This is a genomic window from Pseudomonas sp. PS01298 (assembly GCF_029959745.1).
Lineage (GTDB): Bacteria > Pseudomonadota > Gammaproteobacteria > Pseudomonadales > Pseudomonadaceae > Aquipseudomonas > Aquipseudomonas aylmerensis.
In genome coordinates this window covers 57,206-171,078 of record NZ_JASCPP010000002.1, presented here as the reverse complement: position 1 = coordinate 171,078, position 113,873 = coordinate 57,206, and the positions used below count along the sequence as shown (strand labels likewise).

Here is a 113,873-nt window from a genome sequence, read left to right as displayed (position 1 = left end):
CGCCAGCATCTCGAATGAAGTCACCCGCAGGATGTTCTCCTGGTCCAGTGGCATGACGGAGGCCAGTCTTTCGTCCAGCAGAGGGCAATCCTCGGCCTGCCAGCGATAGATCGGGTAGTCCTGAAGATCGGCGATGGTGAGCTTTGCCCTGTCGAGTTGTGAATACAACCGCGGCGGCACGGCGACAGCCATGCTCTCGGCCCACAAAGGTTGCGTCTTGAGGGCTGGGTCGCTGGCCCCCTGAAGCGACATCCCTGCGTCGTAGCGGCCTTCACGAAGTCCCTGAAGCAGAACGTCATCTGCAACCTCAAAAAACGAGAGGGCGACGTCTGGCTCTTCCGCGCGTTGTCGCGCGAGAAGCGCTGAAAGATGCGATGAGGGTACGCCCAGTGCTACGGCAAGTCTGAGACGGGGGTGGCGACGCGTGGCGTCGTGCATAAGAGCCCCCAAGAAGAGAATTGAGTAAGAAAACAGCCCCGTATGATACCCGTGAGTTAAATTTAACGTGGTTAAATTATCGTGACTGCTCGACGCTTCTGTTGATGCAGAAGCGTACTGTTCAACGAGGCCGTCCCCCAGGCACCACCAGGTATGAAGCCGAGCCAGCCCTGGCATTCGGGAAGGCCGTACGCGCGTTTCGTGTGGATCAGGGTGTTGCTCAGGAGGAACTGGCGGCACTGGCCGGAATTGAGCGTTCGCACATGGGCAAGATCGAGCGGGGGGAGCATTTGCCCTCCTTAGGCTTGGTACTTAAGATTGCTGCGGCACTCAGGATCAGTGGCACCAAACTGATGGCTGCAACGGAGCGCAATATGGCCCCTACTGCCGAGGTTTGAGGCTGACTTCTGAGAAGCTATCCGTCCAAACCTTCGCGTAGACGAACGATAAGCCGCTCCAGTGAGGCCGGCACATCGCCGCTGTCGGGCCGAAGCAGATAAGTTGTGATGATCGCCGACTCCACGGCCAAGGGACGAATCACGACGTCCGGTCGTTGGCTAATCGGAATTTTGGTGGCTGCCATGAAGCCGACACCATAACCGGCGCCGACCAGCGTAAGCATCATGTCTAACGAGGTTGCGTGCTCGACAACGTTCTGCCGATTTTCCAAAGGGCCAAGCAGCCGTGCTAATTCTCGGCAGTAGCCCTCACATATCTGTGGGTCGCACAAGACGAGCGGATGGCTGCCGAGTTCATCGAGCGGCACCTCCTTGTGGATGAGGAGCTCATGCCGGGCGGGTACGGCAACTACCAATGGGTCGTGCCAGATAGCTTGGGCAGTGATGCCATCGCCGACATCTGCAGCGTGTGCGAAGCCAATTGAAAAATCGCCGGCCCGCAGGCCTCGCACCTGCTCGGCCAAGGGGACTTCGCATAAGCGAATCTCGATCTCCGGTTCCTCTGCGCGACAACGCGCTAGGAAAGCTGACAGCCGTGAATCAATAGCGCCGTCAGATATAGCAATGCGTAGACTCCCTCGCAAACCTGCCGCGATTGCCCTTGCGTTGTCTTGCGCCTGCTCGAGGATAATGAATAGTCGACGGATGTCTTGCAGGAAGGCGGCACCGGCTGGGGTCAAGCGGGTCCCCCGTCTATCCCGGTCGAAGAAAACGACTCCTAACTCGTCTTCCAGTTCTTTAATCGCTCGGGACAAGGGGGGTTGCTCGATGTGCAGTCGCTCGGCAGCCCGTGTGAAGTGTAGTTCCTCGGCCAAAGCAACGAAGCATCGAAGGTGTCGTAACTCCATCTGTAGCGCCTTTTTAGTTGCAGATGCCAATTCCCTGCGCTGTCATCCCTCGTTGGACTACCGTTTAAGCCTAGCGTTAGCTTCACGACTGACTCAGCTTTTCGCCTGCTCGTATTCTTGGACGATTGCCTGCATGCCCCCCATTGCGAAGTGGAAAAGGTGTTCCACAACTGTGGCTGGCGGCATCTGAAACACTTCCTGCAAAGGTCCAGGAAAACTGCGCCCACCTACCAGCAGCATCAGGCAAGGCGCGCCGACACTCAGCAGGCACCTGGTCAGTGCGGGGTCTTCAGCCGGGATCTTCGTGATTTCACTGAGCATGCGCTTGACGAGCACCATCTTCGGCAGTGCTTCGTTCTGAAAAAGCACCTGCAGATGTGAACTCGGCGCCAGCACTTCCCTGGCCAGGATTCGCAGGTGCCAGGCTTGAGGCTCTTCGGTCGCACGTTGGACCAATTGCTCGATCAGAAAACGCAGCTTCGACGTTGGCGCCAGCTCGCTCTCGACCAGTTCGCGCAGATCGTTCACTCCCAACAGCCGCCGATGGGCCTCGGCCAGCACGGTCTGGTAGAGACCACTGCGGTTGCCGAAGTGATAGTTGATGGAGGCCAGATCCACGCGCGCTTCGGCGGCGATGGCCTTGTTGGTGGTTTCGGCGTAGCCCGTCGTGGCGAATAGTTCGCCTGTGGCCTCCAGGATTCGGGCTCGTGTCGCTTCGCCATCCGAGCGAAGACCGCGTGCGGGCTTGTTCATCCCTTGACTCTCTAGAGCAGATATGGATTGCATTCTCACCCAATTTAAAACTAAAATCAAATTAATGAAGGCGCTCCCGCCGCAGTCTTCTGCCGTCCGATCCTGATTCCTGAGACCTTTGACATGAAGAAACCTTTTATCCTCCTTGCCGCTGCCGTCACTGTTGGTCTCGTGGCGTGGGCTGCGTGGCACTTCAGTCAGCGCGACGGTGACGATGGGCTGGTGCTGCACGGCAATGTGGACATCCGCCAGATCTCGCTGGCCTTCGATGGCAGTGGCCGCGTGGCGGAAGTGCGAGCCGAAGAAGGCGACCGGGTGAAGGCCGGTGCGGTTGTGGGCCTGCTGGACACGCGCACGCTGGCCCTGCAGGCGGAGCAGGCGCAGGCGCAGATCGAGGTTCAGCAGCAGACCCTGCTGCGGCTGCGGACCGGCTCGCGTCCCCAGGAGATCGCACAGGCCCGCAGTCGGGTCACCGCGGCGCAGGCGGATGCGTCCCAAGCCGAGCAGGATCTCAAGCGTCTGCAAGGCATCGCAGCCAACACCCAAGGGCGCGGCGTCAGCGCTCAGGACCTGGATCGCGCCAGGAGTAATCACCAGGTCGCCCAGGCCAAGGTCGCCGAGCAGCGCGAAGCCTTGCGTCTGACCGAACTGGGTCCCCGGGCGGAGGAAGTCGCGGGCGCCCAGGCGCAGCTCAAAGCGGCGCAGGCACAGTTGGCGCTCCTTCAGCATCAGATCGCGCAGGGCGAGTTGAAGGTGCCCGCGGATGCGGTGGTGCGGTCGCGGCTGCTGGAGCCCGGCGACATGGCGACGCCGCAACGTCCGGTGTTGGCCTTGGCGCTGACCCAGCCCAAATGGGTGCGCGCCTATGTGGGCGAGCCCGACCTGGTCCGCGTCAAGCCGGGCATGGAGGCACAGGTGGTCGCCGATGGGCGCCCCGGCGAGCCTATCCCCGGCAAGATCGGCTACATCTCCTCGGTGGCCGAGTTCACGCCCAAATCGGTGCAGACCGAAGAACTGCGCACCAGCCTGGTCTACGAGGTGCGAGTGCTGGTCGACGACCCTCAGGACGTGCTGCGGCTGGGGCAGCCGGCAACGGTCCATCTGGCGGTGGCTGGCACTGCGCGATGAACGAGGGCAATGCAACGGTTCACCCACCGGTCCACGCTCAGGGCCTGTGCAAGACCTTCGATGCGCCGGGCGGCGGCCCGTTGCGCGCGGTAAACGACGTGTCGATGACGATAAGGGCGGGCGAGTTGACCGCCCTGGTCGGCCCGGACGGTGCCGGCAAGACCACGCTCATGCGCATGATGGCGGGACTGCTCACGCCCGACGGTGGATCGTTGCAGGTACTGGGTTGCGACGTCGCCAAGGATCCGCAGTCGGTCCAGGACCGCATCAGCTACATGCCGCAGCGATTCGGCCTGTACGAGGACCTGAGCGTGCAGGAGAACCTGGACCTGTATGCCGACCTGCACGGGGTGCCCCAGGAGGTGCGCCGCGAGCGCTTCGGGCGCATGCTGGAAATGACGGACATGGCCCGTTTCACCGAACGGCCGGCCGGCAAGCTGTCGGGCGGCATGAAACAAAAACTCGGTCTTGCCTGCACGCTGGTGCGCTCGCCGGACTTGCTGCTGCTGGACGAGCCCAGCGTGGGCGTCGATCCGCTGTCGCGCCGCGACCTGTGGAAGATTGTGCAGCAGTTGGTCGAGGACGAGAACCTCAGCGTGATCGTCAGCACGGCCTACATGGATGAAGCCGAGCGCTGCGCGCAGGTGTTCGTGATGCACGAGGGCCGGTTGCTGGCCGAAGGGGCGCCGCACGCGCTGCGCAGCCGCGCACGCGGCCTCACCTTCGTCGCCACACCGCGACCCGGTACGCCCGCGCGCGATCTGCAGGCGCGGCTGATCGATGAGGATGCGCTGATCATTGACGCCGTGCCCAAGGCCGGCGAGGTGTGGTTCATTCGCCAGCCCGAGGCGCAGGCGGATGCCGTCGATGCGTTGCTCGGCGACCTGGATCACCGGCCGCGCAGCGAGGACCTGGAAGACGCGTTCATGATGATGCTGCGCCAGCAGCAGGCCGAGGGTGCGGACAAGGAGGCCCCTGCCGAGGCGCCCGCGCCGTCGCCGCAGGTCGCGCCGGCGCGCAGCGACGACAAGCCGGTGATCGTCGTGCGCGACCTGGTGCGCAAATTTGGCGATTTCACCGCGGTCGCCAGCACATCCTTCGAGGTTGCGCGCGGGGAGATCTTCGGGCTGCTCGGCCCGAACGGCGCGGGCAAAACCACCACGTTCCGCATGCTTTGTGGTCTGCTGCCGGCCACCAGCGGCCACCTGGAAGTGGCCAGCCTGAACCTGCGCACGGCACGCGCCCAGGCGCGCGCACGGATCGGCTATGTGTCGCAGAAGTTCGCGCTGTACGGCAACCTGACCGTGCGCGAGAACCTGGAGTTCTTCGCTGGCGCCTACGGACTGCGCGGTGCTGCCATGCGTGATCGGGTGGCCGCGACCATCGAACAGTTCGGGTTGGACGCCGCTGCCGTGAGCGGGGTACTGCCGGGTGGCTACAAGCAGCGCCTGGCGATGGCGGCCGGCCTGCTGCACGAGCCGGAGATCCTGTTCCTGGACGAGCCGACCAGCGGCATCGATCCGCTGGCGCGCCGCTCGTTCTGGCGCACCATCACCTCGCTCGCCCAGTCGGGCGTCACCGTCATCATCACGACCCACTTCATGGAAGAGGCGGAGTACTGCGACCGCATCGCGATCCAGGACGCCGGCAAGATGCTGGCACTCGGCACGCCGCAAGAGGTGCGAGAGCAAGCCGGCGGCGAAGCGGGTGGCGACATGAACAGTGCCTTCATCGCCGTCGTCGAACAGGGCCGCGCCCAAAGCAGGCACGCGCAAGGAGGGGACAAGTGACCACCTCCGGCTTCGCAAGGCGGTTCACCGCACTGCTGCGCAAGGAAGTGCGCCAGATGCTGCGCGACAAGAGCAACCTGGCCGTCGGCCTGCTGCTTCCGGTCGCACTGATCCTGCTGTTCGGCTACGGCTTGTCGTTCGACGTGAAGAATGCGCCGATCGCGGTGGTGCTCGAAGACAGCTCACCCACCGCACGCGAGGTCGTCGCAGGCCTGCAAGGCTCCGCCTACCTGTCTCCGACGTTGACCACCAGCATGACGCAGGCCGAAGCCCGCATGCGGGCCGGCGAGATCGACGCGATCGTGCGCATTCCGATGGACTTCTCGCGTCGCCTGGCGACCGGCGACGCGACAATCCAGATCGTGCTCAACGGCGTGGAGTCGACCACCGCGTCGGCTGTCGAGGGCTACGTGAGCGGTGCAATCGGCGTCTGGGCGCAGCGCCAGGGAGACCGCGCAGGCGGCAAGGCCCCAGCGGGCGCGAGCGTTGAGGTGGTGCAGCGCACCTGGTTCAACGAGGCCAACAACAGCTCCTGGTACCTGGTCCCCGGCCTCATCGTGCTCGTGCTCACGCTGGTGGGGGCTTTCCTGACTTCGCTGCTGATCGCCCGGGAGTGGGAGCGCGGCACGCTGGAATCGCTGTTCGTCACGCCGGTGCGTCCGACCGAACTCGTGCTCGCCAAGCTCACGCCCTATCTGGCGATCGGCGCGATCGACCTGACGCTGTGCCTGCTGGCCGCCCGGTTCCTGTTCGAGGTGCCGATGCGCGGCTCGCTGTGGATCATCGTCCTGGCGTCGATGCTGTATCTCGCCGTGTCGCTGCTGCTGGGGCTGTTCATCTCGGGCAAGACGCGCAACCAGTTCCAGGCCAGCCAGATGGCGCTGCTGACCAGCTTCATGCCCGCCATGATGCTGTCGGGCTTCGTGTTCGACCTGCGCAACGTGCCGGTGGTGATCCAGGTGATCAGCCAGTTGTTGCCGGCCACGCATTTCATGGGCCTGATCAAGACGCTGTTCCTAGCGGGCGACCACTGGCCCACCATCGTGCGCAGCCTGCTGATCCTCTCGGCATACGCCGTGGTGCTGACCTACGCGACGCGGCGCACGCTGCGCAAGACATTGGATTGACCGCCATGACGTCCTTTATTGCCACCCTCGCGCAGATCGGCGCCCTGGTCAAAAAAGAGATCCTGGCGCTGGTCAAGGAGCCCTCCAGCCGGGCCATCCTGTTCCTGCCCGCGCTGCTGCAGGCCCTGCTGTTCGGCTACGGCGCGACTTACGACCTCAAGTACGTTCCGTATGCCGTGCTGGACCAGAGCCGCAGCGCGGCGTCGGTCGAACTGCTGTCGCGGCTGGACGGCACCGGCGTGTTCGAACGCGAGGCCACGCTGACCTCGCCCGAGCAGATCGCCGGCCAGGTCGACGCCGGCAAGGCGCTGATGGTGGTCAGCATTCCTTCGGACTTCCATACGCGCCTGGCGGCCGGACAGCGGGCACCTCTGCAGATCATCCTGGACGGGCGCAATTCGTCGACCGCGGGCTCGGCCGCCGGCTACGTCGGCTCCATCGTGGCCGACTACAACGCCTCGCTCGGAAGCGGCGCACAAGGCGTCACGATCGAGCGGCGCGCCTGGTACAACCCCAACCTGGAATCGCGCTGGAACCTCATGCCGGCGCTGATCGCGGCATTGAGCATGATGCAGACCCTGCTGCTATCGGCGCTGTCGGTGGCCCGCGAGCGCGAGCAAGGCACGTTCGACCAGTTGCTGGTCACGCCGCTCACGCCGATGCAGATCCTGATCGGCAAGGCGCTCCCGGCGATCCTGGTCGGGCTCATCCAGTCCACCGTCATCTTCCTGATCATCCGGTTCTGGTTCGAGATCCCGATGAACGGGTCGGTGTGGCTGCTGTACCTCGGGCTCATCACCTTCACCATCGCGGCGGTCGGGGTCGGACTGTCGATCTCCGCCCTGTCGCTGACCATGCAGCAGGCGATGCTCTACACGTTCTTGCTGATCATGCCGCTGATGCTGCTGTCCGGCCTGCTCACGCCGGTGCGCAACATGCCGCAAGTGCTGCAGCTTGCCACCTATGTCAATCCGCTGCGGTTCGGCATGAGCATCGTGCGCCGCGTCTATCTCGAAGGCGCGGGCTTCGGCGACGTGGCGCTGGAGTTCATCCCCTTGCTCGTGCTGGCCGCCATCACGCTGCCGCTGGCGGCGTGGCTGTTCCGCAACCGTCTCTCTTGATCACGGGTACCCGTATGTTCGATTTGCAGCGCCACATTCCTCATCCAACACGCCGCGGCCTGGCGAACTGCGCATTGGCGGTGGCCCTGGCAGCGGCATTGGCCGGCTGCGCGGTCGGGCCGGATTTCGTGAAACCGACGCCCGTGGCCCCGGACGATTGGACGAGCTGGCGCAGCGCCGAGGATTCCCTGCGCGCGTTGGGCGCTGCCGACCAGCCCCTGCCCCCGCACTGGTGGCAGGCCTTCAACGATCCGGTGCTGGACAACCTGACGCAGCGGGCCTTGGTTTCCAGCCCGGACCTGCAGACCGCCGCGCTGCACTTTGCGCAGGCCCGCGTCCAGCGCAGCACGACGGCCGCCCAGCGCGGGCCGGAGGTAGGTGTCAGCGGGAGCGCCAATCGCCAGCGCCAGAGCGAGTACGGTGCCGGCACCCGCATGATCGACGCGATCGGCGGCGATCGCGAGAGCCTGGTGAATGTGTTGAGCGAGCCGTTCACGCTGTATCAGGCCGGCTTCGACGCATCATGGGAAGTAGACCTGTGGGGGCGCGTGCGGCGCTCCATCGAGGCCGCTGATGCCGACGTGGACCGCCAGGCGGCACTGCTGGACCTTGCTCGGCTGACACTGGTCAGCGATGTGGCCCGCAACTACTTCGAACTGCGCACCACGCAGCGCCAGATCCTCCTGGCGCGCGAGGACATCACGGCGTTGGAGGATCGGTTGGGCATCCTGCAGGCCCGGGTGGATGGCGGCGTCATCGACCACCTGAACCTGGAGCAGCAACGCGCGGAGCTTGCGGCCATCAAGGCGCAGTTGCCCGGCCTGCTGGCCCAGGAAGGCGCGAGCGCCAACCAGATCGCGTTGTTGCTGGGCGAGCGCCCCGGCGCGCTGCGCGAGACGCTGGCAGCGCCCCCTGCCAGCGACGGCACGACGGCGCTTCCCGATCTCGCGCTGGGTTTGCCTTCGGAAGCGGCGCTGCGCCGACCCGACATCCGAGCCGCCGAAGCCCGGCTGCATCGGGCGACCGCGAGCATCGGCGTGGCGCGGGCGGACCTGTACCCCAGCATCCGGCTTGGCGCGCGCTTTGGTTACGAGTCCTACCTGAGTGGCGAGTTCTCCGACTGGGGCAGCCGCGCCTGGTCGGTCGGGCCCAGCCTGAACCTGCCTTTGTTCGACGGTGGCCGGCGCAGGAGCGTGGTGCAACTGCGCGAGCTGGAGCAGCAGGAAGCGGCCGTGAGCTACCAACAGACGGTACTACAGGCGTGGCAGGAGATCGATGACGCGCTTAGCGCCTACAACGCGGAGCAGCAGCAAGCGCAGCAATTGCAAGCCCGGGTGCGCAGTGCGGCAGACGCCTATCAACTGGCCCAGGCGCGCTACGACGGCGGGACGGCCGACTTCATCACGGTGCTCGACAGCCAGCGCAGCTTCCTGCAGGCGCGCCGCGACCTGACGGCCAGCCAAGGGCGGCTGAACACCCGCTACGTGACGATCCAGAAGGTGGTAGGCAACGCCCCCCAGGTTGAGAAGCCGACGGCGGCTGCGACATCAGGGGAATGACACGACGTGGCACACAACACACTGGCGACGCAGCCCCGGACACGTAGGAGAGTACTTGGCAGGCAAAGACGCCCCGTCAGGTGCCTCCTGCTGGCCGTCATGGCGTCGCTGTGTGTGGGGTGCGCCGGTGTCAAGGTGGGAACCGTCAGCCCCGAGGACTACATCTCCCAGCGACGCGGGGATGTGCTGACCACCGGCAAGCTCAGCGCCTCGGCCCGCGACGTGCTCACGAGTCTTGCGATCTCGCCAGAGCGATGCCGGGAGAATGTCAGCGACTGCGCCCAGTTGCTGACGCGCAGCGATGTCATTGGCATGGAACGTCAACTCGCCACGGCAGCGGAGCTGTGGTTGCAGGAAGCCATGCGCCAGGAGCGGCAAGGCGTGACCGGCCACCAGCGCTTCGAGGGCCTGTTGGGGGCCTATCTGCAGGTGGCGCGCCATGCCTACGCCTATCTGTTCTTCACCCCACGCCTGCCGGGGGATCGGGCGTTCGAGGATCGCCAGACGCAAGTTCGCGACTACTACAACTATGCGGCGCAGCAGGCGGCCGCGCTGTTGTTCGAGCAGTACCGCGACGCGCGGCAGCATGTCGGAGATAGCATCCAGGTGGGCGATTGGCTGCTGCGTGGAGACATGTCCGGCGTGTACCAGAACGGCCCCCCACCACGTGCAAGCGAACTGCTCCCGGCGTCGCGGCTCACCTTCCAGGGCATCCGAAGCATCTACCGGCGTGACGGCTTCGGGGCCGAACTCGTGGTGGCGACCGGTGCTGGGGACGAGGACCGCGCGGCTTCGGCGCACGCCTATAGCGAGACACCATATCGGCCGGTCACGGCCATCCTGGCCTTTCCGGGAAGCACGCTGGAGCAGGTGCTTCGCGCTCGCGAAGTCACCCTGGTCGGATACGACCCCTACCGGCACGACGGCCTGCAGATCCAGGGCACCTCGGTGCCGCTCGCAGCCAACTTCACCTCCGCCTACGGTCTGTGGCTGGCGCGCTCGGGGTTTTCCGTGCAGGCCCTGCGCACGGTCCTGGGCAGGAGCCGCAGCCTGGACGCCCCGCATGTCTATCTGATGCAGCCCTTCGACCCCAACCGCCGGGTCATCATCATGCTGCACGGATTGGCCAGCAGTCCCGAGGCCTGGATCAACGTCGCCAATGACATCATGGGCGATGAAGCGTTGCGCCAGCGCTACCAGGTCTGGCAGGTGTACTACCCCACCAATGCGCCTCTTGCGTACAACCACGCGGCGATTCGGAGCGCGCTCACCGCGACCTTCCAGCATTTCGATCCTTCGGGCGCCACCGCCGCCTCGCGCGACATTGTCGTCGTCGGCCACAGCATGGGCGGAGTGCTGGGCCGATTGCTGGTCTCGTCCTCCGGCAGTGTGCTGCTCGATACGGTCAAGGCGGGCCGCCAACTGGAGGGCGAGCGGTTCGAGAGATTCCGAACCGCGGTCGAGGGCTTTTTGAGCTTCGAGCCATACCCGGGCGTGACGCGCGCGATCTTCATTGCGGCGCCCCACAGAGGGACCCCATTCGCGGGCAACCGGCTCTCGCGGTTCCTCTCCGGACTCATCACGTTGCCGGCACAAGTGGTCAATCGGGCGGTACGACTGCAGCAGGTCATCGGTGACAAGGAGGTCACGCCAGCCAGCTTGCCGACCTACTTACCCAACGGGGTCGACAACCTGAGGGATTCTGACCCCTTCATCCGCGCCGCAGCCGAGCTCCCGATTTCTGCCAGCGTGCGCTACCACAGCATCGTTGCGAACCACACGCCGGACAGGGCCCTCGTCGATTCCGATGACGGCCTCGTGCCATACCGCAGCGCACATCTTGCCGGCGCGCAATCGGAGCTGGTCATCCCGTTTTCCCACAGCGTGCAAGAGACCCCGGAGGCGATCCTGGAGGTGCGACGCATTCTTCGCGAGCACCAGCGGGCGATTCCGGGGCCAGGGAGCACAACGCGTGAGTGATCTTGTTCAGACGTCGGCCAGACAGCCGTTCCCCGTTGCACGGGAGCCTTCGGGGGATCCGTGCTCAGGGCGCGGTGCCGCGCCGGCGACAGATCCTCCTGCTCCATATGCCAACCAGAGTGCGACACCATGACAAACGATCCCAGCAAACAATCCCCGCCGCCTGGAGTGCAGCGCGGTACCGACGGCATCTCCGTGGGCCACTCCGCGCGCGTCGAGCGTGTGCTCACCCTGGACAACCTTCAGTTGGGTGTGGCGCTTGCCAGTGACACCGTTCCCGCAGAGGGGAACACGCGAACCGTGGCCTCCATGCGTGGCAGTGCCTGGGTCGGCATCGGCACCTGGCTCGGGGGATTGATCGCCTCGGCGATCGGCGAGTGCCTGTCCGGCACCCGTCTGGTCTGCCGTGGACAGCGCCTGCGGTTTCTGGCGCCGGTCCGTCTGGGTGATCGCCTTCGGGCCGAGGTAACCGTCACCGAGCACCATCCGGCAACGGGTCGCATGGTCCTGCACTGTGCCTGCTCCAACCAGGACGGCATATCGGTCGCCGACGGCGAAGTGGAGGTGGCACCCAGCGATGTGCCCGGCGGCGACGATCAGATCGATATCGGGCTGAGCGTGGATGTGGGCGGCAGCATGCAGCGCATGCTGTCTCACGTTCAGACGCTGGACGCCATCCGTGTCGCGGTCGTACATCCCTGCGACGAAGCCAGCCTGTCAGCCGCGCTGGATGCACGCCGGGCCGGACTGATCGAGCCTGTCCTGGTGGCCCCGCGCGCCAAGCTGGACGTGGTTGCCCAGCAACACGGGCTGGATCTGACCAGCATCGAGGTCATCGACGTACCGCACAGCCACGCAGCTGCCGAACGCGCGGTCGAGATGGCCGGCAATGGCGAGGTCGAGGCCTTGATGAAGGGCAGCCTGCACACCGACGAGCTGATGGCCGCCATCCTCGCACCGGCCAGCCGGCTTCGCACCAAGCGACGCATCAGCCACTGTTTCGTGTTGCAAACGCCTGGTTACCCCCGGCCCTTCATCGTCACCGATGCCGCGATCAATCTGGCACCGGACCTGGCGCAGAAAGCCGACATCGTGCGCAATGCCATCGAGCTGGCCCACGTCATCGGCGTGGCCGATCCCAAGGTCGCCATTCTGGCGGCGGTGGAGACTGTCAACCCGGCCATGCCCGCGACGCTGCACGCGGCGGCGCTGTGCAAGATGGCCGACCGAGGGCAGATCGTCGGCGGTGTGCTGGATGGACCGCTGGCGTTCGACAACGCCATCTCGGCCGTGGCGGCACGAACCAAAGGCATCGTCTCGGCAGTGGCAGGACAGGCCGACATCCTGGTGGTCCCCGACTTGGAGAGCGGCAACATGCTTGCCAAGCAATTGATCTACCTCGGACAGGCGGCCAGTGCCGGCATCGTGCTTGGTGCCAAGGTTCCGGTGATCTTGACCAGCCGCGCCGACAGCCGCCAGGCACGGGTCGCGTCCTGCGCCATAGCTCTGATGCTGGCGCACCAGTACAGGCAGACGCCGCCATGACGCCGTTGTCCACACCCACCACGCTCAGGGGCAATCCCCACAGCGTGTCTTGCCCGCGCTGTGCGTCGATGCCACAGCCTCCTGCTTTTGTTCGATGGACTCGATCTCACATGCACAGCCATTCGTTAAGACTGGCCGTCTGCGCCGCCGCCCTGTTGATGAGCGGCTGCGCCTCGATGGCACCTGCGCTCGACAAGCCGGCCGTGGCGATGCCCGCGGCGTACGCGCACGGCACGCCATCCGGGGCGCAGGGTTCTACCGCAGCCGCGACCCTGGCCTGGCGTGACTACTTCACCGACCCCGTGCTGGCGCAGCTGATCGCGCAGGCGCTCGCGAACAACCCGGACATGCGCACTGCGGTGCTGCGGGTCAGGGAGGCACAGGCCGCCTACGGAGTGCAGCGCGCCGACCGGCTGCCTACCATCGGCGTGGGCCTGGACGCCACGCGGGCGCGCACGCCGGCCGACCTGAGCCTGAGCGGCCGAGCGGCCACCGCCAGCCAGTACCAGGCCGGGCTGGGCCTGAGCAGTTGGGAGATCGACCTCTGGGGGCGCATCGCGAGCCTCAATGAAGCGGCGCTGCAGAGCTTCCTGGCCACCGACGCGGCCCGTCGTGCGGTGAGCGTCTCGCTCGTCGCCGAGGTGGCCGATGCCTACTTGGGCCTGCGCGAATTGCAGGAGCGATTGCGGCTGGCACAGGCAAGCGAAACCAGCCAGCGCGAGTCGCTGCGCATCTTCACCCGGCGCCTGGAGGTGGGCTCTGCTTCCCGTCTTGAACTGACGCAGGTGCAGACCCTGCTGACCCAGGCCGAGTCCCTGGTCGTGCAGGTGCAGCAGGAGCGTGACGCGCAAAGATTGGCCCTGAGCATCCTGGTGGGCGATCTGTCGGATGCCGCGATTCCGATGGACGATGCCACTGCAGTCGACGCGGACATCCTGGCTCCGGTGTCACCGGGCCTGCCTTCGGACCTGCTGTACAGCAGGCCCGACGTCGTTGCCGCAGAGCACCAATTGCGGGGCGCCAATGCCAACATCGGTGCGGCACGCGCGGCGTTCTTCCCGCGCATCAGCCTCACCGCCTTTGGCGGCGCCGCCAGTACGGAGCTGGACCAGCTGTTCCGAGGCGCCAACCGCGCTTGGAGTTTCGCGCCCAGCCTGTCGCTGCCGATCTTCGATGCAGGACGCAATCGCTCGAACCTGGAGCTGGCCGAGGTGCGCAAGAACCTGGCCGTGGTGCAGTACGAGCAGACGGTGCAGAACGCCTTTCGCGACGTGGCCGATGCGCTGTCGGCGCAGCATTGGCTCGAACGCCAGGTCGGTATCCAGCAGCGCGCCGTCCAAACGCAGATCGAGCGCGCGCGGCTGTCCCGCCTGAGCTACGACAACGGCGCGTCTCCGTTTCTCGACGTGCTGGATGCCGAGCGCAACCTGATCTCATCCCAGCAGCAACTGGTTCAGACACGTCGCGCATTGCTATCGAGCCGCATTGCGCTGTACGCCGCATTGGGCGGTGGAACGCAGGATTCCGGCGATGCGCCGCTGTCGTCCACGCAGCCCCTTCCTACCGCCCCTTATTCGCGTTGATGACCATGGCCCTATCTCTGAACAAAAAACTGATTCTCCCCGTTGTGGCGATCGCGTTGGCCGCCGCTGGCTGGTACGCGTGGCAACACTTTGCCCTCGGGCAAGACGACGGCTCCGTCATCGGCGGCAACGGACGCATCGAGGCCACCGAGGTCGATATCGCCACCAAGCTGGCAGGCAGGGTGAGCGACATCCTGGTCGACGAGGGTGCCTTCGTGAAGGCGGGCCAGACACTGGCCACCATGCAGGTGCAGACCCTGGAGGCGCAGTTGCGCGAAGCGCAGGCGCAGCGCCAACAGGCGATCAACGCCGTGGCCAGCGCCCAGGCCCAGGTGGCGATGCGCGAGAGCGACAAGACTGCGCTGGTGGCCCAGATGCGCCAGACCGAAGCCGAGCTCAATGCCGCCAGGCGGCGGCTCGTCCGTTCCGAGACGCTCGTCAAGGAAGGCGCCACCTCCACGCAGACGCTCGACGATGACAGCGCCCGCGCGCTCAGCGCCGATGCCGCCGTCGCTGCGGCCCGGGCGCGCGTGGCCTCCGCCGATGCCGCCATCACGGCCGCGCGAACACAAGTGACCAGCGCACAGTCCCAGGTCGCCGCAACGGACGCCACGCTGGAGCGCATCCAGTCCGAGATCGACGACAGCCAGCTCAAGGCGCCGCGCGACGGCCGGGTGCAGTTTCGTGTGGCGCAGCCGGGCGAGGTGCTGGGTGCCGGCGGCCGGGTGATGAACATGATCGACCTGTCGGACGTTTACATGACCTTCTTCCTGCCCACTGAAGCGGCGGGACGGCTGGCGTTGGGCTCGGAGGTGCGCATCGTGCTGGACGCGGCGCCGGACTACGTGATTCCGGCCAAGGTCTCCTTCATCGCCAGCGCTGCCCAGTTCACGCCCAAGACGGTGGAGACCGCCAGCGAGCGCCAAAAGCTGATGTTCCGCGTGCGCGCACACATCGACCGCGAGTTGCTGCGCAAGCACCTGGAGTACGTGAAGACTGGCTTGCCCGGTGAGGCCTGGGTGCGGCTCGATGACTCGCAGGAGTGGCCAGCCCGACTCGCCCTGAAGGTCCAGCCATGACGCAATCGGCGCTGGTCACAAGCACGGACGTCGTCCGCCTTGAGCAGGTGGAACTGCACTACGGCAAGATCCGGGCGCTGGCCGGCATCACGCTGGACGTCCCAGCGGGGCGCATGGTGGGCTTGATCGGCCCCGATGGCGTCGGCAAGTCGAGCCTGCTGTCGCTGGTGGCGGGCGCCCGCGCAGTGCAGGGCGGACACGTGCAGGTGCTGGGTGGCGACATGGCGAGCCGGCGCCACCGCAACGCGGTCTGCCCGCGCATCGCCTATATGCCGCAAGGGCTGGGCAAGAACCTCTATCCGACACTGTCGGTGGAAGAGAACCTGCAGTTCTTCGCGCGCCTGTTCGGCCACGACGCGGCCGAGCGGCGCCGGCGCATCGACGATCTCACTGCAGCCACCGGCCTGCACAAGTTCCTGGCGCGCCCGGCCGGCAAGCTCTCCGGCGGCATGAAGCAAAAGCTCGGCCTGTGCTGCGCACTGATCCATGACCCGGACCTCCTGATCCTGGACGAGCCCACCACGGGCGTCGATCCGCTGGCCCGTGCGCAGTTCTGGGACCTGATCGCGCGCATTCGCACCGATCGCCCCGCGATGAGCGTGATCGTCGCCACGGCCTACATGGACGAGGCGCAGCGCTTCGACTGGCTGGTCGCCATGGACGATGGCCAGGTACTGGCGACCGGCACGCCCGCGCAACTGCTGTCGCGTACCAGCAGCGATTCGCTGGAGGCCGCATTCATCGCGTTGCTGCCCGAAGACAAGAAGCGTGGCCACCAGCCGGTGGTGATCCCGCCGCTGCAAGCCTCGGAAGACGACATCGCCATCGAAGCCGATGGGCTGACGATGCGCTTCGGCGACTTCGTCGCGGTGGACCACGTCTCCTTCCGCATTCGCCGCGGCGAGATCTTCGGCTTCCTCGGCTCCAATGGCTGCGGCAAGAGCACCACCATGAAGATGCTCACCGGGCTGCTGGAGGCGAGCGAGGGCCGGGCCTGGCTGTTCGGCCACGAGATCGATCCGCGGGACATCGCAACCCGTCGGCGGGTCGGCTACATGTCCCAGGCCTTCTCGCTGTATGGCGAGTTGACCGTCCGGCAGAATCTGGCACTGCACGCCCGGCTGTTCCAGGTGCCCGAGGAGGACATCGACGCGCGGGTGGCCGAGATGGAGCAGCGCTTCGGGCTGGGCGAGGTGCAGGACAGCCTGCCCGAGAGCATGCCGCTGGGCATGCGCCAGCGGCTGTCGCTCGCCGTGGCGATGGTGCATAAGCCGGAGTTGCTGATTCTTGACGAGCCGACTTCTGGCGTGGACCCGGTCGCGCGCGATGCCTTCTGGCGGCTGCTGGTCGAGCTGTCGCGTCGCGACAAGGTCACCATCTTCATCTCCACCCACTTCATGAACGAGGCCGAGCGCTGCGATCGCATGTCGATGATGCATGCCGGCAAGGTGCTCGATAGCGACACGCCGGCCAATCTGGTAGAAAAACGCGGGGCGCAGACACTGGAAGAAGCCTTCATCGGCTACCTGGTCGAAGCCGGCGGCGGTGCGCCCCAGGCCGACACGCCTGTCGGCGCAGGCCCCGCCCAGGCCGGGCCCGCCCCCGGCCACGCCAAGCCCAGCCGCTTCAGCCTGCAACGGTTGTTCAGCTACATGTGGCGGGAATCGCTGGAACTGCAGCGCGATCCCGTGCGCGCCACGCTGGCCTTGGCCGGATCGGCCTTGCTGATGTTCGTGATCGGCTTCGGCATCAGCATGGACGTCGAGGACCTGCGCTACGCCGTGCTTGACCGCGACCAGTCCACGCTCAGCCAGAGCTACACCTTGAGCCTGGCCGGCTCCCGGTACTTCGTGGAGCAGCCGCCGATCACCGATTACACCGAGCTCGATCGCCGCATGACGAGCGGCGAGCTGAGTCTTGCCCTGGAGATTCCTCCGGGATTCGGACGCGACGTGCTGCGCGGGCGCAACGTGCAGATCGGCGCCTGGATCGATGGCGCGATGCCGCAGCGCGCCGAGACCGTCATTGGCTACGTGCAGGGCATCCACCAGCACTGGCTGGTGGAGCAGGCTACAGAACGCACGGGCAGCGCCCCCATCGGGCAAGCCGGGATCGAAACGCGCTTTCGGTACAACCCGGACGTCAAGAGCCTGCCGGCCATGGTGCCGGCTGTGGTGCCGATGCTGCTGTTGATGCTGCCGGCCATGCTCACGGCGCTGGCCGTGGTGCGCGAGAAGGAAACCGGCTCCATCTTGAACCTGTACGTCACCCCCGTCACCCGGACCGAATTCCTGCTGGGCAAACAACTGCCCTATGTAGGGCTGGCCATGCTGAACTTCTTCCTGATGACGCTGTTGTCGGTGACCGTGTTCGGGGTACCGATCAAGGGAAGCTTTCTGACGCTCGTGTTGGCCGCGGTGATCTTCAGCTTCTGCGCGACGGGCATGGGCTTGCTTGCATCGAGCATCACCAAGAGCCAGATCGCGGCGATGTTCTTCGCGATGATCGGAACCATGATTCCCACCGTTCAGTTCTCGGGCCTGACCGACCCGGTGTCCTCGCTGCAGGGCGGCGGGCGCTGGTTGGGCGAGATCTATCCGGCCACGCACATGATCAGCATCAGCCGCGGTGTCTTCAACAAGGCCCTAGGCTTCGGCGATCTGGGCGGGGCGCTCGTTCCCATGCTGATCGCGGTACCCGTGATCATCGGTGCGGCGATTGCGCTGCTGCGCAAGCAGGAGCGCTGAACCATGGGCCAATTCCTCTCCAACACCTACCGATTGGGCGTCAAGGAACTGTGGAGCCTGTGGCGCGACCGCACCATGCTGGTGCTCATCGTGTACGTCTTCACCTTGGGCGTGTACACCGGGGCGACGGCCATGCCCGAGACGCTGCACAACGCCCCAATCGCGGTCGTCGACGAAGACCAATCCCCACTGTCCCAACGCATCATTTCGGCCCTGTATCCACCCCAGTTCAGCAAGCCGCAGTTGATCGAGTGGCCAGAGATGGACGTGGGGATGGACGAGGGACGCTACACGTTCGTGATGGTGATCCCGCGCAACTTCCAGCGTGACCTGCTGGCCGGCCGCGCACCGCAGATCCAGCTCAACGTGGATGCCACGCGCATGAGCCAGGCGTTTGTCGGTAGCGGCTACGTGCAGCAGATCGTCAACGGTGAGATCAGTGAGTTCGCACAGCGCTACCGCTCCAGCGCCGTGCCTGTGGTGGATCTCGCCTTGCGGGCGCGCTTCAACCCCGCGCTGGAGCCCTCCTGGTCAGGCAGTCTTGCGGAGATCATCGACTACATTGCCATGTTGTCCATCGTTCTAGCAGGCGCGGCGCTCATCCGCGAACGTGAGCACGGCACGGTCGAGCACCTGCTGGTCATGCCGGTGACGCCGGCGCAGATCATGCTGGCCAAGGTCTGGTCCATGGGAGCGGTGGTACTGCTGGCGGCGGCCGTGTCGATCGGTTTCGTCGTGCAAGGCCTGCTGGATGTGCCAATCGCCGGGTCGCTGCCGCTGTTCTTCGTCGGTGCGGCGTTGTGCCTGTTCGCCACCACGTCGATGGGCATCTTCCTGGCGACGCTGGCGCGCAACATGCCCCAGTTCGGCATGCTGATGATGCTGACCATCATGCCTTTGCAGATGCTCTCGGGGGGCGCCACGCCGCGCGAAAGCATGCCAGAGCTGGTGCAGAACATCATGCTGGTGGCACCGACCACGCACTTCGTGCAGCTTGGACAGGCGATCCTGTTCCGTGGTGCCGGCCTGGCGGTGGTGTGGCCGCAGTTCGCCGCGTTGCTGTTGATCGGAGCCGTGCTGTTCGGCTTGTCGCTGCAACGCTTTCGCAAAACCATCGCACGGATGGCCTGACCAGGAGCAGCGCATGAAGCACCCATTCCGCCAGAGCGCCAACCTGCCGGCCACCTTCCTCGTGAAGCGACGCCAATGGGCCACCCCGGCGCGCATGACTGAAAAGGTACGGCAATGACGCAACGCTTGAGACTGGACATCCCGGTATTGCTGCCCGAGGTGTCGGACGCTGCCGATGCCTGCGTGGGCCGCCTGGTCGCCGAGCTCGAAGGCAGGAGCGGTGTCGAGCAGGTGCATGTGATCCCGCCCGCAGCAGGGGCGCCCGGCAGGCAAGAGGCGATGCTGTGCGTTCATTACGATTCCGCGATGTTCTCGCTCGCGCGCATCCGCGAAGTGGTCCAGGCTGCGGGCGCATCGGTCAGTGCGCGTTTCGGGCACGTGCTGTGGCAGGTGGATGGCCTCGTGCATTCGCGCCGCGCACGCACGATTGGCGACACGTTGCGGCGCGTCCCAGGGGTTCTGGAGGCACAGGCCGATGCCACTGGACTCGTGCGGGTCGAGTTCGACCGCAGGGTGGTGACGGAGCAGTCGCTGTTCGAGGCGCTGTCAGGACTCGGATTGCGCGCGAAGGCGCGCGTCCAGGAGAAACCCGCGGCCGAACAGAATGCCGGAGGCGGTCACGACAGTCACGATAGCCGCGACCCTCGTCACGACCATCCCGGCGAGACTGGCCGTGGGCACGACCACGCGGGCCACGCTCATGGCGAAGGCGAACACGCGCACACCCATGGCGGGTTCTTGGGCCCCAACACCGAACTCGTGTTCTCGCTGCTGTGTGGTGCCTTACTGGCGCTGGGCTTCGGCATCGAGAAGCTGGCGGCCGGCGCGCCTGCATGGCTGCCCACGGCCCTGTATCTCGGGGCCTACGCGTTCGGTGGCTTCTACACGCTGCGCGAGGCGATCGGCAACCTGCGCCTGAAGAAGTTCGAGATCGACACGCTGATGCTGGTGGCCGCCGCGGGGGCGGCGACGCTTGGCGCCTTTGCCGAAGGCGCGTTGCTGCTGTTCCTGTTCAGCCTCGGCCACGCGCTGGAGCACTACGCCATGGGGCGCGCCCGGCAGGCCATCGAGGCGCTGGCCAAGCTTGCGCCACGCACCGCCACCGTGCGGCGAGGAAGCGAGACGCATGAGGTGCCGGTCGAGAAGCTCGCGGTCGGCGACGTGGTGATCGTGCGCCCGAACGAGCGGCTGCCCGCCGACGGCTTCCTGGTCAAGGGCACGACCAGCATCGACCAGGCCCCGGTCACTGGCGAGAGCATGCCGGTGGACAAACGCCCGGTCACAGATCCCGGCCTTGCGCGTGCGCGGCCGGGTTCCATCGACGCCGAGGCGCGCGCCTTTGCCGGCACGATCAACGGCGCGGGAGCGATCGAAGTGGAGGTGACGCGCCTGTCCACCGACAGCGCGCTGGCGAAGGTCGTGCAGATGGTCAGCGAGGCGCAGGCCCAGCAGTCGCCGACCCAGCGCTTCACCGACCGCTTCGAGCGCATCTTCGTGCCGCTCGTGCTGGCGTTGGCCGTCGCGCTGCTGTTCGCGCCTCTGGTGATCGATGAACCCTTCAGTGAGAGCTTCTACCGCGCGATGGCCGTGCTGGTGGCCGCCAGTCCCTGCGCGCTCGCCATCGCGACCCCGAGCGCAGTGCTTTCTGGGGTGGCGCGCGCCGCGCGTGGCGGAGTGCTGATCAAGGGCGGCGCACCGCTGGAAGCACTCGGCTCGCTCGATGCCATCGCTTTCGACAAGACCGGCACGCTGACCGAAGGCCGCCCCCGCATCACCGATATCGCGCTGGCTGACGGCGTGACCGAAGCGGCGCTGCTGCGGGTGGCCGTGGCGGTCGAACGCCTGAGCGATCACCCGCTGGCCGCCGCCATCGCGCGCGACGGACAGGAGAAGCTGCAGGGGCAGGCCATCGCGTCCGCGCACGACCTCAAGAGCCTGACCGGGCGCGGCGTGACGGCCACGCTGGACGGCGAGACAGTCTGGATCGGCAAGGCGGAGATGTTCGGCGTGGACGGTCTCGCGCCGCTCGGTGCCTGGGCATCGCAGGCGATCGCGAGCCTGCGCGAGCGCGGACGCACGACCATGGTCGTGCGCCAGGGGACGCGGGATCTGGGCGCCATCGGCCTGATGGACACGCCGCGTCCCGACGCGCGCGCCGCCCTGGAAAAGCTGCGCCGGCTCGGCATCGCCCGCATGATCATGATCTCCGGCGACAACCGCACCGTAGCCGAGGCCGTGGCCAAAGAGGTCGGGCTGGACGAGGCTTGGGGCGATCTGATGCCCGAGGACAAGGTCCAGGCGATCCGCAAGCTGCGCGCCCAGGCCAAGGTCGCCATGGTGGGCGATGGCGTGAACGATGCGCCGGCGATGGCCCATGCGACCGTCGGCATCGCCATGGGCGCGGCCGGCTCGGACGTCGCGCTGGAGACGGCCGACGTGGCGCTGATGGCCGACGACCTGCGCCAACTGCCCTTCGCGGTCGGGCTGAGCCGCCACACCCGGTCCATCATCCGCCAGAACGTCTTCATCAGCTTGGGCGTCGTCGCGCTGCTGGTCCCTGCCACCATCGGCGGCCTGGGCATCGGGCCGGCCGTCGCGCTGCACGAGGGATCGACCCTGATCGTCGTGTTCAACGCACTGCGCCTGCTGGCATGGCGCGAGCGCGATTGAAGGCCGGCCCACACCTTTCGACGCGGGTGCGGCGTCCCTGATATCTCTTCACTGTCCCCCAACCAAGCAAGGAGCCACCTCATGAAAGCTGCCTACTACACCGTCAACGGAGAACCCGAGGTCCTCACCTACGGCGATCTGCCCGACCCGAAGGCCAAGGAGGGTGAGGTCGTCGTCCGCGTCCAGGCCGTCAGCCTCGAAGGAGGCGACGTGCTCTCCCGTCGCAACATGGCCCCGCCCACCACGCCCTACGTCGTCGGCTACGCGGCCGCCGGTGTCATCGCGTCCATAGGCCCAGGCGTGATCGACCTTGATGTCGGCCAGCGTGTGGCCTGCTTCAACTGGAAAGGCTCGCACGCGGAGCTGTTCGCGGTGCCGCAGCACTTCGTGTTTCCGGTGCCCGATGCCTTGGAGATCGACGCGGCCGCGGTTGGCCTGATCGCCTTTGGCACGGCCCACGACGGGCTGTTCGAGTTCGGTGCCTTGCAAAAGGGCGAAACTGTGCTCGTGCAGGGTGCCGCCGGAGGCGTGGGGCTTGCCGCCGTACAGTTGGCGCATCGCGCCGGCGCGAAGGTCATCGCCACAGCGTCCACGCTGTCGCGCCTGGCGAAACTGCGGGACTTCGGAGCCACGCACGGCATCGACTACCGGGACGAAGACATCGCGCAGCGCGCACTGTCGCTGACTGACGGCAAAGGCGTGGACATGGTGATCGATCTGGCGGGTGGCAAGGCGCAGGCCTCGCTGCTCAAGACACTGCGCTATCGCGGGCGCTATATTCCCTTGGGGGGCGCCAGCGGCGAGCGGGTCGCTTTCGAGATCGCCGATCTCGCCCCGAACAGCCTGGCGATCATCACGGCCCTGTTCGGCAAGGAACTGCATACCCCGCGTGTCCACGCAATGATCCAGGCGATCTTCGCCGACATGGCCGGCGGCTCGCTGACGATGCCGATCGACAAGAAGTTTGCGCTTTCGCAGGCCGCGCACGCGCACCGGCACGCGGAGGAAGGCCACCCCTTCGGGCGCATCGTGCTCGTGCCTTGAATCAACGCCCGTCGGGGTTTCCGTGCGGATCGAGCAACAGGAGAGGATGTCATGAACGCTGAGCAACACGATCACAGCCACGCCCATGGCGACGGTTCACGGCTCGCCCAGCCCGGTGCGCAGGATGGTGCCATGGGCTCAAGCGTCAGGGACCCAGTCTGCGGCATGGTCGTGGATCCGCGCCGCGCGGCCCATCGCGTGGATCACCAGGGCTCGGCTTACTGGTTCTGCTCCAGCGGTTGCCAAGCCAAGTTCGAGGCCGATCCGCTGCGCTACGCATCTTCTGGCGCGGCCTCGTCGCCCGCGGACGCGGCCGGGCACGCGCCGCATTCCCACGGCGCAGTCCATCGGGGGGGCGCAAAGCCAGCCGCGCCGGCATCCTCGACGGGGATCTGGACCTGCCCCATGCATCCAGAGATCCGCCGCAACGAGCCGGGTAGTTGCCCGATCTGCGGAATGGCGCTGGAGCCGCTCGTGGCGAGCGCCGACTCCGGGCCCAGCCCGGAACTGGCGGACATGACGCGACGCTTCTGGGTCGGCCTCGCGCTGGCCTTGCCTGTCTTCCTGCTTGAAATGGGATCGCACGTGATTCCGGCGCTCCATCACCTGGTGCCGCCAGCGATCTCGACCTGGCTCCAGTTCGCCCTCGCCACGCCGGTGGTACTGTGGGCCGGCTGGCCGTTCTTCGAGCGCGCCTGGGCCTCGCTGCGCCACCGCAGTCTCAACATGTTCACGCTGATCGCATTGGGCACCGGCGTCGCCTGGGGCTACAGCGTGGTCGCGACTCTGGCACCAGGCCTGTTCCCGCAGGCCTTCCGCACCATGGACGGCACCGTGGCGGTGTATTTCGAGTCCGCTGCGGTGATTACCGTACTCGTGCTGCTCGGGCAGGTGCTGGAACTGCGCGCCCGCGAGCAGACCTCCGGGGCGATCAAGGCCTTGCTGGACCTCGCGCCGAAGATCGCGCGGCGCCTGCGCGAGGACGGGACCGAAGAGGACGTGCCGGTTGAGCAGGTAATGATCGGCGACAAGCTGCGCATCCGCCCTGGCGAGACCGTTCCGGTCGACGGCGTGATCGAGGACGGGCGCTCCTCGATCGACGAATCGATGATCTCGGGCGAATCGATGCCCGTCACCCGTGCCCAGGGCGACCCGGCGGTGGGCGGTACGCTGAACCAGACCGGGGCGCTCATCATCCGCGCGCAGAAGGTCGGCAAGGACACCATGCTCTCGCGCATCGTTCAGATGGTCGCCGATGCGCAGCGCTCTCGCGCACCCATCCAGCGCATGGCTGACAAGGTGTCGGGCTGGTTCGTGCCGGCCGTCGTCCTGGTCGCGATCCTCGCGTTCACGGGGTGGGCCATCTGGGGGCCGGAGCCGCGGTTGGCACACGGCCTGGTCGCCGCGGTGTCGGTGCTCATCATCGCCTGCCCGTGCGCGCTGGGCCTGGCGACGCCGATGTCGATCATGGTCGGCGTGGGCAAGGGAGCCGGTGTGGGCGTGCTGATCAAGAACGCCGAAGCGCTGGAGCGCATGGAAAAGGTCGACACGCTGGTCGTGGACAAGACGGGCACCCTGACCGAAGGCAGGCCGGCCGTCACAGGCATCGTGGCCACCGCCGGCTTCACGCAGGACGAGGTTCTTGGTCTTGCGGCCGGCGTCGAGCAGGCCTCGGAGCATCCGCTGGCCCTGGCCATTGTGGCGGCCGCCCAGCAACGCAACATCGCCCTGGCGCAGGTCTCGGGATTCGATTCCCCCCTGGGCAAAGGCGCGCTGGGCGTAGTCGAGGGCTGGCGCGTGGTGGTCGGCAATGCCGCATTCCTGGCCGAGCATGGCATCGAGACCGCGCCGCTCGGTGCCCAGGCTGACGAACTGCGTCGAGATGGCGCGACGGCGATCTATATCGGTGTCGATCAGCGCGCGGCCGGGATCTTTGCCATCGCCGATCCGGTGAAGGCCACGACGCCACAGGCGCTCAAGGCACTGCACGGCGAAGGGATCCGTATTGTCATGCTGACCGGTGACAATCGGACCACCGCCGAGGCCGTCGCGCGCCGGCTAGGCATCGACGAGGTCGAGGCGGATGTGCTGCCCGATCAGAAGGCCTCGATCGTCAACCGGTTCAAGTCGGAAGGCAGGGTCGTCGCGATGGCGGGCGACGGGGTCAACGATGCGCCGGCCCTCGCTGCGGCCGACGTCGGCATCGCCATGGGATCGGGCACGGACGTGGCGATAGAGAGCGCGGGCGTGACGCTGCTCAAGGGCGACCTGACCGGCATCGTCAAGGCCAGGCAGCTCTCGCAGGCGACGATGCGCAACATTCGGCAGAACCTCGTCTTCGCCTTCATCTACAACGCCGCCGGCGTGCCGATCGCGGCAGGCGTGCTTTATCCGGTGTTCGGATTGCTGCTGTCTCCGATCATTGCAGCGGCCGCCATGGCGTTGTCGTCGGTCAGTGTCATTGGCAATGCGCTGCGGCTGAGGGCGATGAAGATATGAGGCCGGCACAGTTTGCAGCAAGCCGAGTGGTGTTTCGTGCTGCGCATTAACGTCTAATTAATAACGCTGCATGCTATGATACAGGCTGTCATGGATAGGAATGGACGGCACCGACAATAGGCACCGGACATCAACGGCACCATTGCCTGGATTGGAAAGACTTCCGATCAGTGTTTTTTTAAAACGATGCCATTCTTGGCGCGCCGTTTCAGACGACCACAATGGTTTATGGTTTTTTCAGAAGGGGAATGCACACATGAAAGCTCTGGTTTATCACGGTGACCACAAGATCTCGCTTGAAGACAAGCCCAAGCCCACCCTTCAAAAGCCCACGGATGTAGTAGTACGGGTTTTGAAGACCACGATCTGCGGCACGGATCTCGGCATCTACAAAGGCAAGAATCCAGAGGTCGCCGACGGGCGCATCCTGGGCCATGAAGGGGTAGGCGTCATCGAGGAAGTGGGCGAGAGTGTCACGCAGTTCAAGAAAGGCGACAAGGTCCTGATTTCCTGCGTCACTTCTTGCGGCTCGTGCGACTACTGCAAGAAGCAGCTTTACTCCCATTGCCGCGACGGCGGGTGGATCCTGGGTTACATGATCGATGGCGTGCAGGCCGAATACGTCCGCATCCCGCATGCCGACAACAGCCTCTACAAGATCCCCCAGACAATTGACGACGAAATCGCCGTCCTGCTGAGCGACATCCTGCCCACCGGCCACGAAATCGGCGTCCAGTATGGGAATGTCCAGCCGGGCGATGCGGTGGCTATTGTCGGCGCGGGCCCCGTCGGCATGTCCGTACTGTTGACCGCCCAGTTCTACTCCCCCTCGACCATCATCGTGATCGACATGGACGAGAATCGCCTCCAGCTCGCCAAGGAGCTCGGGGCAACGCACACCATCAACTCCGGCACGGAGAACGTTGTCGAAGCCGTGCATAGGATTGCGGCAGAGGGAGTCGATGTTGCGATCGAGGCGGTGGGCATACCGGCGACTTGGGACATCTGCCAGGAGATCGTCAAGCCCGGCGCGCACATCGCCAACGTCGGCGTGCATGGCGTCAAGGTTGACTTCGAGATTCAGAAGCTCTGGATCAAGAACCTGACGATCACCACGGGACTGGTGAACACGAACACGACGCCCATGCTGATGAAGGTCGCCTCGACCGACAAGCTTCCGTTGAAGAAGATGATTACCCATCGCTTCGAGCTGGCCGAGATCGAGCACGCCTATCAGGTATTCCTCAATGGCGCCAAGGAGAAGGCGATGAAGATCATCCTCTCGAACGCAGGCGCTGCCTGATCTTTGACGCCCTGGACGCCGTCTCAGGCGTCTAGGGCGGGTTTGGCCAGGACGCCCCTCGCATGCATGCAATGCGAAAACGGCAACACAATCGGGGTGCGGTTCAATTCACATACTGAATCAATCTCTATTCTTGCATTCTGTTTCGAGCGCATCTCACGTGTTCTTGCCGATGCTAGTCGGTGCTTCAATTACCGCGGCGAAATCAATCACGGTGCCGTCGCGGTGGGTTGTGGACTCGAATCGCCTTTCTCCAAGGCTTGTGCGCCGAGAAGAAACAAGGCTCGGAACTCGACCGAGAAGTGTTGAGCGTGCTCTTCGAAGAAAACCTCTGGTGCCTCGGCGGGCCACCACACGCGCAGTATGCCCTCGCAATCATTCCCGGAGTCCCTGAACTGGTGAAGTATCCAGCCAAACACTGTGCCGTCGTCGAGTTCGACACGGGAGGGTGAGCGGATTTCGTACGAAGGATCGACGGCTGCCTGGACAAATGGCGGGAGATCGCCTGTCGGAATCACATGCACACGGGTAGGCTGGCCGCCCAGCGTTTCGTTCACGCCCGGATAAGGCGGAAGAGCGTAGTGCTCGGGGTGGGAGGGATAGGCCATTTCCCGGGCAACCTTCAGCTTGTCTCCCCCTTCGCCACCGGAGGCTGTCAGGCCGGCGGCCATCCATTCAAACAATCGTTTCGCCGGCATGCCTTTCACGGCCATGGCGACCTTGCACTGCCGGAAGCTTCCCTTTGAGCGTGCCACGATCTCCTTGTTGCGGCTTGTTGCGGCGGCCTGATGCCTCAATCTGATCGCGGATCAGGTCGAACATGGGCTGTCCATGCAGCAGGGTCTTGAGGTTGAGCAGGATTCGACGCGCCGCTTTCAATTCCCACTCGTCGAGTTGCCTTTCGTCGGCAGAACCACAGTCTGTGTTGAAGAAAAACTAAGGGGAGGTGGTTAGCGATTGAGGTTCGGTCATCGCGTTTCTCCTTCAGGTGTCGGCGGTCATTCCAACAGGGGTCGGTCTGCGTCAATCAGGCGATTATCCGGCCGGAATCGATGCAAAGCTGTGTTCCTGTCATATGACGCAATGCATCGCTCGCGGCAAAGGCTGCCAAGCGGCCGATTTCGGCCGGATCGACGAGTTCGCCCAGCGGCACGCTGGCAGCTGCGCGCTCAGCGTGCCCTGGAATTGCTCGAAGCGCGGGGGTGTCGGTGGGGCCAGGAATCAGAGCGTTGACCCGAATCCGGTGAGGGGCCAACTCGAGTGCCATGATGGACACGAGCGCGTGGACGGCAGCCTTCGGGGCGATGTAGGTGCAGGCGTCGGGCACGACGCGGACTGCGGTCGATGAACCCGTCGCCATGAGCACCCCACCTTCTCCCTGTCGGACCAGATAGCGTGCAGCCGCGGTCAGGGTCAGGAATGTCCCGGTCAGGTTGAGTTTCACGCCGGCATCCCACTCTGCAAGTGAGGTTTCGTGCGTCGGCCCGCTCGCCTGGGTTCCGCCAGCATTGGCGAACGCCGCATCCAGACGTCCCCATTGATGATCGACCGCGGCAATCATCGCATCGACCTGCGCCGGGTCCCGGATATCCGTCACCATACCCAAGGCTTGGCGGCCCAAAGCTTGTATTTCTGCGACCACGCCATTGATTCGTGTTGCGTCAAAGCCAGCAACGCAGACCGATGCGCCGGCTTGCGCACACGCCATCGCAATACATCGCCCTATGCCTGATTCGCCGCCAGTGACGCAAACCACCTTCCCGCCAAGCAGCCCTTCCTGCTCTATATGCATGCTCATCTCCACAGTGTCTGGAACGTTCGCTACAGGGGATCGATTGAAATCTTTGAAAACGAGTGTAAAATAAAATTGAATTTAATGTAGTGGCTTAGGTTTGGTTGGCCTGAGAGCACCGCGTTCCGCGCGGTACACAGGCAGCCCCCATTTCCGATCCCCCGACAAACACTGGATTGCGATGTCTGCCCCATCTACCGAGCGCCTTGTCCTTGTTCTGAACTGCGGCTCATCGAGCATCAAGTTTGCGGTGTTCGATGCTTCCCTTGACCCAATGCCCCGCCGACCGTTGTGGAATGGGAAGGTCCAAGGAATCGGTGGTGACGTCCCGGATTTTGGGGAGACCGGTGTTGCACCTTTCCGTGTGCAACTCGATACGGAGACCCCCCATCGAAGCGCGCTGCAATTGATCCGTGAGCGCGTGTCGGCACGTCTGAATGAACACAGCAGCCTCAGCGCTATTGCCCACCGGATCGTGCATGGCGGCAGCAAATACTCCGCTCCAATCCGTGTGGATGCGCAGGTCCTCGCCGATCTGAAGGGTTACGTCCCTCTTGCCCCGTTGCATCAGCCCTTTGCGCTTGAAGCCATCGAGGTCCTGCTGCAGGACCTGCCGCAAGTGCCCCAGATCGCCTGCTTCGACACGGGCTTTCATCACACGCTTCCCGAGGTAGAGCAGGTTCTGCCGCTTCCCTACGAAGCATGGCAGCGCGGTCTGCGACGCTACGGCTTCCATGGCTTGTCCTACGAGTACATGGCGACTGCGCTCGCGCAGCGTCACGGCCAGGCAGCCCAAGGCCGCACCATCGTCGCGCACCTGGGCAGCGGCGCGAGTCTGTGCGCCATGAAAGGTTTGCAGAGCGTCGCGACGACGATGGGTTTCTCCGCCCTGGATGGTCTGATGATGGGAACTCGCACCGGCTCGCTTGATCCAGGCGCGGTGCTCTATCTGATGGAGGTCGAGCGCCTGTCGCTAGGGCAGGTCGGCGACATCCTCTATCACCGCTCCGGCCTGCTCGGCGTTTCCGGTATTTCATCCGAGCCCCGGGTGCTTGCGAAGCATGAGTCGGATGCCGGCGAACCCGGCACCAGGGCTCGCCTCGCGTTGGAGCTGTACGTGCGACGCATCGTGCGTGAGATCGGGGCATTGACCGCCGTGCTAGGAGGCTTGGATCTCCTCGTCTTCACCGCAGGCGTCGGAGAACACAGCGCATTCGTGCGTGAACGCGTTTGTCGTGGCTTGGCCTTCCTCGGAGTTGCTCTGGACGAGCCAGCCAATCTCGTGGATGCACCTGTGATTTCCCAGTCCGACAGCCCTGTCCTGGTAGGTGTCGAGCCCACCAACGAAGAATGGATCATTGCCGGCCATGCACGGCAGGTGCTGCGCCTCACCCAAACCCCACGTCCTGACCCTTGGAAAAACGCCATGTACAAAAGACTCCTGGTGCCGCTCGATGGCAGTCCCACCGCGCATCTTGCGCTGGATCACGCTGCGGCTCTGGCTCGCCTCAGCGGAGCGACCGTCGTCCTGCTGCACGTTATTGAGGAGCTCAAGCACAGCAACGGTTTCGAGCGCCCCAAGGTGTACCTGGATGAGGTGCGGCCGGGCTTCTTGGCGGCTGGCCAGGCGCTGTTGGATCAGGCCGCTGGCCGTCTGCGACAAGACGGTATTGCGGTGGAGACGCTTCTCAACGAGGCCAAGGGAGAGCGTGTCTCGGAGCTGATCGCCAAACAGGCCGAAACAGCGCGCTGCGATGTGGTCGTGCTCGGCACCCACGGGCGCCGGGGTATGGATCGCCTGCTGTTGGGCAGTGATGCCGAACAGGTGGCTCGCATCGCACCTGTTCCGGTGATGCTGGTGCGCCACCCTCACCCAGCGGCCACCGAAGTGCCGCTGGCCAAGTGCGACTGAGGAGCGAGGCAATATGTCATCGAACGCCGTGTCCGGCAGTACCAAAGGCGGGGCCGTCAGTGCCAGGTTGGCGCTGACGACAGGCGATCTCGCCCACGGAAGGCGATAGGGAAGAAGGCCCACGGTCGGTTCGTCATTGAAAAAAACGCGTTCGTCGATTTCCGCCAAGCGAGGCTGGCAAATGAATATGTGCGACTCCTCCCACGGATCGCGCAGATGTCAGTTCATATTCGCCGACGTGCGGGCTATAGGTAAATGTTCTAGGCCGGATTTGAAGGAGCTAGAAAGACATGCAGCGTTTGATCCTGCCCCTTCCGGGCAACGAGGTTTTCGCCAGCGAGCTGGCACGACAGAGTCGTGGTGAACTTGGAACGGTGGAAACTCGCCGATTTCCCGATGGCGAGACCTACGTACGCCTGCACGGGATGCCTAACGGGCGTCCCGTCGATCTGATCTGCACGTTGGCACGGCCAGACGCACAGTTCCTGGCGCTAACCTTCGCTGCAGATGCTGCAAGGGACCTTGGGGCAAGCGAAGTCAACCTGGTGGCCCCCTACCTGGCCTACATGCGGCAGGACGCGCGATTCCACCCAGGTGAATGCATCAGTTCAAGATCGTTTGCCCGGTTGATATCCGCGACCTTCGACCGCCTGGTGACCGTCGACCCTCACCTGCACCGACATGCGGCACTGACTTCGCTGTACACCATACCGGCCACAACGCTGCATGCCGCACCGCTGTTGTCCAGTTGGATCGCAGCCAATGTCGATCTGCCTCTGATCATCGGACCAGACGAAGAAAGCGAGCAGTGGGCAGGTGATATCGCAAGGCGCATTGGCGTGCCTTATGCCGTTTTGAACAAGACGCGCCTAGGCGACCGCAGTGTCGAGATCGAGGTCCCAGATTTGTCTGCGTGGCGCGATCGCACGCCGGTACTGGTGGACGACATCGCATCGTCTGGACGGACCTTGGCGGTGGCAGCGCGTAAGCTTGTCGAACAGGGGCTCCGAAAACCCGAATGCGTCGTGGTGCATGCGCTGTTCGCTGACGAAGCCTGGGTGGAATTGATCCCCCTATTCTCGCGTATCACATCCACCGACGCCGTCCCGCACCCCAGCAACAGGATTGCCCTGTCAGCCCTGGTCTGCGGCGCGCTGGACGCATCGCTTACTGCTGGCGCTTAAGCCCTCACTTTCTTGGAAAGGATATCGCCATGAACGACAAGACTTCGGCACGGTCTCAATGGCTGGCCGGACACGGGCCAATCAAGCGACGGCACGACACCATTGAGCATATCGACGCGGCCGTCGCCGATCTGCTGGAAGCGGGGTCCATCGCATCCGTGGAGGATGCTTACGTATTGCTCGCCGCGAGCGACCGCCTGACGTGTGCGGCGATGAACGTCGTTGCGCACATGACCTACGCCAATCGTATCGACTTATCCGGCGCCCCGCTGATGGAGCATGATTTCAAGGCGGTGCCGGAAGGACATACCGGCGGATCGCTCAACATGGTGCCGGCCTTCGTGGGATATCTGCTTGCCAATGCGTTGGCTGGCTCGACCCGCGGATGGCTGATGGGGCAGGGACACTGCGTCGCGGCCATCGAGGCGATTAACACGCTGACCGGGGACGTGTCCCCAAGCCAGAAGGGACGGTACGATCGTAGCGAAGCTGGGCTGTCCCGTCTGTGTGCGGACTTCTATTCCTACGCCGTCGATGCGCGTGGCGAACCGGCGGTGCCGTTGGGCAGCCATGCGAGCCCCCATACCGCAGGGGCAGTCTCCGAAGGCGGATACCTGGGCTTCGCCGCACTGCAATACGTGCATATGCCCTTGCCGGGAGAGAGCTTGGTGGCCTTCCTGAGCGACGGCGCGTTCGAAGAGCAGCGCGGCTCGGATTGGGCACCGCGCTGGTGGCGAGCCGAGGACTGCGGTTTCGCGATTCCGGTGATGATCCTCAACGGACGCCGGATCGAGCAGCGCACGCAGATCGTCCAAGAAGGCGGTGCCGCTTGGCTGGCAGAGGATGTGCGCCATAACGGCTTCGAGCCGCTGATCGTCGATGGCCGTGACCCTGCCGCAATCGCCTGGGCGATCCTGGCGGCGGAGCAGGCGCTGAAAAGGTTCGCCGCCGCGCCGGAACGACGTTATCCCGCCCGGTTGCCATATGTCATCGCCGAGACCGAGAAAGGGTTCGGCTTCGCCGGCGCCGGTACCAACGCCGCACACAATCTTCCACTGGTCGGCAATCCTCACCGGGATGCCGGCGCCCGGGAAGCGTTCAATGCCAGCGCCTCTGCGCTCCATGTGGCGTCTGGGGACCTCGATCACGCGCTTGCGGTGCTCGATACCCATCGCAGCCAGGGCCGCGGTCGGGAGAGCCAGCATTCCATGGCTCATCGTCACCCGCAGGCGCTGCACCTGCCAGAACCGGCGTGGGCACCGGCCGGCACCCAAGGCAGCGCCATGGCGATGCTGGATCGGTGGTTCGTTGAGCTGGTTCGGGCCAACCCTGGATTGCGGGTCCGGCTCGGTAATCCCGACGAGTTGGCCAGTAACAAGATGGGCGGCACCCTCGCGCTGCTCAAGCATCGGGTCAACGTGCCGGAACCGGGCATGGCCGAGGACCTTCATGGCGCGGTGATCACCGCGCTCAATGAAGAGGCAGTCGCCGCAGCGGCGCTTGGCAACAAGGGGGGGCTCAACCTGATCGTCAGCTACGAGGCGTTCGCAATGAAGATGCTCGGCCTGCTGCGCCAGGAGATCATTTTCGCGCGCCATCAGAAGGCGCTCGGCCAAGTCCCCGGCTGGCTATCTGTTCCGCTGATCGTCACCTCGCACACCTGGGAGAACTCGAAGAACGAGCAGTCTCACCAGGACCCGACGATAGGCGAAGCCTTGCTGGGCGAGATGTCAGACACCGCACGCGTACTGTTTCCGGTAGACAGCAACACCGCTGTGGCCGCGCTGCGAGACGTGTACGCCGGCCGCGGACAGCTCGCCTGCATGGTGGTGTCCAAGCGGGATGCTCCCGAGCGTCTCGATGCCAACGCGGCTCAACGGCTGGTCGAGCGCGGCGCAGCGCACATCGCAGGGACGCCTGGCGTTGCCGGCGTGCAGTTCGTCGCCATCGGAGCGTATCAACTGGAGGAGGCGCTGAAAGCCCACGCTTTCCTGGAGCGGCATGGGCTGGCTTCCTGCGTCACCGCGGTGATCGAGCCCGGGCGGTTACGCATTCCACGCGATGAGATCGAGCGCGCTTTCGTGCTCGGCGATGACGAATTACAGGCGTTCTTTCCCGACGACCTGCCGCGGGTGGTGCTCAGCCACACACGTCCCGAACCGATGTTGGGGATCCTTCGACGCCTCGATGGCGGCCAAGCAAGGACGCGTGCGCTGGGTTACATCAGTCGCGGAGGCACGCTCGACGTGGCTGGAATGCTCCTCGCCAATCGCTGCACTTGGATACACGCCGTGCAGGCAGCCGCGCAAGTGACCGGCTGGAAGACGCCTGCACCGGGCTGACGATCCACGACTGGGCGCCGACACAAGCGGCCAACTGCATTGACCAAGAATCTTTAGGACAAGGAAAAGAAGAATGCTCTCATTGACCAGCCTCGGCGGAGCCGGCACCGTCACGGGCTCCAAGCACCTGCTGACCTGCGACGACACCCGCATTCTGATCGATTGCGGCTTGTTTCAGGGCCTGAAGAACTTGCGCGAGCTCAATTGGCAGCAACTGGCTGTCAATCCAGAAGACGTGGACGCAGCCGTTCTCACCCACGGCCATCTGGACCACTGCGGTTATCTGCCGAGATTCGTGCTCAATGGTTTCTCCGGGCCGATATACGCCACTCCCGCCACGCGCGATGTGGCTGCGTTGATCCTGCGTGACAGTGCCTTCTTGCAGGAAAAGGATGCCGAGTTCGCCAATCGCAAAGGTTTCAGCAAGCACAAGCCTGCCCTGCCTCTGTACCGGGTCGCCGACGCCGAGCGCGCGATCGGCATGTTCGCCACAGCACCGCTTCATAGGGAGGTTGCGCTGCCCGGCGGAGGCACGTTGTTGCTCCGACGGGCAGGACACATCCTTGGTGCCGCCACGGCACAGATCGACATCGGCGGCCGGCGCATCGTGTTTTCCGGTGATCTCGGACGCTATGACGACCTGGTGATGCATGCGCCCGAAAGCGTGCCCGAGGCTGACTATGTGGTGATCGAATCAACCTACGGCGACCGTCGCCACGAGCACAGCGATCCGGTCGAAGCTCTGGGGGCGGTGATCGAGCGCACCGTGAAGCGAGGCGGTACGGTGGTGGTTCCGGCATTCGCGGTCGGCCGTGCCCAGTCGCTCATCTACGATCTGTGGCTGCTGCGCCGCGCTGGTCGTTTGAACAATGTTCCGATTTTTCTGGACAGTCCTATGGCGACCAGTGCTACGGAACTGATGCATGCCTACCCGGACGACCATCGGCTTTCAGTACAAGATTACACGGCGGCATGCGAAGCGATCACTTGCGTGCGCGATGTAGAAGAGTCTAAAGCGTTGTCCGCCAACCGTTATCCCAAGGTGATCATTTCTGCCAGCGGCATGGCCACCGGCGGACGCGTCTTGCATCACATCGCTGCTTTCGGCCCCCATCACCTTAATACGCTACTGTTCTCTGGGTTTCAGGCTGCGGGCACGCGCGGACGCAAGCTGCTCGAAGGTGCAAAAGAGACGAAGATCCATGGCCAGTGGGTGCCAGTGAAAGCCGAGGTCGCCGAGCTCCCCGGGCTGTCCGCGCATGCCGACAGCGACGAGTTGATGCGTTGGCTGGCCGGTTTCCAGCGTCCACCCAAGAATGTTTTTATCGTTCACGGCGAGCCAAGTGCATCCGAGGCGCTGCGCGAGCGGGTGCAACGTGACCTGGGCTGGCAGGCCACGGTTCCACGGCAGGGTCAGGAGTTCAAGCTGTGAGCGCTGTCGTAGGAACGCCAGGCGCTGCTGCTGCAGTACCCGTTGCACCAGCCATGGTAGCGGTGCGGATGCGCCTGCATGCGCAGCACCAAGCTGTCGCTGTCATGCGCAGGGATTCCTATGTCTGCCTCGCTGAAGGACTCGCGTCGCGATCGCAGGTGCTGGTCAGGGCGGGGGAGCGCGAGCTGCTCGCCCAGCTGTACCAGATCGAGGACGATGAGCGCCTGGCGCCCGAGCAGGTGGCCTTGTCCGAAGACGCCTGGGACGCCTTGGGGTTGCATGCAGGCGATACCGTCGAGGTGCGCCATCCGCCGTTACTGGACTCGCTGGCCGGCGTGCGCAAGCGGATCTACGGTCAGCGCCTGAACATGCAGGACATGACCGCCATCGTCGGCGACGTCGTGAAGGGGCGCTACACGGATGTGCATCTGGCTGCGTTCCTGACCGCCACTTCCACCCTGCCGCTGGACGAACAAGAGACCGTCGATCTGACCCGCGCGATGGTTCAGGTGGGTGAGCGCTTGAAATGGGGGGCCCAGATGGTCGTCGACAAGCACTGCGTCGGCGGATTGCCGGGCAACCGCACCACACCCATCGTCGTGGCGATTGTGACGGCGAACGGCCTGCTAATGCCCAAGACCTCGTCACGCGCCATCACATCGCCTGCCGGCACCGCCGATACCATGGAAACTTTAGCACCTGTCGACCTCAGCCTAGACAAGCTGCGCGATGTGGTCAAGCGCGAAGGCGGCTGCCTGGCGTGGGGTGGTTCCATGCACTTGTCCCCAGCCGACGACATTTTTGTACGCGTTGAGCGTGAATTAGACATCGATACGGAGGGACAACTGATCGCCTCGGTGTTGTCCAAGAAGATCGCGGCCGGCGCGACGCATGTCGTCATCGATATTCCTGTCGGACCTACCGCCAAGGTACGTAGCCAGGAGGCCGCTCAACTGCTGGGCTCGAAGTTGACCGCCACTGCCACATACTTCGGTCTCGCCGTGCATTGCCTGTATACGGACGGCACTCAGCCCGTCGGCCGCGGCATCGGCCCGGCGCTGGAAGCCCGGGATGTGCTGGCCGTATTGCGCAATGACGAGGGGGCGCCGGCCGATCTTCGCCAACGAGCCGCTGTGGTTGCCGGCGCAGTGTTGGAGATGGGGGGCGCTGCGCCAGCAGGAGGAGGCATGGCGTTGGCCTTGCGCACTCTAGACGAGGGGCTCGCGTGGGAGAAGTTTCAGCGCATCTGCGATGCTCAAGGCGGAATGCGAGAACCGCCACGCGCCCCTTGCGTGCTGCCCTTGGTCGCTGCCAGCGCCGGCAAGGTGGTGGGGATCGACAATCGCAAACTGTCCCGGCTGGCGAAGTTGGCCGGCGCTCCGGACAACCCGGCAGCTGGCGTGGATCTGAGGGTGCAGGTTGGCGATCGGGTTGTGCCGGGGGCGCCGTTGCTGTTTCTGCATGCGCAAACGCCAAGCACCTTGGACTATGCCCTGATCTATGCACGCGGGGCCGGAGACATTATCGAAATCGCGACTTAGTCACGGCGCCGGAGAGACGCCCCCGGTTTTCAGATAAGGATTGTTGGGGGGCGGGTCTTGGAATAGTTGCAGCGGGCTCTGCAGGAGATAGCCGTGTAACTGACGCGCCTTGCGTGGGCCGGTGACTTCGCAGGTCCAGATGTTCAGGCCGTTGGGCTGTTTACGGTGCAGTTGCAGTCGTTCGAAGCGTTTCTGTACCCACTGCCAGTCCTGCTGATTCTCTCGCCTGGCCAGTGCTTCCACCTGCGGGTGCTCTTGTGCATACCGCTGGAAGACGCCTGGGCTTACCAGGTACGCCGTATCGCTCACGGTGTGTACGAGCGCTTTCGCGTCGTTGATTATTAGCCGCCGCGAGGCTATGCCCTGTTGCAGCCATGCCATGAAATGCTCGCCGGAGGGCTGCGCGACCGGGGACATGGGCAACGGTGATGAAGGCGTAGCGGTGACCGAGATTAGTGAGGGCGCTCCCGGGGGCGTTGCATCCACCTCGCCCGCGGCGGCTTCCGCCTCCCGCGCCATGCCGGACGAATCCCGTAGACCCACCATCGCCAGCATGTCCTCCATGACATCGGCCTTGGTTTGGGGCCTGGGCGAAGGAGCCGAAGCGGTGCTACCAGCTTCTTCCCATGGCAGCGCCTCTTGGCTCGCTGCGGCGGGCTGCACATCATCTGGGGGAAGTGGGAGTGGCCCATCGGCCTCGTTGTCCGTGGAGCCCGTATCAATCGCCACCGTCCCGGCGAACGGCGCGGGCCGCTCGCCAGGCTCCCAAATCAGTGCAGGCGCCACCCGCAACAGGGTGAACGAGTGGGACCAGCCGGTGGAACTGGTCACGGTCGCGCGCCAGATCGCCTTGCCGTCTGGCGTCGGCTGCAACATGCCGTGGTCCTGGAGCACGTTGAACACCGCAGTGTTGTTCGCAGGGATGCCATCAACGCCCTGGGACAGCAAGTGCGCTCGGAGCTTGTCCGAGACCGTCTTGCTCACCAGCCATAGCGAGTCCTCGGTGAGCCAGCCATCGGAGGCTTCAGGCTGGTTCAGTTTCAGCTCTTCCTTGAGCAGGTAGCGAAGCCCGTTCACCAGCTTGCGTTGGAGCGAGTGCTTGGGTGCGGCCATGGCGCGCGCGGGATCGCCGCCCAGCTCCTGGGCGACGGAGGCGCGGTCTGCCTGCACGACCAACTCGCCGAGCACCCCGGCGTGCTCGTACTGCCCGGCAAGAACGTAAAGCAGCGGCGCCCACAATGACGGATAGCCGCTGAGCCAGTCGAGAATGTCGCGGTTGAGCAACTGGTGGTACAGCAGGCTCGTGGCGGCGCTGTGCAGGCGGTACTCGCGATCCTCCCGGTAGCGGAAGCGGTACGGCTGGCGCAGCGGGCCATGCCAAGGGTGCCAAGTGCTGCCGTCGGCCAGTTCGACCTGCAGGTCCACGGCGATCTTGCCGATGTCGTGCAACAGGGCCGCGTACGCGATCGCAGCAGTCCACGCCTCGGCTTGCGCGGCCTGGTCTTCAGGGCTGGCGCCTATGGGCAGCAGATGGGACTGCCGCAGCTTCAGGCTGTAGGCGACGATTTCCAGGCCATGGTCGAGCATGCCGCCCGGGTAGGCGTGATGGTGCGCTTCGGAGGCCGGGAACCCCTGGACCAGCTCGGCGTAGCGCTCCAGTGGCGTGCGGTACAGGGTGGCGAACTGCCTTCGCGAGAGCGAGGTGCGCTGCCAGATGTGTTCCATCAGCTTCTGCCGGCGCGGGGTGGCCAGCAGCGAGGCAGCCGACTCCGGCCGCGTCAGCCCTTTCAGGAGGTCGGTGGCAGATGCTGGCGACGGCGCGGCAGCGACCGGAGGACGTTTTCGCTGGAACAGGGAGAGCATGTCGGTGTCCTGATGGCGGGCCGGGCGGGAGGCCTTTTTGCCTTTTCGAGGTAGGGCCTTTCCCCTTGCACCCCATTCCCTTGCCGTTTCGACCCTTTGGCCTTTCACCGTTTCGGTATAGCGGCCCCTGGGTTGCGGCTCCAGTGTCAATGCGGAACCCGCACGAATGGATTGGACAGCGGCCCCGCGCTGGCCGCGGCCTATGCTGCCGAGACGCTACAGCCGCCAGGTAGACTCCCATTCATGCGACTAGATTGACAAAGGCGACAAAGGCGACTAGAGTGAATCCTGTCTCAAACCTACCTGGGAGATGACCATGTCCACTGCCATCGAATTCATTGCCGACCGGCTGCCGCGCGTCACGGTGGAGGATGTGCGCCGCTTCGCGGATACCGTCGAAATCCGGGATGCCCCGGCTTTCGCGGCCGAGTTGCAGGCGTTTATCCACGAGCGCGTGGAGGCGGTGAAGCTGCCCGCCAACCTGGAAGGTGAAACGGTGGCGCAGGCCTTGGAGCGAAAGGCGGCCGCGCTGCGCGCCGACACGCGCTGGGCACCGACTGAAACCGACGTCCAGCGAGGCCGCGCCGTGCTGCTGGAAGCCTTCAACCAGCCGGACAACCTGCCGCCTGCCGAGTTCGCCAAGCTGGCGGACAAGTCGCGCCAGCAAATCTACAAGGACATCCTCGCCCGTCGGCTGCTGGCGCTGAACGTGGGGCCGCGCGGCCAGAAGCTGCCCGACTGGCAGCTCGACCCGGTGAAGCAGCAGTTGACCCAAACCGTGCTCCAGGAGGTCGAGGGCATCGACCACTGGACGATCTACCGCGCGCTGTCCGAACCACTCGAAGGCTTGGGCGGTCGCTCGCCGGTGGATGCGGTGACGCATGGCACGATCGATGACGTGGCCGAGGCTGTGTTCAACGTGCTGGGCGTACAGGTGCATTGAAGCGAGATCGCCATGAGCCACGAGCTGCCTTCGTTCCTGATCGATGCCGGTGAACTGCTCCAGCATGTGAGCCGCGTCGTCTATCGGGGCAGCCCGCTGTACTATGGCCGCAGCAGCACGAATCGCTACGATGACCCGGCGGGAGCCTACGGCGTGCTCTACCTGGGGCGCGACCTGCCCACGGCGCTGATGGAGTCGGTGTTTCACAAGCACCAGTGGCTTGCGGACACCAATCGCTCGATCACGCTGAAAGAAGTCCAGGCCCGGATGGTGCGCGCAGTAGGAGTTCTGGACGACATGCTCCTGGCTGACCTCACGGCGCCGGGCGTCATGGCAAGCTACTTCGGCCTGAATCTGGAGCAATTGGCCAGCCGCGACTACACGTACACGCAGCAGGTGTCCGCCCAGGTGCATGCGATGCTCGGAGATGACGGCCAGGCGCTGTTCGACGGAGTGCTCTATCCGTCGCGCAACAACTATCCCGCCAAGAGCATCGCCCTGTTCGAGCGTGCGGGAGCCAAGATCAGCGTTGTCGAGGACATCGACTTGGTTGACCATGTGGACTGGCCGCGGTTCGTTACCACCTATCGCATCGGCTTGGAACTCGATCCCGGCCCGGTGGAGCCGGAGGACGAAGCGTCCTGAAGCAGCAAGAAAGCGCATTGAAGCCTCAAACCGAATGAATTGGAGCAAAGTGAAATAGGCATTCCTCAACAGCAGGAGACGACCATGACCACGACGACCCGCACCAGCACCGCAGAACGCCTCGGCCGCACCTTTGGCCGCGGATGGCGTGCCTATGCGCGCGGCGAACGACGGGCGTCGAACTGGTTGATCTCCAAGGGAGTGCCGATAGCTGGCGCTGTCGCGCTCGTGTGGGTGGTCAAGTTGGCCGCGCTCGGGGCGCTGCTGTACACCACCTTCTGGCTGGCTCTGCTGCTGGTGTGCGTCATAGTCGTTGCCTGGATGGCCCGCAATACCGACCTGGGCGAGGAGTTGCCCGAGCCAGAATGGCGAAACGGACCAGCCGGGTTCGGCTTGTACACCTACGACGGTTTTCGCATTGATCCTCATGTCGAGGATGACTAGCAGTGATTACTTCTTCGACACGGCATTGATCGCGATACTTCCTCCCTTCCCACCGGCAGCCTTGGCATCGCCAGTGGCACCAGCGAGTCCTTGCAGCACGTTACCGGCGCGAACACCCGCCCAAGCCAAGGCCATGATCCAGAAGGTAGGTAGCACGATGAACATGGTGCCCGTGATGAACATCAGGAGCATGTCACCGAAGGCGTTGTTCAGCCCCACCAGCGGGTCGAAGTTGGTGTGCGGCCGGTTCCAGCCAAAACCCCAGCCATAAAGCGCGTCCAGAATCGTTGAATCGATCCAGCGTGCGAGTTGGAACCAGAAGTCCGTGAAGAACAGCGCGAACTGCACCACGCTGACGGTGACGACCGTCTTCAGGTCATAGGTGCCCACGACTAGCACCAGCGGGATGCAGATGACCAGCGCCATCTTCAGCAAGGCGAGCACCATGGGCAGGGATTGGCGCACGACGTCCATGGCGGGAAACGCAGCAATCGCGCCGACGGCCATCCCGACGTCGCCTGTGGCGCGCGTCACGATGTTCGGCAGGGTCTTGTCGATCTGGCCGCCGTAGTCCGTATAGACGCTGCCCTGGTTCAGTTTCTGCTGCCGCGGTGACGCGATGGCGCGAATCACCGAATCGTCCACCTCGGCCCGGCTGAGGAACCCGGCCCAGCCCGCCAGGCGATTCAGTAGGGTCGGGTCCACTTTCCCCAGCAGGCGTGCCCGCAGGCCGTTGCTGCCGTCTGACCACCACTGCCTGCAAGTCGGGTAGCCGCCGCCATTGGCAACCTGCGCGAGGCCAGCATCGCGGGTGTCGTCATAGGGCCATGCCTCGCGCGCCGTGCTGGAGCGGTAGCTGTCGTAGTAGCCACCCGTGTCCGTGAAAAAGCGCGAGCCGATCCAGGTCACGTCGTGCATCTGCTGCTCATCGAGATCCGGGCGCTGCATGAACAGTTTGGCCCGCGCAGGCCCATAGCAATCCCGAGAGAAGTCCGCGACTTCCTGAGCCAGTACCGGGTCGTCAATGCGGGTCGCGTCGATCTCCATCCTCATCTGCCGCAGGTCCGTACCGCACGGGATCGCCGCTACCGAGGCGCTCGTGACGGCGCGCGAGAGCGCGTGCATGAAGGCCCACCAGACCGGTACCTTCGCCGACTGGTTGTTGATGGTGCTGAATGACTGCGACCAGCCGGTTTCCGTGGGCTGCGGCACGCTGACCTGGCACTGCGCCGAGCGCGAGCTGTCGTACTGGATGGTGCTGAGATCCACGTCGATGAACGGAATGCCGGCGAACATCACCACCACGATGGCGACGAAGACCCGATTCTCGATACGAGCGGCCGAGAGCACCCCCTTGTTGCCTTCGTCGGCGCCTTCCGCACGAGCCTTCAGCCACTCCTGCACGACGATGGCGACGAAAGGCAGCGCAAACACCCCGCTGGACACCAGCACGGCCCAGATACCGTTGTTGACGATCCAGGACACAAGGGTGAGGTAGTACTCCAGATAGTCGGTTGTGAAGAGCGTCATGGTCCCGATCTCCCCTCAAGCGGCCTGCATCAGCAGGCTGGCTTCCAGCGCGACGATGGCGACGACGCCGGCGACTTCGGTGCGGATCAACCGGCGCCGCGCCTGGCCATCTGTCCCACTTTGGTCTTCCCGGGCCAGCACCCGGCGGCGCATCCAGAACCATCCATAGACCGTTGCCACGTACACGCACAGCCGCCAGATGAAGAAATACCCTGCGGAGGCCGCCAGCCACCGTTCCCAGCCTGCAACGCTGCCGACCAGGTAGATGCCCGCGACGTTCGCCCCCACGGCGGCGGCAACGATCAGCACCAGCCACAGCAGCGTCTTCGCCGCGCGCCGGCTGAACAGCCAGCGCAGCGGCCGCCATGCCATGCGCGCCGGGCTCATGGCCGACTCCCCGGATTGCCCTTCTGGAGCTGGTCGAGACGGTCCGGCACAGGATCGCCCTCGTAGATGCCGCGCGAGCCGGCCGCGCGCGCGCCGTGGCGCTGGATGATCGCCATGGGCGAGTTGTTCGCCAGCTCGCGCCGCAGCTCCAGTTCGGTCTTGAGGTTGCGAATCTCGCGGTCGAGTGTGTCGCTCTCGTGGTTCACGGCTTCCACGGCAAGCTCGTTGGCCGCGACATTGGGCTCCTTCTTGCCCGTGAGCAGCGTGCGCTGCAGCAGGAGCGCCTTCTCCAGCACGGACGCCAGCGCGACCTCGGACGCCAGGCGCTGCGAAAGCAGGTGCTGGTCGGGCTCGTCGCGCAGCGCCTCGATCACGCCGCGCGTGATGGGCAGCGACGCACTGCCGGCCTCGCGCAGGTTCTCCGGCGTCGTGTTCTTCGCCTTGGTCACCAGGTCCTGGAGCGCCTGCAGCTTGGCATCGTACTCTTCCTGGATCAGCGGAGTGAGCCCGACGCCCGGCGTCGTCTCGGTCTTGGTGCAGGCATCGCACGTGCGCTGCTCCTTCTCGCCGAGCACGCGCGTAGCCCACTCGACGGCGGCCTGCGGCGAGGTCCAGGTCTGGCACGAGAGACTGCTGCAACTGGCCGGCGCGATGGACGAGGTGTCGGTTACGCCGCGGCCGTTGACCAGGTTGTAGCCGGCACGGGTGACATCGCCGACGACCCTGATCGCTGGTTGGCCGGAGCCGCCCGCATTGCTGCCTCCGACCCAGGGCACGCCATCGTTGCCGCGGCGTGTCTCTGCTTGCTCGATGGCCGAGACCGCGTCGGTACTCGACACGGCATCGCGCAACGCCAGCCCTTCTGCCATCTGGCTCCAGCCGAGTTGTCCACCCGCCGTTTCGGCCATCTTCTCGGCCATCGCACGGCACGTCAGCTTGGAACGGTCGAAATCGAGTCGCGCCTGCAGCACGCCATTGGTGAGCAGGTTGTACAGACCGGGATCGGCCCGCTGGATGATCAGCGCGGGCAACGATGCCACCGCACTGGTGGCACTCTGGATCACCGACGACATGATTTGCTGGAAGCCGTTGGTGATGCCATTCAGTTGGTTCTTCAACGTGGTCTGGATGCTCATATCGCCGCAGATCAAGTTGCTGTTCCAGCCCACGCCGACGCCGAGAGAGCGCATGCCGGCCGCACGTCCCATCGACACGGCGTTGCCGCCGCCGATCGAGTACATGACGTCATCGCCGATGACGCTGCCGCTGGTCTGGTATCCCAGTTGACCCCAGGCCACGCCGCTGCCGAGCGCGAGCGCGCCGGCGAGCGCCAGGACGATCTCCGTGCGACGTGCCCGGCGGGACAACGGATTGAATGCAGGACGGAACTTCATGGCACCACCTCAGAGGAAATCGACGCTGCCCAGGAACACCTGGCCACGGCGTGAGCAGCAGGCATACGGCCGCCACAGCGCCCATGCGTAGTCGCCTTGCTGCGCCTGGGTAAGGAAGCCGCTGCGCGGGAAGACCGTGCAGGACGACGACAGGACGGGCGTGAGTTCTTGCCACTTGCCGGTCGAGGCATCGCCCTCCATCAGCGCGCCGGCTGGCCAGTAGCCGTCGCGGGAGTTCGCGAGCAACGGCTGATAGACGTGGATCTGCCCCCGGCGAGTGACCACATCGCCCGCACGCTGGGCCACCACTGCGCTGGCCTTGAAGTCGTCGGTTTGGTGCAGGAAGCCGCCACGGGGATACACGTTGCCCCACAGGTTCATCGTGGTGCGTGCGCCGACCTCGCGCCGGCCCGGAATCAGCGCTTCCGGGTAGGCCATCTCGGGCACGTTGTAGCGCCAGGCCAGCGTATCCAGGGTGCTGAGCAAGTACGGCATGAACGCCGTGCCCGCGCCCTCACAGAAGTAGCCCGACGACGAGGCGAACTGGTTGAACACCTCGGCACCGGGGTGGCCGATGACGTCCGCGTTTTTGAATTTTGCGAGATTGTTTTCGTGATCCTCGTTTGTGGTCCCATCGCCGCCCGCTTGGGCCGACGGGTTGGGTGTGCCCATTGCCCGGACTTCGACCCAGGGGTTTTCGCCGGTATTCGAGTACGACGACACCACCGCGTCGGGAACGTAGTGGCGCACTTTCGTGGACGTGCGCACGGTGCAGCCCGTCCATGTGCAATAGAGCCAGTAGCAGATGCCGACGACGCGGTATTCGAGGCAGTCGGGCGATGCCACCGATCCGATGACGGTCGCTGTATTGAGGGCGTAGCTACCCGTGGCGCTGAGCAGCAGCAACGAAGCCACGCCAGCGCGCAGGCGGCGCATCAGGTCGAATGGTCGGGTCACGGCTGGTTCCTCCGGTGCTGCTCGATGCGCGCGACAGCGCGAGCCACGTCCGGCTCGCCATAGACCACGTAGCGTTTGTCCACCACGACGGCTGGAATGCTGGTGATGCCCAGGCTCCATGCGTCGGTGACGCCTTGGTATGCGGAAGCGATGCGGCGCTGTAGATCGGCACCGCCGACATTCAGCCGGCGCTTGACGATGGCCGTCGCCTGTTCGGGGTCGGTGGGCAGTCCCGCGGAAAGCTCCGCTTCAATCCGGTGGGCTTCGTCCAGCTCGATCAGCTGCTCGCCGCCCCTGTTCTTGACCGGGTGGCGGCTGTCGGTGACGACCACCACGTCGGCGGCGAAGGTGGCCGGGCTGAAAACGGCCAGGGCTGCCGGCAGCGCCACGGCCAGGCCGAGGGTTCGCCAGCCCGGCGCGAACCTGGAAAGAGATGCTGGCATGTCGCGTGCCCTTGAAGTTGATCAGAGCAGTAGTCAAACGCGAAGCCGATGCGGCCCCAACAAACAATGCGCATCGCGCACTGCCCGCATACCTGCTTGTCTCGCGCCCACGAAAAAGCGGAGGCCGAAGCCTCCGCGTGGATCAGGGAGCCGATGCCGTCGCTACAGCAGGCCGGATTCCGCGAACGAGTACGGCGTGCCTTGGCCGACGATCAGGTGATCCAGCACCCTCACGTCGATCAGCGACAACGCGGCCCTCAGCGTTTGGGTCAACGCGCGATCCGCGCTCGATGGGTCCGTGCAGCCCGAAGGGTGTTGGTGGCTGAAAATGACCGCAGCAGCGTTCAGTTCCAGGGCACGCTGCACGATCGGGCGCGCATGTACCGTGGTCGAATGGACTGTGCCTTTGAACGTCGGTTCATAGGCCAGTACCTCGTGCATGTTGTTCAAATACACGACGGCGAAGATTTCGTTGGGCTCGGCGGCCAGTTTCAGGCGCAGGTAGTCCTTAACGGCCGCAGGCTGATCCAGGGAAGGCCCCTTCTTGAAGACCCGCTGCTCCAGCAGCGCGATGGCTTGCCGGATGATCCAGTCATCGGATTGGGACGCTGGGGCAAAACGTGGCTCCACGCAGGAGTCATTGACGACGAGTGACATGGCGAACCTCCAGAATGTGAACGGAGGGCGCCAGCCTGAGAGGGCAAGCCCTCCTGGGGATGGAAACAGCGGAACAAGGTGCATCTATCACCGCGCAGCGGTGATTGTTCGCAGCCGGGATGCGAAGCGAACGGGTAGCGGTCAGCGCGGCGATCCGCACCGTAGCCTCAAAGACCGAGGGCTACCTGGGCATGTCGCCGACAACGTCGGCAGGCATCTCGGATGTGGGGGTGGCGGGCGAACCCGCCGCGTCGCTGGACATTTCCCCGGCCGCCAGCATGTCCATGGCCGAGAGCAAGGCATCGCCCTCGATCGGCCCTTGCAGCACGATGGCCTGGCCCGTCTGGCGATCGAGCAGTCGCAGCGACGGCGTGGCGGTCACGCCGCTCTTGGTCGCTTCCGCGGCCTGGGCGCTGATGGCCGCGTTGGGCCGCTCACTCGCCATGCACTGCTCGATGGCTGACGTTGTTTCTGGGTAGCGCAAGCCATCGGGCAAGCCCTGGCCGTCGCTGCGCGTGTGGGCATAGACCCATTCGACCGCCTGCCAGAACGCCGCATGCCCGCCTGCTTCGGCAGCGCACTCGGCCAGACGTGCCTCGTCCGACGCGGCAGGCTCGTGCGCAGCCAGCGGCTGGTGATGCCATTGCAGTGCGACGTCGGTGTTGCTGCCGACCCACCGCTTGAGCTGCGGGAAGTACTCCCGGCAGAACGGGCATTCCAGGTCGGCATAGAGTGTCAGCGTGAAACGGCCGTCAGGGTTGCCCATCTGCCAGGGTGGCCCAGCGACCTGCGCCGTGCTGACCGGCGCGGGCGACGGCGCTGAGGATCCGCCGGGCGACCGGGACACGAGCCAGATCAGCAGCAGCGCGACCAGCGCAGCAGCCAATACCCAGGGCCAGCGGCGACGGCGGAACGCCTGGACCTGCATCGGAATGGAAGGACGTTTCTGGTCCATGGCGTTCTCCGGTTTACGACAGTTCCAGGGCCTGCGACTCGATGCCGCGTGCCTGGTCGATCTTCTCGGCCACCTTGAAAGCCGCTTCCAGTTCGGTGCAGCCGTACTGCTGCATGAGCTGGTAGCGTTCGGCCTTCTCCTCGGGTTCTGTCTGCGCGAGGGCGAGGTACAGGCTCGGCGGCACGGCGCGGAACAGCACTTCCATGCTCTTGGAGAGGATGACGCCTTCTGTGAATTTCCCCGCCTCTTTGCGCGCCGAAAGCATCAGCGCCTTCTGCGCAGGCGAGAGTTCGCGGAACCGCGCGATCTTCTCGACTTCATCGGGCGGCATGCTGAGACAGATCCACCACTCGATCATGTTGAGCATGGGCTCCGCGGCGCGCGGCAGATCGTCGATATTTTGTGTAGCCAGCCAAAACCAGGCCCCTAGCTTCCGCCACATTTTTGTGATCTTGACCACGTAGGGAGCGAGCAGCGGGTTCTTGGTGATCACGTGACCTTCGTCGGTCACGTTGATGATCGGGCGCCCCAAATACTGGTCGCGCTCAGCGATGTTGTTCACCGTGCTGATCAAGCTGATGTAGGCGATGGAGAGCTGCGCGTTGTAGCCTTCGCGGGCGTATGTCGCCAGATCGACCAGGGTGATGTCGGCCTCGGGCCACGGCGTGCCGTCGCGGTCGAACATCTCGCCGTCCGTGCCTTGGCAGAACATGTCCATTGCGTCCGCCATCTCCAGCAGCCGCACGCGGCGCATCTCGGGCAGCGTCGGGTCCTGGCCGCGGGTGCGCAGCGCGTTGCGCACGTCGCGCGTGAGAACGGTGCGCTTCTCGCTACCACCTCCACCGTGGCAGTGCTCGGCGGCGTCGAGGATGCACTGCCGGATTAACGAGCGGTCGGCCCGCGTCATCCGGGCTTCTTCCTTGTCTTCGCCGCCCGTGATCATCAGCCTGGCCGTGATCTCCAGTTCGCCCAGCACGTCGCGCTGCTCGTCCGCTTCCATGGCTGAGGCGTCGGGGGGTACGTCCTCGTCCAGCGCATCGGCATCGAGTGTCTGCACGTCGCTCGGCGTTTCGATCAGCCGGCGCGCATCGGCGAACGGTGCCAGGCTGATGCCCGAGCCAGGGGCCAGCTTGACCCGGTTCACCGTCAGCCCGAGCTTGCGTGCGAAGTCGCTGAACAGACCGAAGCTGTTGCCGGCCTCCACGATGAACAGCCGCGGGCGGTATATCGCCGTGACTTGGTTCAAGAGGTTGTTAAGCGTTGCGGACTTCCCCGAGCCCGTAGGGCCGAACAGAAACAGATGGGCGTTCATCTGCCGATCCAATCTGTTCAAGGGGTCAAACGTAATCGGGCCGCCACCGCGATTGAACATCGTGATGCCGGGGTGCCCCGTACCTTGGGCGCGGCCCCACACCGGCGACACGTTCGCGATGTGCTGCGCGAACATCAGTTGGGTGTACCACTTGCGCCGATCCTGGCCAGGGTTGTAGCAGCACGGCAGCCAGCGCAAGTAGCTGTTGAGCGGTGCCACCTCGTCGTCCTCGCGCACCGGCTGCAAGCCGGCGTTGAGCATGACGTTCGCCAGGTCCAGGCCGCGCCGGTCCAGTTCCGCTTCGTCGCGTCCGCGCAGGTAGAACGCCAGCGTTCCCCGGTAGAGCTTGTGCGCGCTGCCGATCAGGGACCGTGCCTCCTGCACGTCCTTGAGCGTCTGCTCCGACGCCAGCGTCTCGCCCACCGCCTTCTTCGCCAGGTGGTTGAGGTCCGCTTCCAGCACATCCTGCGGCGTGGCGACCATCGTGAGACACATCAGGGTGTCTTCCGGCATCTGGTCGAACAGCGTGTTGATCGCATCCCCTTTGCGGGTTTCGCCTGTCAGGTGTCCGGTGCCGGGCGGCATACGCAGGCGGTCGGTGATTAACACGCGATGCGGCATGCCGTCGAAGTACCAGGTGCCGTGCTCCACGTCGGAGCGTGGCTGACCGAAGAACAGCCGCTGGCTGAAATCCCGACCGCTCGCCAGCTCGATTTCGCCGTCCTCGGCCTCGTCGGGGTAGCGCGCCAGCGCGTAGAAGCGCTCCCGATCCTCTGCACTCGGCCCGAGCATCGCCGGGCGCGGATTGAACCACCGCAGCAGCCAGTCGTGGACGTCGGCTGCGACCATGCGCCGTGCCTGGATGCCGGCGTTCGCCAAGCCGCCGCACAGGCGGTCGCAGACGATGTTCAACATCTGCTCGGGCGTCTGGCCGCGGCGGTTCGCCTGCCCGGTGGCACGCCGATAGACGACCATGCGAACCCGCCGCGTCTGGCCGCGCCAGCGAAGGCGAGTCACTACCGTGTCCTCGAAAAGTCCACCGGGCTTGGCGACCGCGCGCAGGTGGTGGCTGAAGAAGCGAAGGTAGAACTCGGTGAACGCGGTGCCGCGGGCGCGCGGCTGCACGTAGTTGCGCAGGTTCTCCATGTACTGGTCGAAGCTGGGTTCGTCCTGGGCGTAGAGCTGGAGCACCCAGGGGTTTTCGTCCAGCTCATCGAACGAGTCCTGGAGCGCGTTCTCCAAGGCGTCGCGGGCATGCGCGAGCCAGCCGGGTTCCCGGCCCTCGGTGCCCAGCGGCACCAGCTCGTAGAAGGCAGCGACCGACTGCCCATCCTCCAGCAGCATGGACTTCGACTGCGGCAGGAACTCCACCCAAGGCAGCAGTTCCGCGAACGACGGCGCGACGTCGTACAGCGCCTGCTCGTTGGCTACCGTCGCCGGCCTGCGGCCTTGGAGTGCTGCACCGGGTTCGGGGATGCCGGCCTGGTGCAAGGCGTCGACGTGGCGCTGCCAGCCGTCCGGCTGCTCGTCATCGCCGGCGCCGGATGCGGCAAACTTCGACCAGGGTAGTTTCCAGCGCATCAGTAGTCCTCCACGCGCTCGCCCGGCATGGCGTACTGCACCCGTTGGTACAGGGGGAAGACCGTCGTGTAGCCCGGCACGGGTACGGGGTCCGTGCCCGCCAAGTGCGGGTACACGTACATCACCAGGTCGGGATTGGGCAGGCGGTGAAACTGGCGATAGACCTCGTTGCGTGCCGTGCGCGTGTAGCGCATCTGTTCGGCGGGCGCGGCCTGCACGTCGGCCTCGGTCAGCGGCCGGCGCAGGCTCTGGCGCGCGTCGAGCAACTGCCGGCGCGCGACCTGGCCGGTGCCACCGCCGCCGCCACCCGTTTCCTGCTGCCAGATGTCCATCATGGTGCGGTCGCTATGGGTCAGCAGTTCTTCCTTGCTGGTGGCGCAGCCGCCGAGCACAGCGACGGCGAGGGCCAGCGCCAGGCCCTTAATCGAGTTCGAGCGCATGGCTTTCTCCTGCACGGTGATCGACCTTGCGGCCTTCGGGGTCGTGATCGATGGCCAGCGGTTTTTCGAGGTGGACAGCGACCTTGGCGCCGGGCTGCACATAGACGGCGGCGAAGGCCTGGCCGTAGAGCTTGTTGACCCAGGCCGACATGTCACGGACGCCGCCCGCGAGGATCTGGCCGACTGCTTCCTGGCCGCTGATGCCCACGGTGCCGATGGAACCGTCCGAGCCGACATAGGACATGCGGCCGCTGTCGCTCTCGATGAGCGAGGCCACGCCGGCACCGGCCGCCGTGATCAGGGCCTGCGAGCCGAGGTATTGCTGGGCATTGCTGCGCCGCTCGCCGCTGACGCAGGGGATGCCGTGCGGATCGCTGATCCAGCCTAGGCCGTCGCGCTGCTGGTTGTTCTGCTGATTGCCTTCGCGGTCTTCGGGGATGGTGCGAATCGTGCCGTCGTTGAAGACGAAGGTGATACTGCGCACCTGGCCGCGCACGCATGAGAGCGTCCAGTCGCCCGAGGCGGTTCCGCTGAACACAGCGCCGGCCACGTCGGGAATATCAATCCCATTGGCCGTGAGGTTGTCCGGCCCGACCAGCACCTTGAAGGGGTACGGATCGTTCACCGTCCCGTCGATCGGTACGCGGCCGATCAGCGCCGTCATCGCCACGGAGCCCATCAGCGTGGAGTTGGTCGGCACGGTATAGACCGGCTTGGCGCTCTTGACGCCTGCTGCACGTGCGCCGGCGTTCGCCACGTTCTCCATGGTGGTTTCCAGCGTGCTTTGCGCGGGGCCGAAGCTCGTCGGGAAGCTCATGCCGCTGCCCGTGCCACGACCGTTGTTGCGGCCCTCGGCCTTCTTCGCGTCGTCCGGTTCGACCCACCGCACGCCGCCTTCCATGCCGGCTTCGTCGCCATCGCGCAGCCCCAGGCCCACAGGCAGATCGGCATGGCCGCCGCCACGCCCGCCGATGCTGTCCAGACGCCGCTGCAGGTCGGCGAGCAGCCCTTCAGTCTGCTGGCGCGCACTGGTCGCCTGTTCCTGGTCGCGGCGCAGGTTCGAGCGCTCGGATTCGAGGGCCGAATTGATGCGTTGATCGATGGAGTTCTCGCGCTGGCGCAGCCGCTGGTTTTCCTCGCGCTGCGACTTGTTGTCGGTTAGCGCGGTCTGAAGCTCGGTACGCAACTGCTTTACCTGGGCGACGAGCGTTGCCACGGTATCGCGGGGGGTATCGCCTTCGATGCCCAATGCCTTCATTTCCTCGGGCGTGAGCTTGGAGCCGGCATCCGCAGCGGGCGGTGCCGACGTGCTTCCGCCGGAGAACAGCCGGATGGCAACGAACAGCACCAGCAAGGCGACCGGGATCATCAGCCACTTGAGCAGGCCGTTACTGCGCATGGCGGGCCCCCTTGCCGTCGTCGGCTTCAGCTTCCGGCTGCGCCAGGTGCGCAGCGGGGTCGAAGCGGTGGATCGCCGGCAGCAGCGATTGCGCGAGGCCGTGCCCACGCGTCACCAGGTACAGGACGGTCGTGTCCTCGGGAGATCCGCGCGGACCCAATGATTCGTGCTGGAAGGTTGCGGTGAGGAAGTCGCCTTGCAGCACGCGCGGGTCGAGCGTGACCCAGCCGCTGCTGCTGTTGGTCAGACGCACGGCGGTGACCCACTGGTCTTCCAGACGCCACGACGCGAGCGCGACCGCGCGCACCGGCAGCGTCGGCATCAGCGTGCCGAGGTCGAGGTCACGGCGCAGGTTCACCCGCATGACGCCTGGCAGCGGCTCCACGGTGCGCAGGGGCGCGTAAAGGTTCTGAGCGGCGAAGCGCGTCAGGACGACCGAAACCGGGGTTTCGCGCCGCGCCGCATGAGCGCCTGTCTGATTCTGGGCGCGTGCCGGGGCCTCATCGGCACCGCCTGCCTGATCGCCATAGCGCGCCGGGGTGCTGCTGCCCTCGACGATGCGCACCGGCTCCAGCTCGGCCTCGCCGTCCTTGGGCGGCTCGGCCGCGATGTCGAGCAGGAACAGCGCGCCCGTGTCGGCGTCCTGCAATTGCAGCCGCGTGGGCTCGATCGGCTCGCTGGCGCGCAGGTACACCGCGCCACCCGCGCTCTGCACGCGCAGGCGTTCGCCCACGCCCGCCGGCACGCCCACGCGGACGTTCCGGTCGATGAACACGATGCGCTCCTGGCCTACCTTCAGCGGCAGCGCGAGCGGCATGCGTTCCCAGCGCAGGATTTCGACCGCGCGGGCGGCGGGGGACATGACCACTGTGGTGGCCACGGCCAACAGCCCCAGCAGCGTGAATGCAGGATGCTTCATGGGGTGTTTCCTCCTTGGGGCGCTTGCGAAGACAGGCCGCCAGGCGCCGGGCGCGTCGGCTCCGGGGCGCTGATGCGTTGGGGCGCGCCGTCGTAGCAGTCCAGCGCCAGGCCGAACGGGTTGCGGGCTGGATCGACGTCCACCCGCGTGACCTTCACCGGGTAGCGCACGAGCGCGCGCTTAACCTGCTCGGCGCCGTAGTACTCGTCGGCGGTGATGTCGAGCGTCACCACCCAGTCGCGGTCGGAGACCACGCGCACGCGCGCCGTGGGGTCGTCGCCATAGCCGCGGCCGGGGATTTCGTAGATACCGCGCACGCGCTGGCGCAGCTCGCCCGTGCTGCGGCGGTAGTCGTAGTCCGCGCGCAGGAAGGCCTGGCAGGACGGGGTGAGGTACGGCGAGAGCGTGTGGAGGTTGCGCGGATAGTCCTCTTCGCCGTTCGTCGGCCAGCGGTTGAGGGTCTGGAACACGTAGAACGTGAACGCATAGACCGATTCGGGCGGCACTTCCCACCACTTGCGGGTGCTGCCGGAGCGCAGGTCGGGCGGGACGTGGATGGTCAGGTCGCGCGGCGCGCTCCACCAGCCCCCGCCCATGACCAGGGCGACGATGACCAGCGCGCCAGCCCCCAGGCGAAGCGTCTTGATGTGCGCCTGCAGGTGGGTGATCTCGTTCTTGAACCGGCTCATCGTGCCCCCCTTGCGGCAGACCTTCGGGTGGACCAGAAGCCGGAGCGCGAGATCAGCACGTGGCCGCCTACCCATCCCGCCATCAGCGGATGGCGCGTGGCGATGCGCCATTGCAGTTGCCGGTACAGCCAGGTATCGGGACGCCCGCGCTTGAGCCGGCGCAGGATGCCGCCGCCGATGAAGACGCCCAGGGCCACGCCCAGGACGACGAACGTCGGCGCGATGGCGATCGTGCGGAACACCCAGGACAGCGGCGCACCGACCAGCAGGCCGGCGGCGCCGGACAGGCCGCAGCAGATCCACAGTTCGTCGGCGGTGAGGCCGCGCACGACAACGGGATGGCGGTTGAGCCGGTGCGGAAGGAACGTGACCGTCCCGTCCGCACGGACGTGCTGCTGCTCGGACATACCGGCCTCGCCTTACAGGATGCCGGTGGCTTCGGTGAGCAGCCAGATGCCGATCACGAGCAGCACGGCACCGATCGCGACGGTGAGGCCGAACTGGCCCCAGGTCTTGCGGCCGGTGTGGATTTCCGCGTAGGTGCCGTAGGCGTGGTAGCAGACGCCGATAAACATCGACGCCACGACCAGGAGCGCCACGAGCATGATGATGTCGTAGCCGTAGTTCCTGATCGTTTCCATGATGCCGTTGCCGGTGCCGCGGGTCGGGTTCTCCAACTGGGGAAGCCCCTGCGCGAACGACAGCGCGGGCAGCGTGGCGGCGCCCAGTGCCACGGCGGCGCGCTGGGCAAGACGGGAATGGAGGATGCGGTTTTGCATGGTCGTGCCTTTCGGTTCAGGAGAGAAGGAAGAAGCTCAGGACGAGGTACATCGCGACGAAGCGGATGCAGACGCCGAGGAACTGGCGCTGGTTGAGGCGGCTCTCTGCCCACCCCACGTAGGCCGTTCGGATGGCCCAGACGCCCCAGGCGAGCAGGACCGCGAACACGGCGCCGACCAGGACGGTCGCCATCACCGAAGGCGCGATGCCGCTGTTGGCTTGAAATGCCGAGACCTGGGCGCCGTTCATTGCTTGGCTTCCGTAGTCCTCGGCGATGGCGAAGCGGACCGCTCGGTGCGGTAGTCGCCGGCCAGTTCGGAGGGGTCGCGCGGCTGGGCACGCGACGGTGTGAGATGGGTCCGGATGCCGGCGCGCACGCGCGCCAGGTCAGCCAGCAACCGCGGGTAATCGAAGTGGTAGCGCTCGCCCGGCTGGATGGGGGCACGCGCGGCGCTGTCGGCGACGGTGCGCTCCAGCGCGTCGAGCTGGCGCAGCGCGGCGACCAGCTCCTGGCGCTGTGCGGGGGACTCGGCCAACGCCATCGGGCACTGACCCAGCAGCAGGGCCGTCACGAGAAAAATGGGCACGCCGCGATGCGCGGCGCGCTGCCAGATCGGAGCCAACATCGCGCCATTCCTGTGTGATCAGCAATGGCTTGATCGTGGGCAGCGAGGGGCTTTTAGGCCGCAAACAATAGGAATTCGCGCATGCCCGGATTGATGGACTTGCGCTCGGTCTCAGGGTCTGGAGAGCGGGAAAGAACGCCGCGTCAGCGTGGCGAGAAACTGGCGTCGGCTTTGGGAGCGCAAGCGCCTTCGGGTACTCTTTCAGTATGCCGCTTCCCCAATTCCCTTGCCACATGCACTACACGCTGGACGGTCGTCGTGCCGTGCCGTGCCGTGCCGTGCCGTGCGAGAGCATTGCCGAGTGGGGCGCCTGGTTTTCAGTAGCTGATCGGCGCGTGGTGGAGACCTGGATCGATGACGTCTGTATCTTCACGGTCTTTCTTGGGCTGGACCACAACCACGGACTTGGTGGCGATCCACTCCTGTTCGAGACGATGGTCTTTGTGGATGGTGTGACGCACCAGATGCGCCGGTACTTCATCTGGGAGGAAGCGGAAGCCGGCCACGCCGAGATGACCGAGTTGATCCGAGCCGAAATGCAGGAAGCGCAGGTGCGCGCTGCGCAGGCCTGGGAGCAGGTGCATGCGCGGATGAAGGCCTGAGCATCAGCGCTGCGCGGCGTGCTCTACTTCAGAGGTACTTCTTGAAGCTCCCCGCGGTCAGGGATACCGCCAGCCCCAGCAAGGCGGCGCTCGGCAACAGGATTAGCAGTGGATGCACCGAGATCGGCAAGGCCAGATAGGTGACCCACGGCAGCACGGCCAGCGGCATCAGGCTCGCCTTCGCGCGGTGGTAGATGAAGCCCGATTCCCGGCCTGCGCCGAACCGGCGCACGTCCCGCCGCACAAGACCGTCGATCAGGCCAACGAACGCCGCAGTGAAGATCAGTGGCAACGTGAGCACCAGGACCAGCAGGCGCACGAGGAACGTGAGCGTCGTGAAAGCCGCGGCGATCAGGTAGCTCTCGGTCCAGACATAGACCTGGCTGATGTAGTAGCGGAAGTTGCGTGTCTGCCCGTGGCTGGGTGCGCGGGCGCGCTCGGCGGTCTGGCTCATGCGCTCCAGCAGCCCAGAGCGAACGAATACCCATTCGTAGCCGGTGTCCACCAACTCGTGCGCCGTGCGCCCCGGTTCCTGCACGACCACGCTGCGCGTGAAGTGGCTGGACAGGTGCCCCAGTTCGTACTGCAACATCTGCTGCGAGTGCCGCCAGCCCTGGTCCTTCCAGAACAGGTGCATGCCGACGCACTCCACGACGATCGAGAACAGCAGTGAGCCGATCAGCACCCCGAGCAGCCGAAACGGCAAGGTGATGGTGCCGACGATCAGGCCCTGACGCTGGTTCTGCTCCCGTTGCGCAGTCGAGGCGGCGTCCTTCATGGCGAGGCCTCGTTGCCGGAGCCATCGCCGGTGGTGGTGGTCACCGCGGGAGGTTCGGCCGCAGCGGCGTCATCCAGCAGGTCGTCGGGCAGGCGCGTGTCCTGCAGGGCCGGGGAACTGGTGAACTCCCACCACTGCGTCGCTTCGCTGTAGCTCTGGCGCATGTACCCGGCCAGTTGCTGCAAGTCTGCCGGCATCACTTCGTCCGGGTCCGGCGCCGGCAGCGGCATGCGCACTTTCCAAAGCTGGCCGCCCTGCAGCAGCGCGAAGCACTGGCCTTTCGGCAGGCCGACGACGTGCGACGGCTCGATCATCGGCACGCTGGACATGCTGATGCGGTCCTGGGTGTTCGACGTGAAATCCGTCGCCCCGCGAATGTCCGAGCTGTCGGTCGCACCGCTGACGATGGTGGTCGTATAGACCTCGACCTTCGGCAATTGCCGGGTCAGCAGTTCGGCGGTCGCGGTCTCGCGCACGCGCAGCATGAACAGGTTGTTGAAATTCCCGATCACCTGACCAGCTTTCGCGCGGTTGCTGATGCGGGCCTCAATGTCCGAGAGGGTCTGCGTGTAGGCGGTGACTTGCAGGCCGGCACCGCCGCCCTTGTTGATCAGCGGGATGAATTCGTCGCCCATCAACTCGTTGAATTCGTCGGCGTGGACATTGATCGGCACGCGCGCACCGGCCGATGCGCCCGGCAGCCCGTCATCGATCTCATGCTTGTAGATATGCCCGGCGACCGACACGAGATCGCTGAACATCGAGTTGCCGACCGCTGCGGCAACCTCGGCATCGGAGAGCGCATCCAGGCCCACATAGACGATGGCCCTCTTACGGATGATCTGCATCCAGTCGAAGATCGGGCGCGGGTCGGCCAGGTCGGAGTAGTTCGGGGCCAGGAGCTGCGCGATCTTGCCGCTGGTGAGCTTCTCCAGCAGCGGCAAGAGGCTGGCTACGATCTTGTCGAAGTACGTCTTGTCGTAGCGAACCGCCGAGCGCAGGCCATCCAGCACCGGGTCGTAGTTGCGCGCCTGCGAGAGGTACTGCTCCAGCGCCACCACGCGCTTCTCGCGCCCGATCATGTTGCGCGGGATGTTCTTCTCGTTGAGCTTGGCCTCGATCTGGACGATCACCTCCCAGGCCTTGGGCTCGGTCTTGGCGAAGTAGTGCTGGGCGTACTCGATGAACAGCGCGTCGATGTTGATGACGTGCCGCTGGATCAGCATGTAGTCGGGCCGCTGTCCCAGCTCCACCAGGGCGCGGGCGATGATGTTGACGAATCGCCACGCAAACTCTCGGAAGGCGGCTGAGTTGCCTTCGCCGGAAAGCTGCCCCGCGACGCGGGTGGCCACCTCGCTGATGCGGCCGAAGCGGCCCACGGCGTTGTAGCGTGCGGAGATGTCCGGCCAACCCAGGTGGAAGACGTAGAACTCGCCTTCGCGGCCCGCGCGCAGGGCTTCGACGTACATCCGCTTCAGGAGATCGGCATCGCCCTTGGGGTCAATGACGATCACCACCTCGTGCTCGCCCGCGGCGTTCACGCGCCGGATGTCCTGCGTCACGAACAGTTCGGCCAGCCGGGTCTTGCCGACGCGCGTGGTGCCCAGTACCAGTGAGTGGCCGACGCGCTCGCCCAGCGGCAGGCTGACGTCCACCTCCTCGGGTTCGATGCCGTGCAGGCGCGGCAGGCCACCCACAGGTGGCAGCGGCCGCACCGGGTTGAAAGGCACGTCCCAGCCGGTGAGTTTCGACAGCCGGGACAGCGGGAACGGCGCGAACTCCAGCCGTTCTTCCAGCCGTCGCGCCAGCCGGTAGGCCGGTGTCGGCTCGACGTAGCGGCGGAACTCCGGCCGGTACGTCTGCATGAGCCTATGGGTGTGCTTCTGCTCCCACAGGAACCCGCGCCCCACGAACAGCCGTTGCTGGCTGACCGGCACGTCCTTGCTGGTCATCACGTAGCGCGGCAGCCTGCGGATATTGCGCCGGTAGCGCAGGATGACGCGGGCATCGCGGTAGCGGATGGCGCCGTAGGCACCGAACGCCAACGCACCGCCGACGCCCATGGCGGGGCTCAGCGCGAGCGACCAGGGGGCCACCAGGGACAGAAACGCGGCGCCTGCACACGCCGCGACGGTATATAGCTCCACCGCTGGGCGAAGCAGCACCTCGACCGGCTGTTTCCCCGACATGGCTTCATTGCTCGATGCCGGTGGCCGTGATCAGCACCGGGTAGTGCCGCAGGCCGAGACGCTCGGCCAGGTCGTCGCCGGACACGGGCGCGAGGGGTACGCCGGGCACCAGGGCGCGCAGTCGCGCCAGGCCCTGCACGGTCTCGACGTTGACCACCAGGCCGACCGCGCCGCGCTCGCGCAGCGCTGCCGCCTGGCGGCGCAGCCAGGCCCGGGAAGTTTCGTCGTCGCCGACGACCGCGAAAGGCCGCAGACCCGGAGCCTCGATGACCCGCCGCGCGACGGTGCCGGGCGTGAGCTTGGCGCTGCGTACCGGGAGCATCGCGGCCTCGTCTGCCGGCGTGGCGGGAACCTGTGGCGTCGGGATCGGCGGCCGGGCCGGCGCGTTGGCGCGCGGCTGGAGGTTCAGGGCTTCGTAGTACGGCAGCGCCGACGCGCCGCCGCGGTCTTCGACCACGATCAGCGGCTCGCCGGCGAGCGAGGCCAGCGGCAGACCCGCCAGCAATACGAGCAGGCCCCGCAAGGCCAGATGGGATTTCTTCATGGGGATGTCTCCTGGCGTGCGGCAAGAACCGCGGCGGTTGCGCGCGCGCCCTGCACGCGGGCAAGGTGGCGCGACACGCTGCGGCGATAGCGGGCGGCGGGCTCACCGCCCGCAGGACGGTGGTAGCGGCCGATCGCCAGCAACCAGTCCTCGCCGGGGGTGTGCTGCTCGCGCAGGATCTCGGCGGCGATGGCGAGGTTGCGGTACGGGTCCAGCAGGTCGCACGCGCTGGCGTAGCGCTGCTGGTGGTAGCCGAGGTTGATCTGGCCCAGGCCCGCGTCGATGCGCGTGTGCGGCGTGGAGCGCATCACCTGCTGCAGGCCCGCGCAGGCATCGGCGCGGGTCGCATAGCGGCGCGACTGGCCGGCGACATTGAGCGACCACGGCCACGGGACGATGCGCCCATTACGGCGGATGCCGCTTTCCTGCAAGGCCACGGCGTAGAGCACTGTCGAGGGGATGCCTGCGTGCTGCGCGGCGAGCTGGTAGGCCGGTGGCGGAACCTCCTGGGCCTGGGCGACGCAGGCGCAGAAGCCAGCGACGAGCACCAGTGCGCGCAGGAGAGCGGCTACGGCTGGCGCTGCCATTGGCCGTTCACCTCACGCACGACCGCTGGCAGGTCGCCGGGCACCCCCAAGGTTAGCCAGCGGCCGCCGTCGTGGTTGAGCGTGATGCTGCCGCTGCGCACGCGCGCTGGATCGACGTTCGCGCGCTTGGCCCAGTCGCGGATGCGCGCGTCGTCCTGGCGGCTGCCGACCATGTACAGGTCGAATTCGGCGCCCGCCGATTGCAGGCGCTGCACGAGCTGGCCGCAGGCCACGCAGCCGTCCTTGACGAACACTGCCATGCGGCCGGAGCCGTGCGTGGCGCCAGCGACCGGCTTGTCGTCCGGCAGGTTCACCCGCTGCATTCCGGGGTTCAGGCGCTGCCAGGCCTCGTCGTAGGCGCGCTGATAGGCAAGCAGCTTCTCGACGCGGCGCGCCTCGACCTGCACCTGCAGTTCTGCGTAGCGGCGCCGTTCCTCGTCGGTGCGGGCCTCGATGCCCAGGGCCGACAGCGGGTCCAGGTTGGGCGAGTAGATGCCCAGCGGCCCGTCCATCAATTCGCGGTAGCGCGCCCATTCCTGCGGTTGCAGGCCCCAGTCGCTCGCCACCCGGTCGTCCAGGGTGCGGGCGGCCAGCGGGCGCTCCTGGCTTTGCGCATTGCGGGCGGGAGCCGTGGCGGGCTGCTGGGCCCAGGCAGGCCACTGGGTGGACGCCAGCAGGAGAACGGAAAAGATGATCGATGGCTTCATGCGATCTGCTCCGGTCAGGGAATCGCCACGCGGCGGGTCTGGTCGCCGGCCTGGAACACCGCGGTGTTGCCCTCGACGGCCTGCAAGCGCCACGGGCCGACCGCATCGCCGGGTAGCAGCACCTGAAGCTGGTCGGGCGTGAAGTCGCCACTGCTCGGCGCGACGGACACGCTGCGCTCGCCGGCACGCAGTTCGGCACCGACGATGCGGAACGGGAGCGGCGGTGGTTCGGGCTTGGCGGTGGGCTTGTTCCCGGTGCGCGGCTGGACGGGTGCAGCGGCGCGCGCAGCGGTCTGCCGCGCCTTGACTTGCTCGACTTCGGCGCGCAGTGCCTGAAGGTCGTCGTCGGCGGCATAGGCGCTCAGCGATTGCTCGACCTGGGCCGCGCGTGCTTCCAGGATTTGGCGGGTGTCTTTGAGGTCTGCCGCCGTGGCGACGGCCGGACGCTGCTGGATGGCCTCGACGGTCTCGGCCAGGCCTGTTGTCTGCGCTTCGAGGCGCTGCAGGCGGGAATCGAGGCGCTTCTGGTCGGCCTGGTCGTTCATGGCCTGGTAGCCGATGGCCACGAGGACACTGAGGCCGATCAGCCAGAGCCACATCAGGCTCTGCACCACCACCGCGGCGGTTGAACGATGGGCGGGCTGCGGGGCGTTCATGGCTGGCCTTCCGATGCCGGGGGCGCCAGTGGGAACGTCTGCGCCGCCTCGGTGGCGGGCGACGCGGGTGCGTTGTCGGCGGTCATGCTGTCGCCGGGCCGCTCGAAGCAGATTTGCCGTGCGCGGTCATCCGCGTGCAGTTCCCAGGCCGGACCAGCCAGCGTGAGCAGCGCATCGCGCAGGGTCATCGGGCCAAGGTGCAGGTGCGCCGCTGGCAGCGGCAGTGCGTACAGCTCGATCACCGCGTGCGCCGTCTGGCACAAGCCGTAACCGCTGCGCTTGAGCACATGCCGTAGCCCGTCGCCGACCGTGGCGCGGGCATCCTCGGGCATCGACACGTCGATGGTCTGTAACAGCAGGTCGCGCTGCGCTGCTGTCGGTGCCAGTTCCACGAGGGTGTAGCGACCGTAGCGCACGACGGGGATGTACTCGGGCGCCTCGGGTATGGGCGCGGCCGAGACTTCCTCGATAGTGTCGGGCGCGACCGGCGCGCTCGTCGTCGCGCAACCGCCAGCCAGTACGGACCAAAGCAGGCCGAGAAAGCCCGCCAGCAGGCGGCGTTCGGGATGGTGAAACCAGGGTGGAGAGGGGCACATGGCGCGTCGTCCTGAAACATCGAGCCCTCACCATCGCCGCTCGGGCCGCGAGCGGCAGCAAACAATGCGAACCAGGCAGCGCCCGATTTGCCGACCGCGACTACGCAAAAAAATGGCCCCCGAGGGAGCCAGTGAAAGCGCAGCCACGTCCACGGAGACCGTGGGCGTGGCTGCAAGCGGAAACAACAGAGAGCCGGCGGCATTGAGCCGGTGATGGCATGGGAATCAGGCAGCGACCAGCTGCCGGGCCAGTGCGACCTCGACGGAATCACCGTCTTGGTTGAGCACATCCAGGCCCGATTCGGGCACGTCGCCCGATGTGGACTGCGAGACCATGATCTTCTTGGCCATCAGCTCCAGGCAGGTCATCTGCGAGGAACCGGCGTAGCCGAGGTAGATCACGCGCACCAGCTGTTTCTGTCCGATGCGCCAGGAGCGGCGTGCCGCCTGCTGGAGCGAGTACACGTTGTAGCCCGACTGCATGAAAACGATCGTCGGGAAGTCCAACAGGTCCAAGCCCGTCTTGACCAGCTCGGGGTTGGTGATGAGCACGTCGATGCCACGGTCCAGTTGTTCGGCGATCCAGTCCTCGCGGCGGCTGGCATCCACGCTCGCGCGCAGCACCGCCACCCGAAAACCTTCCTGCTCCAGCAGCACCTTCAGGCGCGACGTGGTGTCGCGCTTGCCGGTATAGACCGTGTAGGCCAGAACCTTGCGGCCCTGCGCCTTCTCTTCCTTGCAGATGTCGATCAGCTCGCGCTCTTTCGGCGTCACCTCGAACTCGTTGAACTGAGCCGGGACGAACGCCAAGGTGTTGCGCGTGCGCGGATGCACCACGGTCTCCGACCGGAAGCAGCAGTCCGGCCAGGCCAGCAGCACGTTGAGCACCACGCCCAGCAGCGTCGTATCGCGTCGTGCCAGAGCCTGTTTCAGCTCTGCGGTCAGCCGACCCGCCAGGTCGCGGTAGGCCGCGACTTGCGCCGAGTCCATTGCAACTTCACGGAACTCCTCGTCATACGGCGGCAAGACGTTGCCGCCGATGTCCTTGAGCTTGAGAAAGATCGTGAACGGCAAGATGCACCGCAAGACCCCTTTCGGCCCGAAGCCTGGAGCCTTGACCGTGCGCACCGATACCTTGGTGCCCTTGGCCGTCTTGTGCGCCGTGCCGGTGCTCTCGGAATAGATGTCCTTCAGGACACCGTGATCGCGCATGAACGCCATTGCCGCCGACGTCATGCTGCCGCTCGTAGTCGGGCGATAGCCGTCTTCGATCATCCGCCCAGGCAGGGCTCGGAACAGCAGGTAGAACAGGTCGTCCCCGTAGCCACCCATCAGCGTGCCGGTCAGCAGCAGGGTCTTGCGAGCCTTCGCCGCCAACACGCCCATGGCCTGGCCCTGGGCACTGCCACCGTTCTTGTACTCGTGTGCCTCGTCCGCGATGCACAGGTCGAACGTGCCTTGCGGCAGGTAGCGTTTGATGAACTCGGACGGTTGGTAGCCGCCCTCGCCAAAGCCGAACTCCATGTTGGCCATTGCACGCTCCATGCGCGTGGCCTGACGGTCAGAGAAAACCAGTTCGCCGTTGCCGTCCATGAGGTTGATGAACTCATGGATGTTGTCGCCCAGCATCGATGCCAGGAACCCGTCGCCGAACTTCTGCATCAGCTTCTGCGCGGTGACTTGCCCAATGGTCGGGATGCGCTTGAGGGCTTTCAGCACGGCCGAGGACTGGTCGCTGCCGGACAGGCTGCGTGGGCGGATCAGTGTCCACAGGGGCGCAGCGCAATGGCTGCACTTCCTGCGGTACTCCTCGGCTTGGAGCGCGACCGGGTTGACCGGCTCGCCGTCGAGGTCGGTGATGACCGTTCCGCAGTCCGGGCACGCCGCCACGTTGCCGTGGCGGGTGCGCCGTTGGGTGAAGACGGGCTTCCAGTGGAACCCCATCCGCATCCTGACGCGCCCCAGGACAAAGAACTCCTGGCCCGTGGGCTGCACGCCCAACTGCTCGCGCAGCTGGATGAGCTTGACGAGCGTGTCCGGCCCATTGAGCACCCACACCTTGGCGCCCGCCACCGTCTCCTGGATCTCTCGCCGCCACTTGTAAACAAGGTGCGGTGGCGAGAGAACCAGGGTGCGGCGATAGCCTTCGGCGTTGAGCACAGCGGCCGTGGCAATGCCGACGGTCGTCTTGCCGCAACCCATTTCGCCATTGACGATCGCGGCGCGTTCGCCGCGATCGATCAGCAGCTCGGCGGCGGCGTGGACGACTTCGGCCTGGGCCGGGAACAGCTTGCGCTTGAGGCTGGCGACGACGAGTTGCCGGTGCGCCTGCGGCTGGCCGTTATAGACCGGCGGGTTGGCGCTGTTGAGGGCGTCGAGCAGTTCGTCGCCGAACTCGCCGACGAAATCCTGAAGGCTCAGGGTCAGAGGGGAAGATTCCGCATCGAGCAGTTCGCCCTGTACGGGCGCGGCTTCAGCGGCAGTGGTTTCGAGATCGAGGGACATGGTGATGCTCCAATGAAAAATGGGGCATGCACCACCCCAGCGGGGCAATGGCATGCCCCGCAGTGGGAAGGAAATCGGCGCTTGGCCGAGGTGGTCGAAGTTGCCGGCCGTGGCGGCCTGCTGGTGAATCGTGCTCAGTCTTCGGACGGCAGCACGATGACGGTGGCGCTGCGCTGCGCATCGGTGACGATGCGGATGGCCAGCCCCGGATGGATCACGTAGCGGGATTCCAGCGATGCACCGGATTGGAGTGCAGTGCTGTTGGCCTGCCATTGCTGGAGGTTGACGTCGCCCCAGTCGCCACGGGTGTGGCGCCTGAAGTACGGGATCGGGTCGAGGCGACCCGTGCGGACCAGGCGATCGATGCCCCTGCTGAAGATGAGCGCACCGACTGGAAACGCCAGCCTGTGGCAGTAGGTTTCAATGCGATGTGATGCCATGGGCTCCTCCTTGATGGGTCATTGAGCCACGACACCCCTCGCGGAGTGAAGTGGCTCCGTCAGGGGGATGAAGACCACGATGGTGCTGTCAGATCATGTCCCGTTCTTCGGGAAGCTGGATCACCGTGGTGCGGTGGTCCTCGCTGGTTTTGACGATCAACACCAGTTCGGGCGTGATCCTGAAGTGGGAGATCATCGGATCGTCCCCCCGGATTGCGACATCGTTGGCTTGGCGGGTCGCCTCGTCGGTCTCGCCCCAGTCACCGCGCACATGGCGTTGGACATAGGCCAAGGGATCGATCAGGCCTTTGCGGGCCAGCCAATGCACCTTCTCGCTCAGCTGCAACGTACCTGGTGCGAACAACGGTTGCTTCTGCGGCGCGGGCCGCTTGAACAGGCTTGAGAACATGGGGGTTTCTCCTTCGATGTGGTACTGCAGGACGGCGGCGCGTCCGGTGGATTAACGGATGGTCAGGACCTCGCCCCGTGTAGCGGAGCCGGGCGTCATGTCCCACGCGCGGATGACGGGCACGAACTTGTCGGTGAGGATGCGGGTCTCGGCGATGGAGCCGTCTTCGCGTTCGGTGAATTCCCGCTGGAGCGTCTTGTCCTTGTGGGTGTCACCTTTGACGACGAGCACGCGCCCGGTCTTGGAGCGCACAACCCCCGAGATCGCACCCGCAGCCAGAGCCAAGGCGAGATGCCAAGGAGTCAAGGCACGCGCTGGCGGACGCAGTTTCTGCTGCGCGGCCCCCAGATGCGTGTCCAGCGACGGCCAGAGGCCTTGGAGCCGGTCAACCTCATCGGCGAACTGCTCTGGCTCCATCGTCACGCGGAAGAAATGCTCCGGCTCGGCCGGACTGGCGGGGACGATGTACGGCCGGAACGGCCATTCGCTCGGCAGTTCCTCGGCTTCGACTTCGCCAAGCCCAACCTGCAGCAGCAGATTGCGCACGGCCTTGAGACCATCGGGTGCCAGCTCGCGCTGACGCACCCTGCGGCCGAAGATCACCACCTGCTTGAACTGCGTCTCCACCGCTCGGTAGATCCGCAGGTCCGTGTAGTGGCGTGTCAGCCAGCCGACCAGCTCGGCGTCGAGCACGTAGCCAGGGACGATGAAGACCAGCACGCCGCCGTACTGCAACAGCGACAGGCTGCGCTGGTAGAACAGCTTTTCGAGGCGGGCACGGCCCTGGCCCTGATAGCCGATGTTGCCGTTGACGTCCTTGGACAGATCGCCATACGGCGGGTTGAGCCAGAGCAGCCCGAAGGACTGCTTGGAGATCATCGTGTCCATCAGATCCGCGTGCAGGCAGTGATCGACCAGGCCGCGGGCATGGCGTGCCCGCTCCGCGTCGAACTCGACGGCGAACGCTTTTGCCTGTTCGCGCCCGAGGACATGAGCGGCTTCGGCGATCGCCACGCCTTCGCCGGCGCAGGGATCGAGGATGCACATCGGCCCATCGCTGGGCATCAGTGCGTTGAGGGCTCTTTCGAGCGTGGGTTCGTCGGTCGGGTAGTACCCGTTCTTGGCGAAATTGCGGGCGAGCCGCGGGAACATGAGGGCCATGGAAGTCTCCTGGTTGGCGGGGATGAAAGGCGGAAGCACGCCAAGGCGTGCCTCCACGGGTGGGTCAAGCCGCTACCACTTCCGGCGTCCAAATCTTGGCCGGATAGGGATAGGCGGTGAGCACGTCACTGCGGATCAGGGAGCCCAGCGCCAGGGTCAGCGCCGGCACGTCGATGGCGAGCCGATGGCCTTCCAGCGGCCCGAGGGCGAACGGAAGACGAGCCAGCATCTCGCGGGTTTGCAGCAGTTCCAGCACGGTCTCGCGCCAGTGATCGAGCAGCGGCAACGGGCAGGTGTCCCGCACCAGCGTCCACAGGCGGTCAAGCCGGTGGGCGCTACCGCGTGGGAGAAGTGCGAGTGCGCTGGCGTTGGCCTTGTCGGGCTTCACGCAGCGGCGATCGAACAGCCACACGTTGGACAGCGAACCGAACAGCGTTCGCCGGTAGGCGCGGGTCATGCGTTTTTCCAGGCGATCGACGTTGCTGACGAACACCGGGACGCTGCTGCCCTGGTCGGTGATGACGTGGAACTGGTCCAAGCCCTGTTCGTCGCGCCCGAGGGTCAGACGAGCGAGGAACTGCTGGACGGCGGTGTCGCGCGCCCAGATCGACAGGAAGATCAGATTGCCCTGGTCATCGCCGACGCAAGCGTCGGCCATCACGTCGGAGCATTCGTCGATGCGATACAGCGTGGTGGAAGAAGTGTTTGCGGGCATGGTGGTGTCCTCGGATGAACGGGAACAGCACCGCCCGCTGGGGCAAGTGCTGCCCCAGGGGGTGGAAGAAAACCGCTCAGTCCGGCTCGAACTGCCGGGTGTGCGGGTTGAAGTGAAGCGCCTCATCTACCGAAGTGATTGGCGTGAAGCCCTCCAGGTAGATGTTGTTGAGGTACTGGTCGCGGTAGGTCAGTGCCTGCCGCGCTTGTTCTTCGGTGAGGCCGTTGCTGATGAAGTACTCCAGCATTTCCTCTTCGGAAGAAACTTCGTCGTTGGACAAACTCCCTTCGACGAGCTTCAGCAGCGAGGGCGGGAGCGCCGCCAGGATCGGGTCCATGTCGGTTCCTCCTGGCTCAGGCCATCAGCGCTGCGGTGGGTGCCGCAGGTGCCGTGGGTGTGAGCCGCCGCGCATGGTAGGCGCGAACGCCTGCACGCCAGTCGGCGGACTGCTCCGGTGCGAGGTCCAGATAGGACAGCGGGCACGAGTAGTAGTACGGGTGCATGGACTCGTCCAGCGGCTTGTAGCCCCACTGGCCGCCGCTGCGTTCGAGAAGATCGCAGCGGATGTAGCGCAGGGATTGGCCTGGTGCCAGATGACGATGCACACCTTCGACCTTGGCCGTCACTTCCGCGACGGACCAGAGAACGTTGCCGCGCAGCGCGTGGGCGATGACCTTGACGCTGGCGCGCTCGGTCTCTTGCGGTGCGATCAGTTCCGCGATCAGTTCAGATCGCGATTGAGGGGAGAAGTACCAGCCCATGAGAGGCCTCCTGAAGAATGGAGCCGAAGGCCTCCCCGTGGGGGAGAGCCCCCAGCGGGTGATGGAATGCCGCGCGTGCGGCGATGGAGTCCGGTGCGGACTAGGAACCGCAACCGGCCGGGCAGTAGCCCAGTTCGATGCCATGGGAGCAGTAGCCGTTCGCAGCGTTCCACTCCTGGGTTTCCTGCCGTTCGGCAGGTGTTGCGTAGTCCCAATCCTGGGTCGCGATTTCCAGGGCCTGAGCCCGCTGGCTTACCGGCAACCGACTGGCTTGCGCGTCGATCTCGGAACTGAAAAGCGTGACCCAGTGATCCCAGGACAGGCCGCAACCACGCTGGGCTTGCTCGGCAGCCGTCTTGCAGACAGCGCGCCACGCAGGTTCGTCCAGCGTGGAATGAGGTGCATCGCAAACGATGGTGGACATGATGGAGACCTCCAGAAGAAAGCCGAGGCCGCCCCCGCATGGGGAAGGAACCCCGGCGGGTGGATGAAGAACACCGCGGATGCGGCGTCTGCGATCACGCAGGTTGCAGTTCGGCCTGGCGGCTCCACTCCTGCGTCTTGAAGTCCAGCGCGTAGCCCAGTTCACCCAGGCGGGCGATCTGCGCGCGCAGGGCGCGGCGGTCGATGGTCGAATCCAGTTTCACGGACTCTCCCAGCGGCCAGAGCAGCCCGAACAGTGCGGCGTCGCCATCTTCGGTGCTACCAGCGGCAGCAGCCGCGGCGGGCGTCGGCGCATCCATGCCGAAAGGCGTGGTATCGACCAGCGGATCCGCGGACGCCTGCACGGGTGCGGGCTTGGCGGGTCTGGATGCCTTCGCGGGCTTCGCCGGCGTTGCCGCAGGCTGCGCACTCAGCTCTTCATCGAGCGGATCGACTTCTTGGGTGGTGAAGCTGCGAGCCTCGTCACGGCTCAGTTTGTCGATGCCGTTGAGCGTCATCCCGTCCAGGTTGGCACGGATCTCGAACCGCATGCCGTCGCCGACGGGATAGGACTTCGGGAAGATGTAGCGGATGACGAACTCCCCGTCGTACTTGCCTTCGGGGTACTGCTCCAGCTCCGCATCCTTCACCGCGAACTTGCCGATGGGGGTGACAAGTCGGCCGACGTTGAAAGGGCCGTTTCTTCCGCGGATCGTGCGCAGCGTGAGTTGGCCTGGGACGGTGATGGGCGAACCCGATTGCTCGGGCGCCGATGTGACTGCCATGATGGTTCTCCTTGGGGAATAGGAAAAAGGCAAGGCCCCGTGAGGGGCCATGCCGGATCAGAACGAAGCAGCCAATGCCGGCTCCTGCTCCTCGACTTCACCTGCGGGCTCGCGTTCGGCGGGCTCGACAGGCTGGTCGGCAGTGGTGTCGGCGGCAACCTCGGCTTCGGGCGCGAGTGCGTCCTCGGCTTGCGGCGCCTCGGCTTGCGCCTGGCTCGTCGGATAGACCTGAGTGCCGTCGATCTTGATGAGACCGATGTGGACCAGCGTCGATTCCAGGCTCGCTCCCGGTTCCCCGGCGCGCTCGCCCTTGGTGCGGATGTACGGATCGATCTTCATGTCGTTCAGACGGAAGGCGATCAGCACCTTGCGGTCCCCTTCGATGGCCTGCACGCACCGGCGAACCAGGTGCTCGGCTTCAGGGGTGGCGACGATGGTGTCGAAGTACCGATATTCCGGTTCACCGACAGGCCCGGCCAGTGCCGCGACGCAGCAAGACAGGAACGGATCGCCATCCTTGGGGGAGACGTCCTTCGGACGGCTGAGGTAGCCGATGCCGCGGGTGATCAGCTCGTGCTGCTTGATCGAAGCCAGTTCGGCCCGGTCAAGCGGCTCGGCCTTCAGCAGTCGCGCCTTCAGAGACGCGGCGGCCTGGCCCTTGTGCTCACCCTTGTCGCGGATGTACGCATCGCCCCAGAGGTCGCCGAGGCGGAAGCGCACCAGCGGCCGCTGCTTGGGATCGTCAACGCCGATGTAGCGCTCGACCAGTTGCTTGGCCTCGGCACCCGAGACCTTGACGTCGAAGTAGCGGTAGCTGGGGTCCTTGGCGGAACCGACCAGTGCGGCGATGGTGCATGCCAGGAAGGGCTGCGCGCGGCGGCCACCCCGGACGGGAACCTCGCGGGCACGCTGGATGTAGCCGATGCCCGAGGTGTGGAGGTCGAAATACGATTTCTCGTTGGACGTGGTGCTCATGGTGAATCTCCATAGGGATGAAGCGGAGACACACCGGCCCCACGCATGCGGGGAAAGGTGCGTAACCCCGCGGTGGGTTGATAAGGCGAAAGCATCCGCCACCAGAGACTGGTGGCCGCTCGCGGATGGATGCGGTGCGAGCTGGCTCGGTCACGCAGTGGGAACTGCGCGGCAACCTCGAAGACCGATGGTTGCCTGGCATGTCGCTGACAACGTCAGCAGGCATGGGGTCAGCATGGCCGGGCCTCGCGCGCGAGGCAGCAATCAATCGGCATCCGGGTGTTTCCCTTTGTCCGCGCCGCCTGGCGCCTGCCACAGGCACTTGCGGCCGCGCAGGTGGTCGGGGGTGCCGGCGCGGGGACGGCTGAGGCGGTTCCAGGCGCCGCCGCCGCGCATACCGAGCAGGTGCCAGCCGGCGGCGCGCAGGCTGGCACCGCCTTCCTCGGGCAAGGTGTAGGTGATCAGCCGCGTGTAACCCAGGGCCTTGGCCGCCTTCCACGCCGCGCCGTAGAGCTTGCTGCAGGCGTTCGACACGCTATCAGTGCAAAGCCTGGTGACTTCGAGTGTCCAGCCGTCGTCCAGGTGGCGGGCAACCGGCCGGCCGACGATGGCCACACCGCAAATGGCGTCGCTGCCGGACAGCGCGACCGCCAGGGCAAACTTCGCCCCCTGAACCGGCCGGTGGTGGCGATGGTGCTCCTGCACGAAGGCGTTGGCGCAGCGCAGGGAGACCGGCAGCATTCGCAGCGATGGCGATGGCGATGGCGATGGCGATGGCGATGGCGATGGCTCGTCCATGGCCGTCAATCACCGCAGAAGCAGGCGATCGGTTCCTCAGCGGCGTCGAACAGATCGCCCTGGTCGGCGGCGAAGCGTGCCAGGTCAGCGTAGCTGGGACCGTCGGCGCGGAACCGAGCGCCGCTGGGCTTGCTCGCCAGGTTCAGCGACTCCATGCGAATCCGCCACACCGCGGCCTCGGGCCGGGCCTTGATGAGAGCGAGGCGCTGCCCGCGTGGTTTCAGGAAACACAGGTCGCAATTGCCTTCGAGCGTGCGCCCGTTCACCGTCAGCAGGTCGAGGTCAAACGGCTGCGCCTGCCAGAACGCGCCCACGTCGCGCACGGTGACGCCAGCGTCCGCCAGCGGCATGCACATCGTCTCGTGCGTCGATTCGGTGGAGTGGCCGCGTGTGCGAATCTTGGCGACACGGCGCTGCTCGTCGGCGCGGATGCCGATCATCTGGTCCCAATCCGTCCAGCCCAGATGCCGCAGGAAGCGGTGCATCGGGCGGATTTTCAGGCTGGTCGTGCAGCCCCGCGCAACGGGATTGGGCAGGTACTGGCGCTTGCGGATCAGCGCCTCGAACGGCTCGCCCTGGCGGCTGGCTCGGTCGAAATCGACCAACGTGAAGCCCGGCTCCGTGCGCAGGTATTCGAGCCAGTGGATCGGTACGTGCCAGTGCTCAGCGCAGTCACGCACGAAGCGCAGGGTCGCTTCCACCTCCTTGCCGGTGTTGGCGAAGCAGACCACGGTGTCGGCAGGCAGGCCGCCATTGGCCTGCAACACGCGCCAGAGCATGAACGCGCTGGTGCGCCCACCCGAGAAGCTGATGCAGGTCGGCTGGGTGATCTTGAACGGGTCGTGCATGTGATCGTCTCCGTGGGCATGTCGGCGGGCGAGCCGACGCGGCGGGCCATGGCGGCCGGAGACGAGCACGCACGCGGCGAAGGCCGCAGTGCGGAAAAAAAGGAAGCCCCCAAGAAGAAGGGGGCCGTGAGGGGATGGTGGTAGTCGTTGCGCTACACCGATGGCACCACCTCCAGCGACAGGTGCGTCGTGGTGGCGGACAGCATCAGATCGTCCGTGCCGTGCAGGATGCGTGCGAAGACGCCTTCCTTCGGGTCGAAGAACTCGCCGAAGTCGTCGCCACCCAGCTCGGCGCGCGCCAATTCCCACCAGTCGTCAAACGGGTCGGTATCCGGGTTGCAGCCGACGGCATAGGCCAGCAGCTTCACGCGGCCATCGGTACGGCGCTCTCCCTGCTCGGCGAGGAAGTACACGCCCTGGTCCTTGGCGAGGACGACGCGGCATTGGTTGGCAACGGCCTCGGCCAGCACGGGGCGCAGGTCGGAACCTTTGAATCGCAGTGACATGGTTGATCTCCTGAAGAAAAAGGCCCTCCACCCGAATGGATGGAAGGCCTATGGGGGCAAGTCGCCGGTAGGCTGCGATCAGCCGTAGCGCCGCTTGGTTGCCTTGGCGTCGATGACGCTCACGTCGATCAGGCGCCAGTGCCCGTCGTCGATAAGCCGCTCCAGCACTTCACCGAGCATGTCGAAATACACCTCGTCGTGCCGATCGACCAGTTCGCCGTCGCGGCGCAGTTCCACCGCGTAGGTGTCGCCGCCGCGGTCGTAGAGGATCGTCACCTGGCCCTCGAACTTCGCGGTCGAAACCATGAAGCTGATCGCCGGGGGTGTCTCGATGATCTTGGACGGCTTCGGATCGACCCAGGTGAAGTCGCGGGCACCCGCATCGACCAGCATGTGGGTGATGCGCCGGAACCCGTCGGGAGCCGGCATTTCCTCCAACTGCTGGATGAGCTGCCCCAGTTCCATGCACTGCGGCTCGGGGATGGGCAGCTTGGCAGGCGCGGAGCCGAGGATGTGCCTGGTGATGGTGTAGGGAACACCGTCCGCGGTCTTCTCGGTGATCACTTCCGGGGTGTCCGCGCGCAGGCCGTCGAAGCGGCGGCGGGCATACGGTTGGACATGCACCTTGGCGCCTTCGCTGGGAACGGTGGTCATCAGGTGGGGATCGAGCACCGCGAACTCGCTGGGCTTGAGCTTGACGACGATGGCGTCGTCGTTGGCCGCGACCACCTTGCCGTCGAAGGGCTTGGGATCGATGGCGAAGCCCAGCGTTGAGGACTGCGGCTGATCATCGAACACGCGGTACTTGAACGACCGCACGTTGCGGGGCACATGGCCTGCGACAAGCGAAGGCATCATGGATTTGATGAGGGAACGGTCCATGGGAATCTCCTTGAGGAAAAACAAGGGATTCCCCGCCCGCAAGGGAGAGGTCCCTTGTGGGTGGATGGACGCGGTGCGTCCGTGGGAAGAAACGACCAGCACGGCTTCCCGTGCTTGCAGCCTCGAAGGCCTCGGCTGCCTGGGCATGTGTCGGCAACGCCGACGAACATTGGGCAAGGATGGCCCTGGGCCGGGCTACCCGCTCACATGAAACGGCACTGCGCCGCACCCGGTTTCCTGCGCTGCGGACAAGAAAAAGCCCCTCGGAAGGGGCTTGGGGGGTCAGGCTTCGTACACGAAGTAGTGCTCGCGCTGACGCGGGAAGAAAACGTGCTTCCACGTGTCGCCGCTGGTGTTGCCACCGTCGAACACGACCATTTCGTAGTCGTCGATGTCGGTGTCAACCAGGTCGGCGCTGGCGATATGGCGCATGTGCAGCGTGCCACGCATGCGCTCGAATACCAGGATCTGGCCGATGGCGTCGTCCTGGCTCATGGCATTGACGCAGGCTCCGAGTTGGTGCTCGAAGTCGGGTACGCGCGAGATGAGATCGGGGAACATGAGGGTGCTCCTATGAAAATGGACCAGCCCGGCTCCTGGCGAGGAGTCGGGCCGGCTTGGGGGAGACAAAGAGGAAGGCCGGTGCGTGGCGAGGCTGCTAGGACTCGACCAGCGGCAGGCCCAGCAGCACGGGAGCGTCGGCGTCGAGGATCAGGATGCGAACATCGGCCTGGCCAGCCAGTTCAAGGATGTTCGCCAGGTCGTCCGGCATGCCTTTGTTGCGGTGCTCCTGCCGAAGCTGCTCTGCGCTGATGCCCTCGGCGTGCTCCAGGTTCTGGTCCGTCCAGGGCGTGGAGATCAGCTTGACGCCAATCGCCGGGCTGTACGGAACCCGGAACGCGATGAACAGAAAGGCCTCCGGCGTGGCGAGGTCAGCCAAGTTGGCGAGGTACTGGCCGGTTTCCTGGCTGATGTGTGCGGTGCTGATTTCCCAGCAACGGCTGTAATAGCCGGTCTCGAAACTCAGGCGCTGCACGACTTCCCGCGCGGCCTCGGCCGAATAGGCGTCGCCGACGTGAACGGGGCGGCCGTCGAAGTCGTCGCCATGGATGGCATAGACCACGCCACCGATCACGCCTTCGCTACTGACGCCTTCACCGGCATCGCATTCGGCCAGCACCTCGGCACTCACGGGTTCGGAGCCGTTACTGACCACCGCGAAATCGCTGGTGACGATGCAGGAGGATGAAACCAATGCCTCGTCGGAGAAGTGCTGCTGGCTCGCGTGGATGTTTCTCCAGACATGCGGGCTTCCGTCCTCGTAGCTGATGCACAGCGTGCGGACGATTTTCAGATTCCAGTAGCCACGGAGAAAGGGATTGGGTTTCTGGGACATGGGAACACTCCAGATTGAATAATGGAGCCAATTCCCGCCACCGGGAATTGGACCCGGTGGGTTGAAAGGGGAAAATGCGTCAGACGGCGCTGATCGTTGGCATCTGGGCCAGCCGTTCGGCGACGCGATGGCGCACAGTCAGGCGGAACTGTTCGTCGTTGATGCCTGCGAGCAGGTTGGCGACCTCCAGCGCGATCAACGCCGAGGCCTCTTCGATGTCGGCGGCCAGGATCGTCTTGCGCAGTTGGTCGCCGAGTTGGAGCGCCTGCGAGGACGTTCGGAAGACCTGGATCTCGCGGCTCAGGTAGCAGCCATCGCCGCCGAACTCGAACAACCTAGGCCTGCTGCAATACCAGCAGCCCTCGAACTGGATGGCGCTCAGGTGATGGCCGTCATCGAAGCAGGAGGAGATCAGAAGCAAGGCTTCCAGGTCGGCGCTGTCCTCGAACTTGTGGTGCTCGATCAGGTTCTCCAGCTCCCCGTCCTGCTCGGCACCGAAGTGCGCGGCCAGCCGTTCGAGCAGAGGCGGAATCGACAACTCTTCGTCGTCGGGCATGGGGATGCCGATTTGTGCGGCCAGGCCTTCCAGGCCGTCCAACACATCCGTCCAGCGCGGATCATTGGTCTCGGCGATTTGAGCGATGTAGGCCTGCCCGTTGCCGGGATGGTCTTCGTCCAGCGCGAAGGCGCCGAACAGCGCCTTGATGACGGGGGTGACACGCTCTAGCACGAGAACGCCCGTGCCTTCGTAGTAGTTGTTCGCCATGCTGGCTCCTTTCGAGAAGTGAGCGAAGCCAGTCCATGCGGACGATGGCATCCGCAGGGTGATGGAGAAGAAATTGAGGGACATGGCCTTGTGGGGGCATGTCCCTCTCGGGGGGAACGAAAAACAGCGGTGTGCCGGCGACCGGCTCACCAACCGCTGTAGTTCACGAGCAGGTCGGCGATGACCTTGCGGCGTTGCAGGTCGAGACCGTCGAAGTCCGACAGCCCGTGGAAGTGGCAGCGCTTGAGCATGGCACCGCCCTCACGCGCGTTGTAGAAGCTGACCATGGCGGACAGGAACATGCGTTCGCCGCTGCTCAGGACGCCGAGGGCGTCGTTGAGCTGCAGCATGTTGGGACGCAGATCCCACTTGCTCTTGGCCTGGTTCAGACCTTCACGGGTGCCGTCGCCGAACCACTCGGGGCCAGCAATCTCGACGCCGCGCTTCCATGCCTCGAAAAAGGCTTGGGGCGCGGCAGCGAAATGCTGTTCTTCCCGCATGATCTGATCGACGACTTCCCGCGGCAGTAGCTGGTTCATGACGTGATTCCTCCAGTTGGATCAGGGAATGGCGAGCTGGGACCAGCCGCCTCTTTCGAGGGCACGTTGACCCGCGGCATAGCTGCGGAAGTACTCGTGGGATTCCCGCGAAACGGGGCCTTCGGTGTCGCGCGTGCCGATGTAGTGGCCGGCGGCGCTTTGCAGGACTTCGAGCGGCAGGAACTTGCCGCAGTAGGTCAGGGCCAGTTGGCCGAAAGAGGCTTGCTGGGACATGGACGGGCTCCTTGGAAAAGCGGGGCCTCGTCCCTCACGGGATGGCAGCTCCCGCACGCGGTTGATAAAAAGCATCGACGTCACGCGGACGCGCGTCCGCAGACTTGATGCGATGCGGACTGGTGGGCAACGCGGGATAGACCCGCGGCAGCCTGGAACCCTGGCTGCTGGCATGTGCTGACGAATCAGCGAACATGCGGGCAGCTTCGTGCGCGGGCCGCGTCGTGTCAGTTGGAAAACGGCATTCGGCCCAGCCCCGATTGATGGGCGCCGGAAGAAAAAACCCCGCACGAGTGCGGGGCTGTCAGGAGGTTGTTTCGGCGCTGGGTCAGGCGGGCTTGTCGCCCAGGACATGCTGCTTCCACAGGTCGAATGCCTGCTCGGGCGGAAGCTCGGCGAGGATGACGATGGGCTGGGCCTGCCGGGTGCGCAGCGAAGCGAAGTACGCCTTGCGGTCGGCGATGGCCTTGAGCTTGATGCCCTTGATGAACAGCAGTTTGCCGTCCTTGATGAACAGCACCTTGTTGCCGATATCGCGGTTGAACGCGGCTCGCACTTTGCGTTCCGCGTGCGTGGCATCGGCCAGTTCATCGACCAGAAAGTCGAGCGTCATGTCGATGTAGTGAAGGTCTTCACCCTCCTGCCCGAGGTCGAGCGGCGCGGGGGGCAGGCCCTTGGCGAAGGCTTCAGCCTGCGCCAACAGCGCCGCCTTGCCGTTGAGCGCGTGGAGGAACGTCGAGCCGCCGTGGCCGTCGTTGCGGGCCTCGGCGATGGGAGTGCCGTCGAACACGACGGTGGCGGTGAAGCACAGCGTTTCCTCGCTGGCGAAGTCGGCCACCTTGAGGTTCTTCAGCGTGATGCGGTCTTGCTTGGTGATGTTGTCCATGGGAAGTCCTGAAATCGACCGGGTGGCGACATGCCCCTGACGGGACGTGGCGGCCATCCCGTGGGTTGGAGAAATGAGGCATCGATGCCCCGGTGGGCAGCGTTCGCCGGTGAGATGCCGAGGCGAACTGGCGGGTGGCGTGGGCGGAACCCACGGCAGCCTTGACACCCTAGCTGCTGGCTGCTGCCGAACCATCGGCAATGCAGGAGGGAGAATGGCGCGGCCCGCACGCTGCGTCGCCGATCAATCCGAAGCGGTCGATCCCGTCTTGTGCAGACACTGCACCAGGCGCTGGCCCAGCCATGCCATGCACGGGACGGCCATGGAGTTGCCGATTGCTTTGTAGCGTGGAGCATCCGCGGCGGGCTTGCCGCGGTACGGGATCAGCGTGTAGTCGTCTGGCATGCCTTGCAGCCGTTCGCACTCCACGGGCATCAATCGCCGCACCCGCCAGTGCGACCAATCGCCGGGGCCAGGGTCGTTCCAGTCGTAGTGGAAATGCGCCTCGAAGTCGGGAGCCAGCACATGGGGCTTGTCCGCGCCGCCGCCACTGGTGCGCAGTGCGGCCGCTACGCTGCCGCCCAGCTCGGCGACAAGGCCCTGCTCGCGGCCGCGCAGGGACACGCAGGCCACCATTGGTACACCGTAGCCCGGCTTGCCGCTGGACAGGACGGTGCAAGCCACCTGCCCATGGCCGGACTCGAAGCGCACTTCACCGCGGTTGTTCTGCGCGAAGGCGATGGCGGGCACGACGCCGGCGTTCGCATGGCTGGTGCGATGCCCGCCAGCGCGCAGCGTCGGCGTCAGGTCGAGGGTGGCATCGGCACCGCTGCCCTGGGCGGTGAAGGCGATGATCGGAACGCCCTTGCCGGTGCCGTCCTCGCTGCTGCCCTTGCCGTTGTTGGCGGTGTCGAGGGTGTGGGCGATGCTGCCGGCGACCGACTGCACCATGAACGTCTCGGTGCGGATGTCGTGCTTGGGGCCTGCGGCCATCAGGCATGCGGCCACATCGACGGGGCCGGTGCCGCCGCTGAACCCGAACGTCGTGGTGACCTTGCCGTAGGGCTGCTTCAGTCCTGCGAATCCTGCAAGTCCTGCGCATGCGCCTGCTGCTTCAGCACCCGGTCCAGCATCGTGGGCAGCTTCTTGCCACGGCGCGCGGCCCGCACAAGAATCCCCGAGCAGGCCTGCGCGCTCAAAAAGTACTTCTGCGGGATCGAGGTCATCTCCACCACTTGCCACAAGAAACACGCGCTTGCGGCGTTGGGCGACACCGAAATATTGAGCATCGAGCACGCGCCAGGCGATGCGGCGGTGGGGTCCAGACACACAACCAGCGTGCGCCCACCGATCCCCTGGCGGCTGGAGCGCACGGCTTTCTCCGGCCAGTGCCCCCAGGAAATGCCCGAAGGCATTGCTGCGGTCGTTGAGGACGCCGGGGACGTTTTCCCAGACGAGCGTGGCCGCCGGGCGGCGGTCTTGTTGGCGGGTTTGGTCGATGGCATTGGCAAGCTCCACATAGGCAAGGGAAAGGGCTCCGCGCGGATCATCCAGCCCGCGACGGCTACCTGCAACGCTGAACGACTGGCACGGCGTGCCGCCGACCAGGATGTCGGGCGCCGGCACGGTGCCGGCGCGCACCTGGCGGGCGATCGCGGTCATGTCGCCCAGGTTGGGCACGCGGGGGTAGCGGTGGGCGAGCACGGCGCTCGGGAACGGCTCGATCTCGGCGAACCACGCGGCTTCGAGGCCGAGGGGTTGCCAGGCGAGGCTCACGGCCTCGATGCCGCTGCACACGCTGCCGTACAGCAGTGGCGCGGCCTGGGGCGCACCGCGTGGGGTGCGAGGTTGCGGATTCATGTCGGGTCTCCTGTTCGTGTGGCACTGGACCGTGTGGCCGGGCCGGACGTTGATTGGCAGGAGAAAGGCGCCGAAGGCCTTGCGGCCTCCGGCTCGGGAGGACGGAACCACCCGTGGGCTGATTGGCAGGCCCGGTCGTCGCTAGAACCGTCTGCTGTCAGCAATCGCACCCGGCGCATGTCGTGGTTGGCGCCGGCATCTTCTGGCGCACATCCGCGCACAAAAGGAGCCCAGTTTTTCGCCGTTGGGCACGGCATCGAATACCGCTGACCACGAAGGGTCTCCGGGTGGCTCGCAGCCTGGCAAGCCATCGGGGGACCCTTCGCAGAGGCGGAAAAATGCAGATCAGCAGAACGCGCGGGAGGCGGTTCGCGGAGAAGCTACCTTCAGGTCCCGCGGCCGGGGACGGCCGGGCGGGACGCGCACACGGACAAGAGAAGGCGTTGCGCGCTGGGCGTCCCGCAGGGCGTGCGGGACATGGGCCACGCCGCCGATGGCGGGCACGGCTCTCGGGGAGCGGGGTCGGTCAGGAGCCCTTGCGGCCGCTGCTGCGCGGACGCGAGGCACCGCGCTTGGACGTGCCGGTTTCGACCTGCAGCGTGCCTTTGCAGTCGGGGTAGCGACTGCACGACCAGAAGGGGCCGGTCTTGCCGGTGCGCTGACGTGTCGGAGCGCCGCACTGCGGGCAAGCGGGTCCCTGGGGAACCTTGATGGACAGCGAGGTGCTGCCGTACTGCGCGATCAGTTGCGAAATCCATGCGGCCTGCTTGGCGATGAACACATCCAGGGTGAGCTGTCCGGCCTCGATCATGTCGAGCGCCTGCTCCCACACGGCGGTGGTTCCGGGGTCGGCAATCGCCGCGGGCACGGCGTCGATCAACGTGAATGCCGCGTCCGATGCACGGATGGAGCGTCCTTTCTTCACGATGTAGCCGCGGGCGATCAGCCCACTGATGATGTTGGCCCGTGTCGCCTCGGTGCCGATGCCGACCGTATCCTTGAGCTTCTGCTTCAGGCGCGGGTCCATCACCAGCTTGGCGACCCCCTTCATGGACTTGACCAGTTCGCCCTGCGTGTAGGGCTTGGGCGGCATCGTCTTGAGCGCCTTGATCTCCGCTTCGGCCACCCGGCACGCCATGCCCTCGCGCAGCGCGGGGAGCACCTGGCTGCGCGCCGTGGCTTCTCCATCCTCGTCCGCTTGCGGCTCGGCCAGCACCAGGCGCCAGCCCTTGACGACCACCTGCTTGCCGGTGGCCGCCAGCTTCTGTTGGCCGCAGGACAGCTCGGCGACAGTGCGGTCGAACTCATGGTGAGGGAGGAACTGTGCCAGGTAGTGCGCCCGGATGAGTCGGTACACGGCCAGCTCCTTCTCGCTCATCGCAGAGAGGTTTGCGGGTTCGAGCGTCGGGATGATGCCGTGGTGCGCCGTGACCTTGCCGTCGTTCCAGGCGCGTGAGCGCTGGGAGCGGTCGAGCCGGCCCACGGTGGGATGCAGCGAAGGGTCGGTTTTGAGCAAGCTGTCCAGGACCGTGGGCACCTCGGCGAACATGCTTTCGGGCAGGTAGCCCGAATCGGAGCGTGGGTACGTGGTGGCCTTGTGCGTCTCGTACAGGGCCTGGGCGATCTCCAAGGTCTCCTGCACGTCCAGCCCAAGCTGCTTGGAACAAACCTCCTGCAAGGTGCCCAGGTCAAATAGCAGCGGCGGGCCTTCGCGCACGCGCTCGGTCTCGACCGATACCACCTGGGCGCTGCCCGCAGCGCGGATCTGCTGCGCGGCCTGCTGCGCGACCGGCTGCTGCAGACAACGGCCGGCGTCGTCCGTGGAGCCATCGGGCGGAACCCACTGCGCGCTGAAAGCCTGACCGCCCGCGGACAAGGACACGTCGATAGCCCAGAACGGCACCGACTTGAACGCCGCGATCTCGCGGTCGCGATCCACGACGAGCTTGAGCGTCGGTGTCTGGACACGCCCGACCGACAGCACGCCGTCGTAGCCTGCCTGGCGGCCCAGCACGGTGAACAACCGGCTTAGGTTCATGCCCACGAGCCAGTCGGCGCGCGAGCGCGCCAGCGCCGAGTAGTACATCGGCAGCGTGTCGGACGACGGCCGCAGCTTGCCGAGCGCGGTGCGGATCGACGCATCGTTGAGCGCCGAAAGCCATAACCGCTCGATGGGGCCGCGGTAGCCGCACAGGTCAATGATCTCGCGGGCGATCAACTCGCCCTCGCGGTCGGCATCGGTGGCGATGACCAGATGGGTCGCCTTCGCCAGAAGCGCCTTGACGACCTTGAATTGCGTGGCGGTCTTCGGTTTGACCTCGACCCGCCATTGCTGGGGAATGATGGGCAACTGCTCCAGGGACCAGCGCTTGAGCGCCGCGTCATAGACCTCGGGCGCGGCCGCTTCTACGAGATGGCCGATGCACCAGGTGACGGTGACGCCGGAGCCGCTGAGACAGCCTTCACCGCGCTGTGTCGCGCCGAGAATCCGGCCAATGTCTTTGCCCTGGGAGGGCTTCTCGCACAAGAACAGCCGCATGTCCGTCCATCCGATTTCCGTGGTTCGTTGAGTTGCTGGAATCGAGGATGCCGAGCACCACCAGGGGCAGCAGCAAACAAGCCGCATGCGGTGGCGACCACTTTCACGGGATGGAATGGCTGGGACGAGAGTGGCGTGCGGCCGGGCGTGTACGGGCCGGGAGCCGCGATTTTCGGGAGCGCGTGGAAGTCGGTGGACGTTGATGGAGCTATCCCCTGGGGATAGCTCGCGAGGGCATCGGGGCGACGGACAACTGCCGCCGCCCCATGGCTGTCACTTCCTGCGCTTCGGCTCCTTCGGCGCGGTCGGTTCCTGGGCGACCTGGGAATTCGGCTGCGCGTCCTGCGCGGTCTCCTGCTGCCTGGGGCTGAGGATCACGGACTCGATGCGGAACGGCAGGATGCCGACGCTGCGGGCATTGATCTGCCAGGTTTCGCGCGGCTGATCGTCGTTGTCCGTCCAAGGTTCGCGCTCCATGCGACCGACGACCAGCACGCGCATGCCCTTCTGGTAGAGCTCCTTCCAGTGCGCTGCGTCGCGGTGCCAGATTTCCACCGGCGCCCAGAAGCCGCCGCGATCCTCGAAGTCGCCGCCCTTGGTGGGGACGGGGTTGTCGAAATACACGTTCAGCCGCAGCAAGCGCCGCGGCTCCTCGTTGCCGTTGGGGAACTCCCGGTACTCGGGGGGCGAGCCGATGTTGCCCTCGCCAGAAAAATGCGTGCTCATGTTGCAATCTCCTTGGTGGTTGAAATACCCGCACCTGGTCGGTGACGGGCGCGTGCTGGGTTGCCCGGCGCGATCACGGATCACGCAGCGCGGGTGGGGTGGACTTGAGCCGGCGCAGGTAGGCGTCTTCCGCCGCGGCGGCTTTGCTGGCGCACTCCTGGGCCTGCCTGCCCAAGGTGTGCAACAGGCTGACCTGCATGTTCAGCGTGATGCGCTGAAGCTCGATCGCGTGCAGGTCGGCGAGTAGGTTGACCGGCGTGCTGGTACTCGCCATCAGCTCCTGCCACAGGGCCACGCCCATGGCCGAGCGGTCATGCTTGCGCCAGCGCAGAAAGGTCGTGCCTGCGCCAGTGGTCTGCTGGGCCAGCTCGATGGGCAGCAGGTGGAAGGGATGCCCGATCGCCTGTGGCAGCACTTGTCGCTGCGCCAAGCCAATCAAGTTGTCGCGCATGGCGAAACACTGGCTGGCCCATGCCTCCAAGTCCCCTTTACCTTTAAAAGGCTTTAAAAGGCCTTTTAGAGAGCCTGCGTGTTCCAGCCTCATGAAGGCTGGGTGTTGCAGGGCGCGGATGTAGCGGGTGTCGCGGTTCGGGTCGCTCATGCCTGCTCGTCCTCGTCGGCCGTCACTTCGGGGTCCTCGGTTGCGGCGGCCTCGTCGCTGGGGGATGCGGTGGCGGCAGGACCGTCACCGCGCTGCTGCAAGCCACGGCGCGCGATGGGCGGCGCGAACTTCGAGCGGCGCGTGCCTTCGAGCACGTCCTGCGGCAGTTCGCCGAATTTCTCCAATGCCCCCCGGGCTGCGGCATTCTTTGCAGCGAAGTCGTCGCGTGTGCAACCCGAATAGCGGTACTGCTGGGCCAGGCTGAAAAGACTGCGCAGCGCATGCGCGCCTTCGTTGAGCCAGCGTTCGAGCGTCGAGCGATCGATCAGCGCAGTGTGGTGCGCGAGGATCAACTTGCGGGCGATGTCGTCGTAGTCGGCGAGCAGATACACGGCGGCAAAGCCGAGCTGCGCATTGACGAACAGCGGCAGCTTGACGGGTTGTACGTTGAGGTTCTCGCCCAGGGTCAGTGCCGGCGGCACGCTCGCCAGGGCCTGGTCCACCTGTTCGCGCAGCGATTGCAGCGTAGCCTTGGTCTGGTCGAGCTTGTCCTCGATGCGCAGCATCCAGAAGTCGCTGTACGGGTCGTCCTGCTCCGAGCCGCGCCGCATCTTGTTCATCTGGGCGATGTAGCCGTTCAGGCCGACAATGCCAGGTCGCCCCTCGGCGGCAGCGCGGCCGTGCCAGATGCGCGAGGCGTGGTGGGTGTGCAGCGTCAGCGACATCGCGCTGCGCAAGGAGCCGAGGTTCAGCTGCAGAGGTTCATTGGTTGCCATGGTGTCCGCTCGTTGTGGGAAAAGAGCGGCCAGCTTCGGCAGGAAGCGGAAGGCAGTCAGTCAACAAACCGAAACCCGCCCGTCCCCGGTTCACGGCGCGGCGGTCGAATGCGTCGCGAGCTATCCCCAGGGGATAGCGCCATGGAGCGCCAAGGAACGCTGCGCGCCTGGATCAGCGTGGACAGGGCCGAGCCCGCGGCAGGCGATCGAGGCATGGCTTGCAGCGGTTCGACGTCGTAGCTGTCAGTGGAACTATCCCCAGGGGATAGTTCCATGGAGCGCCAAGCAACGCTGCGCGCCCGGATCAAGCGCGGATAGGGCCGATCCCGCCGCAGGCGATCGGGGCTTGGCGTGCAGCGGTTCGACGTGTAGCCGTCAGTGGAACTATCCCCTGGGGATAGCTCTACTGGAAGCCACTGGCATCCACTTCACCGGCTTGCAAGCCCGCTCACTTGCTGGCGAGCAGGTTGCGCAGCCGCTCGATGTGCTGCCTGGCGACTTCTGGCGGCACCGGCTTGCTCTGTGGCTGGGATGGTGGCGGTGCTGGTGGTGGCCGCTCATTCGGCGGAGCGTGTGCCGATGGCGCGTCTTTCTTGGCCCAGGCGTTGAACTCGCCATGGATGGCCCGCTGGATGATGCCGAACAGATACCCCGCGGGATTGCGGATGCCGCGGCTGCTGCATCGAGTGGCCCATTCGTCCAGCACGGCCTGCCTCAGCGCGGCATCGACTTGCTGCAATGCCACCCGCGCACCTGTCTGCTGCTCTGCCTTCAGTTCCGCGAAGCGTTTGGGCCATTGCAGGTCACCCAGCGCGCGCGCCTGCGCGGTAGTACGTACTTCATTAATACGACTACTACGTACTGTACGGGCCTGCTTCGGATTCCGAAGAGAGGCGTCTGGCGCGGGTTTCGGCCCTGCTTCGGATTCCGAAGTGGGGTCATCGGGATTCCGAAGAAGGCTCGTCGGCCCTTCTTCGGAATCGTGAGCGGCATCCTCCTGTGGATAACTTTCGGTCGCCGTGATGCCTTGGCTGGCGAGGCGTTCGGCCAGGACCTGCAGCCGTGACGGCAGCGTGCGGCCGGAGAGCAGCGGGTCTTCCGCGATTTCCTTGAGTGTGTGCAGGCCGACCATCTGGACGGCCTTGGCCGAGTGGCCGAGGGACTGGCTGACCAGCGCCAGGTAGTCGGCGTCGAGCTGCATCGCTTCAAAGGGCGTCAGCGGCTCGTCATGCAGGACATAGAGGTTGCCGAGGATGCGGCCGGTCTTGGGGTCGCGCCGTCGCCGCACCAGGCTCAGCCATCGGGTGAGGCGCAGCAGCGTCAGGGCTCGCGCCACGGTTTCGTGTGAGGCTTGCCCGGCGCAGGGCATCGACGCCAGCCAGGGCCGAAGCTGTTCATACGTCGGGAACGCCGTCACGCCATCGTCGTTGAGCATCAGCCGGAAGACCTGCCAGGCGTTGCGCTCCAGCGGCGTCAGGCGACGGTCGAGGAAGAGCCGCCGCGGTACGGTCTCGTGCCGGTTGCCACTGAACAGGAAGGCATCGCCAGACGCCGGGCCTGTGGGCATCGCGACAGGCGTGGGGTGCGAGGGGGGCGGGTCGGTTTTGGGCTTGGGCGCAAGGTCGTTCAGCGCAGCGTCGAACAGGTCTGCGAGTGCTGTGAGGCCACGACGTGGTGCGGTGTCGTCCACGGCCATGGTCAACCTAATCCCTGATCGACCCAGCTCTTGATCGAGGCCCAGACCACCGAAAGAGGCAGCGACATGCTTTCTGCCAAGTCCATGGTGGCGTCGAGGATGGAGGTTTCGTCTTCGAGATCGACGTTCCTGCTGCTGGTCACGGCCTTCCATTGCCGCCACAGCTCCGTGTCCTGCTTCTCGTCCAACACGGGATGGCGGCCCTTGCGCTTGGGCAGGCCCAGGATTTCGCGGCGAAGCGCTACCTCCTGGTGGGTCAAACCATAGAACCGGCTGACCATCTCGGTGCTCGCACCCAGCCTGAGCATGCGATCGACCGTGGCGATTTCCTTCTCCACGTCCTGCGCCTGCTTGAGCAGTCGCCGAAGGACCTCGCGGTTGACCGTCACGGAGCACCAGGAGACGTTGGCGTTGGCCAGCACGCTGATCAGCGCGGGATGCTTGAGGGCGTCCAGTTCTTCCTCGCCAAACCCCATCAGCTTGCAGCGGCGCAGCTGCCCATTGCGCAGGTCATAGAGGGCCTGGGCGATGACGGCCTGGTTGAGTGGGTGTGGTGCGGACATGCTGGTCTCCCTCGGTCACGTTCCAGGGGCGGCAGCGCCGGCGTCCAGGTCGAGCAGACGGCGGGCCAGCCGCAGCAGCCGGAACAGCTTGACCAGTGCGGTGTCGCTCAGCCGCCGGGTTGCATGCCCTTGTCCATGCAGCAGTGCCGACAGGTCGATGACGAATTGCGCGTTATCCAGGCCGACATCGGCGGGCTGCTGACCGGCCAGACATGCCAGCAGCGCCAGAGCGGCACGGCCAAGCGGCCCTGGGTCCTGGGCGTAGGCACGGCAAGCGAAACCGATGCCGTCTGGACTGTCTTCGATGCACTCGTCCAGGCCGGCGTCACCCGCGATCTCGCGCGCGAACTGCGCGACGTGGATGCGCAGGCGCTCGGGCGTCTCCAGACTCGCGTCGATGTACCAGACATCAGAGATCGGATAGAGCCCGCCAGCTTGCACGGGGATTGACTGCAAGACGTTCGCCGAGAAGTCGGGCGGCAACGCATCGCCCAATTGGTCGGCGACCATGCGCTGGATGGACTGGAGCCGTTCGGTCGTCGGCGCCGGCGAGACGATGTGCTCCTGAAGCCGCTGATGATCGGTTGCCGGACTCGCCGTCCTCGCCTCGTTGGCATCTGTGTCGCTCTCTCGCGCTGAGGGGGCAGACGCGGGGCCTGCAGGCTGCGCTGCCGATACGGGCTCTGTGGTAGGCGGCGCGGTGTTGGCAGGTGGACGCGCGATAGCCCCAGGCTCCGGCAAGGCGAGCGGTGTCGAGGGTGGCGTCGGATCACTGACCAGAGCGCGCTGGCGGCTCTCGGATTCGGTCATGTCCAGCGCGAGCACGTCGTAATCGACGCCCAGCAGCTCGGCCATCTGGCCGATCAGCTCGTCCTGTACGCGCTGCGCGGAGAACTCATCGGCCTGCACATCAAACTGCGACAAGACTTCCTGGAAGAACTCGTCGAAGTCCTGGACCGGCGTGCGGCCCTTGGCGTAGCGCTCCCACGCGAACATGCAGGCCTTGCGCATGACCGACAGGCGTTCGACCTGGTGGCGGCCGAGGCCAGCATAGAGCACGGCGGGGATCGCGGGCAGGAGGTAGCGCACCGTGTCGTTCATGCGGCTGATGTGCGACTGCTGGACCGGGAAGCCATCGGCCGCAAGGCGGCGGGCCAGTTCGGATTGGCTCAAGGTGGTGCCGCTTTCCTGCTCGTAGAACTCGCGCGCCTTCTCGACACCGAGAGCGCGCTCGATGAACGTGAGGCCGCCGCGCAATTCGTTCTCGGCCAGATGGCCGGTCAGCATGACAACTTCGCCACGACTGGGCCACGGGCGGAACAGGCACGATATGCGGAAGAACCGCTCGTCCTTGGTCTCCGACCACAGCTCCCGCAGGATGGCCAACCGCGTGTTGCCGCCGTTGCGGATGATGTAGTGTTCCTCGCCAGGCCGTCGGGTGATGGCCGGTGCCGCGTCCAGCCCGCGCTCGCGGATGGACGCCTTGATGTCCTCGTAGGCCGGATTGCGCTTCTTGCGTGGGTCGTGGTCGTAGGGACGCAGTTGGTCGAGGGTCACGACCATGGGCGTGTCGGCGATCGGGTCGCTCAAGGCCGCCGCGGACGGACCGCTGCGCTCGAACCCCGCTGCGAGCAGTTTGCCGGCCATTTGCTGGGAGGTGATCTCAGCCATGGCAGCCTCCCTGCGCCTGGGATCGGGCCTCGCGCTCGGCGCGGCGGATTTGCGCGCGGGCGTTGAGGGCCGCTCGGTGGTCGCTGGCCGTCGAACTGGTGTAGATCGCGGCGCAGCCTGCCTTGGTGAATTTGAGGTGGCCGCCCGGCGTGCGCTTGACGTGCCAGCCCTCACCGACAGCGAATTCGATCAGGGCGCGCAGCCGCTTGTGGCCTCGGGCCAGTTCATGTGCGTTCGCCATGGGGCCTCCCGGTATCAAGAGGGAATGGCGGGCGGCCGGACACCGCGGCAAATCGGTGCTGCCATTGCGGGAACAGTTCGCCAGCGAGGTCGCGCATGGTGTGGAGCGCGGCGGGGGCGACTCTGCCCGGTGGCTGGCGGTACTCGACCCGATGCACCGGCAGGCCGCGTGTCGCGGCGCGCGGATAGGCCTCGATGGCCGGCACGTCGGTGGTCAGCACCCGGATGCCGGCATGATCTTGAAACAGGTCGCGCAGGGCCTGTTGGATCAGCCGAGCGTTCGCCGACACCGGGTGGACGCGGTTGATGAGCAGATGCAGCGCCGGTGGTTCGATGCCCAGGTGCCGGTACGGTGCTATGTCTTCGAGCAACTGCATGGTGCCGCGCCGCAACTCGCGGGCCGCGAGGATTTCCGGGGTCACGGGCGACAGCGCAACGTCGGAGGCGAGCACCGCCATCTCCAGCAGCACGGAGCGCGCGCCCTGGGTGTCGATCAGCACCAGGTCATAGAGCGGAGCCAGGATCGGCAGCAGGTGCCGCAGCCGCAGGCGCCCATCCGGCGCGTGCAGCAGCAAGGTGTTCAACTCGCCCCGGTGGTCGTTGGACAGCACCAGGTCCAGGCCCGTGATGATCGTGCGGGACACGAGCTGGCCGAGGTCACGCTCGTTGAAGGCCAGCAACTCGTAGATGCCGCCAGGCGCGCGGTGGCCCAGTTCGTAGTAGGACGACAAGGTGGGCTGCACGTCGAGATCGATCAGCAGCACGCGCAGCCCCGCATCGGCGACGAGCCCGCCCAGGTTCGCGGCCGTGGTGGTCTTGCCGACGCCACCTTTCGTTGAAATGATGGATACGACCTGCATGGCGTTCTCCGTGTGAGGATGGAAGGTCCGCGGGAGAACGGGTCAGGCCCGGTTGTTGACGCGCTCGGCGATCCACTGGTCGATTTCGATGGAATCCCAGCCGACGGCACGCACACCCAGGCGCAGCGCCTGCGGGAACTGGCGCTTCTTCATCAGGTTGTAGATGTGGGCACGTTTGAAGCCGGACTTCGCTTCGACTTCTTCCAGGCGCAGGATGCGGCGCTCGTTGGGCGGCAGTACAGGTGTTTGCGACATGGCGGTCACTCCTGAACGCTCAGTGGCGTTTGTTGGCGTGACCTCTATTCAATAGACACGGCTGCGGAAAGACATTGCAAATGCAATCTCCGCGATTGCACATACAAGCTGGAAATCCTCAGAGCGTGGCGCTATGCAGCCGGCGCCTGGCCGTGGCGAACTTGCCGTTCAATGTCCGCTCGGCGATACCCATGACGCCGTGGTGATGGGCGACCAGTGCGCTGACCACGGCCTCCTGCGTCTTGAAGCTGGAGTACGGCGTGCCCGATGGCGACTGGCCGAGCATCAACTCCAGCATGGCCCCGATGATGTTCAGGTAGGTGGCCTCGGCCCGATCGCTGATCGGGCACTGCGCGCAGGCGGGGATCACCGTGGATTGCTTGAGCAGCGCATTGTGTTTGTCCTGCAACTCGCGAAGTTGGCGTCTGGACTGCTCCAAGGCGGATTTCAGCGCCAACTGTTCGACCAGCATGGCTTGCCCGGTCTCCAGCGAGATGACCGGATGGGCGATGCGTTCGCTGCGCGAGAATAGAAAGCCTGGCCGGTGCTCGGGGTAGTGCTGGTGCATCCAACGCTTCAGATCGACGTGGCGAACGGTGAGATCAGGGGAGTCGATCAAAGCGGGATCATGTGTCGTGATGCCGTTCTCCCCGAACGGCAACTCCCCGTTAAGGATTCCATCGTAGATGCGGTCGGTGTACAGGCGAAGCTCGCTCCAACGGGGACAATCTAACGACTTCGGTAGGTTCCTTGGCGACGAGATCGAGGCCAGGACAAGATGTTTGAACCGCAGCAACCCGGCCCACCTGATGGAGGCTTCAATCGGGCGATAGAACACCTTGGTTAGAGGTGGTTTGTCGTACATGCTCCCATCTCCTTCTAGGAGAACTACATAGCGACTCCTTTGGTGCCAACCTCATGGTCGGCCTCTGCAGAAGCGAGATCCGAGATCCGCTTGTTCATGGTCTTAATTGCGTCTCTACGGTTCGCGTTGCTGGTAGCCGGCGCGTGTTCGATGTGCAAAAATCTATTGGTCAAGTGAAGGCCGAGCATCGGGAAGCAAGCCCGACAGTGACGCTCACGCTATCAGGGTCGTAAGAAGTTGCGGCCTCTGCAAAACCGCCTGGGTATGACCTGATATGCCAGCGGTCTCAAGGGATGCGAAGAGGGCGCAATCCCCATCCAACGTCCAGTCAGACGCAGCGAATCCGCTCCCGTCATTCTTATCCTGGCATCCTGATATACCCATAAAGAATCGCGCGCCTACCCATCATGGCTAGGGTGTGCGTTCCTTTGGCGCGGCCTGCTCCGGTGAGTGCCACAGTGCGCCGGTGCGTGTACTTCCACGGTGGCATCCGAACTGCGCCGAGATCGGCGACATCGGAAGGCTGCTAGCTGGTCGGCATCGCATTCGATGTGGAAGCAGAGAACTGGTGTGGCGAGTTCGAGGCCGTCCGTATGGCGATGTTGCCGAATGCGGCTCCGGTGCGGAGTGCACGTCTCTGGACGTCGTTGGATTTCTTTGGACGAACTTGTTGCCGGGGACGAAAAACAAGGCTACAATTGAGGTCTTCGCTAGCCACCTCAGCGAAGAAAGTGTTTGGGAAACAACGACTTAGCGTCCTAGTACACGTCTCGTTTCCCGCTCCAAACACAAAGAAAAAGCCACTCAATAGAGTGGCTTTTTTTTGCCTGCGATTTATGAAGAGAGACCTCGGTCTCTCTTTTCATTTCCTCCCGGTTCCCTGGGGTTCCAGCCCTGACACCGGTGTTTACGCGGTAAACGCGTGACTGTTCACCCACGCCTCCAAATCCTTTGCAGCCATTGGCTTGCCTATCAAATACCCCTGCGCCTCGTGGCAGCCCCACGCTTTCACGAGGTCGAAAATGTCCTGGTTTTCCACGCCCTCGGCCACCACGCGATAGCCCAGGCCACTGGCCAGTTCAATCAGGTTTTTCACCAGGCGTTTATCTTTTTCATTGGTTGTCAGGTTGCTGATCAGGGACTGATCCAGCTTGACCGTGCTGGTCGGCAAGGTACTCAGGTAGATCCAGTTGCTGTAGCCGGTACCGAAGTCGTCGATGGCAACCTCGACTCCCATATCGCGCAGGCGGGTGAGTTGCTGAACCACTTCCGTCGGGTTGGTCATGAGGGTGCTTTCAGTGAATTCCAACTCCAGTCGGTCTGCGGGGAGTTGCTCAGCCTCAAGACGCCCGATGAGTGTGTCAACGAAGGCGGGGCTTTCCAGGTCGCCCACCGTGACGTTCATCGCGATTTTCAGGACCAGTCCCCGTTTGCGCCAGAGAGTGGCTTGATCGATCACCGCGTTCAGGACCCATGAGGTCAAGGACGGCATCAATGCGGTCTTTTCAGCCAGCGGTATGAATTCTGCGGGGCTGATGGTCCCCAGCAGTGGGTGATCCCAGCGGATAAGGGCTTCTACCGCCTCGCATCTGCCGCTGGGCAAGTTGATTTTCGGTTGAAATACCAGCCTGAGCTGATCCTCGGCGCGGATGGCCTGCGACAGCGAACTCAAGAGGGTGAAGGCCCGTTGTTGCGTGGCATCGAACGTGGGGTCATAGAGTAAATAGCCCAGGCCACGGTCTCTCGCGGCATCTGCAGCGCTGATGACCAAGCGCAGCCAGTCCTGCTCGTCGTTGTCGTTAATCGGCAGGATGCCAATGCCGACGTGCATCAGGATAGGAATACCGTGGCAATCGACGGCCGTTTTGAAGCTCTCGATAATCCGCGGGCTGATGAGCTCTCGATCAACCCTGCCCGCGATCAGGAAGCCAAAACGCGTCGGGCTGATTTTATACAGCAGGCACTCCGGCGGCAGGAGGGCGTGCAAGCGCTGTTTTATCGCAAGGATCAGGTCCTGCGCAAAGCTGTAGCCCAAGGCCTTGACCACATCGTTGAGAAACTTGGGGGAGGTGACATCCACCGCGTAAATCCTGATCGCGCCCTCGCGGGTGAGCGTCTCACGGATATCCTCTTCGAACCGCAAGCGGTTGAACAGGCCGGTCGGCTGGTCAATGTAGTTCCTGGAGCGTACGCCCATGATCCGCATCATCACGAGTTCGGCCAGGTGGTTGAGCATCGCCGCGTCTTGCGCACTCATCGGCGCACGCGCAACGGTATCGATAAAGCACAGGCTGCCCAGCGATAAGCCATCGTCGGTCAACAGCGGGGCGCTGGCGTAATAGCGGATAAACGGTGCGCCCGTCACCAGGATATTGGCTTTGAAGCGCGGGTCGCTGCGTGCATCCAGGATTTCCAGGGGCTGATTGTCCAGCAGCGAGTAGGCACAGAACGAGGCACTTCTCGGTGTGGAACACTCCTCGATACCGATGCGCGCCTTGAACCATTGTTCGTGCTTATCGACGATGGAGATCAGCGCGATCGGCGCGTTGAAGTACTCACTGGTCATTGCCACGATTTTATTGAAAACGGGATCTTCTTGAGTGTCCCGGGCGCACAGCTGCGCCACGCGTTCCAAGCGCTTTGATTCTGTCTGGGGAAGGGGGGCGCCGTCGTCCATGATAAAGCTCCGTTTAACCATCATCTTCAGGGACGATATCAAATTCGGACGGTGGGTTTCGACTCGAGTTGACCATCGGCGTGCTCAGCCCGTTGCGCCAATGCGGTGGGCACAACCCTCGAGGTTTTTCTGCAGGACCCAGATTAAGCTGGTTCGCGCAGCCGATTATTCGACATACTGATCAGGTCGAAACCCTCATTTTTCTTCGAGGCTACCCTGATGCCATCCGTGCCTGCCAATCAGCCCAACCACCCGGAAGACCGTTATCGGTTGCTCGTGGAAGCCGTGGTGGACTACGCCATCTACATGCTTGATACGAATGGGCTGATTCGTAGCTGGAACTCGGGCGCCAAGCGGATCAAGCAGTACGACCAAAGCGAAGTGCTGGGTAAGCACTTCTCGTTGTTCTACACGCCGGAGGACCTGGCATCCGACCTGCCCGGCCGGGCGCTGAAGAGCGCGGATGAGTCAGGCCGCTTTGAAGGCGAAGGGTGGCGAGTCAGGAAAGACGGCACGCGCCTGTGGGCCCTGGTGATCATCGACCCGATACGCGCAGAGGATGGCTCGCTGATCGGCTTCGCAAAAGTCACGCGCGACTTGACTGAACGCCGGGCGGCAGAGCAGGCACTGCGCCAGAGCGAGCAGCAGTTCAGCCTGCTCGTGCAAGGCGTCACCGACTACGCCCTCTATATGCTGGACCCCAACGGCATCATCACCACCTGGAACGCTGGCGCCCAGCGCATCAAAGGGTATGAGCCTGCCGAAGTGATCGGCAGGCATTATTCAATGTTTTTCCAGGCGGATGACGTCGCCAATCATGTGCCTCAGCGTGCCCTGGCCACGGTCGTCAGTGAGGGGCGATACGAAGGGCAGGGCTGGCGCGTGCGCAAGGACGGTACGCGGTTCCTGGTCCATGTGGTGATCGACCCGATCAGAAATGAGCAGGGGGAGCTGATTGCCTACGCGAAAATCACCCGCGACGTGACCGAAAGCGTGCAGGCGCAACAGGAGATCAAGGAGACCAGGGAAGCGTTGTTCCAGGCGCAGAAAATGGAGTCCCTGGGTCAACTGACCGGCGGGATCGCGCATGACTTCAACAATCTGCTGATGGTTATCCTCGGCAGCCTGGAGCTGGCCAGGAAGCGCGTGCCACAGGATTCAAAAGTCCAGTCATTGCTCAATAATGCCATCGCGGGCGCTCAACGCGGCGCGACGCTTACCCAGCGTATGCTCGCGTTTGCCCGTCGTCAGGAGCTTGATCCGCAGCCTGTGGATGTGGGCGGCCTGATCAGAAACATGTCCGATCTCCTGTGCCGCATGCTCGGCGCCGGCATTCGCGTCGACACTCAGTTCCCGCTGGTCCTGCGCCCTGTGCTGGTCGACATGAGCCAACTGGAAATGGCCGTGATGAACCTGGTCATCAACGCCCGGGATGCCATGGTCGGCGAGGGGCGGATTCTGATCTCGGCAAGGGAGGATTCGTTTCCCGGCAGCCCGCCCGGTTCCGACCGGCTGATTTGCATCGCTGTCATCGACACCGGGCCGGGGATGAGTGAGGCGACCCTGCAGCGTGCGATGGAGCCGTTCTTCACCACCAAAGGCGCGGGCAAAGGCACAGGGCTGGGGCTGTCGATGGTGCATGGCCTGGCGGCGCAATCCAAGGGCCACTTTGTGCTCAAGAGTGTGGTGGGCGAGGGCACGCGTGCCGAACTCTGGTTGCCGGTTGCCGAGGTGCACAGTTCGCCGGATGCCACTGAACCGGTATCAACCCAAAGCCCGCCTGACACATTCCACGTGCAACCCCTCGATATCCTGCTGGTGGATGACGACCCGCTGGTGCTGATCAGCACCGGCGCGATGCTTGAAGACCTCGGGCATCGCGTCACGCCGGCGGCGGGAGGGCAGGCTGCGTTGGCGTGCCTGACGCAGGGAGAGCGCTTCGACCTGGTCATCACCGACATGGCGATGCCGGAGATGAACGGGGTCGAGCTCGCCAACACCCTCGAGCAGCTGTTTCCGGCGCTGCCGATCATCCTTTCGTCCGGCTTCGCAGAGGTGGCAGTGGACCTCAAAAGCGCGTTGACGCGTTTGCCCAAGCCGTTTGATCAGTCCGCATTGGCCAGGGTTATCGCTGACATGCTGCGGGCCCGGAATGAGCCGCCTTGTTGAGCCTCACCGCCGCGTCCCGGGGGACCCTGAGGGGCCTCTGCCGCAGCGGCCGTGATCGCAGTATTCTGTGTGCTCAACCCTCGGCGTTTGATTCTGCGAGCAGTGACTCTTGAAGCGTAAAGCCTTGTTTATCGGGGTGGACATGGGCACCTCCAGCACCCGTGTCGGCGTTATTGACGAAAGCGGTCGAAGACGGGGCGCTGCCAGCCGTCCGGCGCGTTTGTCCAACCCCGCGCCTCGGGTCTACGAGCAGTGCCCGGACGAAATGTACGCCTCGGTCATGCTCGCCATCGCCGACGCCCTGGCCCAGCCCTCCATCAATGCGCGTGATGTGTGTGGTATTGCGATATGCGGACAAATGGCTGGCATCTCGACGATCGGCCGTCACTGGGAAGCGACCACGCCGTATGACTCATGGCTGGACATGCGGTGTGCCAGCCAGGTGCAGCGACTCAAGCCCTACGAGCAACAGATCATCGAGCGCTCGGGCGGCCCGGTGAGTGCCACTCATGCGGCGAAGTGGCTGTATTGGCGCGATGAGCAGCCCCAGGTGTATCGACGGGTCAGCAAGCTCATCATGCCCGCGGCCTATGTGGCTGGACGCATGGCCGCGCTGGAGGCCGACGCGGCCTTCATGGATGACACTTACCTGGGTTTCAACAGCTTTGCCGACAGCCGCACGCTGCAATGGAATACCTCGTTGATCGATGAGTTTCACCTTGACGCCGAACGGTTGCCCCAACTGGTGAGGCCCTGGGACCGGATTGGCGCGGTGTGCGCACGCGCGGCGCGTGACTGCGGATTGCCGGTCGGCACGCCGATTTTCGCCGGGTGCGCCGACATCGCGGCCTCCCTGCTCGGGACCGGCGCGTTCGCCAGTGGGCAACTCTTCGATATAGCCGGTACGGGAGCCGTGCTCGCGACCTTGCTCGACACCTTTGCCGTGGACGCGCAACACAAGACCCTGTCGACGTTCCGGCATTGCGTTCCCGGCATGTACTACTCGATGGCGTATGTGGGTGGCGCTGGCCTGACGCTCAAGGGGTTTGGCCTCACACCGGACGAATGCCTGCAACTGGAAGCCAGGGCGGCGGCACTGTGTGCCCGCAACAAGCTGCTGTACCTGCCTCATTGTGGCGGGCGGCATGCCCCCTTCGATGCGTCGCTGTCGGGGGCGTTTGTCGGCCTTGACTGGTCGCATGACCGCACCGACCAATACCGGGCGATGCTCGAGTCGATCGCTTATGAATATGCGCAGTTTCTGCGCTGCATGCGGGACATCGACAACGTCGCAGGGTTGGGTGGGGTGATCAGCCTGGGAGGTGGTGCCAACAGCCCGGTGTTCCGCCAGATCAAGGCCGACGTATTGGGTTTGCCTTATCACAAGCTGCCCAGCGCCGAATACGGCGTGTTGGGCGCGGCGATGCTCGCGGGTCATGGTGCCGGGGTCTTTGCCGACTTGCAGCAGACCGCCACGGATTGGCGTGCGCCGGTGCAAAGCGTCGCGCTGCCCGACCCGTCGCGCAGCGCCTTTTATGAGGGCATGCACCGCGCCTACGAACGACTGGCGGGAGCGCTCAAGCCGGTTCTGGACGACCTGCAGGCTGTGCCGCTTGGTTGAGTGCCAGGACGTGCCGGGCCGGCATGTCGAGATGCTTGAAGTACTGCACGGCGAACTCCACGAACGACTTGACCCGCTGCGGCAATTTCTTCCCGCCTTCGGTGAGCAGGTGAAAGCCGGCCGTTGGGCATTGATAGTCTTCCAGCAACGGGATCAGGCGTTTAGCCTGGATATCGTCGGCGACTTCCCAGACTGACTTCCAGATAATCCCCAGGCCCTGGATCGCCCACTGGCGCAGGGTAAAACCGTCGTTGGCGAGGCGGTTGCCCTTGACCTGGATGGTGGTCGAGACCCCGTCCTTGATGAATTTCCAGCGATCCAGTGCAAAGTCCGCGCGCAGTTGCACCAGGCAATTGTGCTGGTGCAAGTCTTCCGGCGTCAGCGGGGCGCCGTAGCGGTGGAGGTACTCGGGCGCGCAGCAAATCATCGGCCGATCGACACCCAGCGAACGCGCGATCAATGAACTGTCCGGGAGGTCGCCGAAGCGGATCGCAATGTCTGAACCGGACTCGACAAAGTCCAGGATCCGGTCGGTGAAAAACAGGCGAACGCTGACATGCGGATTGTCGCGCAGGAAGGCATCCACCAGTTGGCTGACCCATTGGCGACCCAGGTCCGTGGGGCAGGTCAGGCCGATGGTACCCAGCAGGTCGCTGTGACCGTTCTTGATGATGTTGTCCAGGGCATCGACGTCTTCGAGAATCTTCAGCGCGTTCTCAAAAAGCAACTGACCCTCAGCGGTCGGGCTCAAGCTGCGTGTATTGCGCTTGAGCAGGCGCAGGCCATAAAACTCTTCCATTGCCTTCAGCCGTCCGCTCATGGCCGCGGGCGACAGGCCCATCTGCCGCCCGGCGGTGGACAGTGAGCCTGTCTGCACGACCAGCCGAAACAATCGCATGTCCTGTAGTCGATCCACCATGATGATTCATCTCACGAGGCTGTTTTCTAATTGTTCGCAAAGTATTAAACGATTCTTCAGCTAATTCCATTAGTTAAGTAAGTCGTGAGCGCAGTTGCGCCGGCGCGAAGGCTTTGCCATGGGCATTTCAGGGGATATGTGAACGTGATTCAAATGTCTTTGTTGTTGGCTTCATCTTACGCGGTCGGTGAAAAGTCAATTTTTTAAAAGTGAATAGAAAAGTAGGGAAGATTGCGAATAATGAATACCGAGCGTGTGAGTCACTACACAATAAGAGGGTTTCAAGATGCGTGTTAATTATCAGGAGGCTGCCCCTTCGATCGACCTGGCCGGCCCATTCAAAACCGCGATGGGACGCTTTGCCTCGTCCTTGACCCTGATCACCACACTCGACGATGAGGGCCGGCCCCACGGCCTGGCCGCCACCGCGTTTTCCTCGGTGTCGATGGACCCGGCTTCGGCCCTGATCTGCATCAACCGCACTGCCAGCGCTTCACCGGTGATCAAGCGATCCGGGCTGTTCTGCGTGAACATGCTGCAAAGCCAGCATGAGCCGATCTGCAGGATCTTCAGCCAGCCCGACCTGCGCGAACGGCGTTTTGTAGAGGGTCAATGGCGCACGGGAGCACAGGGTATCCGGTACCTGGCCGACGCCCAGGCGGCGATTTTCTGCGAAGTGGTGCAAACCCTGGAGCACGGGACGCACACCGTGTTTATCGGCAATGTCCTGGAGGTTATCACCCAGCCACTCGACGACCCACTGTTGTACATGGGTGGGCGGTACCGTCAGTTGCAAGACTGATTCGTTAGTTGCGCAGTGCTCGTTCTTATAACAATTAAATAATAAGTGGATATGGGTATGAACAATCAGTTGTTGGGCAAGTTCAGACTGGCCGGATCGCTTCCAAAGTGGGTCGGCCTGGACACCAGTGTCGCCGGCCCGTTGATCGGTCTATTGCTGTTGTGTGTTGTATTGACGGTATCGACGCATAGTTTCCTGACCGTGAGCAACTTGCTCAATGTACTCGATCAGGTCACGGTCCTCGGCATCATGGCATTGGGCATGACCCTGGTCATCCTGATTGGCGGCATCGACCTGTCGGTAGGCGCCGTACTGGCCGTGGCAATCATGGCCATGAGTTGGCTCGGTCAGGTAGTCGGGCTGCCCATGTGGGTCGCCATGCTCGGTGCCATTCTCGTCGGTGCGGCGTGTGGTTCGACCACTGCGTTGCTGGTGGTCAAGGCCGGCTTGCCGTCGTTCATTGCCACGCTGGCAATGATGTCGGTGGCGCGAGGCCTCGCTTACATGGTCACCGATGGCGCGCAAATCAGCGGCTTCCCGGAGTGGTTCAGCAACCTTTCGGTGATTCGCTACGCTGGCGTGCTGTCACTGACGGTCGGGTGCTTCGTGGTACTCGCACTGCTGTTCTGGTTTGTCCTCAGGTTCACCGTTGCGGGGCGCAGCCTGTACGCCATCGGCGGCAGCAGCAAAGTCGCCAAGCTCGCCGGAATCCGGGTCAAGGCCTACACCAGCGCGGTGTACATCATCTCCGGAGTCTGTGCAGCCCTGGGCGGCATCATCATGACTTCCCGGCTGGACACCGCCGGGGCCGGCGCGGGCGTGGGCTATGAGCTGGACGTGATCGCTGCCGTCGTCATCGGTGGCGGCAGCCTCAAGGGCGGTGCCGGCAGCGTGGTCGGCACTCTCATCGGTGTACTGATCATCGGCGTTTTACGCAACGGCTTGAACCTGGCCGGCATTTCACCCTTCGTCCAGCAAGTGGTCATCGGCGCCGTTATCGCGTTTGCCGTGATGCTTGACCTGCTCAAGCGCAACCCTGACTGATTCCAAGCCCAAATAATAAGGATAAAAACCATGAAGCTTTCAGCGTTTCCAGTGCGTGCTCTCGCGCTTCTGCTTGGCTGCCTGATGTCGATCAGTGCGCACGCCCAGTCCAAGCCCGTGGGTGAAATCACCGTCGGCATGTCGATCCCGAGCCTGCAATGGGTGTTCTACCTGATGGTACGTGACGGCGTGACACAGCAAGCCAACGCACTCGGGATCAAGAATGTGCTGGTGGCAGACGCTCAGGCTGATCCGGCGCGGCAGGTCAGCCAGATCCAGGACATGCTCAGCAAAGGCATCGATGTGCTGCTCTATACCGCCACCGGCAGTGCGGCCTCGGCGGTGCCGGTACGCCTGGCGCGGCAGCAGGGTGTGCCCGTGATCTGCATCGACAACTTCCCGAAAAATGTCGAATGCGACGCGTACATCGCTACCGATAACCTCGCGGCGGCGGGGGAGTTGGCTCGGCAAATGATCAAGCTGACCGGTGGCACGGCTGAAATCGGCCTGCTGCAGGGCACCTTGGGCGACTCCACTGAAGTGGCCCGGGCCCAGGGCCTGGACGCGGTGTTGAAAGACGCGCCGGGGATGAAGATCGTCGACCGCAAGCCCACCGACTGGCTGCAGGACAACGGCTTCAAAGTCGCCCAGGACATGTTGCAGAAAAATCCCGGGATCAATGTGTTCATCGGCCGTTCGGATGCACCGGCGCTGGGGGCGGCACAAGCCGTCAAGGTCGCCAATATCGATCACAAGGTCTGGGTGTTCGGGTACGACGGTTTGCCCTCGGCCCTGGAGGCGATTCGCGACGGCAAGATGGACATGACCATCACCCAGCAGGCGGTGGAAATGGGCCGCACGGCGCTGCGTACCGCGCTCGACCTGCAACAGGGCAAGCCGGTGGCCAAGACGCAGTTGCTACCGGCCTTTGTCACCACCCGCGACAACGTGGCGACGTTCCTTGAGCAGCACCCGTGAACCGGATCCAGGAGGGCACGTCATGAGTACTCACCCAACGGTCCCGGCACCTCTTTTCAGGGCTACGCAGATCGGCAAATCGTTCAACTCGGTGCGCGTGCTGGAGGACATCAGCCTCGATATCGGCTACGGCGAAGTGGTGGCTTTGCTTGGGGAAAATGGCGCGGGCAAGTCGACCTTTTCCTCGATTATTGCCGGCGCCCTGGCGCCGTCCAAAGGCAGCATGCTCCTGGCGGGCGAGCCCTACGCGCCGAACGGTCCGGCGGCCGCCATGGCGCTGGGGGTCAATATGATCCATCAGGAAATTCATTTGCTGGCGGACTTGAGCGTGGCGGAGAACGTGTTTCTCGGCCATCTGCCGACGCGTGGCGCAATCATCGACCGCAAGACCCTGCACCGCGAGACCGCCAAGCAATTGCAGCGCCTGGGGCTGGATATCTCGCCGCAAACGCCGGTGCGGGAGTTGAAGATTGCCGCCCAGCAACTGGTCGAAATCGCGCGTGCGCTGACACTCAATTCACGCTTGTTGATTCTCGACGAACCCACGGCGGCCCTCGGCAAGGAAGAAACCGAGCGGTTGTTCCAGCAAATCGAAACCCTGAAGCAGCAGGGCGTCTCGTTTATCTACATCAGCCATCGCATGGACGAGATTGCGCGGATCGCCGACAAGGTCGTGGTCCTGCGGGACGGGCACCTGATCGCTCGCCACGAGAGCGGGGCGGCCGAGGTGGGTGTGCTGGTGTCGCAGATGGTCGGACGGCCCATCGAACGGTTGTTCCCCGAGTTGCCGGCGCCGCAGGACGCCGTGGTCCTGCGCGTGGAGCAGCTGTCGGACAAGGCCGGGCGCTTTCGCGACATCTCGTTCGAGGTCAAGGCCGGGGAGGTGTTCGGCATCGCCGGCATCGTCGGGGCTGGCCGTACCGAGCTGGTGCAGGCGATTGCCGGGCTGAGCGCCGTCAGCCACGGCGACGTGCTGTTGAACGGTCGACCGCTGCCGGCCAATAACGTGCTGGCCGCGATCGGCGCCGGTGTGGTGCTGATTCCCGAAGACCGCAAATCCGAAGGCGTGGTGCTGACGCAGACCATTGCCGAGAACCTGGCGTACTGCAACCTCGACCGGCTCAGCGCCTGCGGCATCGTCGCCAACCACCGCGTGACGGCCTTCGCCCACGAGCGTATTGCCGCGCTGGGGATCAAGGGCGTGGCGGGGCAACGGCTCGACAAGCTCTCGGGCGGTAACCAGCAGAAGGTCGTGATTGCCAAATGGATCGCGCGCAATCCCAAGGTGATCATTCTCGATGAGCCGACCCGCGGCATCGACATGGGCGCGCGTGCGGCAATTTACGAATTGATCATTGAGCTGTCGAAGGCCGGCATGTCGGTGATCGTCGTGAGTTCCGACCTGGAGGAAGTCATCGGCCTATCCCATCGCGTCATGGTCATGGCTCGCGGTTGCTGCCAAGGCATCCTCGAGCGGTCGCAGATTGCGCCGGACCGCATCATGGCCCTGGCTACCGCATGATCAACGATAAACAAAGAGCAGGTGAGAACATGTCCGGACCCTATCAAGCCTTGCCTTACCAGCCCTTCGCCGGGCTGCTGGACCTGTCCGGGAAAACCGCGGTGGTGACGGGCGGCAGCAGTGGCATTGGCTTTGCCATCAGCCGGCGCCTGGCCGAAGCCGGGGCCAATGTGCTGATCGGCAGCCTGGCGCCGGAGCGCAGTGCTGAGTTGGTCGAGGCCGGTTTCAGCGTGGCGTTTCACTCGACCGATGTCAGTTGCCCGCAAGCGATCCGTCAACTGGCGGATGTCGCAGTCGAGCGTTTTGGCCGGCTGGATATCTGGATCAACAATGCCGGCGTCTACCCGCTGAAGGCGATTGATGCCATCGATGCAGGGTTCTGGGATGGGCTGCATGCAATCAATACGCGTGCGGTGTTCCTCGGTGCCCAGGCGGCGCAGCACTACATGCGCCGGCAGGGCGACGGCGGCGCGATCGTCAATCTGTCATCGGTGTGCGGCCACCGGCCAATGGCCAATCACTGCACCTATGACGCGTCCAAGGGCGCCGTGCTGGCCATGACGCGAAGCCTGGCCAAGGACTTGAGCGCGTTCAAGATCCGGGTCAACTCGATCTCGCCGGGGTTGACGGCGACGCCGGGCAACCTGGCACCACAGCTGCTTGAACAACACCGACAGAACAATGTGCTGGGCAACATCCCGTTGGGCCGCGCCGCCGAGCCCTGGGAAATCGCCGATGCCGCCCTGTTCCTGGTTTCGCCACTGTCGTCCTACGTGACCGGTATCGACCTGCTCGTGGACGGAGGCTGGCTCTTGCACGGAAGTTGAACGACTGGCGCGTCGAGCATCGCGCCGATTTGAACCCACGTTTGAACGTTGCCACTTGCAGCGCCGGCACTGGCACGCCTGCGAAACGAGTGCACGTTACGAAAACGGTGTGTTGCGTCCATGGTGTCTGCAGCACTCCGGCCACTGAAAACAGCAGGAGAACGTCATGAAACTCGCTATGTTTATGCAGCCACTTCATCACAAGGGCTGGGACTATCACGAGATGTACGACCAGGATATTGCCTGCGCCGTCCACGCCGATAGCGTCGGTTTCGATGAGCTTTGGGTCGGTGAGCACACGTCGCAGCGTACCGAGCCCATCACCAACGCGCTGCAATTTCTATCCACGCTGATCCCGCTGACCCAGCGCATGAAACTGTGCACCGGGGTGCTGAACCTGCCCCATCATTTCCCGGCGCGGATTGCCGCCGATGCCGCGATGTTCGATCACATGTCCAAGGGGCGGTTCATCATGGGGATCGGCCCGGGCGGGCTGGCTTCCGACTTCGAAGTGTATGGCAGCAACGGCAAGGATCGCGGGCAGATGATGGTCGACTGCTACGAGATGATCCGCGCGATCTGGGGCGCGGATGCCCCCTACGCGTTCACCTCCGAGCACTATCAGGTCATTCTCAAGGACGCGGTGCACCACGCGCTGGAAATCGGTTACATGCCCAAGCCGTTCCAGAAACCTTTCCCACGGGTGGCAACCACGGCGATGAGCCCGTTCTCCGGCACCGCAAAACTGGCGGGGGCCAAGGATTGGGACTTGATGTCCGCCAACTTCAACCCCACTGCCACCGTGGCATCGCATTGGCAGGCTTACTGCGAGGGGGCTAAAGGCGCTGGGATCAAGCCCGATGCCAACAACTGGCGCGTCGCCCGCTCGGTATTCGTGGCCGATTCCCAGGCCCAGGCCGAGGACTACCTGGCCCAGGAAACCTGCACTTTGCGACGCTACTTCGATTACATGATCGATAACCTCGCGACCAACCACTACACCAAGATCTTCAAGACGCGCCCGGACATGACCGACGAGGAAGTCACCGTCGATCATTGCATCAACGAGATGGTGATTTACGGTGATGTGAATTCGGTCACCGAGCAACTGGTGGCCTTCAGTGAGCAGACCGGCCCGTTCGGCACCCTGATGACCACCTTCCACGAGTGGGATGATGAAGCGCTGTGGCGCCGTTCGATGGCACTTACCGCGCAACAGGTGATGCCGCGCCTCAACGACTACATGACGCCACGTCTGAAGGCTCAGGAGCGCGCACATGACTGATTTGCACGCCACTGCCGGGCACGACTTCACGCCGACCGAACAGGAACTGGCGCGACTGCGCGAGAAGGCCCAGTTCATTCGCCTGGAAACCATTCGCCTGATCGAGATCGCCAAGGTCGGTCACTACACCTCGGTGTTCTCCGCCGCCGAGTTGTTCGCCGCGCTGTACTACGACGTGATGGACCTGCGGTTCGGCGAGCCGAAGTGGCCCGACCGTGACCGTTTCATGATGGGCAAGGGGCATGCAGCAGTCGGGCTGTTCCCGGTGTTGGTTGAATGGGGCTTTTTCGAAAAAGAGATCCTCGACAACTACACGCGCCTGGGCAACCCATTGGGGGACCACCCGGACATGCGCAAGGTGCCGGGAGTGGATTTTTCATCCGGCTCCATCGGCCATGCGTTGTCCGGCGGCTTGGGCATGGCCCTGGCCGGGCGGATGCTGGACCAGTCCTTCACCACCTACGTGATGCTCGGCGACGGCGAGATGCAGGAAGGGCAGGTGTGGGAAGCCGCGCTCGGTGCAGCTCACCACAAGGTCCACAACCTGGTGGCGATCATCGACCGCAATGGGTACCAGCTCGACGGCAATGTCGATGACGTCATCGGCATTGAGCCGCTGGCTGACAAATGGATTGCGTTCGGCTGGGAGACCCATGTGGTGGATGGCCATGACCTCGCGGCAGTCACCGGCTTGCTGCGTCGCCTGAAGGCCGACACTGCCCGCACACAACCGGTGTGCGTCATCGCCAATACCGTCAAGGGCAAAGGGGTTTCGTACATGGAAACCGAGCCAGGCTGGCACTTGGGGTATCTGGATCCTGAAGATGCGCAACGTGCTATCGACGAAATCAAAAGCAAGGTGATCTGAGCCATGAATTCCGCTCCGCTGTCGAACAACTCCTGGCAGTACCGGCAACTGAACCAGCAGACACCCAGTTTGAGTGCCCTGTCGGATGCCCTGATTGAACTGGTCGAGCGCGGTGAGCCGGTGGTTGCCGGCACCGCTGACCTGCAGTACTCCAACGGCTTGTCGAAATTTGCCGCGCTGCACCCCGAACGCTTTGTGCAGTTCGGCATTTCCGAACAGAACATGGTATCTGCCGCAGCCGGTATGGCGGCGGTGGGCATGAAGCCGTTCGTGGCGACCTTTGCGTCGTTCCTGCCGTTGCTGTGCTGCGAGCAGATCCGCATGGACGTGGCCTACTCGGCGCTGCCGGTGCGCCTCATCGGTCACCATGCGGGTATCTCACTGGGCTTCTATGGCACCTCTCACCATGCCACCGAGGACCTCGCGATCATGCGTTCGATCGCCGATATCACGGTCGTCGCACCGGCCGACGGCAACCAGCTGAAGGCGGCGATCCTGGCATCGGCCAACTACCCGCAGCCGATCTACTTCCGCATTCAGCGCGGGCGAGATCCGGTGGTATACGACACCGTACCGGACTTCGTTTTCGGCAAGGCCACCGTGCACCTGACCGGCGATGAGCTGACCATCATCGCTACCGGCTCGACCGTGCACCCGGCTATCGAGGCTGCACGGGCATTGAATGCCGCCGGGCGTTCGGTCGGTGTGATCGACATGACCACCATCAAGCCACTGGACCGTGAAGCGGTGTTGACGGCGGCGCGCAATAGCCGCGCGATCCTCACTGTCGAAGAGCACAACATCATCGGCGGGCTGGGCGGGGCGGTGTGCGAAGTCATTGCCGAGGAGGGGATCGGCGTCAAGGTGCGGCGCCATGGCCTGTACGATGAGTACAGCCTGATCGCACCGCCGACCCATTTGTATCGGCATTACCGCCTGGATGCCGCCGGTATCGAAAGCGTAGCCCTGGAAGTACTGGGCTAAGGCACACGGGCTGTGTTCTTTTCAGGCCCGGCTGGGCCTGGCGTGCGACAAGGCGCTTGAATCAAGCGTGCTGGTCGCACGCTTTTTTTTGCCTGGGATTTTTCTGCCGGGGTTTATACGCGCGTAAAAAAGCTCACCGAAGTGAGCTCTTGATCAACCGAATGAGCGTGCAGCTGTCACCACTGCACACCACTGTTTTCGATCCACTGCAGGATCGACTCGCGCTGAGGATTCCAGCCCAGCAGGACACGCGCGTTCACCGCGCGCAAGCGGCTGTTGGAACCGATCGCGAAGCGTGCCCAATCGCCCAGCTCGGCGATCGCTTCAGTGGCAGGCCAACTTTGAATATTGCCGTTGAAACCCAGGGCCTTGCTGATGGAGGTGGCAATTTCAAGGAATGAGGCTTCGCCGTTTTCGGCAAAAAACAGCGAGGCCGATGGCGCTTTCTCAATGGCCAGTCGATAGAGTTCTGCAAGGTCGTCGATGTGCACATTGGACCAGCGATGCACGCCGGCGCCCATGTACGCACCGGCGCCATATTTGCGTGACTGGGCGAACAGCTTGGGCAATTGATCGCTTTTCGACGCGACGCCCAGGGATTCGCCGTAGATCATCGTGGGGCAGAACACGATGCTGCGAATGCCCTGTTCGACGCCGGCGCGGCGCACGATTTGATTGATCTCGACCCGGTCCTTGCGAATGTCCATCGGGGTAAAGGGCGTCTCGTCGGTAAAAATATCCGCCCGTTCGTAAGCACCTCGTGCGTCGTCACCGACCACACTGGAGCCGGAGGTGTGCAGCAGCACTTTACCGCTGCCGCTCAACGCCTTGATGAAGGTTTCTACGGAGGCGAGGTGGTCGGAGTTTGCGGCGTTGACCACCACATCGGCCAGGCGTGCCTGTTCGCTGAGAATGCAGGCGTCATCCAGGGTCCCGAGCACCGGGGTGATACCCAGCGCCTGCAGGGCCTCGCGCTGCTGTGGATTGCGCAGCAGGCCACTGACCTCATGGCCTGCATCCACCAGGTATTTGGCGACGGAGCCGCCGATGTAGCCGGTCGCGCCGGTCACGAAAATCTTCACTGTCTTCTCCTCATTTCTTGTTTGATGACTGGCCTTCGCGGGCGCAAAGGACAGGCGCTCCAGATACTGGAACGCTTAACCATACGGTCGGTCTTGTATATGAGCTAGACTGCTTGAATGACAAATATCTGTGAATTCACTTCATGCTAAATATCAAAGACGTCAATCGTTCCGGCGAGATGGAAGTGTTCACACGGGTCGTGAATGCCGGGACGTTCTCTGAGGCAGCGCGGCAATTGGACATGTCGCCGTCGGCGGTGAGCAAATTGATCGCACGCCTGGAAACGCGGCTGGGGGCACGCCTGTTGCACCGCTCCACGCGGCGCCTGGAACTCACCGCCGAAGGTGAGCGATTCAACAGCGAGTGCCTGCGCATCCTGGAGCTGATCGACTCGGCGGAGCGCGACATCGCCAATGTCGCCAAACCCAGCGGGCTGATTCAGGTCAACGCCAACCTGCCGTTTGGGCAGCATTGCTTGTTGCCCTTGCTGCCCGGTTTTTTCGCCGCGTACCCGGACATCACCCTGAATATCGAACTCACCGACACCGTCGTCGACCTGCTGGAGCGGCGTGCCGACATTGCCATCCGTACCGGCCCGATGAAGGAGTCCAGCCTGGTGCAGCGGCGTCTTGGGGAGAGCCGCCTGCTCACCGTGGCGTCGCCTGAGTACATTGCGCGCTGCGGCCAGCCGGACAACCTGGACGAGCTGCAACGGCACAACCGGCTCAGCTTCGGCTTCCATCGGCACTCCCAGGCCTGGGTGTTCCGAGGCGCCGATGGCCAGCGCGTCGAGATCGAGCCCAAGGGCAACACGCTGGTCAGTGATGGCGAGAGCCTGCGTCGTTGTGCCCTGGCAGGGCTGGGGATCGCCCGGCTGGCAAGCTTTCATATCCAGGACGACCTGGATGCCGGGCGCCTGGTGCCGATTCTGCAGGCTTACGACAGCGGTGAAACCGAAGCGATTCATGCGGTGTTTATCGGTCCCGGCCAGCAACTGCCTCACCGCGTCCGCGTCTTTATCGACTTTCTGCTGGATAGGCTCGCGCCGCAGTTGTCGCCTCAACGGCGCTGATCGTTTTTTCAGTCTTTGCGGATTGAGTCTTCGCCAATGGTTGAAAATCCTCGCTCCTGGCTTGGGGCATGATGGTGCGCAAAACAACAAAAGAAGGCGGCACACATGGATTACCAACTGACCGGAAAAACCGCGCTGATCACCGGTGGCGCAACCGGCATTGGCCTGGCCATTGCTCAACGTTTCATCCTTGAAGGCGCCCGCGTGGTCGTCAGCGGCCTGCATCAGGAGGAGCTCGACTCAGCGCTCCAGGAGCTGGGTGAACACAGTCGGGGGATGGTCGCGGACCTGACGGCGCAAGGTGACCCGGAGCGCCTGGTCGCCCTGGCGCTTGACGCGGGGCCGATCGATTTTCTGATCAATAACGTGGGTATCTTCGAGGTCCGCGATTTTTTCGAAACCGACGATGCCCAGTGGCTTCATTACTTCAATGTGAATGTGATGAGCGGGGTGCGCATGACGCGCCTGGTGATGAAGGCCATGCTGGATCGCGGGCATGGCTCGATTGTGTTTATCAGCAGTGAGTCCGCGATCAAGCCACAACCGTGGATGGTGCACTACGGCGCGATGAAAACCTGTCTGCTGGGTATCTCCAGGGCGTTGGCCGAGTTGACCAAAGGCACCGCGGTGCGGGTCAACTCAATACTGCCGGGGCCGACCAGCACCGAGGCGGTCAAGTGTTATCACCGGGAAATCGCTGCGCAGAAGGGCATCACTGCCGAGCAGGTGGTGCAAGCCTACTTCGATGAAACCGAACCGACTTCATTGATCCGCCGCATGATCGAGCCGCAGGAAGTGGCCAGCAGCGTGCTGCACCTGGCGGCCTCACCGGCGCTCAACGGCATGGCAATGCGCGTGGAGGGCGGCACGATTCGCGCCATCGTGTGAAACAAGCCCCACGCCGTGGGGCTTGAGCGGCTGTCAGGCGGCGCCGTGGAACCGGGGCAACACATATTCGGCGAGCTCTTCCATGACCTCGACGATGGGCCTGGCACTGTGACGCAAGTGCAAGCCCACATGTTGCACGCCGGCTTCGCGCAGCGCCTGCAGCTCTTCGATCAATGCGTTTCGCCCGCCACGCCCGCCGAAGCGCAAGGTTTTCATCGGTGCATGCGGGTCGGCTTCAAGGTCCAGGTGCAGGAAGGTGATGTAGGGTTTGTCGCCCCCCACTTCGCGCCACAGGCGCACGCGGCGCCGGTGTTCCTGGGCGGTTCCGGGGTAGGCGAGCCAGCCCCCCATATGCTCGCCGATCCAGTTCGGCGATTGCTGGCCAAGCCCGGCCACCAGCAGCGGGAAAGCTTCCTTGCGTTGCGGCAGCAACTCGGCACCCTGGGGCAGGCGTCCGGCTCCTTGGGTCTGCAGCAGTTCGACGGCACTGCGAAAGAGCGCGCCGCGTTGCTCGTAGTCGACGCCGAACAAGGGGTATTCCATCGGTCGGTCACCACTGGCAACGCCGAGCAGCAGGCGTCCGTCACTCAACTCGTCGATGCTGTTGGCGGCCTTGAGGGTCAGCCACGGTTGACGCAAGGGCAACACCACTGCGGCGGTGCCCAACATGATGTTGTCGGTGATGCCGGCAAGGTAGCCCAGGTAAGAGAAGGTCTCGAACACCTGTGCGGCGTCGCCGAAGTGCGGGTCGTAGACCGGTACGTCGCGCACCCATAGCGCGCGAAAACCCACGGTGTCCGCGAGCTTCGCCAGTTGGGCATGCTGTTTGATGTCGGGCACGCCAAAGGGGCGTTGCTCGGTGACGCGCAGGCGCTGGCCAGCAGTGGACCAGTCATTGTCCAGTGGCAGTTCCAGGCCGATCGAGAATTGTGTCGGGCCGAGCAAACGTTGAAAGTGCGTGTTCATCCAGTCTCCTGCGCCCTGTGCAAGGCAGGGCATTACTACGGTTGATGCGCCGTAGTATCCCTGCCGCAGGTCGGGAGAAAAATGCGCTGGCGCGCACAATACTCTTGACTGCAATGCACAGCTGGGCAGTCAGGGCCTGGCCGGCAGACGCTTGAGGATCGCCTTGCCCACATCCAGTGCCGACGCCGGATTCTGCCCCGTCACCAGCTCACGGTCGATGACCACATGGCTGGTCCACGGCGAGGTGTTGCTGCTGTAGGTGCCACCGGCGTGTTGCAGTGCCGTCTGGGGATAGAACTTCATGGCGCCGCCGTTCAGCAGGCCTTTGGCGAGTTCTTCCTCCTGGTTGCTGATGACCGTGAATTGATAGCCGGCATAGGTCCAGCCGGTCGCGGTGGCGGGGTTGCCGTTTTCCAGCTGCTGGGTGAAGGACGTCGGGTCGGACAAGGTCGAGAGCAGGGCAATCGGACCATGGCAGACCAGCGCGGTGGTTTTCTGGTTGGCATGGAAGTGCTTCAGCAGTTTGCCCAGCTCGGCACTGTGCAGCAGGTCTTGCATCGGCGCATGGCCACCGGGCACGTACACGGCATCGAACTGCTCGTAGCCGATCTGTTCGACGCGCGACAGGCTGATCACCGGCGACTCACCCGGCGAGGTGATTTTCAGGCGTTCGAGCAGCACCTTGTGCACCTGCAGGGCCGCCGCATCGTTGTTGAAATAAGCCGCGTCGGTGGAGGATTTATCCAGCGTCGGAGCCTTGCCAGTGGGCGTGGCAAAGGTCACCGAGTGGCCGGCGTCGAGCAGCAATTTCACCGGCTGCATGAGTTCGTTCAAATAAAACCCGGTGGAGAAGACTTTGTTGTCCTTGAGGTCGAGGTGGTCGGCATCGGACAGCACCACCAGCACGTTGCTGGCCTGGGCGTGAAGTGCCGTGGTGAATACCGTCATTGCAAGGGCGATTCGGCTGAGTGTGCGCATGGGCGTTCCTGATTGAGAAGAGAGGGCCGGAAGGCTGGGCGCACTATATTCATGCCTGTGGTGGCGATAAACTCGCTGGCGAGAACAGCACCTGTTCGTTGGAGGCAAAAGTGAGCCGTCGATTCGATTATCTTGCGGATGTGGAAGTCTTCGTCACCGTGGTGGAAAAAGGCTCCCTGAGCGCGGGTGCAGTATGTTTGGCGACGACGCCGTCGGTGGTCAGCCGTGCGATTTCTCGCCTGGAGACGCGTCTGGGCGTGCAGCTGTTGCGGCGCACGACTCGACGCTTGAGCCTGACCCAGGCCGGTGTGCTCTACCTCGAGCAGTCCCGCGCGGCGTTCTCGTTGATCGACAATGCCGAACGCTCGATCCAGGGCCAGGAAGGCGCCTTGACCGGCCGCGTGCGCCTCAGCGTGCCGACCACTTACGGCCACTTCCGGCTGCCGCCCCTGCTGTGCCAATTCCACCGGCAGTACCCCCAGGTCAGCATCGAATTGAGCATCAGCAATCGCAATGTCGACCTCGTCGCCGAAGGCTATGACCTGGCCATCCGCCTCGGGGCCTTGCCCGACAGCGGCCTGATCGGGCGCAAGCTGGAAGATGCGTCGTTGTGCGTGGTCGCCGCGCCCGACTACCTGCGCCGCGTGGCCGCTCCATTGAGCGTGGATGACCTGTCTGCGCATGCCTGCCTGCCGTTCGTGATGCCCAGCAGCGGCCGCGTCGGCCCCTGGCTGTTTCGCGAACAGGGAGTTGACCGAGAGTGGCTGCCCCAGGCGACTGTGCTGGTAGCCGATGATGTCCTGGGCACGGTATCGCTGGCCGAGCACGGCATGGGGATCTGCCAGACCTACGAGTTTATTGTGCGCGAGCGCATCCGGAGCGGACGGCTGGTGCCCTTGCTAGAGCAGGCGGCAGGACGTTCGCGGCCGTTCTCGGTGATCTTCGCACCACATCGCCAACTGTCGGCGGCGGCGCGGGCATTGATCGATTTCCTGACTCGTGAGGTGAATCCGTTTCACAAGACAAGTGAATAAGGCAGCGGTTTATCGGCCTCTGCACCCCTGGCGTTTGTGATAATTTTTCACTAATCAGCCAGTGGAGCAACGAACGTGGATAACAGAGCGGGTGAAATGTCGGTGTTTGTGCGCGTGGTGGACGCTGGCAGTTTCTCCCAGGCCGCGCGCCAGATGCTGATGACGCCCTCGACCGTGAGCAAACTGATCGTTCGCCTTGAGCTGCGCCTCGGCGTGCGCCTGCTGGAGCGCTCCACTCGCAAGCTGTCGCTGACCGACGAAGGACGCATCTACTACGAGCGCAGCATTGCCTTGCTGGCTGACCTCGATGATGTGGAGCGGGTGTTGGCCCAGGGTGCGCAAAAAGCCCGTGGGACCGTGCGCATCAATGCCTCGGTGGCGTTCGGCACCTTGGCCATCGAGCCCAACCTGCCGGCGTTCTGGGACGCTCACCCGAATATCCAGATTAACCTGTCGCTGTGCGATGACATCGTCGATATGTACCTGGACCGCACGGACGTCGCCTTTCGGGTTGGCGTCTTGAGTGACTCGACCCTGCGTGCCAGGACCATCGGCGTGGCGCGGCGCAAGATCGTCGCTTCACCGCTGTACCTGGAAAAGCACGGCGTGCCTGAAACCCTCGAAGCCCTCAGCGAGCACAACTGCCTGAGCTTCAACTTTCGTCGTGCCACCCCGGTCTGGCCGATGAACCAGAGTGGCCGCATCGTCGATCGCATCGTGCAGGGCAACCTGCAAGCCAACAACGGCGAGACGGTCCGGCGCATGGCTATCGCCGGCGCGGGCATTGCGCGCCTGGCCGATTTTCATATCGACGAGGATATCGCCGCGGGCCGACTCGTCGAGCTGCTGGCGCACAACGGGCATGATTGCGAGGAAGTGCACGCGTTGTACCAGGGCGGCCAGCACGTGCCCCAGCGTATCCGCACCTTCCTCGACTTCATGGTGCCGCGTCTGCAGGCGTTTATGACGCGTGGTTAAGCCTGGGCTTCGACCACGCGCTTGAGGCCTTGCAGCCCGGCGGCATACAGCGCCTCGAAATGCGCGACAACCTCAGCCTCTTCCGCGCCCTGGACGATAAAGGTGCTGGACCAGCTCGCCAGTGTGCCGCCTTGGCCATCGTCCTTGGCCGCCATCGTGCCGACATAATCGATTACCGGCGACGGGCCTTCGAGCAAGGCGTAGCTGTACTGCCGGGCGTCTTCGTCAAACGTCAGCAAGCGCTCGACAATCAGTGCGCCGTCGGCGGTTTTCAGTTGGCGCAGACGCCCACCGTCACTCAGGTTGCTGCTGGCAATGACGTCCAGCCAGCGCGGCAGCCAATTGTAGCCGCCGAGCACCGACCAGACTTCGTCGACCGGGCGTGCAATGGCAATCGAGACACGTACTTCACTCATGGTTTTACCTCTGGGTTCATGGGCGCGTCCACTCGCAGACGCAATACATGGAAGGGGGGCCGACTGTCGTCCTCGCCCGCATTGAGCAAGGGGTGACGGTGCAGTTGATTGGCGGTGATGTAGAGCCAGCGGCCCTGGGCATCCAGTTCGACGCCATCCGGCCAGCCGAGCAACCGGTCGTCCTGGGCGAGGATGCGATAGCCCGCGGGGGAGGCCAGGCCGATGGCGTTGTTGGCGATGTCGGTCACGTAGACGTTGCCTTCGGCATCCACGTCAAAGCCGTCGCAACAGGGTTTTTCGCACCAGTACTCCACGGCGGCGTCCAGTCGTGCAGCATCCGCCGGTTGCGCGAGTACTGTTGCGGCGATCCGGTAGACCTGGCGCGCCGACATCGAGCCGACGTACACCCAGCGGCCCAGTGGGTCGATGGCGATGGGGTTCAGGCCGTAGCGGTAAGGGATCACTTCGCCTTCCGGGGTACGCAGGGCCAGGGTTTTTCCCGCGATTTGCAGCGGTTCATCGCCCGGCATCAAGGCTGGATGGCACTCCAGCGCACGCCATGACAACCCGGTTTGCAGGTCGACGACGATAATCGCCGGGTAGTCGCTGGTGCCCGCCGGGTTCAGCGTCATGTCGGCGATGTAGATGCGTTGCTGGCGCCAGTCGATCACGAAATCCTGGGTGAAGGAGCTGGGGCGCAGCACATTCTGCGGTAACACGATCAGGCGTTGCAGGCGGTTTTCCTGGTCGTTCCAGGCAATCAGGCGTGGCTGTTGCTGCGGGCCGCCCATGTCCAGAATCCACACGATACCCTGTGGGTCGGTGCGGATGCCGATCACCGCCGACATACCGTGGCCCTGCGCGTCGGGCTTGCCCGCCCAGCGCGCATTCGGGTAAGGCGGGTGCTCGCCGTCGGCGGTCACGGCACGCACCGAGAACGGCGGCGCGATGATCGCCGAGACGGACACCAGCACGCGCCCATCCGGCATGACGGTAGGGTTGCCCGGCCGCTCGACCGGGAACGTCGCCACGATCTCCAGGGCCTGGGTGCTCATGTCAATGCCTGCACGAAGGAGGCGGCGGTGCCGGCGGCCGGGTCGACGAAGATGATATCGCTGGGGTCGCGTCGCGGCGTGTCGACCGAGACCATGAACAGAGGATGCTCGAGGATTTCCGGCATGCCGTGGATGGTGAACTTCTTGAAGAACAGCATCTCGCCCGGACCCACTTCGAACGGCTCGCGGTCACCCATGAAAAAGCGCGCGCGGCCGGACAGGATGATCAGGTACTCGTCACAGGTGGCGTGATAGTGCGCCGGCGTCGGGTGATACACCCGGAACACACGGCCACTGGCTTCATCTTCGTCGGTCAGGCGGGTGTCCACCAACAGGGTGTCGGCGTTCTCGGGGAAGGTCTTGACGATTGCATTCAGGTCGAACGAGGCATGGGGTG

The 113,873-nt window shown here is 64.6% G+C and carries 109 protein-coding genes (2 of these 109 running past the window's edge); 39 read left to right on the top strand and 70 right to left on the bottom strand.

Annotation, left to right across the window (positions count from 1 at the left end; translation table 11 throughout):
* On the bottom strand, positions 1-438 hold the 5' portion of the coding sequence (locus QMX97_RS01980; protein WP_034033039.1) for a substrate-binding domain-containing protein. The gene continues 207 nt to the left of window position 1, outside the view; only the first 438 of its 645 coding nucleotides appear in the window; it begins with the start codon at positions 436-438; its stop codon lies beyond the left edge, outside the window.
* A 104-nt stretch (positions 439-542) separates the two neighbouring features.
* Here QMX97_RS01980 and QMX97_RS01975 point away from each other — a divergent pair, with 104 nt between their 5' ends.
* A complete protein-coding gene (locus tag QMX97_RS01975; protein WP_034033038.1) occupies positions 543-836 on the top strand; it encodes a helix-turn-helix transcriptional regulator in 294 nt (97 codons plus the stop codon).
* Between the two features lie 17 nt (positions 837-853).
* Here the strand turns inward: QMX97_RS01975 and QMX97_RS01970 are convergent, their stop codons facing one another.
* Positions 854-1,744, bottom strand: a complete 891-nt coding sequence (locus QMX97_RS01970; RefSeq protein WP_034033034.1) for a LysR substrate-binding domain-containing protein — start codon at positions 1,742-1,744, stop codon at positions 854-856.
* A gap of 93 nt (positions 1,745-1,837) precedes the next feature.
* A complete protein-coding gene (locus QMX97_RS01965) occupies positions 1,838-2,497 on the bottom strand; it encodes a CerR family C-terminal domain-containing protein (protein WP_050159456.1) in 660 nt (219 codons plus the stop codon).
* 123 nt (positions 2,498-2,620) lie between these two features.
* On the opposite strand from QMX97_RS01965, the gene QMX97_RS01960 reads away from it, so the two are divergent.
* The 15 genes from QMX97_RS01960 to QMX97_RS01890 all read left to right on the top strand — a co-directional run bounded on the left by QMX97_RS01960 (position 2,621) and on the right by QMX97_RS01890 (position 26,803).
* Entirely contained in the window at positions 2,621-3,625 is a 1,005-nt protein-coding gene (locus QMX97_RS01960) for an HlyD family efflux transporter periplasmic adaptor subunit (RefSeq protein ID WP_034033031.1), read from the top strand.
* Positions 3,622-5,415, top strand: a complete 1,794-nt coding sequence (locus QMX97_RS01955; protein WP_034033029.1) for an ATP-binding cassette domain-containing protein — start codon at positions 3,622-3,624, stop codon at positions 5,413-5,415. Before QMX97_RS01960 ends, QMX97_RS01955 begins: the two co-directional genes overlap by 4 nt.
* Entirely contained in the window at positions 5,412-6,542 is a 1,131-nt protein-coding gene (locus QMX97_RS01950; protein ID WP_034033027.1) for an ABC transporter permease, read from the top strand. The genes QMX97_RS01955 and QMX97_RS01950 overlap by 4 nt, the downstream gene beginning before the upstream one ends.
* Before the next feature lie 5 nt (positions 6,543-6,547).
* On the top strand, positions 6,548-7,663 hold the full coding sequence (locus tag QMX97_RS01945; RefSeq protein WP_034033026.1) for an ABC transporter permease: 1,116 nt from the start codon (positions 6,548-6,550) through the stop codon (positions 7,661-7,663).
* Positions 7,664-7,677: 14 nt separating this feature from the next.
* Entirely contained in the window at positions 7,678-9,222 is a 1,545-nt protein-coding gene (locus QMX97_RS01940) for an efflux transporter outer membrane subunit (RefSeq protein ID WP_050159454.1), read from the top strand.
* 135 nt (positions 9,223-9,357) lie between these two features.
* Positions 9,358-11,202, top strand: a complete 1,845-nt coding sequence (locus QMX97_RS01935) for an alpha/beta fold hydrolase (RefSeq protein WP_235440670.1) — start codon at positions 9,358-9,360, stop codon at positions 11,200-11,202.
* Between the two features lie 129 nt (positions 11,203-11,331).
* On the top strand, positions 11,332-12,747 hold the full coding sequence (locus QMX97_RS01930) for a bifunctional enoyl-CoA hydratase/phosphate acetyltransferase (protein WP_034033023.1): 1,416 nt from the start codon (positions 11,332-11,334) through the stop codon (positions 12,745-12,747).
* 110 nt (positions 12,748-12,857) lie between these two features.
* Entirely contained in the window at positions 12,858-14,330 is a 1,473-nt protein-coding gene (locus QMX97_RS01925) for an efflux transporter outer membrane subunit (RefSeq protein ID WP_034033021.1), read from the top strand.
* Entirely contained in the window at positions 14,330-15,409 is a 1,080-nt protein-coding gene (locus QMX97_RS01920) for an HlyD family efflux transporter periplasmic adaptor subunit (protein ID WP_060481552.1), read from the top strand. The genes QMX97_RS01925 and QMX97_RS01920 overlap by 1 nt, the downstream gene beginning before the upstream one ends.
* Positions 15,406-18,156, top strand: coding sequence for a ribosome-associated ATPase/putative transporter RbbA (gene rbbA, locus QMX97_RS01915; RefSeq protein ID WP_050159449.1), 2,751 nt, complete (start codon positions 15,406-15,408; stop codon positions 18,154-18,156). The genes QMX97_RS01920 and rbbA overlap by 4 nt, the downstream gene beginning before the upstream one ends.
* 3 nt (positions 18,157-18,159) lie before the next feature.
* A complete protein-coding gene (locus tag QMX97_RS01910) occupies positions 18,160-19,287 on the top strand; it encodes an ABC transporter permease (RefSeq protein WP_034032847.1) in 1,128 nt (375 codons plus the stop codon).
* A gap of 114 nt (positions 19,288-19,401) precedes the next feature.
* Positions 19,402-21,957: a heavy metal translocating P-type ATPase gene (locus QMX97_RS01905; protein ID WP_034032848.1), complete on the top strand. Its 2,556-nt coding sequence runs from the start codon at positions 19,402-19,404 to the stop codon at positions 21,955-21,957.
* An 81-nt stretch (positions 21,958-22,038) separates the two neighbouring features.
* Positions 22,039-23,001 (top strand): zinc-binding dehydrogenase, encoded by a 963-nt coding sequence (locus tag QMX97_RS01900; RefSeq protein ID WP_034032850.1) that lies wholly within the window; start codon positions 22,039-22,041, stop codon positions 22,999-23,001.
* A 132-nt stretch (positions 23,002-23,133) separates the two neighbouring features.
* The gene (locus QMX97_RS01895; protein ID WP_050159549.1) at positions 23,134-25,500 is read left to right on the top strand and encodes a heavy metal translocating P-type ATPase; all 2,367 of its coding nucleotides are present in this window, start codon (positions 23,134-23,136) and stop codon (positions 25,498-25,500) included.
* A gap of 256 nt (positions 25,501-25,756) precedes the next feature.
* Positions 25,757-26,803: a zinc-dependent alcohol dehydrogenase family protein gene (locus QMX97_RS01890; protein WP_034032855.1), complete on the top strand. Its 1,047-nt coding sequence runs from the start codon at positions 25,757-25,759 to the stop codon at positions 26,801-26,803.
* A 209-nt stretch (positions 26,804-27,012) separates the two neighbouring features.
* Here QMX97_RS01890 and QMX97_RS01885 read toward each other — a convergent pair whose 3' ends face one another.
* The 3 genes from QMX97_RS01885 to QMX97_RS01875 form a co-directional block, all read right to left on the bottom strand.
* The gene (locus QMX97_RS01885; RefSeq protein ID WP_034032857.1) at positions 27,013-27,516 is read right to left on the bottom strand and encodes a hypothetical protein; all 504 of its coding nucleotides are present in this window, start codon (positions 27,514-27,516) and stop codon (positions 27,013-27,015) included.
* Positions 27,479-27,625 carry a hypothetical protein gene (locus tag QMX97_RS01880; protein ID WP_153575514.1) on the bottom strand — a complete coding sequence of 49 codons (147 nt, stop codon included), beginning with the start codon at positions 27,623-27,625 and terminating at the stop codon, positions 27,479-27,481. The genes QMX97_RS01885 and QMX97_RS01880 overlap by 38 nt, the downstream gene beginning before the upstream one ends.
* A 205-nt stretch (positions 27,626-27,830) precedes the next feature.
* A complete protein-coding gene (locus QMX97_RS01875) occupies positions 27,831-28,595 on the bottom strand; it encodes an SDR family NAD(P)-dependent oxidoreductase (RefSeq protein ID WP_034032858.1) in 765 nt (254 codons plus the stop codon).
* 181 nt (positions 28,596-28,776) lie between these two features.
* Between QMX97_RS01875 and QMX97_RS01870 the strand changes: the two genes are divergently transcribed.
* The 5 genes from QMX97_RS01870 to QMX97_RS01845 all read left to right on the top strand — a co-directional run bounded on the left by QMX97_RS01870 (position 28,777) and on the right by QMX97_RS01845 (position 37,006).
* Positions 28,777-30,507, top strand: coding sequence for an acetate/propionate family kinase (locus QMX97_RS01870; protein WP_079388759.1), 1,731 nt, complete (start codon positions 28,777-28,779; stop codon positions 30,505-30,507).
* 290 nt (positions 30,508-30,797) lie between these two features.
* Positions 30,798-31,691: a ribose-phosphate pyrophosphokinase gene (locus QMX97_RS01860; RefSeq protein ID WP_034032859.1), complete on the top strand. Its 894-nt coding sequence runs from the start codon at positions 30,798-30,800 to the stop codon at positions 31,689-31,691.
* Between the two features lie 29 nt (positions 31,692-31,720).
* Positions 31,721-34,033 carry a xylulose 5-phosphate 3-epimerase gene (locus tag QMX97_RS01855; protein ID WP_034032861.1) on the top strand — a complete coding sequence of 771 codons (2,313 nt, stop codon included), beginning with the start codon at positions 31,721-31,723 and terminating at the stop codon, positions 34,031-34,033.
* Positions 34,034-34,106: 73 nt separating this feature from the next.
* Positions 34,107-35,465, top strand: coding sequence for an MBL fold metallo-hydrolase (locus QMX97_RS01850; RefSeq protein ID WP_034032863.1), 1,359 nt, complete (start codon positions 34,107-34,109; stop codon positions 35,463-35,465).
* Between the two features lie 68 nt (positions 35,466-35,533).
* Positions 35,534-37,006: a thymidine phosphorylase family protein gene (locus tag QMX97_RS01845; protein ID WP_079388760.1), complete on the top strand. Its 1,473-nt coding sequence runs from the start codon at positions 35,534-35,536 to the stop codon at positions 37,004-37,006.
* On the opposite strand, the gene mobH is transcribed toward QMX97_RS01845, so the two are convergent.
* Positions 37,007-38,869, bottom strand: a complete 1,863-nt coding sequence (gene mobH / locus QMX97_RS01840; protein WP_034032866.1) for a MobH family relaxase — start codon at positions 38,867-38,869, stop codon at positions 37,007-37,009.
* 316 nt (positions 38,870-39,185) lie between these two features.
* Between mobH and QMX97_RS01835 the strand changes: the two genes are divergently transcribed.
* The 3 genes from QMX97_RS01835 to QMX97_RS01825 all read left to right on the top strand — a co-directional run bounded on the left by QMX97_RS01835 (position 39,186) and on the right by QMX97_RS01825 (position 40,901).
* Positions 39,186-39,812, top strand: coding sequence for a hypothetical protein (locus tag QMX97_RS01835; RefSeq protein ID WP_034032952.1), 627 nt, complete (start codon positions 39,186-39,188; stop codon positions 39,810-39,812).
* Positions 39,813-39,824: 12 nt separating this feature from the next.
* The gene (locus QMX97_RS01830; protein ID WP_034032868.1) at positions 39,825-40,457 is read left to right on the top strand and encodes an RES family NAD+ phosphorylase; all 633 of its coding nucleotides are present in this window, start codon (positions 39,825-39,827) and stop codon (positions 40,455-40,457) included.
* Between the two features lie 84 nt (positions 40,458-40,541).
* On the top strand, positions 40,542-40,901 hold the full coding sequence (locus tag QMX97_RS01825; RefSeq protein ID WP_034032869.1) for a DUF3742 family protein: 360 nt from the start codon (positions 40,542-40,544) through the stop codon (positions 40,899-40,901).
* A gap of 6 nt (positions 40,902-40,907) precedes the next feature.
* Here QMX97_RS01825 and QMX97_RS01820 read toward each other — a convergent pair whose 3' ends face one another.
* The 16 genes from QMX97_RS01820 to QMX97_RS01745 form a co-directional block, all read right to left on the bottom strand.
* Positions 40,908-42,431, bottom strand: a complete 1,524-nt coding sequence (locus QMX97_RS01820; protein ID WP_034032870.1) for a conjugal transfer protein TraG N-terminal domain-containing protein — start codon at positions 42,429-42,431, stop codon at positions 40,908-40,910.
* 15 nt (positions 42,432-42,446) lie between these two features.
* Positions 42,447-42,818, bottom strand: coding sequence for a hypothetical protein (locus QMX97_RS01815; protein ID WP_034032873.1), 372 nt, complete (start codon positions 42,816-42,818; stop codon positions 42,447-42,449).
* Positions 42,815-44,212 (bottom strand): integrating conjugative element protein, encoded by a 1,398-nt coding sequence (locus QMX97_RS01810; RefSeq protein WP_034032874.1) that lies wholly within the window; start codon positions 44,210-44,212, stop codon positions 42,815-42,817. The genes QMX97_RS01815 and QMX97_RS01810 overlap by 4 nt, the downstream gene beginning before the upstream one ends.
* A 9-nt stretch (positions 44,213-44,221) precedes the next feature.
* Complete coding sequence (locus QMX97_RS01805) at positions 44,222-45,169, bottom strand: TIGR03756 family integrating conjugative element protein (RefSeq protein WP_050159447.1); 948 nt, start codon at positions 45,167-45,169, stop codon at positions 44,222-44,224.
* Entirely contained in the window at positions 45,166-45,612 is a 447-nt protein-coding gene (locus QMX97_RS01800; protein ID WP_034032876.1) for a TIGR03757 family integrating conjugative element protein, read from the bottom strand. Before QMX97_RS01800 ends, QMX97_RS01805 begins: the two co-directional genes overlap by 4 nt.
* Positions 45,613-45,774: 162 nt before the next feature.
* Positions 45,775-46,269, bottom strand: coding sequence for a JAB domain-containing protein (locus QMX97_RS01795; protein ID WP_034032877.1), 495 nt, complete (start codon positions 46,267-46,269; stop codon positions 45,775-45,777).
* 181 nt (positions 46,270-46,450) lie between these two features.
* Positions 46,451-47,224 (bottom strand): DsbA family protein, encoded by a 774-nt coding sequence (locus QMX97_RS01790; RefSeq protein ID WP_034032879.1) that lies wholly within the window; start codon positions 47,222-47,224, stop codon positions 46,451-46,453.
* A 13-nt stretch (positions 47,225-47,237) separates the two neighbouring features.
* Complete coding sequence (locus tag QMX97_RS01785) at positions 47,238-50,117, bottom strand: conjugative transfer ATPase (RefSeq protein ID WP_034032880.1); 2,880 nt, start codon at positions 50,115-50,117, stop codon at positions 47,238-47,240.
* A complete protein-coding gene (locus tag QMX97_RS01780) occupies positions 50,117-50,557 on the bottom strand; it encodes a TIGR03751 family conjugal transfer lipoprotein (RefSeq protein ID WP_034032881.1) in 441 nt (146 codons plus the stop codon). The genes QMX97_RS01785 and QMX97_RS01780 overlap by 1 nt, the downstream gene beginning before the upstream one ends.
* Positions 50,538-51,956 carry a TIGR03752 family integrating conjugative element protein gene (locus tag QMX97_RS01775; protein WP_034032883.1) on the bottom strand — a complete coding sequence of 473 codons (1,419 nt, stop codon included), beginning with the start codon at positions 51,954-51,956 and terminating at the stop codon, positions 50,538-50,540. The genes QMX97_RS01780 and QMX97_RS01775 overlap by 20 nt, the downstream gene beginning before the upstream one ends.
* Complete coding sequence (locus QMX97_RS01770; protein ID WP_034032886.1) at positions 51,946-52,875, bottom strand: TIGR03749 family integrating conjugative element protein; 930 nt, start codon at positions 52,873-52,875, stop codon at positions 51,946-51,948. The genes QMX97_RS01775 and QMX97_RS01770 overlap by 11 nt, the downstream gene beginning before the upstream one ends.
* Positions 52,872-53,564 carry a PFL_4703 family integrating conjugative element protein gene (locus QMX97_RS01765; protein ID WP_034032889.1) on the bottom strand — a complete coding sequence of 231 codons (693 nt, stop codon included), beginning with the start codon at positions 53,562-53,564 and terminating at the stop codon, positions 52,872-52,874. The genes QMX97_RS01770 and QMX97_RS01765 overlap by 4 nt, the downstream gene beginning before the upstream one ends.
* Positions 53,561-53,971, bottom strand: coding sequence for a TIGR03750 family conjugal transfer protein (locus QMX97_RS01760; RefSeq protein WP_034032892.1), 411 nt, complete (start codon positions 53,969-53,971; stop codon positions 53,561-53,563). Before QMX97_RS01760 ends, QMX97_RS01765 begins: the two co-directional genes overlap by 4 nt.
* Positions 53,972-53,983: 12 nt before the next feature.
* Positions 53,984-54,343, bottom strand: a complete 360-nt coding sequence (locus QMX97_RS01755; protein ID WP_033472245.1) for a TIGR03745 family integrating conjugative element membrane protein — start codon at positions 54,341-54,343, stop codon at positions 53,984-53,986.
* A gap of 16 nt (positions 54,344-54,359) precedes the next feature.
* Positions 54,360-54,593: a TIGR03758 family integrating conjugative element protein gene (locus QMX97_RS01750; protein ID WP_034032894.1), complete on the bottom strand. Its 234-nt coding sequence runs from the start codon at positions 54,591-54,593 to the stop codon at positions 54,360-54,362.
* Positions 54,590-54,970, bottom strand: coding sequence for an RAQPRD family integrative conjugative element protein (locus tag QMX97_RS01745; RefSeq protein WP_034032896.1), 381 nt, complete (start codon positions 54,968-54,970; stop codon positions 54,590-54,592). Before QMX97_RS01745 ends, QMX97_RS01750 begins: the two co-directional genes overlap by 4 nt.
* Positions 54,971-55,176: 206 nt before the next feature.
* Here QMX97_RS01745 and QMX97_RS01740 point away from each other — a divergent pair, with 206 nt between their 5' ends.
* Positions 55,177-55,572 (top strand): hypothetical protein, encoded by a 396-nt coding sequence (locus tag QMX97_RS01740; protein ID WP_034032897.1) that lies wholly within the window; start codon positions 55,177-55,179, stop codon positions 55,570-55,572.
* A gap of 28 nt (positions 55,573-55,600) precedes the next feature.
* Here the strand turns inward: QMX97_RS01740 and QMX97_RS01735 are convergent, their stop codons facing one another.
* From QMX97_RS01735 to QMX97_RS01540, 40 genes are all read right to left on the bottom strand, one after another.
* The gene (locus QMX97_RS01735) at positions 55,601-56,350 is read right to left on the bottom strand and encodes a TIGR03747 family integrating conjugative element membrane protein (protein WP_034032899.1); all 750 of its coding nucleotides are present in this window, start codon (positions 56,348-56,350) and stop codon (positions 55,601-55,603) included.
* Positions 56,347-58,539: a type IV conjugative transfer system coupling protein TraD gene (gene traD / locus QMX97_RS01730; RefSeq protein ID WP_282395723.1), complete on the bottom strand. Its 2,193-nt coding sequence runs from the start codon at positions 58,537-58,539 to the stop codon at positions 56,347-56,349. The genes QMX97_RS01735 and traD overlap by 4 nt, the downstream gene beginning before the upstream one ends.
* Positions 58,540-58,543: 4 nt before the next feature.
* Positions 58,544-59,083 carry an integrating conjugative element protein gene (locus QMX97_RS01725; protein WP_034032903.1) on the bottom strand — a complete coding sequence of 180 codons (540 nt, stop codon included), beginning with the start codon at positions 59,081-59,083 and terminating at the stop codon, positions 58,544-58,546.
* Entirely contained in the window at positions 59,080-59,670 is a 591-nt protein-coding gene (locus QMX97_RS01720) for a transglycosylase SLT domain-containing protein (RefSeq protein ID WP_034032904.1), read from the bottom strand. Before QMX97_RS01720 ends, QMX97_RS01725 begins: the two co-directional genes overlap by 4 nt.
* On the bottom strand, positions 59,652-60,377 hold the full coding sequence (locus tag QMX97_RS01715; RefSeq protein WP_034032906.1) for a TIGR03759 family integrating conjugative element protein: 726 nt from the start codon (positions 60,375-60,377) through the stop codon (positions 59,652-59,654). Before QMX97_RS01715 ends, QMX97_RS01720 begins: the two co-directional genes overlap by 19 nt.
* 14 nt (positions 60,378-60,391) lie before the next feature.
* Positions 60,392-61,033: a hypothetical protein gene (locus QMX97_RS01710; protein WP_034032907.1), complete on the bottom strand. Its 642-nt coding sequence runs from the start codon at positions 61,031-61,033 to the stop codon at positions 60,392-60,394.
* Positions 61,030-61,629, bottom strand: a complete 600-nt coding sequence (locus QMX97_RS01705; RefSeq protein WP_034032908.1) for a PilL N-terminal domain-containing protein — start codon at positions 61,627-61,629, stop codon at positions 61,030-61,032. The genes QMX97_RS01710 and QMX97_RS01705 overlap by 4 nt, the downstream gene beginning before the upstream one ends.
* Before the next feature lie 225 nt (positions 61,630-61,854).
* Entirely contained in the window at positions 61,855-64,134 is a 2,280-nt protein-coding gene (locus tag QMX97_RS01700) for a helicase-related protein (protein WP_034032910.1), read from the bottom strand.
* A 134-nt stretch (positions 64,135-64,268) separates the two neighbouring features.
* Complete coding sequence (locus QMX97_RS01695; RefSeq protein ID WP_034032913.1) at positions 64,269-64,574, bottom strand: hypothetical protein; 306 nt, start codon at positions 64,572-64,574, stop codon at positions 64,269-64,271.
* An 88-nt stretch (positions 64,575-64,662) separates the two neighbouring features.
* Positions 64,663-64,983: a hypothetical protein gene (locus QMX97_RS01690; RefSeq protein WP_034032915.1), complete on the bottom strand. Its 321-nt coding sequence runs from the start codon at positions 64,981-64,983 to the stop codon at positions 64,663-64,665.
* A 51-nt stretch (positions 64,984-65,034) separates the two neighbouring features.
* The gene (locus QMX97_RS01685) at positions 65,035-66,168 is read right to left on the bottom strand and encodes a DUF6094 domain-containing protein (protein ID WP_263062284.1); all 1,134 of its coding nucleotides are present in this window, start codon (positions 66,166-66,168) and stop codon (positions 65,035-65,037) included.
* Between the two features lie 40 nt (positions 66,169-66,208).
* On the bottom strand, positions 66,209-66,859 hold the full coding sequence (locus QMX97_RS01680) for a hypothetical protein (RefSeq protein ID WP_034032918.1): 651 nt from the start codon (positions 66,857-66,859) through the stop codon (positions 66,209-66,211).
* A gap of 76 nt (positions 66,860-66,935) precedes the next feature.
* On the bottom strand, positions 66,936-67,196 hold the full coding sequence (locus tag QMX97_RS01675) for a hypothetical protein (RefSeq protein WP_034032919.1): 261 nt from the start codon (positions 67,194-67,196) through the stop codon (positions 66,936-66,938).
* A 16-nt stretch (positions 67,197-67,212) separates the two neighbouring features.
* Positions 67,213-67,620 (bottom strand): hypothetical protein, encoded by a 408-nt coding sequence (locus tag QMX97_RS01670; protein ID WP_034032921.1) that lies wholly within the window; start codon positions 67,618-67,620, stop codon positions 67,213-67,215.
* A 100-nt stretch (positions 67,621-67,720) separates the two neighbouring features.
* Entirely contained in the window at positions 67,721-68,044 is a 324-nt protein-coding gene (locus tag QMX97_RS01665) for a hypothetical protein (protein WP_034032923.1), read from the bottom strand.
* A 94-nt stretch (positions 68,045-68,138) separates the two neighbouring features.
* Positions 68,139-68,828 (bottom strand): DUF3275 family protein, encoded by a 690-nt coding sequence (locus QMX97_RS01660; RefSeq protein ID WP_034032925.1) that lies wholly within the window; start codon positions 68,826-68,828, stop codon positions 68,139-68,141.
* A gap of 57 nt (positions 68,829-68,885) precedes the next feature.
* Entirely contained in the window at positions 68,886-69,803 is a 918-nt protein-coding gene (locus QMX97_RS01655; protein ID WP_034032927.1) for a DUF3577 domain-containing protein, read from the bottom strand.
* 264 nt (positions 69,804-70,067) lie between these two features.
* Positions 70,068-70,601: an XF1762 family protein gene (locus QMX97_RS01650; protein ID WP_052156700.1), complete on the bottom strand. Its 534-nt coding sequence runs from the start codon at positions 70,599-70,601 to the stop codon at positions 70,068-70,070.
* A 5-nt stretch (positions 70,602-70,606) separates the two neighbouring features.
* Positions 70,607-71,449 carry a phosphoadenosine phosphosulfate reductase family protein gene (locus QMX97_RS01645; protein WP_034032933.1) on the bottom strand — a complete coding sequence of 281 codons (843 nt, stop codon included), beginning with the start codon at positions 71,447-71,449 and terminating at the stop codon, positions 70,607-70,609.
* Positions 71,450-71,601: 152 nt separating this feature from the next.
* On the bottom strand, positions 71,602-71,955 hold the full coding sequence (locus tag QMX97_RS01640; RefSeq protein ID WP_034032935.1) for a DUF3085 domain-containing protein: 354 nt from the start codon (positions 71,953-71,955) through the stop codon (positions 71,602-71,604).
* 78 nt (positions 71,956-72,033) lie between these two features.
* Positions 72,034-72,837 (bottom strand): hypothetical protein, encoded by an 804-nt coding sequence (locus tag QMX97_RS01635; protein WP_034032936.1) that lies wholly within the window; start codon positions 72,835-72,837, stop codon positions 72,034-72,036.
* Between the two features lie 282 nt (positions 72,838-73,119).
* A complete protein-coding gene (locus tag QMX97_RS01630; protein WP_034032937.1) occupies positions 73,120-73,398 on the bottom strand; it encodes a hypothetical protein in 279 nt (92 codons plus the stop codon).
* Positions 73,399-73,495: 97 nt separating this feature from the next.
* Entirely contained in the window at positions 73,496-74,233 is a 738-nt protein-coding gene (locus QMX97_RS01625) for a hypothetical protein (protein ID WP_034032938.1), read from the bottom strand.
* A gap of 79 nt (positions 74,234-74,312) precedes the next feature.
* Positions 74,313-74,999, bottom strand: a complete 687-nt coding sequence (locus QMX97_RS01620; RefSeq protein WP_034032939.1) for a hypothetical protein — start codon at positions 74,997-74,999, stop codon at positions 74,313-74,315.
* Between the two features lie 146 nt (positions 75,000-75,145).
* Positions 75,146-75,538, bottom strand: a complete 393-nt coding sequence (locus QMX97_RS01615; protein ID WP_034032941.1) for a hypothetical protein — start codon at positions 75,536-75,538, stop codon at positions 75,146-75,148.
* Between the two features lie 21 nt (positions 75,539-75,559).
* The gene (locus tag QMX97_RS01610; protein ID WP_034032944.1) at positions 75,560-75,772 is read right to left on the bottom strand and encodes a hypothetical protein; all 213 of its coding nucleotides are present in this window, start codon (positions 75,770-75,772) and stop codon (positions 75,560-75,562) included.
* Positions 75,773-76,100: 328 nt separating this feature from the next.
* Complete coding sequence (locus tag QMX97_RS01605; RefSeq protein ID WP_034032945.1) at positions 76,101-76,658, bottom strand: hypothetical protein; 558 nt, start codon at positions 76,656-76,658, stop codon at positions 76,101-76,103.
* 243 nt (positions 76,659-76,901) lie between these two features.
* Positions 76,902-78,518, bottom strand: a complete 1,617-nt coding sequence (locus QMX97_RS01600; RefSeq protein WP_034032946.1) for a DNA cytosine methyltransferase — start codon at positions 78,516-78,518, stop codon at positions 76,902-76,904.
* A gap of 526 nt (positions 78,519-79,044) precedes the next feature.
* Complete coding sequence (locus QMX97_RS01595) at positions 79,045-81,057, bottom strand: DNA topoisomerase III (protein ID WP_034032947.1); 2,013 nt, start codon at positions 81,055-81,057, stop codon at positions 79,045-79,047.
* 273 nt (positions 81,058-81,330) lie between these two features.
* The gene (locus tag QMX97_RS01590) at positions 81,331-81,783 is read right to left on the bottom strand and encodes a single-stranded DNA-binding protein (protein WP_058199404.1); all 453 of its coding nucleotides are present in this window, start codon (positions 81,781-81,783) and stop codon (positions 81,331-81,333) included.
* A gap of 73 nt (positions 81,784-81,856) precedes the next feature.
* Positions 81,857-82,384: a DUF3158 family protein gene (locus tag QMX97_RS01585; RefSeq protein WP_034030434.1), complete on the bottom strand. Its 528-nt coding sequence runs from the start codon at positions 82,382-82,384 to the stop codon at positions 81,857-81,859.
* Positions 82,381-83,160 (bottom strand): PFL_4669 family integrating conjugative element protein, encoded by a 780-nt coding sequence (locus tag QMX97_RS01580; protein WP_034030432.1) that lies wholly within the window; start codon positions 83,158-83,160, stop codon positions 82,381-82,383. Before QMX97_RS01580 ends, QMX97_RS01585 begins: the two co-directional genes overlap by 4 nt.
* A 448-nt stretch (positions 83,161-83,608) precedes the next feature.
* Positions 83,609-84,856, bottom strand: a complete 1,248-nt coding sequence (locus tag QMX97_RS01575) for an STY4528 family pathogenicity island replication protein (RefSeq protein ID WP_034030430.1) — start codon at positions 84,854-84,856, stop codon at positions 83,609-83,611.
* 2 nt (positions 84,857-84,858) lie between these two features.
* Positions 84,859-85,419 carry a DUF2857 domain-containing protein gene (locus tag QMX97_RS01570; RefSeq protein ID WP_034030429.1) on the bottom strand — a complete coding sequence of 187 codons (561 nt, stop codon included), beginning with the start codon at positions 85,417-85,419 and terminating at the stop codon, positions 84,859-84,861.
* 15 nt (positions 85,420-85,434) lie between these two features.
* The gene (locus tag QMX97_RS01565; protein WP_034030426.1) at positions 85,435-87,090 is read right to left on the bottom strand and encodes a ParB family protein; all 1,656 of its coding nucleotides are present in this window, start codon (positions 87,088-87,090) and stop codon (positions 85,435-85,437) included.
* Complete coding sequence (locus QMX97_RS01560) at positions 87,083-87,331, bottom strand: hypothetical protein (protein WP_034030424.1); 249 nt, start codon at positions 87,329-87,331, stop codon at positions 87,083-87,085. Before QMX97_RS01560 ends, QMX97_RS01565 begins: the two co-directional genes overlap by 8 nt.
* Complete coding sequence (locus QMX97_RS01555; RefSeq protein WP_034030422.1) at positions 87,315-88,190, bottom strand: ParA family protein; 876 nt, start codon at positions 88,188-88,190, stop codon at positions 87,315-87,317. Before QMX97_RS01555 ends, QMX97_RS01560 begins: the two co-directional genes overlap by 17 nt.
* 42 nt (positions 88,191-88,232) lie before the next feature.
* Positions 88,233-88,445, bottom strand: a complete 213-nt coding sequence (locus QMX97_RS01550; protein WP_011347600.1) for an AlpA family transcriptional regulator — start codon at positions 88,443-88,445, stop codon at positions 88,233-88,235.
* A gap of 118 nt (positions 88,446-88,563) precedes the next feature.
* The gene (locus QMX97_RS01545) at positions 88,564-89,310 is read right to left on the bottom strand and encodes a hypothetical protein (protein ID WP_034030533.1); all 747 of its coding nucleotides are present in this window, start codon (positions 89,308-89,310) and stop codon (positions 88,564-88,566) included.
* Positions 89,311-90,217: 907 nt separating this feature from the next.
* Entirely contained in the window at positions 90,218-91,987 is a 1,770-nt protein-coding gene (locus QMX97_RS01540; protein WP_282395717.1) for a sensor domain-containing phosphodiesterase, read from the bottom strand.
* 219 nt (positions 91,988-92,206) lie between these two features.
* On the opposite strand from QMX97_RS01540, the gene QMX97_RS01535 reads away from it, so the two are divergent.
* Positions 92,207-94,156, top strand: coding sequence for a PAS domain-containing sensor histidine kinase (locus tag QMX97_RS01535; protein WP_282395716.1), 1,950 nt, complete (start codon positions 92,207-92,209; stop codon positions 94,154-94,156).
* A gap of 109 nt (positions 94,157-94,265) precedes the next feature.
* Positions 94,266-95,777, top strand: coding sequence for an FGGY family carbohydrate kinase (locus tag QMX97_RS01530; protein ID WP_282395715.1), 1,512 nt, complete (start codon positions 94,266-94,268; stop codon positions 95,775-95,777).
* Here QMX97_RS01530 and QMX97_RS01525 read toward each other — a convergent pair.
* Positions 95,734-96,696, bottom strand: coding sequence for a LysR family transcriptional regulator (locus QMX97_RS01525; protein WP_177343950.1), 963 nt, complete (start codon positions 96,694-96,696; stop codon positions 95,734-95,736). The genes QMX97_RS01530 and QMX97_RS01525 overlap by 44 nt on opposite strands.
* Positions 96,697-96,982: 286 nt before the next feature.
* On the opposite strand from QMX97_RS01525, the gene QMX97_RS01520 reads away from it, so the two are divergent.
* From QMX97_RS01520 to QMX97_RS01485, 8 genes are all read left to right on the top strand, one after another.
* Positions 96,983-97,498 carry a flavin reductase family protein gene (locus QMX97_RS01520; RefSeq protein WP_065905597.1) on the top strand — a complete coding sequence of 172 codons (516 nt, stop codon included), beginning with the start codon at positions 96,983-96,985 and terminating at the stop codon, positions 97,496-97,498.
* A gap of 57 nt (positions 97,499-97,555) precedes the next feature.
* The gene (locus tag QMX97_RS01515) at positions 97,556-98,542 is read left to right on the top strand and encodes an ABC transporter permease (protein ID WP_065905598.1); all 987 of its coding nucleotides are present in this window, start codon (positions 97,556-97,558) and stop codon (positions 98,540-98,542) included.
* Positions 98,543-98,572: 30 nt separating this feature from the next.
* On the top strand, positions 98,573-99,520 hold the full coding sequence (locus QMX97_RS01510; protein WP_201143949.1) for a sugar ABC transporter substrate-binding protein: 948 nt from the start codon (positions 98,573-98,575) through the stop codon (positions 99,518-99,520).
* A 22-nt stretch (positions 99,521-99,542) separates the two neighbouring features.
* Positions 99,543-101,042, top strand: a complete 1,500-nt coding sequence (locus QMX97_RS01505) for a sugar ABC transporter ATP-binding protein (protein WP_282395713.1) — start codon at positions 99,543-99,545, stop codon at positions 101,040-101,042.
* A 29-nt stretch (positions 101,043-101,071) separates the two neighbouring features.
* Positions 101,072-101,869 (top strand): SDR family oxidoreductase, encoded by a 798-nt coding sequence (locus QMX97_RS01500; protein ID WP_083221424.1) that lies wholly within the window; start codon positions 101,072-101,074, stop codon positions 101,867-101,869.
* Positions 101,870-102,035: 166 nt separating this feature from the next.
* Entirely contained in the window at positions 102,036-103,154 is a 1,119-nt protein-coding gene (locus tag QMX97_RS01495; protein WP_065905601.1) for an LLM class flavin-dependent oxidoreductase, read from the top strand.
* Complete coding sequence (locus QMX97_RS01490) at positions 103,147-104,022, top strand: transketolase (RefSeq protein WP_213552280.1); 876 nt, start codon at positions 103,147-103,149, stop codon at positions 104,020-104,022. The genes QMX97_RS01495 and QMX97_RS01490 overlap by 8 nt, the downstream gene beginning before the upstream one ends.
* A gap of 3 nt (positions 104,023-104,025) precedes the next feature.
* On the top strand, positions 104,026-105,006 hold the full coding sequence (locus tag QMX97_RS01485; RefSeq protein ID WP_065905603.1) for a transketolase C-terminal domain-containing protein: 981 nt from the start codon (positions 104,026-104,028) through the stop codon (positions 105,004-105,006).
* Between the two features lie 176 nt (positions 105,007-105,182).
* Here QMX97_RS01485 and QMX97_RS01480 read toward each other — a convergent pair whose 3' ends face one another.
* A complete protein-coding gene (locus tag QMX97_RS01480) occupies positions 105,183-106,088 on the bottom strand; it encodes an NAD-dependent epimerase/dehydratase family protein (protein ID WP_282395712.1) in 906 nt (301 codons plus the stop codon).
* 143 nt (positions 106,089-106,231) lie between these two features.
* On the opposite strand from QMX97_RS01480, the gene QMX97_RS01475 reads away from it, so the two are divergent.
* On the top strand, positions 106,232-107,161 hold the full coding sequence (locus QMX97_RS01475; protein WP_065905605.1) for a LysR family transcriptional regulator: 930 nt from the start codon (positions 106,232-106,234) through the stop codon (positions 107,159-107,161).
* Positions 107,162-107,266: 105 nt separating this feature from the next.
* The gene (locus tag QMX97_RS01470; protein WP_282395711.1) at positions 107,267-108,049 is read left to right on the top strand and encodes an SDR family oxidoreductase; all 783 of its coding nucleotides are present in this window, start codon (positions 107,267-107,269) and stop codon (positions 108,047-108,049) included.
* 33 nt (positions 108,050-108,082) lie between these two features.
* Here the strand turns inward: QMX97_RS01470 and QMX97_RS01465 are convergent, their stop codons facing one another.
* Positions 108,083-109,015, bottom strand: coding sequence for a TIGR03571 family LLM class oxidoreductase (locus tag QMX97_RS01465; protein WP_065905607.1), 933 nt, complete (start codon positions 109,013-109,015; stop codon positions 108,083-108,085).
* A gap of 129 nt (positions 109,016-109,144) precedes the next feature.
* The gene (locus QMX97_RS01460; RefSeq protein ID WP_201143954.1) at positions 109,145-109,993 is read right to left on the bottom strand and encodes a type 1 glutamine amidotransferase domain-containing protein; all 849 of its coding nucleotides are present in this window, start codon (positions 109,991-109,993) and stop codon (positions 109,145-109,147) included.
* Between the two features lie 110 nt (positions 109,994-110,103).
* Here QMX97_RS01460 and QMX97_RS01455 point away from each other — a divergent pair, with 110 nt between their 5' ends.
* On the top strand, positions 110,104-111,027 hold the full coding sequence (locus QMX97_RS01455) for a LysR family transcriptional regulator (protein ID WP_282395708.1): 924 nt from the start codon (positions 110,104-110,106) through the stop codon (positions 111,025-111,027).
* 75 nt (positions 111,028-111,102) lie between these two features.
* Complete coding sequence (locus QMX97_RS01450) at positions 111,103-112,005, top strand: LysR family transcriptional regulator (RefSeq protein WP_201143956.1); 903 nt, start codon at positions 111,103-111,105, stop codon at positions 112,003-112,005.
* On the opposite strand, the gene QMX97_RS01445 is transcribed toward QMX97_RS01450, so the two are convergent.
* The 3 genes in view from QMX97_RS01445 to QMX97_RS01435 are tightly spaced (each overlapping or abutting the next) and all read right to left on the bottom strand, a layout consistent with a single transcriptional unit that may run on beyond the window.
* Positions 112,002-112,421 (bottom strand): SRPBCC family protein, encoded by a 420-nt coding sequence (locus QMX97_RS01445; RefSeq protein WP_213552285.1) that lies wholly within the window; start codon positions 112,419-112,421, stop codon positions 112,002-112,004. The genes QMX97_RS01450 and QMX97_RS01445 overlap by 4 nt on opposite strands.
* Positions 112,418-113,476: an L-dopachrome tautomerase-related protein gene (locus tag QMX97_RS01440; RefSeq protein ID WP_120448127.1), complete on the bottom strand. Its 1,059-nt coding sequence runs from the start codon at positions 113,474-113,476 to the stop codon at positions 112,418-112,420. The genes QMX97_RS01445 and QMX97_RS01440 overlap by 4 nt, the downstream gene beginning before the upstream one ends.
* Positions 113,473-113,873, bottom strand: partial view of a cupin domain-containing protein gene (locus QMX97_RS01435; RefSeq protein ID WP_226940006.1) — the 3' portion only. It continues 43 nt past the right edge of the window; 401 of the gene's 444 nt are visible here — the last part of the coding sequence; the start codon falls outside the window, past its right edge; the stop codon is at positions 113,473-113,475. Before QMX97_RS01435 ends, QMX97_RS01440 begins: the two co-directional genes overlap by 4 nt.

Coding starts and splice junctions, on each gene's coding strand:
- QMX97_RS01810 (WP_034032874.1), bottom strand. CDS start 44,212: ATGAAGTTCCGTCCTGCATTCAATCCGTTGTCCCGCCGGGCACGTCGC.
- QMX97_RS01630 (WP_034032937.1), bottom strand. CDS start 73,398: ATGTTCCCCGATCTCATCTCGCGCGTACCCGACTTCGAGCACCAACTC.
- traD (WP_282395723.1), bottom strand. CDS start 58,539: ATGTCGGGGAAACAGCCGGTCGAGGTGCTGCTTCGCCCAGCGGTGGAG.
- QMX97_RS01815 (WP_034032873.1), bottom strand. CDS start 42,818: ATGAGCCCGGCGCGCATGGCATGGCGGCCGCTGCGCTGGCTGTTCAGC.
- QMX97_RS01635 (WP_034032936.1), bottom strand. CDS start 72,837: ATGGACCGTTCCCTCATCAAATCCATGATGCCTTCGCTTGTCGCAGGC.
- QMX97_RS01440 (WP_120448127.1), bottom strand. CDS start 113,476: ATGAGCACCCAGGCCCTGGAGATCGTGGCGACGTTCCCGGTCGAGCGG.
- QMX97_RS01575 (WP_034030430.1), bottom strand. CDS start 84,856: ATGGCCGTGGACGACACCGCACCACGTCGTGGCCTCACAGCACTCGCA.
- QMX97_RS01515 (WP_065905598.1), top strand. CDS start 97,556: ATGAACAATCAGTTGTTGGGCAAGTTCAGACTGGCCGGATCGCTTCCA.
- QMX97_RS01760 (WP_034032892.1), bottom strand. CDS start 53,971: ATGTCCGAGCAGCAGCACGTCCGTGCGGACGGGACGGTCACGTTCCTT.
- QMX97_RS01740 (WP_034032897.1), top strand. CDS start 55,177: ATGCCGCTTCCCCAATTCCCTTGCCACATGCACTACACGCTGGACGGT.
- QMX97_RS01765 (WP_034032889.1), bottom strand. CDS start 53,564: ATGAGCCGGTTCAAGAACGAGATCACCCACCTGCAGGCGCACATCAAG.
- QMX97_RS01880 (WP_153575514.1), bottom strand. CDS start 27,625: ATGTTCGACCTGATCCGCGATCAGATTGAGGCATCAGGCCGCCGCAAC.
- QMX97_RS01565 (WP_034030426.1), bottom strand. CDS start 87,090: ATGGCTGAGATCACCTCCCAGCAAATGGCCGGCAAACTGCTCGCAGCG.
- QMX97_RS01445 (WP_213552285.1), bottom strand. CDS start 112,421: ATGAGTGAAGTACGTGTCTCGATTGCCATTGCACGCCCGGTCGACGAA.
- QMX97_RS01800 (WP_034032876.1), bottom strand. CDS start 45,612: ATGCCAGCATCTCTTTCCAGGTTCGCGCCGGGCTGGCGAACCCTCGGC.
- QMX97_RS01770 (WP_034032886.1), bottom strand. CDS start 52,875: ATGAAGCATCCTGCATTCACGCTGCTGGGGCTGTTGGCCGTGGCCACC.
- QMX97_RS01780 (WP_034032881.1), bottom strand. CDS start 50,557: ATGCGCTCGAACTCGATTAAGGGCCTGGCGCTGGCCCTCGCCGTCGCT.
- QMX97_RS01855 (WP_034032861.1), top strand. CDS start 31,721: ATGAACGACAAGACTTCGGCACGGTCTCAATGGCTGGCCGGACACGGG.
- QMX97_RS01965 (WP_050159456.1), bottom strand. CDS start 2,497: ATGAACAAGCCCGCACGCGGTCTTCGCTCGGATGGCGAAGCGACACGA.
- QMX97_RS01795 (WP_034032877.1), bottom strand. CDS start 46,269: ATGTCACTCGTCGTCAATGACTCCTGCGTGGAGCCACGTTTTGCCCCA.
- QMX97_RS01545 (WP_034030533.1), bottom strand. CDS start 89,310: ATGTACGACAAACCACCTCTAACCAAGGTGTTCTATCGCCCGATTGAA.
- QMX97_RS01735 (WP_034032899.1), bottom strand. CDS start 56,350: ATGAAGGACGCCGCCTCGACTGCGCAACGGGAGCAGAACCAGCGTCAG.
- QMX97_RS01605 (WP_034032945.1), bottom strand. CDS start 76,658: ATGGACAACATCACCAAGCAAGACCGCATCACGCTGAAGAACCTCAAG.
- QMX97_RS01720 (WP_034032904.1), bottom strand. CDS start 59,670: ATGGCAGCGCCAGCCGTAGCCGCTCTCCTGCGCGCACTGGTGCTCGTC.
- QMX97_RS01945 (WP_034033026.1), top strand. CDS start 6,548: ATGACGTCCTTTATTGCCACCCTCGCGCAGATCGGCGCCCTGGTCAAA.
- QMX97_RS01485 (WP_065905603.1), top strand. CDS start 104,026: ATGAATTCCGCTCCGCTGTCGAACAACTCCTGGCAGTACCGGCAACTG.
- QMX97_RS01540 (WP_282395717.1), bottom strand. CDS start 91,987: ATGGACGACGGCGCCCCCCTTCCCCAGACAGAATCAAAGCGCTTGGAA.
- QMX97_RS01570 (WP_034030429.1), bottom strand. CDS start 85,419: ATGTCCGCACCACACCCACTCAACCAGGCCGTCATCGCCCAGGCCCTC.
- QMX97_RS01845 (WP_079388760.1), top strand. CDS start 35,534: ATGCGCCTGCATGCGCAGCACCAAGCTGTCGCTGTCATGCGCAGGGAT.
- mobH (WP_034032866.1), bottom strand. CDS start 38,869: ATGCTCTCCCTGTTCCAGCGAAAACGTCCTCCGGTCGCTGCCGCGCCG.
- QMX97_RS01900 (WP_034032850.1), top strand. CDS start 22,039: ATGAAAGCTGCCTACTACACCGTCAACGGAGAACCCGAGGTCCTCACC.
- QMX97_RS01505 (WP_282395713.1), top strand. CDS start 99,543: ATGAGTACTCACCCAACGGTCCCGGCACCTCTTTTCAGGGCTACGCAG.
- QMX97_RS01790 (WP_034032879.1), bottom strand. CDS start 47,224: ATGGACCAGAAACGTCCTTCCATTCCGATGCAGGTCCAGGCGTTCCGC.
- QMX97_RS01885 (WP_034032857.1), bottom strand. CDS start 27,516: ATGGCCGTGAAAGGCATGCCGGCGAAACGATTGTTTGAATGGATGGCC.
- QMX97_RS01715 (WP_034032906.1), bottom strand. CDS start 60,377: ATGAAGCCATCGATCATCTTTTCCGTTCTCCTGCTGGCGTCCACCCAG.
- QMX97_RS01710 (WP_034032907.1), bottom strand. CDS start 61,033: ATGAACGCCCCGCAGCCCGCCCATCGTTCAACCGCCGCGGTGGTGGTG.
- QMX97_RS01925 (WP_034033021.1), top strand. CDS start 12,858: ATGCACAGCCATTCGTTAAGACTGGCCGTCTGCGCCGCCGCCCTGTTG.
- QMX97_RS01580 (WP_034030432.1), bottom strand. CDS start 83,160: ATGGCAACCAATGAACCTCTGCAGCTGAACCTCGGCTCCTTGCGCAGC.
- QMX97_RS01620 (WP_034032939.1), bottom strand. CDS start 74,999: ATGGCGAACAACTACTACGAAGGCACGGGCGTTCTCGTGCTAGAGCGT.
- QMX97_RS01610 (WP_034032944.1), bottom strand. CDS start 75,772: ATGTCCCAGCAAGCCTCTTTCGGCCAACTGGCCCTGACCTACTGCGGC.
- QMX97_RS01910 (WP_034032847.1), top strand. CDS start 18,160: ATGGGCCAATTCCTCTCCAACACCTACCGATTGGGCGTCAAGGAACTG.
- QMX97_RS01625 (WP_034032938.1), bottom strand. CDS start 74,233: ATGTCCCAGAAACCCAATCCCTTTCTCCGTGGCTACTGGAATCTGAAA.
- QMX97_RS01750 (WP_034032894.1), bottom strand. CDS start 54,593: ATGAACGGCGCCCAGGTCTCGGCATTTCAAGCCAACAGCGGCATCGCG.
- QMX97_RS01470 (WP_282395711.1), top strand. CDS start 107,267: ATGGATTACCAACTGACCGGAAAAACCGCGCTGATCACCGGTGGCGCA.
- QMX97_RS01835 (WP_034032952.1), top strand. CDS start 39,186: ATGTCCACTGCCATCGAATTCATTGCCGACCGGCTGCCGCGCGTCACG.
- QMX97_RS01940 (WP_050159454.1), top strand. CDS start 7,678: ATGTTCGATTTGCAGCGCCACATTCCTCATCCAACACGCCGCGGCCTG.
- QMX97_RS01700 (WP_034032910.1), bottom strand. CDS start 64,134: ATGTCCCTCGATCTCGAAACCACTGCCGCTGAAGCCGCGCCCGTACAG.
- QMX97_RS01490 (WP_213552280.1), top strand. CDS start 103,147: ATGACTGATTTGCACGCCACTGCCGGGCACGACTTCACGCCGACCGAA.
- QMX97_RS01930 (WP_034033023.1), top strand. CDS start 11,332: ATGACAAACGATCCCAGCAAACAATCCCCGCCGCCTGGAGTGCAGCGC.
- QMX97_RS01905 (WP_034032848.1), top strand. CDS start 19,402: ATGACGCAACGCTTGAGACTGGACATCCCGGTATTGCTGCCCGAGGTG.
- QMX97_RS01500 (WP_083221424.1), top strand. CDS start 101,072: ATGTCCGGACCCTATCAAGCCTTGCCTTACCAGCCCTTCGCCGGGCTG.
- QMX97_RS01555 (WP_034030422.1), bottom strand. CDS start 88,190: ATGCAGGTCGTATCCATCATTTCAACGAAAGGTGGCGTCGGCAAGACC.
- QMX97_RS01475 (WP_065905605.1), top strand. CDS start 106,232: ATGCTAAATATCAAAGACGTCAATCGTTCCGGCGAGATGGAAGTGTTC.
- QMX97_RS01775 (WP_034032883.1), bottom strand. CDS start 51,956: ATGCGCAGTAACGGCCTGCTCAAGTGGCTGATGATCCCGGTCGCCTTG.
- QMX97_RS01590 (WP_058199404.1), bottom strand. CDS start 81,783: ATGAGCACGCATTTTTCTGGCGAGGGCAACATCGGCTCGCCCCCCGAG.
- QMX97_RS01615 (WP_034032941.1), bottom strand. CDS start 75,538: ATGAACCAGCTACTGCCGCGGGAAGTCGTCGATCAGATCATGCGGGAA.
- QMX97_RS01755 (WP_033472245.1), bottom strand. CDS start 54,343: ATGCAAAACCGCATCCTCCATTCCCGTCTTGCCCAGCGCGCCGCCGTG.
- QMX97_RS01695 (WP_034032913.1), bottom strand. CDS start 64,574: ATGGCATCACATCGCATTGAAACCTACTGCCACAGGCTGGCGTTTCCA.
- QMX97_RS01975 (WP_034033038.1), top strand. CDS start 543: ATGCAGAAGCGTACTGTTCAACGAGGCCGTCCCCCAGGCACCACCAGG.
- QMX97_RS01465 (WP_065905607.1), bottom strand. CDS start 109,015: ATGAACACGCACTTTCAACGTTTGCTCGGCCCGACACAATTCTCGATC.
- QMX97_RS01525 (WP_177343950.1), bottom strand. CDS start 96,696: ATGGTGGATCGACTACAGGACATGCGATTGTTTCGGCTGGTCGTGCAG.
- QMX97_RS01785 (WP_034032880.1), bottom strand. CDS start 50,117: ATGCGCTGGAAACTACCCTGGTCGAAGTTTGCCGCATCCGGCGCCGGC.
- rbbA (WP_050159449.1), top strand. CDS start 15,406: ATGACGCAATCGGCGCTGGTCACAAGCACGGACGTCGTCCGCCTTGAG.
- QMX97_RS01680 (WP_034032918.1), bottom strand. CDS start 66,859: ATGCCCGCAAACACTTCTTCCACCACGCTGTATCGCATCGACGAATGC.
- QMX97_RS01675 (WP_034032919.1), bottom strand. CDS start 67,196: ATGGACCCGATCCTGGCGGCGCTCCCGCCCTCGCTGCTGAAGCTCGTC.
- QMX97_RS01860 (WP_034032859.1), top strand. CDS start 30,798: ATGCAGCGTTTGATCCTGCCCCTTCCGGGCAACGAGGTTTTCGCCAGC.
- QMX97_RS01600 (WP_034032946.1), bottom strand. CDS start 78,518: ATGAATCCGCAACCTCGCACCCCACGCGGTGCGCCCCAGGCCGCGCCA.
- QMX97_RS01830 (WP_034032868.1), top strand. CDS start 39,825: ATGAGCCACGAGCTGCCTTCGTTCCTGATCGATGCCGGTGAACTGCTC.
- QMX97_RS01745 (WP_034032896.1), bottom strand. CDS start 54,970: ATGTTGGCTCCGATCTGGCAGCGCGCCGCGCATCGCGGCGTGCCCATT.
- QMX97_RS01690 (WP_034032915.1), bottom strand. CDS start 64,983: ATGTTCTCAAGCCTGTTCAAGCGGCCCGCGCCGCAGAAGCAACCGTTG.
- QMX97_RS01520 (WP_065905597.1), top strand. CDS start 96,983: ATGCGTGTTAATTATCAGGAGGCTGCCCCTTCGATCGACCTGGCCGGC.
- QMX97_RS01495 (WP_065905601.1), top strand. CDS start 102,036: ATGAAACTCGCTATGTTTATGCAGCCACTTCATCACAAGGGCTGGGAC.
- QMX97_RS01510 (WP_201143949.1), top strand. CDS start 98,573: ATGAAGCTTTCAGCGTTTCCAGTGCGTGCTCTCGCGCTTCTGCTTGGC.
- QMX97_RS01890 (WP_034032855.1), top strand. CDS start 25,757: ATGAAAGCTCTGGTTTATCACGGTGACCACAAGATCTCGCTTGAAGAC.
- QMX97_RS01655 (WP_034032927.1), bottom strand. CDS start 69,803: ATGAGCACCACGTCCAACGAGAAATCGTATTTCGACCTCCACACCTCG.
- QMX97_RS01895 (WP_050159549.1), top strand. CDS start 23,134: ATGGGCTCAAGCGTCAGGGACCCAGTCTGCGGCATGGTCGTGGATCCG.
- QMX97_RS01875 (WP_034032858.1), bottom strand. CDS start 28,595: ATGCATATAGAGCAGGAAGGGCTGCTTGGCGGGAAGGTGGTTTGCGTC.
- QMX97_RS01970 (WP_034033034.1), bottom strand. CDS start 1,744: ATGGAGTTACGACACCTTCGATGCTTCGTTGCTTTGGCCGAGGAACTA.
- QMX97_RS01535 (WP_282395716.1), top strand. CDS start 92,207: ATGCCATCCGTGCCTGCCAATCAGCCCAACCACCCGGAAGACCGTTAT.
- QMX97_RS01665 (WP_034032923.1), bottom strand. CDS start 68,044: ATGTCCACCATCGTTTGCGATGCACCTCATTCCACGCTGGACGAACCT.
- QMX97_RS01660 (WP_034032925.1), bottom strand. CDS start 68,828: ATGGCAGTCACATCGGCGCCCGAGCAATCGGGTTCGCCCATCACCGTC.
- QMX97_RS01645 (WP_034032933.1), bottom strand. CDS start 71,449: ATGCACGACCCGTTCAAGATCACCCAGCCGACCTGCATCAGCTTCTCG.
- QMX97_RS01850 (WP_034032863.1), top strand. CDS start 34,107: ATGCTCTCATTGACCAGCCTCGGCGGAGCCGGCACCGTCACGGGCTCC.
- QMX97_RS01960 (WP_034033031.1), top strand. CDS start 2,621: ATGAAGAAACCTTTTATCCTCCTTGCCGCTGCCGTCACTGTTGGTCTC.
- QMX97_RS01820 (WP_034032870.1), bottom strand. CDS start 42,431: ATGACGCTCTTCACAACCGACTATCTGGAGTACTACCTCACCCTTGTG.
- QMX97_RS01920 (WP_060481552.1), top strand. CDS start 14,330: ATGACCATGGCCCTATCTCTGAACAAAAAACTGATTCTCCCCGTTGTG.
- QMX97_RS01650 (WP_052156700.1), bottom strand. CDS start 70,601: ATGGACGAGCCATCGCCATCGCCATCGCCATCGCCATCGCCATCGCCA.
- QMX97_RS01460 (WP_201143954.1), bottom strand. CDS start 109,993: ATGCGCACACTCAGCCGAATCGCCCTTGCAATGACGGTATTCACCACG.
- QMX97_RS01955 (WP_034033029.1), top strand. CDS start 3,622: ATGAACGAGGGCAATGCAACGGTTCACCCACCGGTCCACGCTCAGGGC.
- QMX97_RS01640 (WP_034032935.1), bottom strand. CDS start 71,955: ATGTCACTGCGATTCAAAGGTTCCGACCTGCGCCCCGTGCTGGCCGAG.
- QMX97_RS01705 (WP_034032908.1), bottom strand. CDS start 61,629: ATGTGCCCCTCTCCACCCTGGTTTCACCATCCCGAACGCCGCCTGCTG.
- QMX97_RS01670 (WP_034032921.1), bottom strand. CDS start 67,620: ATGGGCTGGTACTTCTCCCCTCAATCGCGATCTGAACTGATCGCGGAA.
- QMX97_RS01595 (WP_034032947.1), bottom strand. CDS start 81,057: ATGCGGCTGTTCTTGTGCGAGAAGCCCTCCCAGGGCAAAGACATTGGC.
- QMX97_RS01725 (WP_034032903.1), bottom strand. CDS start 59,083: ATGAAGAAATCCCATCTGGCCTTGCGGGGCCTGCTCGTATTGCTGGCG.
- QMX97_RS01825 (WP_034032869.1), top strand. CDS start 40,542: ATGACCACGACGACCCGCACCAGCACCGCAGAACGCCTCGGCCGCACC.
- QMX97_RS01585 (WP_034030434.1), bottom strand. CDS start 82,384: ATGAGCGACCCGAACCGCGACACCCGCTACATCCGCGCCCTGCAACAC.
- QMX97_RS01550 (WP_011347600.1), bottom strand. CDS start 88,445: ATGTCGCAAACACCTGTACTGCCGCCCAACGAGCGCCGCATCCTGCGC.
- QMX97_RS01560 (WP_034030424.1), bottom strand. CDS start 87,331: ATGGCGAACGCACATGAACTGGCCCGAGGCCACAAGCGGCTGCGCGCC.
- QMX97_RS01870 (WP_079388759.1), top strand. CDS start 28,777: ATGTCTGCCCCATCTACCGAGCGCCTTGTCCTTGTTCTGAACTGCGGC.